The 115343-nt window shown below is 73.5% G+C and carries 102 protein-coding genes and 2 tRNA genes (1 of these 104 running past the window's edge); 64 read left to right on the top strand and 40 right to left on the bottom strand.

Annotated elements, in window-relative coordinates; all coding sequences use genetic code 11:
- Nucleotides 1-98 precede the first annotated feature (98 nt).
- Nucleotides 99-461: a thioredoxin gene (gene trxA, locus ABZ809_RS12755; RefSeq protein WP_357562611.1), complete on the bottom strand. Its 363-nt coding sequence runs from the start codon at nt 459-461 to the stop codon at nt 99-101.
- A gap of 548 nt (nt 462-1009) precedes the next feature.
- Here trxA and ABZ809_RS12760 point away from each other — a divergent pair.
- From ABZ809_RS12760 to ABZ809_RS12810, 11 genes are all read left to right on the top strand, one after another.
- Nucleotides 1010-1525, top strand: a complete 516-nt coding sequence (locus ABZ809_RS12760; RefSeq protein ID WP_357562612.1) for a MaoC family dehydratase — start codon at nt 1010-1012, stop codon at nt 1523-1525.
- A gap of 62 nt (nt 1526-1587) precedes the next feature.
- Nucleotides 1588-2112 carry a hypothetical protein gene (locus ABZ809_RS12765; protein ID WP_357562613.1) on the top strand — a complete coding sequence of 175 codons (525 nt, stop codon included), beginning with the start codon at nt 1588-1590 and terminating at the stop codon, nt 2110-2112.
- Between the two features lie 243 nt (nt 2113-2355).
- Nucleotides 2356-2979 carry an RNA methyltransferase gene (locus ABZ809_RS12770; protein ID WP_357562614.1) on the top strand — a complete coding sequence of 208 codons (624 nt, stop codon included), beginning with the start codon at nt 2356-2358 and terminating at the stop codon, nt 2977-2979.
- 199 nt (nt 2980-3178) lie between these two features.
- Nucleotides 3179-3880, top strand: a complete 702-nt coding sequence (locus tag ABZ809_RS12775) for a DUF6758 family protein (RefSeq protein ID WP_357562615.1) — start codon at nt 3179-3181, stop codon at nt 3878-3880.
- Nucleotides 3881-4013: 133 nt separating this feature from the next.
- Nucleotides 4014-4172 (top strand): hypothetical protein, encoded by a 159-nt coding sequence (locus ABZ809_RS12780; RefSeq protein WP_007455302.1) that lies wholly within the window; start codon nt 4014-4016, stop codon nt 4170-4172.
- A gap of 6 nt (nt 4173-4178) precedes the next feature.
- Complete coding sequence (locus ABZ809_RS12785; RefSeq protein WP_357562616.1) at nt 4179-5060, top strand: PH domain-containing protein; 882 nt, start codon at nt 4179-4181, stop codon at nt 5058-5060.
- 102 nt (nt 5061-5162) lie between these two features.
- Nucleotides 5163-6140, top strand: coding sequence for a SigE family RNA polymerase sigma factor (locus ABZ809_RS12790; protein WP_357562617.1), 978 nt, complete (start codon nt 5163-5165; stop codon nt 6138-6140).
- Entirely contained in the window at nt 6137-7411 is a 1275-nt protein-coding gene (locus ABZ809_RS12795; protein ID WP_357562618.1) for a hypothetical protein, read from the top strand. The genes ABZ809_RS12790 and ABZ809_RS12795 overlap by 4 nt, the downstream gene beginning before the upstream one ends.
- Nucleotides 7412-7458: 47 nt before the next feature.
- On the top strand, nt 7459-8325 hold the full coding sequence (locus ABZ809_RS12800) for a PHP domain-containing protein (RefSeq protein ID WP_357562619.1): 867 nt from the start codon (nt 7459-7461) through the stop codon (nt 8323-8325).
- A 40-nt stretch (nt 8326-8365) separates the two neighbouring features.
- Nucleotides 8366-8980 carry a MarC family protein gene (locus ABZ809_RS12805; protein WP_357562620.1) on the top strand — a complete coding sequence of 205 codons (615 nt, stop codon included), beginning with the start codon at nt 8366-8368 and terminating at the stop codon, nt 8978-8980.
- Nucleotides 8981-9022: 42 nt separating this feature from the next.
- Entirely contained in the window at nt 9023-9961 is a 939-nt protein-coding gene (locus ABZ809_RS12810; RefSeq protein WP_357562621.1) for a PD-(D/E)XK nuclease family protein, read from the top strand.
- A 180-nt stretch (nt 9962-10141) separates the two neighbouring features.
- On the opposite strand, the gene ABZ809_RS12815 is transcribed toward ABZ809_RS12810, so the two are convergent.
- Entirely contained in the window at nt 10142-10999 is an 858-nt protein-coding gene (locus ABZ809_RS12815) for an oxygenase MpaB family protein (protein WP_357562622.1), read from the bottom strand.
- A 25-nt stretch (nt 11000-11024) separates the two neighbouring features.
- Entirely contained in the window at nt 11025-11453 is a 429-nt protein-coding gene (locus ABZ809_RS12820) for a Fur family transcriptional regulator (protein ID WP_357562623.1), read from the bottom strand.
- Between the two features lie 181 nt (nt 11454-11634).
- Here ABZ809_RS12820 and ABZ809_RS12825 point away from each other — a divergent pair, with 181 nt between their 5' ends.
- Nucleotides 11635-12117, top strand: coding sequence for a DUF2231 domain-containing protein (locus ABZ809_RS12825; protein ID WP_357562624.1), 483 nt, complete (start codon nt 11635-11637; stop codon nt 12115-12117).
- A gap of 36 nt (nt 12118-12153) precedes the next feature.
- Here the strand turns inward: ABZ809_RS12825 and ABZ809_RS12830 are convergent, their stop codons facing one another.
- The 3 genes from ABZ809_RS12830 to ABZ809_RS12840 all read right to left on the bottom strand — a co-directional run bounded on the left by ABZ809_RS12830 (nt 12154) and on the right by ABZ809_RS12840 (nt 15637).
- Nucleotides 12154-12486, bottom strand: a complete 333-nt coding sequence (locus ABZ809_RS12830; protein ID WP_357562625.1) for a hypothetical protein — start codon at nt 12484-12486, stop codon at nt 12154-12156.
- A 122-nt stretch (nt 12487-12608) separates the two neighbouring features.
- On the bottom strand, nt 12609-13274 hold the full coding sequence (locus tag ABZ809_RS12835) for a C39 family peptidase (protein ID WP_357562626.1): 666 nt from the start codon (nt 13272-13274) through the stop codon (nt 12609-12611).
- A 644-nt stretch (nt 13275-13918) separates the two neighbouring features.
- Nucleotides 13919-15637 carry a beta-N-acetylhexosaminidase gene (locus tag ABZ809_RS12840; RefSeq protein WP_357562828.1) on the bottom strand — a complete coding sequence of 573 codons (1719 nt, stop codon included), beginning with the start codon at nt 15635-15637 and terminating at the stop codon, nt 13919-13921.
- 399 nt (nt 15638-16036) lie between these two features.
- On the opposite strand from ABZ809_RS12840, the gene ppdK reads away from it, so the two are divergent.
- On the top strand, nt 16037-18853 hold the full coding sequence (gene ppdK, locus ABZ809_RS12845) for a pyruvate, phosphate dikinase (protein ID WP_357562627.1): 2817 nt from the start codon (nt 16037-16039) through the stop codon (nt 18851-18853).
- 112 nt (nt 18854-18965) lie between these two features.
- Here ppdK and ABZ809_RS12850 read toward each other — a convergent pair whose 3' ends face one another.
- A complete protein-coding gene (locus ABZ809_RS12850) occupies nt 18966-19466 on the bottom strand; it encodes a roadblock/LC7 domain-containing protein (RefSeq protein ID WP_357562628.1) in 501 nt (166 codons plus the stop codon).
- A gap of 180 nt (nt 19467-19646) precedes the next feature.
- Here ABZ809_RS12850 and ABZ809_RS12855 point away from each other — a divergent pair, with 180 nt between their 5' ends.
- The 6 genes from ABZ809_RS12855 to ABZ809_RS12880 all read left to right on the top strand — a co-directional run bounded on the left by ABZ809_RS12855 (nt 19647) and on the right by ABZ809_RS12880 (nt 26433).
- Complete coding sequence (locus ABZ809_RS12855; protein ID WP_357562629.1) at nt 19647-20000, top strand: VOC family protein; 354 nt, start codon at nt 19647-19649, stop codon at nt 19998-20000.
- Entirely contained in the window at nt 19997-21319 is a 1323-nt protein-coding gene (locus ABZ809_RS12860; RefSeq protein ID WP_357562630.1) for a deoxyguanosinetriphosphate triphosphohydrolase, read from the top strand. The genes ABZ809_RS12855 and ABZ809_RS12860 overlap by 4 nt, the downstream gene beginning before the upstream one ends.
- A gap of 15 nt (nt 21320-21334) precedes the next feature.
- Nucleotides 21335-22171, top strand: a complete 837-nt coding sequence (locus ABZ809_RS12865; RefSeq protein ID WP_357562631.1) for a siderophore-interacting protein — start codon at nt 21335-21337, stop codon at nt 22169-22171.
- Between the two features lie 93 nt (nt 22172-22264).
- Nucleotides 22265-23902: a BCCT family transporter gene (locus ABZ809_RS12870; RefSeq protein ID WP_357562632.1), complete on the top strand. Its 1638-nt coding sequence runs from the start codon at nt 22265-22267 to the stop codon at nt 23900-23902.
- Between the two features lie 101 nt (nt 23903-24003).
- Nucleotides 24004-25896, top strand: coding sequence for a DNA primase (gene dnaG, locus ABZ809_RS12875; protein ID WP_357562829.1), 1893 nt, complete (start codon nt 24004-24006; stop codon nt 25894-25896).
- Nucleotides 25897-26433: a hypothetical protein gene (locus ABZ809_RS12880; protein ID WP_357562633.1), complete on the top strand. Its 537-nt coding sequence runs from the start codon at nt 25897-25899 to the stop codon at nt 26431-26433. It abuts the gene before it with no gap.
- A gap of 10 nt (nt 26434-26443) precedes the next feature.
- Here the strand turns inward: ABZ809_RS12880 and ABZ809_RS12885 are convergent, their stop codons facing one another.
- The 5 genes from ABZ809_RS12885 to ABZ809_RS12905 form a co-directional block, all read right to left on the bottom strand.
- Nucleotides 26444-27415 (bottom strand): TAXI family TRAP transporter solute-binding subunit, encoded by a 972-nt coding sequence (locus tag ABZ809_RS12885; protein WP_357562634.1) that lies wholly within the window; start codon nt 27413-27415, stop codon nt 26444-26446.
- On the bottom strand, nt 27412-27804 hold the full coding sequence (locus ABZ809_RS12890; RefSeq protein WP_357562635.1) for a roadblock/LC7 domain-containing protein: 393 nt from the start codon (nt 27802-27804) through the stop codon (nt 27412-27414). Before ABZ809_RS12890 ends, ABZ809_RS12885 begins: the two co-directional genes overlap by 4 nt.
- The gene (locus tag ABZ809_RS12895) at nt 27801-30242 is read right to left on the bottom strand and encodes a sensor histidine kinase (RefSeq protein WP_357562636.1); all 2442 of its coding nucleotides are present in this window, start codon (nt 30240-30242) and stop codon (nt 27801-27803) included. The genes ABZ809_RS12890 and ABZ809_RS12895 overlap by 4 nt, the downstream gene beginning before the upstream one ends.
- Before the next feature lie 92 nt (nt 30243-30334).
- Complete coding sequence (locus tag ABZ809_RS12900; protein WP_357562637.1) at nt 30335-31354, bottom strand: TAXI family TRAP transporter solute-binding subunit; 1020 nt, start codon at nt 31352-31354, stop codon at nt 30335-30337.
- Nucleotides 31351-33564 (bottom strand): TRAP transporter fused permease subunit, encoded by a 2214-nt coding sequence (locus ABZ809_RS12905; RefSeq protein WP_357562638.1) that lies wholly within the window; start codon nt 33562-33564, stop codon nt 31351-31353. The genes ABZ809_RS12900 and ABZ809_RS12905 overlap by 4 nt, the downstream gene beginning before the upstream one ends.
- A gap of 596 nt (nt 33565-34160) precedes the next feature.
- Between ABZ809_RS12905 and ABZ809_RS12910 the strand changes: the two genes are divergently transcribed.
- The 21 genes from ABZ809_RS12910 (at nt 34161) to ABZ809_RS13010 (ending at nt 60820) form a co-directional block, all read left to right on the top strand.
- Nucleotides 34161-35093, top strand: a complete 933-nt coding sequence (locus ABZ809_RS12910; RefSeq protein ID WP_357562639.1) for an ABC transporter ATP-binding protein — start codon at nt 34161-34163, stop codon at nt 35091-35093.
- 146 nt (nt 35094-35239) lie between these two features.
- The gene (locus tag ABZ809_RS12915) at nt 35240-35782 is read left to right on the top strand and encodes a hypothetical protein (protein WP_357562640.1); all 543 of its coding nucleotides are present in this window, start codon (nt 35240-35242) and stop codon (nt 35780-35782) included.
- A gap of 136 nt (nt 35783-35918) precedes the next feature.
- The gene (locus ABZ809_RS12920) at nt 35919-36719 is read left to right on the top strand and encodes an ABC transporter permease (protein ID WP_357562830.1); all 801 of its coding nucleotides are present in this window, start codon (nt 35919-35921) and stop codon (nt 36717-36719) included.
- 9 nt (nt 36720-36728) lie between these two features.
- Nucleotides 36729-37538, top strand: coding sequence for an ABC transporter permease (locus tag ABZ809_RS12925; protein WP_357562641.1), 810 nt, complete (start codon nt 36729-36731; stop codon nt 37536-37538).
- Between the two features lie 209 nt (nt 37539-37747).
- Nucleotides 37748-38665, top strand: coding sequence for a YihY/virulence factor BrkB family protein (locus tag ABZ809_RS12930; protein ID WP_357562642.1), 918 nt, complete (start codon nt 37748-37750; stop codon nt 38663-38665).
- Between the two features lie 310 nt (nt 38666-38975).
- Nucleotides 38976-40154, top strand: coding sequence for an ROK family protein (locus tag ABZ809_RS12935; protein WP_357562643.1), 1179 nt, complete (start codon nt 38976-38978; stop codon nt 40152-40154).
- Complete coding sequence (locus tag ABZ809_RS12940) at nt 40151-41710, top strand: sugar ABC transporter ATP-binding protein (protein WP_357562644.1); 1560 nt, start codon at nt 40151-40153, stop codon at nt 41708-41710. Before ABZ809_RS12935 ends, ABZ809_RS12940 begins: the two co-directional genes overlap by 4 nt.
- Entirely contained in the window at nt 41707-42831 is a 1125-nt protein-coding gene (locus tag ABZ809_RS12945) for an ABC transporter permease (protein WP_357562645.1), read from the top strand. The genes ABZ809_RS12940 and ABZ809_RS12945 overlap by 4 nt, the downstream gene beginning before the upstream one ends.
- A gap of 152 nt (nt 42832-42983) precedes the next feature.
- A complete protein-coding gene (locus ABZ809_RS12950) occupies nt 42984-44039 on the top strand; it encodes a substrate-binding domain-containing protein (protein ID WP_357562646.1) in 1056 nt (351 codons plus the stop codon).
- A gap of 20 nt (nt 44040-44059) precedes the next feature.
- Nucleotides 44060-45295 carry a Gfo/Idh/MocA family oxidoreductase gene (locus ABZ809_RS12955; RefSeq protein ID WP_357562647.1) on the top strand — a complete coding sequence of 412 codons (1236 nt, stop codon included), beginning with the start codon at nt 44060-44062 and terminating at the stop codon, nt 45293-45295.
- A 479-nt stretch (nt 45296-45774) separates the two neighbouring features.
- The gene (locus tag ABZ809_RS12960; protein WP_357562648.1) at nt 45775-46935 is read left to right on the top strand and encodes an inositol-3-phosphate synthase; all 1161 of its coding nucleotides are present in this window, start codon (nt 45775-45777) and stop codon (nt 46933-46935) included.
- The gene (locus ABZ809_RS12965) at nt 46919-47839 is read left to right on the top strand and encodes an SCO3242 family prenyltransferase (protein WP_357562649.1); all 921 of its coding nucleotides are present in this window, start codon (nt 46919-46921) and stop codon (nt 47837-47839) included. Before ABZ809_RS12960 ends, ABZ809_RS12965 begins: the two co-directional genes overlap by 17 nt.
- Nucleotides 47836-48753, top strand: a complete 918-nt coding sequence (locus ABZ809_RS12970) for a sugar phosphate isomerase/epimerase family protein (RefSeq protein WP_357562650.1) — start codon at nt 47836-47838, stop codon at nt 48751-48753. Before ABZ809_RS12965 ends, ABZ809_RS12970 begins: the two co-directional genes overlap by 4 nt.
- Nucleotides 48754-48795: 42 nt before the next feature.
- Nucleotides 48796-49398, top strand: a complete 603-nt coding sequence (locus ABZ809_RS12975) for an EboA domain-containing protein (RefSeq protein WP_357562651.1) — start codon at nt 48796-48798, stop codon at nt 49396-49398.
- On the top strand, nt 49398-50264 hold the full coding sequence (locus tag ABZ809_RS12980; RefSeq protein WP_357562652.1) for a TatD family hydrolase: 867 nt from the start codon (nt 49398-49400) through the stop codon (nt 50262-50264). Before ABZ809_RS12975 ends, ABZ809_RS12980 begins: the two co-directional genes overlap by 1 nt.
- Nucleotides 50264-51451: a metabolite traffic protein EboE gene (eboE, locus tag ABZ809_RS12985; RefSeq protein ID WP_357562653.1), complete on the top strand. Its 1188-nt coding sequence runs from the start codon at nt 50264-50266 to the stop codon at nt 51449-51451. The genes ABZ809_RS12980 and eboE overlap by 1 nt, the downstream gene beginning before the upstream one ends.
- 76 nt (nt 51452-51527) lie before the next feature.
- Nucleotides 51528-52955: a nucleotide pyrophosphatase/phosphodiesterase family protein gene (locus ABZ809_RS12990; RefSeq protein WP_357562654.1), complete on the top strand. Its 1428-nt coding sequence runs from the start codon at nt 51528-51530 to the stop codon at nt 52953-52955.
- The gene (locus ABZ809_RS12995; protein ID WP_357562655.1) at nt 52952-54019 is read left to right on the top strand and encodes a polyprenyl synthetase family protein; all 1068 of its coding nucleotides are present in this window, start codon (nt 52952-52954) and stop codon (nt 54017-54019) included. Before ABZ809_RS12990 ends, ABZ809_RS12995 begins: the two co-directional genes overlap by 4 nt.
- A gap of 299 nt (nt 54020-54318) precedes the next feature.
- Nucleotides 54319-57186: a PQQ-dependent sugar dehydrogenase gene (locus ABZ809_RS13000; protein ID WP_357562656.1), complete on the top strand. Its 2868-nt coding sequence runs from the start codon at nt 54319-54321 to the stop codon at nt 57184-57186.
- A 75-nt stretch (nt 57187-57261) separates the two neighbouring features.
- A complete protein-coding gene (locus tag ABZ809_RS13005) occupies nt 57262-59370 on the top strand; it encodes a ThuA domain-containing protein (RefSeq protein WP_357562657.1) in 2109 nt (702 codons plus the stop codon).
- A 439-nt stretch (nt 59371-59809) separates the two neighbouring features.
- On the top strand, nt 59810-60820 hold the full coding sequence (locus tag ABZ809_RS13010) for a sugar phosphate isomerase/epimerase family protein (protein WP_357562658.1): 1011 nt from the start codon (nt 59810-59812) through the stop codon (nt 60818-60820).
- A gap of 319 nt (nt 60821-61139) precedes the next feature.
- Here ABZ809_RS13010 and ABZ809_RS13015 read toward each other — a convergent pair whose 3' ends face one another.
- Complete coding sequence (locus tag ABZ809_RS13015; RefSeq protein ID WP_357562659.1) at nt 61140-61544, bottom strand: hypothetical protein; 405 nt, start codon at nt 61542-61544, stop codon at nt 61140-61142.
- 270 nt (nt 61545-61814) lie between these two features.
- On the opposite strand from ABZ809_RS13015, the gene ABZ809_RS13020 reads away from it, so the two are divergent.
- From ABZ809_RS13020 to ABZ809_RS13035, 4 genes are all read left to right on the top strand, one after another.
- Nucleotides 61815-61887: transfer RNA gene (locus tag ABZ809_RS13020), tRNA-Asn, on the top strand.
- A gap of 495 nt (nt 61888-62382) precedes the next feature.
- A complete protein-coding gene (locus ABZ809_RS13025) occupies nt 62383-63336 on the top strand; it encodes a hypothetical protein (protein WP_357562660.1) in 954 nt (317 codons plus the stop codon).
- Nucleotides 63333-65021: an insulinase family protein gene (locus ABZ809_RS13030; RefSeq protein WP_357562661.1), complete on the top strand. Its 1689-nt coding sequence runs from the start codon at nt 63333-63335 to the stop codon at nt 65019-65021. The genes ABZ809_RS13025 and ABZ809_RS13030 overlap by 4 nt, the downstream gene beginning before the upstream one ends.
- 66 nt (nt 65022-65087) lie before the next feature.
- Nucleotides 65088-65164 (top strand) — tRNA-Ile (locus tag ABZ809_RS13035).
- 347 nt (nt 65165-65511) lie between these two features.
- On the opposite strand, the gene ABZ809_RS13040 is transcribed toward ABZ809_RS13035, so the two are convergent.
- Entirely contained in the window at nt 65512-65943 is a 432-nt protein-coding gene (locus ABZ809_RS13040) for a DUF2000 domain-containing protein (protein ID WP_357562662.1), read from the bottom strand.
- A gap of 6 nt (nt 65944-65949) precedes the next feature.
- On the opposite strand from ABZ809_RS13040, the gene ABZ809_RS13045 reads away from it, so the two are divergent.
- A complete protein-coding gene (locus ABZ809_RS13045) occupies nt 65950-66795 on the top strand; it encodes an AraC family transcriptional regulator (protein ID WP_357562663.1) in 846 nt (281 codons plus the stop codon).
- Here the strand turns inward: ABZ809_RS13045 and ABZ809_RS13050 are convergent.
- The 3 genes from ABZ809_RS13050 to ABZ809_RS13060 are packed head-to-tail and all read right to left on the bottom strand — an operon-like array spanning nt 66782 to nt 68943.
- Nucleotides 66782-67846 (bottom strand): sporulation-delaying protein SdpB family protein, encoded by a 1065-nt coding sequence (locus ABZ809_RS13050; RefSeq protein ID WP_357562664.1) that lies wholly within the window; start codon nt 67844-67846, stop codon nt 66782-66784. The genes ABZ809_RS13045 and ABZ809_RS13050 overlap by 14 nt on opposite strands.
- Entirely contained in the window at nt 67780-68298 is a 519-nt protein-coding gene (locus ABZ809_RS13055) for an SdpA family antimicrobial peptide system protein (RefSeq protein ID WP_357562665.1), read from the bottom strand. Before ABZ809_RS13055 ends, ABZ809_RS13050 begins: the two co-directional genes overlap by 67 nt.
- A 6-nt stretch (nt 68299-68304) precedes the next feature.
- Complete coding sequence (locus ABZ809_RS13060; protein ID WP_357562666.1) at nt 68305-68943, bottom strand: hypothetical protein; 639 nt, start codon at nt 68941-68943, stop codon at nt 68305-68307.
- A 214-nt stretch (nt 68944-69157) separates the two neighbouring features.
- On the opposite strand from ABZ809_RS13060, the gene ABZ809_RS13065 reads away from it, so the two are divergent.
- The 5 genes from ABZ809_RS13065 (at nt 69158) to ABZ809_RS13085 (ending at nt 75114) form a co-directional block, all read left to right on the top strand.
- The gene (locus ABZ809_RS13065) at nt 69158-71977 is read left to right on the top strand and encodes a BTAD domain-containing putative transcriptional regulator (protein WP_357562667.1); all 2820 of its coding nucleotides are present in this window, start codon (nt 69158-69160) and stop codon (nt 71975-71977) included.
- Nucleotides 71978-72214: 237 nt separating this feature from the next.
- Nucleotides 72215-72697: a hypothetical protein gene (locus tag ABZ809_RS13070; RefSeq protein WP_357562668.1), complete on the top strand. Its 483-nt coding sequence runs from the start codon at nt 72215-72217 to the stop codon at nt 72695-72697.
- Nucleotides 72690-73247: a hypothetical protein gene (locus tag ABZ809_RS13075; RefSeq protein ID WP_357562669.1), complete on the top strand. Its 558-nt coding sequence runs from the start codon at nt 72690-72692 to the stop codon at nt 73245-73247. The genes ABZ809_RS13070 and ABZ809_RS13075 overlap by 8 nt, the downstream gene beginning before the upstream one ends.
- A gap of 17 nt (nt 73248-73264) precedes the next feature.
- Entirely contained in the window at nt 73265-74491 is a 1227-nt protein-coding gene (locus ABZ809_RS13080) for an MAB_1171c family putative transporter (RefSeq protein ID WP_357562670.1), read from the top strand.
- Nucleotides 74488-75114: a hypothetical protein gene (locus tag ABZ809_RS13085; protein WP_357562671.1), complete on the top strand. Its 627-nt coding sequence runs from the start codon at nt 74488-74490 to the stop codon at nt 75112-75114. Before ABZ809_RS13080 ends, ABZ809_RS13085 begins: the two co-directional genes overlap by 4 nt.
- 55 nt (nt 75115-75169) lie before the next feature.
- Here the strand turns inward: ABZ809_RS13085 and ABZ809_RS13090 are convergent, their stop codons facing one another.
- The gene (locus tag ABZ809_RS13090; RefSeq protein ID WP_357562672.1) at nt 75170-75943 is read right to left on the bottom strand and encodes a DJ-1/PfpI family protein; all 774 of its coding nucleotides are present in this window, start codon (nt 75941-75943) and stop codon (nt 75170-75172) included.
- 220 nt (nt 75944-76163) lie between these two features.
- Between ABZ809_RS13090 and ABZ809_RS13095 the strand changes: the two genes are divergently transcribed.
- Nucleotides 76164-77141, top strand: coding sequence for a helix-turn-helix domain-containing protein (locus tag ABZ809_RS13095; protein ID WP_357562673.1), 978 nt, complete (start codon nt 76164-76166; stop codon nt 77139-77141).
- Nucleotides 77142-77158: 17 nt separating this feature from the next.
- On the opposite strand, the gene ABZ809_RS13100 is transcribed toward ABZ809_RS13095, so the two are convergent.
- Genes ABZ809_RS13100 through ABZ809_RS13110 form a run of 3 tightly spaced genes read right to left on the bottom strand, consistent with a single transcriptional unit; the run spans nt 77159 to nt 79826 of the window.
- A complete protein-coding gene (locus ABZ809_RS13100) occupies nt 77159-78151 on the bottom strand; it encodes a hypothetical protein (RefSeq protein WP_357562674.1) in 993 nt (330 codons plus the stop codon).
- Nucleotides 78148-79524: a hypothetical protein gene (locus ABZ809_RS13105; RefSeq protein WP_357562675.1), complete on the bottom strand. Its 1377-nt coding sequence runs from the start codon at nt 79522-79524 to the stop codon at nt 78148-78150. The genes ABZ809_RS13100 and ABZ809_RS13105 overlap by 4 nt, the downstream gene beginning before the upstream one ends.
- Entirely contained in the window at nt 79521-79826 is a 306-nt protein-coding gene (locus ABZ809_RS13110) for a DUF6403 family protein (protein WP_357562676.1), read from the bottom strand. The genes ABZ809_RS13105 and ABZ809_RS13110 overlap by 4 nt, the downstream gene beginning before the upstream one ends.
- A 263-nt stretch (nt 79827-80089) precedes the next feature.
- On the opposite strand from ABZ809_RS13110, the gene ABZ809_RS13115 reads away from it, so the two are divergent.
- A complete protein-coding gene (locus ABZ809_RS13115) occupies nt 80090-80899 on the top strand; it encodes a hypothetical protein (RefSeq protein WP_357562677.1) in 810 nt (269 codons plus the stop codon).
- A gap of 198 nt (nt 80900-81097) precedes the next feature.
- Here ABZ809_RS13115 and ABZ809_RS13120 read toward each other — a convergent pair whose 3' ends face one another.
- Entirely contained in the window at nt 81098-83398 is a 2301-nt protein-coding gene (locus ABZ809_RS13120) for a DUF4173 domain-containing protein (RefSeq protein ID WP_357562678.1), read from the bottom strand.
- A 596-nt stretch (nt 83399-83994) separates the two neighbouring features.
- On the opposite strand from ABZ809_RS13120, the gene ABZ809_RS13125 reads away from it, so the two are divergent.
- From ABZ809_RS13125 to ABZ809_RS13140, 4 genes are all read left to right on the top strand, one after another.
- A complete protein-coding gene (locus ABZ809_RS13125; protein ID WP_357562679.1) occupies nt 83995-84264 on the top strand; it encodes a hypothetical protein in 270 nt (89 codons plus the stop codon).
- A complete protein-coding gene (locus ABZ809_RS13130; RefSeq protein ID WP_357562680.1) occupies nt 84264-85301 on the top strand; it encodes a hypothetical protein in 1038 nt (345 codons plus the stop codon). The genes ABZ809_RS13125 and ABZ809_RS13130 overlap by 1 nt, the downstream gene beginning before the upstream one ends.
- A gap of 95 nt (nt 85302-85396) precedes the next feature.
- Nucleotides 85397-86326 carry an LLM class F420-dependent oxidoreductase gene (locus tag ABZ809_RS13135; RefSeq protein WP_357562681.1) on the top strand — a complete coding sequence of 310 codons (930 nt, stop codon included), beginning with the start codon at nt 85397-85399 and terminating at the stop codon, nt 86324-86326.
- Between the two features lie 301 nt (nt 86327-86627).
- Nucleotides 86628-87920, top strand: a complete 1293-nt coding sequence (locus ABZ809_RS13140; protein WP_357562682.1) for an FAD-binding protein — start codon at nt 86628-86630, stop codon at nt 87918-87920.
- Between the two features lie 16 nt (nt 87921-87936).
- Here the strand turns inward: ABZ809_RS13140 and ABZ809_RS13145 are convergent, their stop codons facing one another.
- Entirely contained in the window at nt 87937-89082 is a 1146-nt protein-coding gene (locus tag ABZ809_RS13145; protein WP_357562683.1) for a site-2 protease family protein, read from the bottom strand.
- A 198-nt stretch (nt 89083-89280) separates the two neighbouring features.
- Between ABZ809_RS13145 and ABZ809_RS13150 the strand changes: the two genes are divergently transcribed.
- Nucleotides 89281-89913, top strand: a complete 633-nt coding sequence (locus tag ABZ809_RS13150; RefSeq protein ID WP_357562684.1) for an N-acetylmuramoyl-L-alanine amidase — start codon at nt 89281-89283, stop codon at nt 89911-89913.
- A 72-nt stretch (nt 89914-89985) separates the two neighbouring features.
- Here the strand turns inward: ABZ809_RS13150 and ABZ809_RS13155 are convergent, their stop codons facing one another.
- Nucleotides 89986-90282: a GYD domain-containing protein gene (locus tag ABZ809_RS13155; RefSeq protein WP_357562685.1), complete on the bottom strand. Its 297-nt coding sequence runs from the start codon at nt 90280-90282 to the stop codon at nt 89986-89988.
- A 174-nt stretch (nt 90283-90456) separates the two neighbouring features.
- Here ABZ809_RS13155 and ABZ809_RS13160 point away from each other — a divergent pair, with 174 nt between their 5' ends.
- Together ABZ809_RS13160 and ABZ809_RS13165 are read left to right on the top strand one after the other, a co-directional pair.
- Entirely contained in the window at nt 90457-90738 is a 282-nt protein-coding gene (locus ABZ809_RS13160) for a hypothetical protein (RefSeq protein WP_357562686.1), read from the top strand.
- Nucleotides 90735-91145: a PIN domain-containing protein gene (locus ABZ809_RS13165; RefSeq protein ID WP_357562687.1), complete on the top strand. Its 411-nt coding sequence runs from the start codon at nt 90735-90737 to the stop codon at nt 91143-91145. The genes ABZ809_RS13160 and ABZ809_RS13165 overlap by 4 nt, the downstream gene beginning before the upstream one ends.
- A 60-nt stretch (nt 91146-91205) precedes the next feature.
- On the opposite strand, the gene ABZ809_RS13170 is transcribed toward ABZ809_RS13165, so the two are convergent.
- Together ABZ809_RS13170 and ABZ809_RS13175 are read right to left on the bottom strand one after the other, a co-directional pair.
- Nucleotides 91206-91625, bottom strand: coding sequence for a PIN domain nuclease (locus ABZ809_RS13170; RefSeq protein ID WP_357562688.1), 420 nt, complete (start codon nt 91623-91625; stop codon nt 91206-91208).
- Complete coding sequence (locus ABZ809_RS13175) at nt 91622-91831, bottom strand: type II toxin-antitoxin system VapB family antitoxin (protein ID WP_357562689.1); 210 nt, start codon at nt 91829-91831, stop codon at nt 91622-91624. Before ABZ809_RS13175 ends, ABZ809_RS13170 begins: the two co-directional genes overlap by 4 nt.
- 166 nt (nt 91832-91997) lie before the next feature.
- Between ABZ809_RS13175 and ABZ809_RS13180 the strand changes: the two genes are divergently transcribed.
- Nucleotides 91998-94115 (top strand): prolyl oligopeptidase family serine peptidase, encoded by a 2118-nt coding sequence (locus ABZ809_RS13180; RefSeq protein WP_357562690.1) that lies wholly within the window; start codon nt 91998-92000, stop codon nt 94113-94115.
- Between the two features lie 11 nt (nt 94116-94126).
- On the opposite strand, the gene ABZ809_RS13185 is transcribed toward ABZ809_RS13180, so the two are convergent.
- The 8 genes from ABZ809_RS13185 to ABZ809_RS13220 form a co-directional block, all read right to left on the bottom strand.
- Complete coding sequence (locus ABZ809_RS13185; RefSeq protein ID WP_357562691.1) at nt 94127-95020, bottom strand: L,D-transpeptidase family protein; 894 nt, start codon at nt 95018-95020, stop codon at nt 94127-94129.
- 126 nt (nt 95021-95146) lie between these two features.
- Nucleotides 95147-96595: an alpha-amylase family protein gene (locus tag ABZ809_RS13190; protein WP_357562692.1), complete on the bottom strand. Its 1449-nt coding sequence runs from the start codon at nt 96593-96595 to the stop codon at nt 95147-95149.
- Nucleotides 96596-96738: 143 nt separating this feature from the next.
- A complete protein-coding gene (locus ABZ809_RS13195) occupies nt 96739-97749 on the bottom strand; it encodes a hypothetical protein (protein ID WP_357562693.1) in 1011 nt (336 codons plus the stop codon).
- Between the two features lie 386 nt (nt 97750-98135).
- On the bottom strand, nt 98136-99422 hold the full coding sequence (serS, locus tag ABZ809_RS13200) for a serine--tRNA ligase (protein ID WP_357562694.1): 1287 nt from the start codon (nt 99420-99422) through the stop codon (nt 98136-98138).
- A gap of 155 nt (nt 99423-99577) precedes the next feature.
- Nucleotides 99578-100651, bottom strand: coding sequence for a MerR family transcriptional regulator (locus tag ABZ809_RS13205; RefSeq protein WP_357562831.1), 1074 nt, complete (start codon nt 100649-100651; stop codon nt 99578-99580).
- A gap of 85 nt (nt 100652-100736) precedes the next feature.
- Nucleotides 100737-101918 carry a saccharopine dehydrogenase NADP-binding domain-containing protein gene (locus ABZ809_RS13210; RefSeq protein ID WP_357562695.1) on the bottom strand — a complete coding sequence of 394 codons (1182 nt, stop codon included), beginning with the start codon at nt 101916-101918 and terminating at the stop codon, nt 100737-100739.
- A gap of 44 nt (nt 101919-101962) precedes the next feature.
- Nucleotides 101963-103141, bottom strand: coding sequence for a zinc-dependent alcohol dehydrogenase (locus ABZ809_RS13215; RefSeq protein WP_357562696.1), 1179 nt, complete (start codon nt 103139-103141; stop codon nt 101963-101965).
- Entirely contained in the window at nt 103138-103578 is a 441-nt protein-coding gene (locus ABZ809_RS13220; RefSeq protein ID WP_357562697.1) for a hypothetical protein, read from the bottom strand. Before ABZ809_RS13220 ends, ABZ809_RS13215 begins: the two co-directional genes overlap by 4 nt.
- Before the next feature lie 216 nt (nt 103579-103794).
- Here ABZ809_RS13220 and ABZ809_RS13225 point away from each other — a divergent pair, with 216 nt between their 5' ends.
- Nucleotides 103795-106719 carry a LuxR C-terminal-related transcriptional regulator gene (locus ABZ809_RS13225; RefSeq protein WP_357562698.1) on the top strand — a complete coding sequence of 975 codons (2925 nt, stop codon included), beginning with the start codon at nt 103795-103797 and terminating at the stop codon, nt 106717-106719.
- Nucleotides 106720-106764: 45 nt separating this feature from the next.
- Here the strand turns inward: ABZ809_RS13225 and ABZ809_RS13230 are convergent, their stop codons facing one another.
- Nucleotides 106765-107310 (bottom strand): DsbA family protein, encoded by a 546-nt coding sequence (locus ABZ809_RS13230; protein WP_357562699.1) that lies wholly within the window; start codon nt 107308-107310, stop codon nt 106765-106767.
- A 179-nt stretch (nt 107311-107489) separates the two neighbouring features.
- Nucleotides 107490-108176, bottom strand: coding sequence for a BON domain-containing protein (locus tag ABZ809_RS13235; protein ID WP_357562700.1), 687 nt, complete (start codon nt 108174-108176; stop codon nt 107490-107492).
- A 279-nt stretch (nt 108177-108455) separates the two neighbouring features.
- Here ABZ809_RS13235 and ABZ809_RS13240 point away from each other — a divergent pair, with 279 nt between their 5' ends.
- Both ABZ809_RS13240 and ABZ809_RS13245 read left to right on the top strand, forming a co-directional pair.
- Entirely contained in the window at nt 108456-111191 is a 2736-nt protein-coding gene (locus ABZ809_RS13240; protein WP_357562701.1) for a cellulose binding domain-containing protein, read from the top strand.
- 206 nt (nt 111192-111397) lie between these two features.
- Nucleotides 111398-112036, top strand: coding sequence for a maleylpyruvate isomerase N-terminal domain-containing protein (locus tag ABZ809_RS13245; RefSeq protein ID WP_357562702.1), 639 nt, complete (start codon nt 111398-111400; stop codon nt 112034-112036).
- A gap of 282 nt (nt 112037-112318) precedes the next feature.
- Here ABZ809_RS13245 and ABZ809_RS13250 read toward each other — a convergent pair whose 3' ends face one another.
- Nucleotides 112319-112726: a hypothetical protein gene (locus ABZ809_RS13250; RefSeq protein WP_357562703.1), complete on the bottom strand. Its 408-nt coding sequence runs from the start codon at nt 112724-112726 to the stop codon at nt 112319-112321.
- 141 nt (nt 112727-112867) lie between these two features.
- A complete protein-coding gene (locus tag ABZ809_RS13255; RefSeq protein ID WP_357562704.1) occupies nt 112868-113014 on the bottom strand; it encodes a hypothetical protein in 147 nt (48 codons plus the stop codon).
- A 329-nt stretch (nt 113015-113343) separates the two neighbouring features.
- Here ABZ809_RS13255 and ABZ809_RS13260 point away from each other — a divergent pair, with 329 nt between their 5' ends.
- Nucleotides 113344-113706 carry an STAS domain-containing protein gene (locus ABZ809_RS13260; RefSeq protein ID WP_088998998.1) on the top strand — a complete coding sequence of 121 codons (363 nt, stop codon included), beginning with the start codon at nt 113344-113346 and terminating at the stop codon, nt 113704-113706.
- 96 nt (nt 113707-113802) lie between these two features.
- Here ABZ809_RS13260 and ABZ809_RS13265 read toward each other — a convergent pair whose 3' ends face one another.
- Nucleotides 113803-114627, bottom strand: a complete 825-nt coding sequence (locus ABZ809_RS13265) for a 5'/3'-nucleotidase SurE (RefSeq protein ID WP_357562705.1) — start codon at nt 114625-114627, stop codon at nt 113803-113805.
- Nucleotides 114624-115343, bottom strand: partial view of a PfkB family carbohydrate kinase gene (locus ABZ809_RS13270; RefSeq protein WP_357562706.1) — the 3' portion only. The gene runs 258 nt beyond the window's last position; the window shows 720 of its 978 coding nt (coding positions 259-978); its start codon lies off the right edge, out of view; its stop codon occupies nt 114624-114626. The genes ABZ809_RS13265 and ABZ809_RS13270 overlap by 4 nt, the downstream gene beginning before the upstream one ends.

Consider the following 115343-nt stretch of genomic DNA (forward strand, 5'->3'; position numbering starts at 1 on the left):
GAGACCTCGACGTCCGCGCGGCCCGGGTGTAAGGAAGGGCACCTTCCTAACGCATTGCGTTAGGAAGGTGCCCTTCCTTACACCGGTTCAGCGCCGGTTCAGTGGTTGTGCTCGGCCAGCTTCTTGCGGACGTCTTCCATGTCGAGGGCCTGGACCTGCTCGATCAGGTTCTCCAGGGCGGACTCGGGGAGCGCGCCCGGCTGGGCGAAGACGATGACGCCGTCGCGGATCGCCATGATGGTGGGGATCGAGCGGATGTCGAACTTGGCACCCAGTTCCTGCTGCGCCTCTGTGTCGACCTTGCCGAACACGATTTCGGGGTGCTTCTCGGAGGAGCGCTCGTAGACCGGGGCGAACCGCTTGCACGGGCCGCACCACTCGGCCCAGAAGTCGACGAGCACGATGCCGTCGCTGCCGGTCACCTCGTCGAAGTTTGCCGTGGTCAGCTCTACGGTTGCCATGAAAGTCTCCGATCGGCGCGGAATAGCTACGTCTGGTGGAACCAGGACGCACCACGTGGAATTCCCGGCACAGCTCCGGCGAAACGTCGCCCGGCACGGCGTCGGGCGGCCCGCACTTCATCGACCGGTGTTGTTCGTCGCGTCCGTTGCAGTACGCAAGTGCACGACGCATTTGCGTGACCGGAAGTGATGGGAGCGCTTCCAGTGCGATCGGCGCGATCGGCCGCCAAGATTGCGCAATCAGGCGGTTGACAAGCTGCTATCTGGTGTGCGGAGATCGCCGAACCTCTGTCGTTGCATGACGGAGAGTAGTGTTACGGAAAGGTAAATGTGACCTCGGTCTCTGTTCAGTTCGCCTTGCCATGCGGCAGAATCTTCCCCATCAGAGCGTGGGCGGCGGGTGCCGGGGAGGGCCCCGCCGCTCATTGCGTCTCCCCCCGGTTGCGGCGGTGTGACATTTCCGCACGCCCCGCGCCCCGCACCTCGCCTTAACACTCCATAAGGCATGCTGTGCCGAACTCCGTCGCCGCCCGTCGAAGGGGACAAGGATGCAGTTCGGCCGCTACTACGAGGAGTTCGAGGTCGGCGCGGTCTACCGGCACTGGCCCGGTAAGACCGTCACCGAGTACGACGACCACCTCTTCTGCCTGCTCACCATGAATCACCACCCGCTGCACATGGATGCCCACTACGCGCAGGCGGCGAGCCAGTTCAAGCGCAACGTGGTGGTCGGCAACTACATCTACTCGCTGCTGCTGGGCATGTCGGTGCCCGACGTCAGCGGCAAGGCGATCGCGAACCTCGAGGTCGAGTCGCTGCGGCACGTGGCGCCGACCTTCCACGGCGACACGATCTACGGCGAGACCACCGTGCTGGACAAGCGCGAGTCGTCCTCCAAGCCCGACCGGGGCGTGGTCTCCGTCGAGACCCGGGGATACAACCAGGACGGCACCATGGTGTGCGTCTTCCGCCGCCGGGTGATGGTCCCGAAGAAGGAGTACGCGGCGGCGGCGGTCCCCGAGGGCGTCGACCCGGAACGGCCCAGCTTCCCCGAGCCGCGCTGACCGGCGGGCCCCTTCTCATCCGGGTTCCGGGTGGAAGGGGCCCTTTTCCCGATCCGGGGCATATGCTGGCGCCGGAGGTCCCCATGAGCCACTCCGTCGCCGGAGAGCCGTCCTCTGCCGGCCGCCGCGCCGCACCGCTGACCACCGCCGTCTACTCCGCCGCCGAGTGGGAGCTGCTCACCGCCCTGCCCGGCCGCGTGGTCGTGGCCGCCGCCTCGCCCGGCCCCGGGCGGCCCCGCTCCGGTGTCGCCGCCGGGCTCGCCGGCCTGGACGCGGTCGCAGCCGGCCGGGCCTTCGACAGCGATCTCGTACGCGCGGTGGTCGCTGCCATCTACGCCCGGCACGACGGCGCGGCGGACCCCGTCGAGCACCGCACCGACGTGGTGGACCTGCTCGCCACCTGCCGGGCCGCGACCCGCGTGCTGCGGCGGCGGGCCGATCCCGCCGACTCTGCCGCGTACCGGCAGTGGGTGCAGTCGGCCGCGGCCCGCGTCTGCGGTGTGGCGGCCGGCCCCCGAGGCCTGCCACCCGCCCCCGCCGACCGCCGCTTCCTCGACCGCCTCGGCGGCGCCTTGGACCTGTGCTGACCCCCCCGTCCCACCCTCCCCACCCTCCGCCCCCGCCGCCGTCCAAGCCCGCGCCGATCTTGCACTTGCTGCCCCGGCAAAAGCCGCAATGCGCCCGCATCGAGGGCCGAAACTGCAAGATCGACGACGAGAAGGGGGAGCGACGGGAGGGCGGGAGGGCGGAGGGCGGGAGTGGCGGGAGGGCGGGGCGCGGGTGGGGGGCTGCGGGGCGGGGTGGGTCGTGTGGCCGTAATCTGCGTGGGCGTGACCGGAGATCAGCTCGACGTCGGGGTGGGGCCGTGGCCCGGGGACCCGCCGGACGACCCACGGTACGACCCCGAGTTGCTCGCCGAGGGCGACCGGCGCAACGTGGTCGACCGCTACCGCTACTGGCGGCACGAGGCCGTGGTGGCCGACCTGGACCGGCGCCGGCACGACTTCCACGTGGCGATCGAGAACTGGCAGCACGACTTCAACATCGGCACGGTCGTCCGCAACGCCAACGCGTTCCTCGCGGCCGAGGTGCACATCGTCGGCCGCCGGCGGTGGAACCGGCGCGGCGCGATGGTGACCGACCGATACCAGCACGTCCGGCACCACGAGACGATCGAGGAGTTCGTCTCGTGGGCGGCGGCGCGGGAACTGCCGGTCGTCGGCATCGACAACCTGCCCGGGTCCCGGCCGATGGAGACCACCACCTTGCCGCGGCGTTGCGTCCTGCTGTTCGGGCAGGAGGGGCCCGGCCTCTCCGAGCCGGCGCGCGCCGCCTGCGACCAGCTCTTCTCCATCGCCCAGTACGGCTCCACCCGGTCGATCAACGCGGGGGTCGCCAGCGGCATCGCGATGCACGCCTGGATCCGCGCGCACGCCGGACCGCCGCCCGGCTGAGCGACCGGTCCGGCTCCGGAGCCCGCCCCCGGCGGGCGGCCCGGGGCGTGGGCGGCCCGACCTCCGGCACCCGTCCGGCGCGCTTGCCCTGACGATCGGCCGAGGTCGAGGGCCCCGTCGCGGCCCGCTCCGCCGCCACCCGGACGGTGCCGGAACCGGCGCTCCGCTTGACGTGGCGGCGGAGCGGGGTGACGGTGGGATGGTGAGTGTCGCGGTGAGTTGTCCGAGATGTGGGGGCCCGGTGCGGGCGCCGGACCTGATGCACACCGATTCGCGGTGCCTCGGCTGCGGGCCGGTTTCCCCGCTCCACGTGCCCGAGCACATCGGGGCCGAGATCGTGGCCAGCGTGGTCGACCGGATCACGGCCGGGGCGGAGCCGCCGCGCCGACCGGCGACGCCGCTGTGGTGCCCGTGGCCGCTGCCGACGGGCTGGACCATGACCGGCGTGGCGTACGCGGGCGACGACCGCACCGGGGTGCGCGCCACCGCCGTCGCCTGCGCCGGCCCGGAACCGTTCGGCGGTGGCCCCGCCGATCTGGTCTTCGTGGCCGAGGAGCCGGGCGTCGGCCTGGGTAACCGCTTCGCCGGGCTGGCCGGCCCGGATCCGGGCCCGGAACTCGCGGAGGCGTTGACCGATCCCGGGCCGGGGCATCCGGAGCATGTCGGGCAGGCCAGGATCAAGGTGGGCGGTCATCCCACTCCACTGTGGCTCGTGAACTCGCCAACAGATCGAAGCGCGTACGCCGGCGAGGCTCGGGGATTGTGGCTCCATGCGATAGCCTGGCCGGCGAGTGCGGGTCACCTGCTCGCGGAAGACGTCGTGCTGCACGACCTTGCCGAGTGGACTCCGCCCGAGCTCGTGTACGGCGCACCGTCTCCGTATCTGCACGGCAGTGCTTGACAGGCCCCAGGGCTTGACAGGGATTCCGGAATGTCGGAGAACGGACGCAGATATTCACTGTACGACACCACACTGATACTCTGGGTGCCGCTGCGGTAATGGGACCCGGCGCCGCGCGAGAGGATGGCCCGCCATGGTCAAGAAGGTCCTCACCTGGGCCGGAATCGCATTCTTGATCTTCTTCGTCGCCTACCGGCCAAATTCTGCGGCGGACGTGTTCAAGTCGCTGGGCGGCGGGATCATGGACATCGCCCAGGGGTTCGGCGACTTCTTCACCAGTCTCGTCGCCTAGCCGCCGATGGGAAGCCCCTCCGGTCCACCCTTCGACCCGGACGATCCTGATCGTGAACGCCGGGAGCGAGACCGAGACACGGAGCCGATCCCCCGGATCGGCCCCGACGACGGGCCGGGCTACGGCACTGGTCCGGGCCTCTCCGACGGCCCTTCCCTCTCGGACGACGCCGGCTTCGGCGACGGCCCGGCGTACGCCGGGGAAGGGCGGTCCGGTCGGGCCTGGGTCCGCGACCCCGAGGCCGGCTACCAGCCGCCGCAGATCTCCGAGGACGAGCTGGCCGGCCTGCGGGCCGACGCCTCCGGCATGGCGCCACGCCGCGTGCTGCCGTTGGAAGACGAGCCCAGCTCGCTGGTGGCGCGCTACCTCTTCCCGACCGAGCGCTACCGGGGCGAGTGGAAGCGGCACTGGATCCACCTCACCACCCCGCTGCTGATCGGCATCGCCGCGACCTTCGTGCTCGGCTACCTCGCCGGCTTTCTCGCCGGGCAGGACGTCGGCGCGCTCACCACGATCGCCGTGCTGCTCTGGTTCGCCGTGATGGGGTGGGTGGCCTGGAAGGTCGCCGACTGGTGGTACGACCGCTTCATCCTGACCAACAAGCGGGTGATGGTGGTCAACGGCATCATCACCCGGCGGGTGGCGATGATGCCGCTGGTCCGGGTCACCGACATGAAGTACGAGCAGACCCCGACCGGCCGGGCGCTCAACTACGGCACGTTCGTGCTGGAGTCCGCCGGCCAGGAGCAGGCGCTGCGCGAGATCAAGAACCTGCCCAACCCGAACGAGCTCTACCTGCGCGTCGTCGAGGAGATGTACGAGCCGCAGGCGGTCGAGGCGCGGCTGGGCAAGGAGGCCGACGAGGCCAAGGCCGACGACGGGGCGTAAAGCTTTTCGTCCGAACATCGGAGGAAATACGCACCGTTCGCCGTCGACCCGACCACTCCGGGCGTGGCAACCTGCCAGGGGGACGGGGTGCGGAGGTGACCGGTGGCGAGCAGGGATCCCTTGGAGGAGGAGTTCCGTGACTTCGTCGCGGCCCGCTCCGGCGCCCTGCTGCGCACCGCCTACCTGCTCAGCGGGGACTGGGCCACCGCCGAGGACCTGCTGCAGACCGCGTTGACCAAGACATACCTGGCCTGGAAACGGCTCGGCGGGATCGAGGCGGTCGAGCCGTACGCCCGCCGGGTCATGATCAATACCTCGACCAGTTGGTGGCGTCGGCGCTGGCACGGCGAGCGCCCCACCGACGTGCTGCCGGAACGGGCCGGGGTCGACGAGATCGAGCAGCAGCTCGACCGGGACCTGCTCTGGCGCCACCTGAGCGCGCTGCCGAGCCGGCAACGGGCCGTGCTCGTGCTGCGCTTCTACGAGGACATGTCCGAGGCGCAGACAGCCGCCCTGCTCGGCATCTCACCGGGCACGGTGAAGAGCCAGACGTCGCGCGCCCTGGGCACCCTGCGTCGCCGGATGGGCGCCGGGTCCGCCCTCGGCCTGCCGTCCGAGACCGACCCGGCCCCGGCCCGGCCGCAGGGCGGTGCCATCACCAACGCGGGTTCGCGGCGCGACGGCACCGGCCGGCCCGCTACCGCCGACGGCGCCGCACCGGTCCGTCCGTCGACGGCCGACCGGGCGCCGACGATGGTGGTGGGCGCGGACGCCGCGGCCGTGGTCGCGGCGACGAACGCCCCGCCGGCGGTCCCCGTGCCGGCCCGGCCGGCCGGTACGCCCCTCGACGGGCCGGCCAGCACACACTCCACGCCCGTCACCGGGCCTGCCGAACCCGCCACCAGGATCACCACGCCGGTCGCCGGGCCACCCGCGCCGATCGGCGAGCTGACCGACGAGCCGGTGCCCGTGGTCTCGGGGGCACGGGCGGGGGCGGGGTCGCGTACCGACCGGGACGAGCAGCACGACCGGCAGACCGTTCTGCCAGGTGTACCGGCCGGCGCCGGGGAGCACCGGTGAGCGGTCCGGTCGGCCGTGGCGACAACCGGACCGGCGGCCCGACGCGTCCATTCGCTGTGACCGAGGACGAGCTTGAGCAGGCGGTACGGGACACGTACTCCCGCCGGGTCACCCTCGCTCGTCCGCTCGCCGCCGATTTTGCGGGAGTGGCGATCCGGCGGGCCGACCGGGCCCGTCGCCGGCGGACCGTCGCCGGGCTGGCCCTCGCAGCGGTGGCCACGGTGTCGATAAGCGCCGGCATGGCACAGCTCGGGCAGCAGCCCGGGCGACCAACCCATCCCACCGTGGTGCTCGGCGACCCGTACGCCTCGCCGCTGCCGGACCCGGCCCCCGACCTGTCGGCCTCTCCGCGGGTCGACGTGGGTCGCGGCGAGGTGGACCTCATCGTCAACGACGTGCTGGCCACCACCGGCGGTCAGCGGCTGGTAGTGCCCGACGTGGCCCCGGCCGCCGAGCGTGCCCAACGACTCTCCGACGGGGCCGGCTGGGCGGTCGTGGGCCGGCCGACAACAGCCGGCCGCTCGCTGTGGATCGTCCTGCCGAACGGGTCGACGCACCTGCTCCTGGCCGGAGCGCGGGAGATCACCCTCAGCCCCGACGGTCGCCAGGTCGCCTGGCGGGAGGGGTCGGAACTCGTGGCCGCGGGCATCGTCGGCACTCAGATCGTCGCCGCCGCCCGCACCCCGGCGTCGCCCGGCGCGGCGCCGGTCGGGTTCGCCGGGGACGCCGTCCTGATCCAACTCGACCCGGACCAGGCCGGCCACGCGTTGTGGCGGCCGGCCGCGGGTCCGCCGCGGGGCACCCGTGACCGGGCCCTGCACGTCTACGGCATCCGCCCCGACGGACTGGCGGTCGGCCTGGTCTCCGGCGGCACACCCCGCCGTCCCTGCCTCGCGCTGCTCGACCCCGCCCGGGATCTTGCGCCGGTACGGACGGGGTGCGGGCCCACGCTGAGCGGCGACGGGCACGGCGCGATCTCCGCCGACGGGCGGTGGCTCCTGGCGAACGGGACGGCGGGCGGGAAGCCTCGCGCCCTGCTGATCGACCTGGAACGGCTCGCCCCCGAGCCGTCGGCGCGTCCGGCCGGTCCGCCCCTGGCCGGGCCGGTGGCCTGGACGCAGCAGGGGACGGCGCACTACGCCGACGCCGCGGGCGCCCTGGTGCGGGTCGAACCGGGCCGGATGCCCGACGGCGGAGCGGCACCGACCACCCCGATGAGCGGCCTGCTCCCCGGGCAACGTCCGGTGCCGGTGACCGTCGGCCGTTCCTGACCGTGCCCGCGTCCCGGGGCAGGCCGTCGGCCGGTAGCGTCGGGCCGATGAGCGCGACTCCCCGGATCGACCTGCACACCCACTCCACCGCCAGCGACGGCACGCTCAGCCCGGTCGAGCTGGTGCGGGCGGCGGCCGAGTCGGGGCTGGGCGTCGTGGCGATCACCGACCACGACACCACCGCCGGCTGGGCGCCGGCCCTGGAGGCGTTGCCGACCGGGCTCACCCTCGTCCGCGGGGCCGAGATCTCCTGCCGCTGGTACGGCGAGGAGCCGGCCGTGTCGCTGCACCTGCTGGCGTACCTCTTCGATCCGGACGCCCCGGAACTCGTCGCGGAGCTGACCCGGGTGCGGGCCGCCCGGGAGGAGCGCGGCGAGCGGATCGTGACGCTGCTGCGGGCCGACGGGGTCGACGTGAGTTGGCCGGAGATCCTGGCCGGCGCGGGCGGCGGGACGGTGGGCCGGCCGCACATCGCGCAGGCGCTGATCCGGGCCGGCCTGGTGGCGACCACCACGGAGGCGTTCGGGCCGGACTGGCTGGGCGAGCGCTACCGGCTGCCCAAGGAGGACATCGACGTCTTCCACGCGGTGCGGCTCGTGCGCGCGGCGGGCGGAGTGCCGGTCTTCGCCCATCCCAGGGCCACCCGGCGGGGGCGGATCGTGCCCGACGAGCTGATCGCCGACCTGGCCGCCACCGGCCTGGCGGGGCTGGAGGCCGACCACGAGGACCACTCACCGGCCGAGCGGGCCCACGTCCGCGCCCTCGCCGACGAACTGGGCCTGCTGGTGACCGGCTCGTCGGACTTCCACGGCACCCACAAGACCGTGCGGCTCGGCGCGTTCACCACCCACCCCGAGGCGTACGAGCGGATCATCGCCGAGGCGAGCGGGGTGACCGGGGCCGCTTCCGGCTGATCCGTGGTTTCGCCTCCGACGGCGCGGATACGTTGATCACGTGGATGCCAAGCTGTTCGGCGAGGTCTTCGTGACCCTGCTGGTGATCGTCGACCCGCCGGGCATGATGCCCATCTTCCTGGCGCTGACCGGCCCGCTGCCGGCGCGGGACCGGAACCGGGCGGCCTGGCAGGCCGTCGCTCTGGCGCTGGGCGTGATCGTGATCTTCGCGGTGGCGGGACAGACCCTCCTCGACTACCTGCACGTCGACCTGCCGGCGTTGCAGGCCGCCGGTGGCCTGCTGCTCATCCTGGTGGCGCTGGAGCTGCTCACCGGCAAGGCCGACGACCCGAGCCAGCAGGTCACCTCGAACATCGCCCTGGTGCCGCTGGGTACGCCGCTGCTGGCCGGCCCCGGCGCCATCGTGGCCACTATGCTCTTCGTCCAGCAGGCCGACGGCGGGGCGGACGTCACGGCCATCGCCGCCGCGATCGTGGCCGTGATGGTCACCGTCTGGATCGTGCTGCGGTTCTCCGGTGGGATCGTCAAGATCCTGCGCCCCGGCGGGATCGAGGTGCTGACCCGCATCGCCGGGCTGCTGCTGGCGGCGATCGCGGTGCAGCTCATCGCGGACGCGGTCGCCGCGTTCGTGACCCAGTACGCCAACATGACCTGACCGCCGCCCGGATGTGTCGGGGGCGGATGGCAGGATCACGGTGTGCGGCGAGCCTCTTCAGCGGGACGGTCCTCCACCAGTGGCGGCCGGGCGCCCCGCCCCCGTGGCGACCAGCCCGAGCAGCTCGGGTTCGAGGGCATGCCCGAGCGGCTCTTCGTCTGCACCCCCAGCAGGCTCGGTGCCTACGCCGACTGCCCCCGGCGCTACCGCTACTCCTACGTCGACCGCCCGGCCCCGCAGAAGGGCCCGCCGTGGGCGCACAACTCCCTCGGCGCCAGCGTCCACACCGCACTGAAGAACTGGTACGCGCTCAGCCCCGAGCGACGCCGGCCGGAGGCACTCGCCGCGCTGCTCAAGGGCACCTGGGTGCGTGAGGGCTACCGCGACGACGAGCAGGAGCGGGCGGCCTACCGGCGGGCGCTGGGCTGGCTGGAGTCCTACGTCGAGACCCTGGAGCCCGGGGTCGAGCCGGTCGGTGTGGAGCGGGTCGTGGCGGTCAAGACCGGCGTGCTGGCCCTGAACGGCCGCGCCGACCGGATCGACTCCCGACCCGGGCCCGACGGCCCCGAGCTGGTGATCGTCGACTACAAGACGGGCCGCACCGGGCTGGACGCCGACGACGCGCGCGGCTCGCAGGCGCTGGCGCTCTACGCGTACGCCGCCGAGCGGGTGTTCCGCCGGCCGTGCCGCCGGGTGGAACTGCACCACCTGCCGACCGGCACGGTGGCCGCGCACGAGCACACCGTGGAGTCGCTGGCCCGGCAGCTCACCCGGGCGGAGGAGACGGCCCGCGACATCATGGCCGCCGAGCGGGCGGTCGCCGACGGGGACGACCCCGACCAGGCCTTCCCGACCACGCCGGGTCCCCGCTGCGGCTGGTGCGACTTCCGGCGCACCTGCCCGGTGGGGGCGCAGACGCCGGGCAAGGAGCCGTGGGCGGCCGTCGAGCGGGCCGCCGACCCGCTGCCCGGCCAGGGCTGACCGGCACCGTTCCACAGACCTGCGTGGCCGGAAGAGGTCCGCATGCTCCACGTCTCCCGGTTTGGCGCCGACGCGATGCGGCGGGCGGCCGTGCCCAGGGGACGGTGCGGGCGGCGGGCGAGGGCGGTACCTCGACGCACAGCCGCTGCGGGATGGGTGGCAGTCCCGGCCGCCGGTGGTTCAGGCAGGGGCGCCGGTGAGCCGGGCGGCGCGCTCCTTGGCGGCCTGCTGTATCGGCCCCTCCCGCCATCGGCGGGGCAGCGTGGCGAGGGTCAGCCGCAGCGCCCGGACGCTCAGGTCGGCCGAGAGCGCGGTGGTGGGCAGGCCCAGCCCGCCGTACATCCGCCGGGCCCAGGCCGGCAGCAGCGCGAGCGCGGTGCCGGCGATGCCGAAGTACGCCCAGCGGGGCGGGCCGAGATTGAGCCCGAGCCGGGCGGGCAGGCTGAGCTTCCAAGGGATCGGCGGCGCGGTGAGGAAGAGCGCGGTCTCGGCCGCCTCACGGGTCATCCGCAGCTCCGGGCGGATCCGCCGGTAGTAGTCCGCGACCTCGGCGGCGGTGCCCGGGACGCTCTCCGGGTCGAGACCGACCAGGGCGGCGGACCGGCGTTGTTCGGTGTAGTAGCCGTCGATCTCCTCGGCGGTCAGCGGCAGTCCGGCCCGCCGGGCGGTGTCGAGGAACGACTCGACCTCGGCGACGTGCACCCAACGCAGCAGGTCGGGGTCGTCGACGCGGAACTCCTCCCCGGTGGACAGGTCGGTGCCCCGCAGGCGGGCGTGGCGGCGGCGTACCCGGCGACCGGCCGCCTCGGCCTCCGCGGTGGTGCCGTAGATGGTGGTCCCCACGTAGGTGGAGGTGCGTACCAGGCGGCCCCAGGCGTCGGAGCGGTAGGCGCTGTTCTGGGCGACCCCGGCTATGGCCCGGGGGTGCAGTGCCTGGAGGTAGAGCGAGCGTAGGCCGGCGACGATCAGGATCGGCTCTTCGTGCACCTTCCACGTGACCGAACCCGGACCGAAGAGGCCGAGGTCATCGGAGTCCACCGGCCAAGCCTGCCACGCCTCGCCGTCAGACGTCGGCGTGGCGACGGGCCTGGCAGGTCGGGCAGAGGCCCCAGAAGGTCACTTCCGCCTCGTCGACCTCGAACCCGTGGGCGGTGTTCGGGTCCAGGCAGGGTGCGCTGCCGACCGCGCAGTCGATGTCGGCGATCTCGCCGCAGCCGCGGCAGACCACGTGGTGGTGATTGTCCCCGGCTCGCGCCTCGTAACGGGCGGGACTGCCGGCCGGCTCGACACGACGGGACAATCCGGCCCGGGACAGCGCCCCCAGCACGTCGTAGACCGCCTGGGTGGAGACGGAGTCGAGGCGTTCACGGACCCGGCGGGTGATCTCCTCCACCTCGAGGTGCCCGCCGGCGGCCAGCACGTCGAGCACGGCAAGGCGCGGCCGGGTGACCCGCAGGCCCCTCGACCGGAGCAGTTCCTCGCCACCGGGCATGTGCCAATGACAGCACGCGGGCCGGGGACCGACAACCGGCCTCCGGACAAGGGTGGCCTCGGCCACAGCCGGGCCGCCGTCGGGGGGTGGATTGGATCGTACGCGGGCGCGGGAGATCTGGGCGGGTCGACGGGAGCCCCGTACGCTGGCATCCCACGACCGCGTACCGCCGGAGGTGTCCATGTTCAAGGAGATCCTGGGTCTGCCGGCCCACGTGCTCGTGGTGCACGCGGTCGTCGTGCTCGTACCGTTGCTGGCCCTGCTCGCCGTCGCGTACGTGGCGTTGCCCCGGTTCCGGCGCCGGCTGGACTGGGCGGTGGCGATCCTTGCGGTGGTGGCGCCGGTGTCCGCGTTCGTCGCGGTCGAGTCCGGCGAGGAGCTGAACGACGCCTTCGTCGCCCGGGGCATGCAGGGCCCGATCCTGGCCCAGATCTCCGAGCACGCGGGTTACGGCGACATCCTGTTCCGCTGGGTGCTGCCGCTGGCCGTGGCGTCGCTGCTGCTGCTCGCGGTGACGAGCGGGCACCCGCGGGTGTCGAAGCTGCCGTCCTGGGTGACCCCGGTGCTGTCGGTCGTGGTGGTCGCGCTCGCCGTGGTCAGCCTCGTCTACGTCTACCTGACCGGCCACTCCGGTGCCGAGACCGTCTGGGGCAACACCCTCTGACCTCGCCCCTGGTTGCCAGCGGTGGGATCGGGCCGGTCAGAAGACGATCCGTGAACAGAGCAGGCAGACGACGATAACCAGCACCACGCCGGCCACCGCGCCGATCCCGTACGTGACCTGTTGCGCGCGTTGCTCCGCCCCGTCGAGCCCGGCCATGTCCTGCGGAGGCAGCTGCCGGGGTGGTGGCGGTCGTAGGTGCACCGGCGGTCGCCATCCGGCCGGGGGCGGGGTGGCGGTGGGCGGACCCGCGTAGCCGCCTCGGGGCGGTGGGCCCGGCGTCGGCGCTGCCGGGGTCCTGGGCAGCTCCGGCGTGCTGTCGGGCCGTCGCCAGTACTCGTCCGGGGCACCGCCGGGGGTGGGGGTCGTCACGCCGTCCGACGCTACCAACGCTCCGGCCCGAAGACCGGGCGGACGCGTACCCCCGGACGCAGAAGGGCCCCTTGCCGACGCATGGCGTCAGCAAGGGGCCCTTCCTATCGCTTGTTGGGGGGTCAGGAGGTGTAGCCGCGGGTGGCGATCCAGTCGGCGAGGTTGTCGACGCTCATCCGGTAGGAGGCCTGGTTCGGGTCCGCGGAGTCGGCGATGGTGACGGTGTTGCCGTTGTCGCGGTAGCCGACGACGCTGATGTAGTGCCCGCCCTCGAAGGAGTGGGTGGTGCCGTCGGTGTCGGTGGCGGTGCCGGCGATGTTGGCGACGATGGCGTGGCCTTCGTCGATGGCGGTGACGATGTCGGTGCGCAGCTTGTCGGTCTGCTTGTCGTCGGCCTTGGTGCCGGGGATCTCGACGGACTGGTAGGCGTCCTTGCCGGTTTCCTTGTTGAGGACGGGGGTGATGTCGTTGATGGAGTTGGTGCCGGCTTCGGTGGTGCCCATGCGCTGGGCCATGCCGTCGACGTCGATGTTCTTGCCCTGGACGCTGAGGGCGTTGCGGGCGGCGGCGGGGCCGCAGTAGTAGAAGTTGGGCTGGGCTTCGTAGCGGACGTCGAGTTCGCGTTCGCTGTGCTTGCGGTCGGCCTGCTTGCGGTCGGCCTGGACGGGCGTGGCCGGCTTCTCGGCGGGGGCGGCGAACGCGGCGGTGGTGGGGGCGGCGATGGCGCCGCCGGTGACGGCGAGCCCGGCCACGGTCAGAGCGGTCTTACGGATCAGATCGGTACGCATGATGAGAGCACCTTTCGATCGGGGGTACGCGACACACCCCGCAGGGGGGTGGGGTGTGTTGCGGGTGAGGGAAAGGTCAAGCCAGAAGGGGTGCGCCACGCCTCGGATGGAGGGGGCGGTCCCGGGGGATGTAACGATCCGAGGCCGGCGGTCATTCCGGCCCGGCGTTTCCCGGTCACCCCGGTCACCTGTCGTCCCCGGCTACTCGCGCACGGGGCGGGGTTGGGGGTTCACGCGTTCACGTGGTTACAACGACCAGGGTCCTTGGCTCATGCCCGCGGCTCCGGTGACGCCCGCCACCCCAAACCTGCACAAACCCGACACCGCGCGTCCTGCTCCGCCGCACTGGCAACCTCTGCTCCCGAGATCTTGCACTTCCTGCCCTCGCAAACCAGGCATATGCCCCATGGTGGGGGCAGGAAAGTGCATGATCGCGGCTGGGGTGGGCGCGTCGCTGTGCCTTCCCACCCTCGCCTCGGCGATCTTGCACTTCCTGCCCTCGCAAAGCCGGTATATGCCGCAAATCATGGGCACAAAGTGCAAGATCGCGGAGGCGGGGTGGTGCCGGGGCGATCGGGCATGCCTGCGTCGGTTAGCGCCGGGATGGTGTGCGGGGGTGCGGGGCGCTACGGCTGGGGCGGGGGTCAGGTGAGCGTGGCGGCCTCGTCGGGGCCGGGCTGAGTGGCCTCGTTCGGGCCGGGCTGGGCGGGGATGGTCGTCCGGGGGGTGCCGGGAGTCGGCTGACCCGTGGGTCGGGGGACCTCCGCCGGCTCGGCGGGCCAGGGGATCTCCGGCGCGCGGTGGAAGGCGATGCCGGCGGCGTCCCAGCGTGGGCCGTGCCCGGCCAGCCGGTCCCGGAACCCGGCCCAGTCGTGCGTCGAGCGGGGCGACCAGCCCAGCTCGGCGATGGCGGGCAGGCGTGGGAAGAGCATGAACTCGACCTCTGCCCGGGAGGTGATCGACTCGGTCCAGAGCGGCGCCTCCACCCCGAGCACCGCGGCGGCCGGCACGCCGGTCAGGTGCGTGCCGGGGTCCCAGTCGTACGCCCGGTGCACGTCGATCATGCCGGCCCAGTCGTGCCCGATCGGGGTGTCCGGGGCGTACTTCATGTCGAGGTAGGCGTGGTTGCCGGGGGAGAGGACGAGGCGTGCGCCACGGTGGACGGCGTCCGCCGTGGCCGGATCGTCGCCCTTGGTGCCCCACCACTGGAGCACCCGCCCCTCGGCGTGCGGGACGGGGGCGATCTGGTGCCAGCCGACCACCGTCCTGCCGGTCTGGGCGACGATGCGCTGGACCCGCTCGACGAAGGCCGCGTACGCGTCGGGGCGTACCTTGAACGCCTCGTCGCCCCCGATGTGCAGCCACGGCCCGGGGGTGAGCGCGGCGATCTCGCCCAGCACGTCGGCGACGAAGTCGTACGTCCGCTCGTTGGTCGGGTCGACGTAGCTGAAGCCGACCTCGGTGCCGGTGTACGGCGGTGGAGCGACCCCGTCCGGGGCCAGTTCGCCGTACGCGGTCAGCACCGCGTTGGTGTGCCCGGGCAGGTCGATCTCCGGCACGACGGTGACGTGCCGCTCGGCGGCGTAGGCGACGATCCGCCGGTAGTCGTCGCGCGTGTAGTGCCCACCCGTGCCGCCGCCCACCTCGGTGGCCCCGCCGACCTCGGCCAGCCGGGGCCAGGAGTCGACCGCGATCCGCCAGCCCTGGTCGTCGGTCAGGTGCAGGTGCAGATGGTTGAGCTTGTAGCGGGCCAGGTGGTCGATCACCCGCAGCACGTCCGGTACGCCGAAGAAGTGCCGGGCCACGTCGAGCATCGCCCCGCGGTAGGCGAACCGGGGCCGGTCGGTGATCGATCCGCCGGGCAGTACCCAGCGTTCGGCGACCGGCGTCCGGCTCTCGACGGTCGCGGGCAGGAGTTGCCGCAGCGTCTGCACGGCGAAGAAGAGGCCGGCCGGGGTGGCGGCCTCGACACGTACCCCGTCGGGGGTCACGTCGAGCCGGTAGCCCTCCGGGCCGAGGTCGCCGGAGTCGGCCAGCACCAGCGCGACGCCGCCGGCCGGCTCCGGCCGGGCGGCGTCGGCGACCGGCAGCGGGTAGCCGGTGGCGGGTCGGAGCAGGGCGGCGAGTTGGTCGGCGACGGTGCGGGCGGCGGCGTCGGCGCTCACCCGGATCACCGCGTCGGGGGTGAGCACGAAGTCGGCGCCCAGGGCTGGCGTGACCTGCTCCGGGGCGGGCACGACGTCGCCGAGCCGGATCCCGGCCGCCGGGGCGAGCAGGCTGTCGGCGGCTCTGGTCGCCGCCCGGGCCAGCTCGGCGGCGGCCGGCTCGCGCGCCGGCAGGTCGACGGGACCGCGCGCCGGCAGGTCGACGGAACCGGCCGGCCGGTCGTCGACCCCGGTGGGGGTCGGGTCGAGCGGCTCCGGTGCGGCGGTGGGGACGGGTGGCACGGCGACGGCTCTCCAGGGGTGTATTCGCGGTGGTTATGGCAATGGTGAGGTTCACCGAAATGCGTTCGCCCAAGAGTACGACCAGTACCGGAAATGCGTGATCGTGCGCGTGGAAGCGTTCCCAAAAACCCGTACGAACGCGGATAGTCGTGATGGCTGTGCCTATTGTCACCGAACGGTCCCAGGTCACGCGATGTTCGCTTAGCCTTCGCCCACCGGCCGGCTCGTCGCTGGGATTGCCGGTGGTCCACCCCGGGGTACTGGAAGCAACTAAACCTTCGTTAAGTGTCGGACCGGCGCGCGTGGGAGGCTCTGGTGGCAGCGCAAGAGACGGTGGAAGACAAGTACGTCTACGACTTCGCCGAGGGCAACAAGGATCTCAAGGACCTGCTCGGCGGCAAGGGGGCCAACCTGGCCGAGATGACCAATCTCGGGCTGCCGGTCCCACCGGGCTTCACGATCACCACGGAGGCCTGCAAGGCGTACCTCGCCACCGGTGAGGAGCCCGCCGGCCTGGCCGGCCAGATCGCCGCCCACCTCGAAGCTCTGGAACAGGCGATGGGCAAGCGCCTCGGCGACCCGGAGGACCCGCTGCTGGTCTCCGTCCGCTCCGGGGCCAAGTTCTCCATGCCCGGAATGATGGAGACGGTCCTCAACGTCGGCCTGAACGACCGCAGCGTCCAGGGGCTCGCCCGGCAGGCCGGCGGCTCGGCTGGCCAGCATGCCTCCGGCGGCTCGGCTGGCCAGCATGCCTTCGGCGGCTCGGCTGACCAGGCCGCCTTCGGCGGCTCGGCTGACCAGGCCGCCTTCGGCGGCGCGGACCGGTTCGCCTGGGACTCGTACCGCCGCCTGATCCAGATGTTCGGCAAGACGGTGTGCGAGGTGCCGGGCGAGGAGTTCGAGCACGCGCTCGACGACGCCAAACGCGCCAAGGGCACCCAGAACGACCTCGACCTCGACGCGGACGACCTGCGGGGGCTGGTCGACGCGTACAAGAAGATCTTCCACAAGCACACCGGGCGGGAGTTCCCGCAGGAGCCGCGCGAGCAGCTCGACCTGGCCATCCGCGCGGTCTTCGAGTCGTGGAACGCCGAGCGCGCGGTGCTCTACCGCCGCCAGGAGCGGATCCCGGCCGAGCTCGGCACCGCGGTCAACGTGGTGGCGATGGTCTTCGGCAACCTCGGCCCGGACTCCGGCACCGGCGTCGCGTTCACCCGGGACCCCGCCAGCGGCGCCCAGGGCATCTACGGCGACTACCTGGCCAACGCCCAGGGCGAGGACGTGGTGGCGGGCATCCGCAACACCGTGCCGTTGCAGGAGCTGGAGCGGTTGGACAAGAAGTCCTACGACGAACTGCTCGGCATCATGGCCCGGCTGGAGGGTCACTACCGGGACCTCTGCGACATCGAGTTCACCATCGAACGCGGCAAGCTCTGGATGCTCCAGACCCGGGTCGGCAAGCGCACCGCCGCCGCCGCGTTCGTCATCGCCGGCCAGCTCGTCGACGAGGGCCTGATCGACCTCGACGAGGCGCTGCACCGGGTCAACGGCGCGCAGCTCGCCCAGCTGATGTTCCCGCGTTTCCAGCTCGACCACGAGTTCCAGCCGGTCGCCAAGGGCATCGGCGCGTCCCCGGGCGCGGCCGTCGGCAAGGTCGTCTTCACCTCCGCCCGCGCGGTCGAGCTGGCCGCCGAGGGGGAGGCGGTGATCCTGGTCCGCCGGGAGACCAACCCCGACGACCTCAACGGCATGATCGCCGCGCAGGGCATCCTCACGTCCCGTGGTGGCAAGACCAGCCACGCCGCCGTGGTGGCCCGGGGGATGGGCAAGACCTGCGTCTCCGGCGCTGACGAGCTCGACATCAACATCCCGCAGCGCCGCTTCGTCGTCGACGGGCGGACCGTCGTCGAGGGCGACGTCGTCAGCATCGACGGCACCACCGGCAAGGTCTACCTGGGCGAGGTGCCGGTCACGCCGTCCGAGGTGGTGCAGTACTTCGAGGGCGAGCTGGACCCGGAGGGGACCGACGACGCACTGGTCAGGGCCGTACACCGGATCATGACGCACGCCGACGGCAAGCGGCGGCTCGCCGTACGCACGAACGCCGACACCGGCGCGGACGCCGCCCGGGCCCGGCGCTTCGGCGCGGAGGGCATCGGGCTCTGCCGCACCGAGCACATGTTCCTCGGCGACCGGCGTGAGCTGGTCGAGCGGCTGATCCTGGCCCGCGACAACGCCGACCGGGAGGCCGCGCTGGCCGCGCTGCTGCCGTTGCAGCGGGCCGACTTCGTGGAGATCCTGCGGGAGATGAACGGACTGCCGGTGACGGTCCGGCTGATCGACCCGCCGCTGCACGAGTTCCTGCCCCCGCTGGAGCAGCTCGCGGTCAACGTGGCGGTCGCCCAGGAACGCGGCGAGGACGTGGCCCAGGAGGAGGCGTTGCTGGCCGCCGTCCGCCGGATGCACGAGCAGAACCCGATGCTGGGGCTGCGGGGCGTACGCCTCGGGCTGGTCATCCCCGGCCTGTTCGCGATGCAGGTGCGGGCGATCGTCGAGGCGGCGGTCGAGTGCGCGAAGGACGGCGTCACGCCACGCCCGGAGATCATGGTGCCGCTGGTCGGGGCCGTGCAGGAGTTGGAGACGGTACGCGCCGAGGCGGAGCGGATCATCGCCGACGTGACCCGCGACCAGCCGGTCGAGGTGCTGATCGGCACGATGATCGAGGTGCCCCGGGCGGCGCTGACCGCCGGCCAGATCGCCGAGGCGGCGCAGTTCTTCTCCTTCGGCACCAACGACCTGACCCAGATGGGCTGGGGCTTCTCCCGCGACGACGTCGAGGGCGCGTTCTTCTGGCGCTACCTGGAACTGGGCATCTTCGGCATCTCGCCGTTCGAGTCGATCGACCGCGACGGCGTGGGCCGGCTGGTCCGCATCGCCGCCGAGGAGGGTCGGGCGGCCCGGCCGGGGCTGAAGCTCGGGGTCTGCGGCGAGCACGGCGGTGACCCGGAGTCGGTGCACTTCTTCCACGAGGTCGGCCTGGACTACGTGTCCTGCTCGCCCTTCCGGGTGCCCGTCGCCCGGCTGGAGGCCGGCCGGGCGGCCGTGGAGACGGACGGCTCGGACAGTCGCTGACGCGGACAATCGGCAGGGCGGCGGCGGACCCGGGGGAGCGGGGGCCGCCGCCGCTGCCGTTTCAGCCTGACCGGTGCTGTCCACCGGGGCTGGACGTGCGGTTTCGGACGGTTCAGACCGGTGGGCGACGCCAGCTGTGGTGGGGGTGGCGCCGGGGCAGGGGCCGCCCCGGCGGGTGGGTCGCGAGTGGGGCGTGCGTCTCGGGCACCGGCGTCGCCCCGATCCGGCGGCGGGCGTCCAGCACCGAGCCGGCGCGCCGGGCCACGGCCCGCGCGTCGGTGTGCAGCGCCTCCAGGTCGGCGGTGCCCTCGGCGACGAGCGTCAGTAGGGCGTTGCTCCCCACGGGATAGGTGACGACGGCACCGGCCGAGGTGCGGACCACCGACTCACGGAACTCGCCGCGCCCTGCCGTGTCGGCCACCCGGTGGCCGAGACCGAAGCTGGCCGCCGCGAGCGCCGCCAGATGGGTGGCGTCCGTCGCCGGCAGGTCACTGGATATCAGCAGGCCGTCGGTGCCGGCCAGCACCGTGCCCGTCACCTCGGGGCGGCGCCGGCGCAGCCCCAGCAATTCCGTTCCCATCATCGTGTCCGCGTCCACGGGTGTCTCTCCCACCGTCGGGCCCTCAGTCTGGTCACGTTCCGCGCTGGGAACGCTACCGGGGGCCATGCCGGAGCGCGATCCCGTAACGGTCGGCAATCGGGTGACAACTCTCATCTGTTCGGAGGTTGCGCGACCGTCGGGCTTGGCGACGGCGGCGAGCCGTTCGGCGCGCCCGGGCGTAACCTGATCGACATGAGCAGCGCCTGGGAGAGCCTGACCGTCGACGCCCGGGATCCGGCCCGGCTCGCCCGCTGGTGGGCCGAGGCGCTGGGCTACCAGGTGGTCACCGAGCGGCTGGACGAGGTGGAGATCCGGCGCTCCGGCGAGCGCCGGCCCGGCCTCCTCTTCGTGTCGGCCCCCGACGACAAGGAGAGCCGCAACCGGCTGCGCCTCGACCTGCGTCCCGACGACCAGGAGGCCGAGGTCGAGCGGCTGGTCGACATGGGCGCCCGGCACGTCGATGTCGGGCAGGGCGACGGCGCGTGGACCATGCTGGCCGACCCGGAGGGCAACGAGTTCCGCGTGCTGCGGCAGCGTGCGGATTGAGCGTCCGGCCGGGGGCGGGCGACCCGGCCGCCGCCCGCTGGGCCGCTGAACGGCCGAAGGACACCGGGTACGGGCGGTCGGCGTACGAGCGGGACCGCGCCCGGGTGCTGCACTCGGCGGCGTTCCGGCGGCTCGCGGCCAAGACCCAGGTGCACACGGCCGGCACGGACGACTTCCTGCGGACGCGGCTGACGCATTCGCTGGAGGTCGCGCAGATCGCCCGCGAGATGGGGGCCCGGCTGGGCTGCGACCCGGACGTGGTGGACACGGCCGGGCTCGCCCACGACCTGGGGCACCCGCCGTTCGGGCACAACGGCGAGGACGCGCTGGACGAACTCGCCGCCGGGTGCGGTGGCTTCGAGGGCAACGCGCAGACGCTGCGGGTGCTGACCCGGCTGGAGGCCAAGGTGATCGCCCCCGGCGGCGCCTCCGCCGGCCTCAACCTCACCCGTGCCTCGCTCGACGCGGTCAGCAAGTACCCGTGGCCCCGCCAGCCGGGCGTCCGGAAGTTCGGGGTGTACGCCGACGACCTGCCCGTCTTCGCCTGGCTGCGGGCCGGCGTCCCGCCCGGCGCCGACGTGGCGCCCCCCGGCGGCCGGCGCTGCCTGGAGGCGCAGGTGATGGACTGGGCCGACGACGTCGCGTACTCGGTGCACGACGTCGAGGACGGCATCCACGGCGGATACGTGTCGCTGCGCCCGCTGCTGGCCGACCCGCAGGAGCGGGCCGCGCTCTGCGCCGACGTCGCCGCCACCTACTCCGGCGAGTCCCCGGCCGACCTCGGCGACGTGTTGACGGAACTGCTCGGCGACCCGGTGCTCGCCCCGCTGGCCGGATACGACGGCAGCCACCGCGCGCAGGCCGCGCTGAAGGCGACCACCAGCGTGCTGACCGGCCGGTTCGTCTCGGCCGTGGTGGCGGCCACGCGGGAACGGTACGGCCCGGGGCCGCACCGCCGGTACGCCGCCGACCTGGTGGTGCCGCGGCGGACCCGGGCGCGGTGCGCGTTGCTCAAGGGCATCGCCCTGCGGTACGTGATGCGTCGCCCCGGCGCGGAGGACCGCTACCGGCGGCAGCGGGAGATCCTGGCCGAACTGGTGGACGCCCTGGCCGGCCGGGCGCCGGACGGGCTGGATCCCGTCTTCGCCCCGCTCTGGTCGGCCGCGCCGGACGACGCGGCCCGGCTCCGGGTGGTGATCGACCAGGTCGCCTCGCTGACCGACCCGGCGGCCGTCGCCTGGCACGCACGCCTGACGCGCCATGCCGGGGGTGGCAGCCCGGCGGCGGAAAGCGCCGGGTGGGCTGACGAGCATAGTTAGGCTAACCTAACCGGCATGACGGATCGCCCCAAGAAGGTCACGGCCACCCGGGTGCTGCGCACCGGGCGGCCCACCCCCCACCTGGTCCGACTGGTGCTCGGGGGGGAGGAGCTGGCCGGCCTGCCGGTGGGCGAGTTCACCGACCACTACATCAAGATCGTATTTCCGGTGCCGGGCGTCGACTACCCGAGCCCGCTGGACCTCGACGCGATCCGTCGCGACCTGCCCCGGGAGCAGTGGCCCCGGCTGCGCGCGTACACGGTGCGGGCCTTCGACCCGGTGGCCGGCGAGCTGACCGTCGACATCGTGCACCACGGCGACGAGGGCCTGGGCGGGCCGTGGGCGGCCGCGCTGCGCCCCGGCGACCCGGTGCACTTCGTCGGCCCCGGCGGCGCGTACGCGCCCAGCCAGGAGGCCGACTGGCACCTGCTGGTCGGCGACGAGAGCGCGCTGCCGGCGATCGCCGCCGCCCTGGAGCGGCTGCCCGTCGACGCCCCGGCCGCCGTGTTCGTCGAGGTCGCCGACCCGGCCGAGGAGCAGCCGCTGGCCAGCCCGGGCGCGGTGCGGCTGACCTGGCTGCACCGGGGCGAACGCCCGGTCGGCGAGGCCCTGGTCGCGGCGGTCCGCGACCTGGAGTTCCCGCCCGGCGACGTGCACGCCTTCGTCCACGGCGAGGCCACCTTCGTCAAGGAGCTGCGCCGCCTGCTCCGCGTCGAGCGCGGCGTGTCCCGCGAGCGGCTCTCCATCTCCGGCTACTGGCGCCGGGGCCTGACCGACGAGGGCTGGCGCGCCAGCAAGCCCGAGTGGAACCGCCAGGTGGAGGCCGAGGAGGCCGTCGCCATCTCGGCCTGACCGGTCACCGGCCCGCACCCGGCGGCGGCACGCGTTCGCCCGATAACGCCGTGTGCCGCCCTCCTGCCCAGCAGGATGGGCACGGGGGTGACCATGAGCGGGCAGGTACGCCACCGGCCGCGGGCCGACGGCCGGGTCGACCGGACGGTGCTGGGGCTCAGCGTCGGCGGCGTGCTGGCCGTGGTGGCGTGGGGCGTGCTGGCCCGGGGCTCCCTGGCCGGGTTCGGCGAGGCGGGCCTGGCCTGGGTGATCGACACCTTCGGCTGGTTCTTCGTGCTGGCCGCCGACGCCTTCCTGGTGCTCTCGGTGGTGATCGCGGCGACGAAGTTCGGCCGGATCCGGCTCGGCGCCGACGACGACGAACCGGAGTTCAGCACCCTCGCCTGGGTGGCCATGATGTTCAGCGCCGGCATGGGGATCGGCCTGGTCTTCTACGCCGTCGCCGAGCCGATCGAGCACTACGCCACCCCACCCCCGGCGACCGGCGTCGCGGCGAACACCGGGGCCGCCGCTGCGGCGGCGATGCGGTACACGCTCTTCCACTGGACGCTGCACCCGTGGGCGATCTACTCGGTGGTGGCGCTCGCGCTGGCGTACTCGACCTTCCGCAAGGGGCGGCCGAACCGGATCTCGGCCGCCTTCCAGCCACTGCTCGGTACGCGGGCCGACGGGCCGGTCGGCCGCGCGATCGACCTGCTGGCCGTCTTCGCCACCGTGTTCGGCTCGGCGACCAGCCTCGGCCTCGGCGCGCTCCAGGTCGCCGCCGGGCTCGACCTGACCACCCCTGTCGGTGACTCCACCGCGGTCGAGCTGGTGGTGGTCGGCGCCCTCACCCTGGCGTTCGTCGTCTCCGCCTTCTCCGGCCTGCACCGGGGCATCAAGTGGCTGTCCACCACCAACGTCGTGCTCGCCGTCGCCCTGATGGTGTTCGTGTTCGTGGCCGGCCCGACGATCTACACGCTGGAGGTGCTGCCCGCGGCGGTCGGCGACTACCTGAGCAGCCTGCTCACGATGTCCACCCGCACGGGCGCCTTCTCCGACCCGGCCTGGCTGGGCAACTGGACGATCTTCTACTGGGCGTGGTGGATCTCCTGGGCGCCGTTCGTCGGCATCTTCGTCGCCCGGATCTCCCGGGGGCGCACCGTCCGGCAGTTCGTCGCCGGGGTGCTGCTGGTGCCCAGCGGGGCCAGCGTGGTCTGGTTCGCGGTGCTGGGCGGCAGCGCCCTGCGGGTGCAGGCCACCGGCACCCGGGACCTGGTCGCCGACGTGCGGGCGGGCACCGAGCGGGCCCTGTTCGGCCTGCTGGAGGCGCTGCCCCTGGCGGGCCTGACCACCCTGCTGGCGATGGTGCTGGTCGCGCTCTTCTTCGTCACCGGCGCCGACTCCGCCGCGCTGGTGCTCGGCTCGTTGACCTCCCGGGGGGCGCTGCGCCCGCACCGCGCGCTGGTGGTGGTCTGGGGGGTGCTCATCGGTACCGTGGCCGCCGTGCTGCTGCTGGTGGGCGGGCTGGACGCGCTGCAACAGGCGACGATCCTGGTCGCCCTGCCGTTCGTCGTGGTGATGCTCGGCCTGGCCGTAGCCCTGGTCCGGGACATGGCCCGGGACCCGGCGGTCAACCCGCCGCCGCGGGTCCGCCGCTCCGGCCTGGCCGCCGCGATCCGGGCCGCCCGGTCGTACGACGAGGAGGACCCGCCGCCGGTGCGGCGCTACCTGCGCCGGCCGCGCCCGTAGCCCGGCCCGGTACCGACCCCGGGGGCGATCGCCCGAGGTGACGGCGGCGGTCGCCACCCGTGGCGTCCCCCGGCGGCGTGCCGTCGGTGGGACAGGGCAGGATGTACGGCGAGGGGGTGGCGGAGATGGCTGGGCGGATCCGGGACGAGGACATCGCGCTGGTCCGGGAGCGCAGCTCGATCGCCGACGTCATCTCCGAGACGGTGACGCTGAAGTCGGCCGGCGCCGGCAACCTCAAGGGGTTGTGCCCGTTCCACGACGAGAAGAGCCCGTCGTTCAACGTCTCGCCCGCCCGCAACGTCTGGTACTGCTTCGGCTGCGGCGCCGGTGGCGACGCGATCAAGTTCCTGATGGACGCCGAGCATCTCAGCTTCGTCGAGTCGGTCGAGCGGCTCGCCGACCGGGCCGGCATCCAGTTGCGCTACGTCGAGGGCGACTCCGCCGCGCCGCGCCCCCGCCCGCAGCAGGGGCAGCGGCAGCGCCTGGTCGCCGCGCACGCCGCCGCCGTCGAGTTCTACCGTGCCCAGCTCACCACCGCCGGCGCGCGCCCCGCCCGGGAGTTCCTGGCCCGACGGGGCTTCGACCGGGCCGCCGCCGAGCGCTACGGCTGCGGCTTCGCCCCGGACGCCTGGGACCTGCTCACCAAGCACCTGCGCCAGCAGGGCTTCAGCCACGACGAGCTGGTCACGGGTGGGCTGTCCCGGCCGTCCCGCTCCGGCACGCTGATCGACCGGTTCCGCCGCCGGCTGATGTGGCCGATCCGCGACATCGGCGGCGACGTGATCGGGTTCGGGGCCCGCAAGCTCTTCGACGACGACGACGGCCCGAAATACCTGAACACCCCCGAGACGCCCATCTACAAGAAGTCACACGTCCTCTACGGCATCGACCAGGCCAAGCGGGAGATCGCCAAGCAGGGCAAGGTGGTGGTGGTCGAGGGCTACACCGACGTGATGGCCTGCCACCTGGCCGGGGTGCCGACGGCCGTGGCGACCTGCGGCACGGCGTTCGGCGCGGACCACATCGGGGTGCTGCGGCGGCTGCTGCTGGACACCGACGACGTGGCGGGGGAGATCATCTTCACCTTCGACGGGGACGCCGCCGGCCAGAAGGCCGCCCTGCGCGCCTTCGAGGACGACCAGCGCTTCGTCGGGCGTACGTTCATCGCGGTGAGCCCCGACAACATGGACCCGTGCGACCTGCGCCTGGCCAAGGGCGACCTGGCGGTCCGCGACCTGGTCGCCCGCCGCGAGCCGCTTGTCGACTTCGCGCTCCGGCACGTCATCAACAGGTACGACCTCGACACCGTCGACGGCCGGGTGGAGGCGATGCGCCGGGCCGCGCCGCTGGTCGCCAAGCTCAAGGACCGGGAGAAGCGCCCGGAGTACGTCCGCAAGCTGGCCGGTGACCTCGGCATGGAGATCGAGCCGGTGCAGCGGGCCGTGCTGGCCGCCGCGTCGGCCACCCCCGAGCGGGACGCCGCGCCGACGCCCCGGCCCGCCCCGGCCGAGCCCGTGGTCGACAACCCGCAGTCGATGGTCGAGCGGGAGGCGCTGAAGCTCGCCCTCCAGGAGCCGGTGCTGGCCGGGCCGATGTTCGACGCGATCGAGGCCTCGGAATACCGCCATCCCGTGCACGTGGCGGTGCGGGCGGCCGTCGCGTCCGCCGGCGGGGCCGCCACGGCGACCGGCGGCGCGGTCTGGATCGAGTCGGTCCGCGACGCCTGCGAGGACCTGGCGGCCCGGGCGCTCGTCGGCGAGCTGGCAGTGGAACCACTGCGCATCGACGGCGAGCCCGACCCGCGCTACGTGTCGGTCACCATGGCCCGGTTGCAGTGGGGCTCGGTGACCGGCCGGATCAGGGACCTGAAGTCCCGGATCCAGCGGATCAACCCGGTCAACAACAAGGACGACTACTTCGCCGCCTTCGGTGAGTTGCTGTCGCTGGAGCAGCACGCCCGGGCGCTACGCGAGCAGGCCGCGGGAGGACTGTAGATGGGACTGTTCCGCCGTAAGCCGAAGCTGCGCCCGGCCGACCGCCCTCCGCTGGCCGCCGACGAGCGGGTGCTCGCCTGGGCCGCGGTGGGTGACGGCGAGGGCGGCGGCGTGGTGGTGGCCAGCAACCTCGGGCTGTGGCTGCCCGGCCGGCAGGACCGGCTCGGCTGGCACGACATCCTCAAGGCGGTCTGGTCCGGCCGCGAGCTGACGGTCACGCCGGCCGAGCGGATCGCCGAACGCGACGGCTACCTGCTGGTGGCGGACCACCCGGCCGAGAGCCACCTGCTGCTCGACCCGGGCGAGCTGCCGCACCAGGTGCGGGAGCGGGTCACCCGGTCGGTGGCGTACACCCAGCACCATCCGGTGCCGGGCGGTGCCGGCCGGGTGGCGGCGCGCCGGGTGCCGGGCGTCGACGGCCTCACGTGGACGGTCCGCCTCGACCCCGGCACCCCGACCGACGACCCGGAGGCGCTGGCCGAGATCGACCACCTCGTGGCCGCCGCCCGCGCCGCCACCGCCCCGGCGGACGCCTGACCGGTGCGGGTCACCCGCCCTGGTAGAAGCGGGCGGCCCCCGGGTGCAGCGGGATCGGGTCGGTGCCGGCGGCGCTCTGCCGGGTGAAGTTGCCGCCCTCCGGATGCACGCCGACCAGGTCCGCCTGGTAGGCGAAGAGCAGCCGGGTCAGGTCGTACGCCAGTTGGTCGGGCATGTCGGCGCTGACCAGGATGACGTTCGCCACCGTGACCGTCGGCGTGCCGCTCTTCGTCTTGTAGACGTCCTTCGGCAGTTCCGCCGTGGTGTAGACCGATCCGTGGCGCGCGGTCAGCGGCTCCATCAGGTCGACGATCGGCAGCAGCGAGTACTTCCCCGGCGCGCTGGAGAGCAGGTCGGCGACGCCCGGCGTGGGCAGGCCGCCGGAGAAGAACATCGCGTCGAGCGTGCCGGCCCGCATCCGCTTCACGGTCTCCGGCAGGGAGAGCGTGGCCCGGCGGACGTCCCGGTCGGGGTCGAGCCCGGCGGCCGTCAGCAGGCGTCCGGCGATGATGTCCGTACCGGACCTCGGCGAGCCGGTGGAGACCCGCTTCCCGCGCAGCTCCGACAGCTTGGTGACCTCCGCGTCGGTGCGGACGATCACGTGGGTGTAGTTGCTGTAGACCCGGGCCAGCGCCCGGACCGGCTGGCGCTGGCCCTCGAAGGCGCCGCGCCCCTGGACGGCGTCCGCCGCCGTGTCCGCCAGGCTGAACGCGATCTCCATGTCCCCGCTGGTCAGCCGGTTGATGTTCTCCACCGACGCGCCGGTCGGCTCGGCCCGCGCCTCGTAGCCGGGCAGGTGGCGGGTGATCACGTCCGCGTACCCGCCGCCGAGCTGGTAGTAGACGCCTGTGGTGTTGCCGGTGGCGAGGAAGATCCGGCCGCCGTGCCAGGGCTGCGGCCCCGGCTCGGCGGTGGCACCGCAACCGGCGGCGAGCACGGTCGCCAGCAGAGCCGCCAGCAACCGGGAGGGCCGTCCGATCACGCCCGGACCGCCGGCTCCAGGGCCTCCGCCACCCGCTGGACCAGCATGGCGGTCTCGTAGCCGATCTGGCCCAGATCGCAGCCGGGCGCGGCGAGCACCCCGACGAGCGCGCGCTCGCCGACCGCCATCACCAGCATCACCCCACCGTCCATGTCGACGATCTGCTGGCGTACCCGGCCGGCGGACATCAGCCGGGCGGCGCCGACGGTCAGGCTCGCCAGGCCGCTGATCACGGCGGAGAGCTGGTCCACCTGGTCGGTCGAGAGATGGGGCGAGGCCGCCAGCCGCAGGCCGTCCCCGGAGACGGCGAGGGCGTGCGACACGTCCGGCACCTGTTCGGCGAAGTTGGCCAGGAGCCAGTCCAGGCCGGCGCTCACGGATGGGGTCATAAGGTTCTCCTGGTGGGTGTCGTCTGGTTACGTCGCGTCGCGGCGGCCACTCCCTCCGCGAGCGAGGACAGCCGGGACCGCACGACCTCGGGGTCGAGCAGGTCACCCGCCGGTCGGGTCGGTGGCGCCTCGTGCAGCGTGGCCGGCAGTTGGCCGCCCCGGGTACGGCGGGGCAGCCCGGCCTCCGTGATCGGGGGCGGCGCCGGGTGGGGCGGGGGCGCGGCGCCATTGCCGGACCCGGCCGGATTCGCGCCGAGCACCGGGAGCGCGACCGTCGGCGCGTGGTGGACACTGGCCGGGTCGGGCACGGTGGCCGGGTTGCGAACCCCGGTCCGGGGCTGGAACCAGGCGGTCTGTGCGGCGGCGGCGGGGGCCTGCCTGCGCAGGTCGTGGACGGGGGGCACCGGCATCCGCCGGTCCTGGACGGGCGGCGCCGGCGTGCGCGCCACCTGTGCGGCCGGCGTCGGCGGGCGTCCCCCCTGGGCCGCCGGCACCGGCGCGCGCCCGTCCGGGCCGGACCGCGAAGCGACCGCCTCGACCCGGGTCAGGGCCGACTCCGGGATCTCCACGTGCGCGACGGTGCCCGCCCCGCTGCTGTGCAACTGCACCCGCACCCCGAGCCGGGTCGCCAGGTGGGCCACCACGTGCAGGCCCATGCTGCCGGCCGACGCGCTGGAGAGCATCGCGGGGGCGAGCAGCCGCTCGTTGATCGCGGTGAGCCGGCTGTCGCTGATGCCGATGCCCTGGTCGTGCACGCGCAGTGTGAGCCCGTCGATCGTGCGCCGGCCGTCGACGTGCACCGGGGCGTTCGGCGGGGAGTAGACGGTGGCGTTCTCCAGCAGCTCGGCGAGGAGGTGGACCAGGTTGCCCACCGCGGCGCCGTGCACCGCGGCGGTCGGCACGTCGACCTCCACCCGCGGGTAGTCCTCGATCTCCGAGGCGGCCGCCCGGACCACGTCGGCGAGCAGGTGGGCGCCGTCGTGCGTACGGCCGGGCTCCCCGCCCGCGAGGACCAGGAGGTTCTCGCCGTTGCGTCGCATGCGGGCGGCGAGGTGGTCCAGGGCGAAGAGCCGGGACAGCGCGTCGGGGTCGGTCTCCTCGCGTTCGAACTCGTCGAGCAGCCGCAGCTGCCGGGTGATCAGGGTACGGATGCGCCGGGCCAGCGCCTCGGCCATCCGCGTCACGTCCATGCGGACCTCGGCCTGCTCACCGGCCAGGCGCAGAGCGGCCCGGTTCACCGTGTCGAACGCCTGGGCGACCTGGGCGATCTCGTCCCGGCCCTGGCCGATGCCGGCGGTCATCCGGGTGGCCGCGCCGTCGGCCGGCGTACTGTCGCCGGCCGCGATCGCGGTGATCCGCTCCGGCAGCTCGCGGTGCGCCATGGTGAGCGCCGCGACCCGCAGCCGGCGCAGTCGCCGGGCCGTGCGGACGGCGAGCAGCACCGCGGCGGTCAGCGACGCCAGCGCGACGGCGGAGGTCGCGCCGCCGGTGATCAGGGCCCGCAGCTGGGCGTCCCGGGCCAGGCGGGCGGCCTGCCGGTCGAGTTCCTCGGAGAGTTCCCGGCCGAGCAGGTTGTACCGCCGGATGGCCCCGCTCTGGGCCACGTACCAGGCGTCGCCGTCGGTCCGCAGGCCCGCGGGCTCGGTCTCCGCGTTGAGCGCGCTGTCGCGCATCCGCCGGGCGGTGGAGACGTCCGTCCCGGCCACCAACCGGGTGTACGCGTCCGCCGCCGATTCGCTGGCGATCCGGGAGAACTCGGCCTGGCGCTGCTCCTGCGCGCCCCGCAGCTGGCCGAGGCGGACCAGCTCCCCGTCCACCAGCGCGCCCCGCACGAAGACGGTACGGAGCAGGTCGCGCTCCACCGCGGCGAGGTGTTCCTGGGCGGCGACCGCGGCCACCTCCCGCGCCCCGTTGGCCAGCTCCCGGTCGCGGAGCTGGGCCGGCAGCGCGTCGGCGACGGCGAGCAGCGACTCGACCAGGGACAGGTAGGTCGGATCGGCGGTGCCGCCGGTCAGCGCGGATCCGCGGGCCGGGGTGAGCTGGCCGAGCTGCGCGTCGGCGCCGTCGAGCACCCGGCTGAGGTCGGGGGCGGCCTGGCGTGCGTCCTGGCTGGCGCTGCGGTACCGCTCGACGGACGCGTCCACCCGGCGCCGTTGCGCGTCGACGAGGGGACGACCGGCGGTGCCGCCCCGCTGGCGCAGCGCCGTCGTCTCACCGAGTTCCCGCTCCAGCTCGTGCACCAGGCGCACCGTGGCTGTCGCGGTGCCGGCCAGCACCCGGGCACGGTCCGCGTCGTCGGTGGCGGCCAGGGCGATGGCGGTCTGGGTGGAGCCCAGCACCACCAGACCCGCCGTGGCCACCAGGATGGGCGCGAGCAGCTGGGTGCGTACCGACCACAGGCGGTTGGTGTGGTCGACGGGCCGGTGGTGGCGACGCACGCGGCCGGGGGTGGGGAGGGACACTCGGGCCTTCCGGTGGTGGGGGCGGAGGCGCCGGGCCCGGGCGGACGCCCGGACCCGGCACCGGGGGATCAGCTCGCGCCGAGGTCCTGCAACGCCTTCGCCGCCCCGCGGTGCAGCTGGACGGGGTCGGTCTTGCGGGCGTTCTCCAGGCTGATGCCCTTGGCGGCCGGGTTGGCCTGGGCCAGGGCGTCCTTCTTCTCGAAGACGGTCCGGGCGATCGCGCAGGCCACGTTCGCGTTGAGGTCCTTGCGGACCAGCAGCACGTTCGGCACCACGATGGTCGGGGTGGCCGCGGGGGTCTTGTAGACGTCCGCGGCGATGTTGCCCGCCTGGTAGGCCGGGTTGATCTCGGCCATCTTGGGCAGCAGCGGGGTGATGTCGATGAACTTCACCTTGTCGCCGGCGGTCGTGAACAGGTCGGTCAGGCCGCCCGTGGGCACGCCGCCCGACCAGAACAGGCCGTCGATGCTGCCGTCCTTGACGCCCTCGACGGTCTTGGTCAGGTCGAGCCGCTGCGCCTGGATGTCCTTGGCCGGGTCGAGGCCGGCGGCCTCCAGCAGCCGGTTGGCGATGACCTCGGTGCCGGACTTCGGCGAGCCGGTGGAGATCTTCTTGCCCTTCATGTCGGCGACCGAGTTGATCCCCGAGTCGGCCCGGACGACGACCTGCGTGTAGTTGTCGTAGATCCGGGCGAGCGCCTCGACGGGCTGCGGGGCCGTGAAGGAGCCCTTGCCCTGCACCGCGTTGACCGCCGTGTCGAACAGCGAGAAGGCGACGTCGTACTGGCCGGCGACGAGCTGCTCGATGTTCTGCACCGAGGCGCCGGTCTCGGCGGCGGTGCCGCTCAGCTTGCCGTCGGTCGCCCCGGAGAGCTGACCGGCCAGGGCGTTGCCGACCACGTAGTAGACGCCGGTGGCATTGCCGGTGGCGATGCCGACGCGGGTGCTCTCGGTGACCTTGCAGGTGATCTCACTGGCGGCGTCGTCCTTGGTCGCGCCGTCCTGACGGCCTCCGCAACCGGCGGTGCCAGCCGCGACGAGGGCCAGCGCGCCAACCCCCGCGGCGAACCGCACGTTGATCCGTCTCACTGTCTTTCCTCCCCATGGTTCACCGGTGGTTGTGCTGACGGCCCGCCGGTCCGGCCGGCGGATCCGCGTCTGACGAGCACACCCGCCACCATGACGGCCGCCAGTACGGCGCCGATCGTGACGGGCACGGGTTCGAGCCAGAGCAGCGTCAGCCCGGCGAGCGCGCCGACGATCCGCTCCGGCGTGCCGGCGGGGCCGACGCCGGGCAGCCAGCCGCCCGCCGCCACCGCCAGCACGGCGACACTGAGGGCGGCGACCGCCCCGGCCACCGCGATCCGCTGCGGGCCCCCGATGCCGAGCAGCCCGAGGCCGGTCGGGGTCACCACGAAGGCGAGCGGGATGAGGTAGGCCGGCAGGGCGTACCGCAGGGTCTGCCACATGGTCGGCACCAGCCGGCCGCCGGTCACCGCGGCGGCGGCCACCGCGGCGAGCGCGGTCGGCGGGGACGCCTCGGACAGGACCGCGAAGTAGAAGACGAACATCGCCGCGGCGGGCGCGCTGACGCCCAGGTCCAGCAGGGCCGGACCGATGATCACCCAGCCGATCACGAACGACGCGGTGACCGGCACGGCCAGGCCGAGCAGGGTGAGGGCGACGGCGGCGAGCAGCGCGGTGAGCGCCAGCACGACGGCGGGCTCGGAGCTGACGGCCTGGGCGCCGCTGACCAGCAGCGCCGCCGCCTGCGGGCCGAGACCGGTCTTGGTGGTGGTGGCCGTGATGATGCCGGCCGCCGCGCAGACCGCGCTGACCGCGAGGACGCCGCGCACGCCGGCGCTGAGCGCGGCGAGCAGGCGGGCGGGGGTGAGCCGGTGCCGACGGTCGAGGAAGGACAGCACGGCGGCCAGGATGGTGGCCAGCACCACGGCCCTCGTCGCGGAGAAGCCGACGGCGAGCAGGCCGACGATCGCGAAGAGCGACAGGAAGTGGTAGCCGAACCGGGCCAGCAGCCGCCCCGCGGAGGTCGTGTCGATGACCACCGGGCGGACGCCCGAACGGCGGGCGTCGATCTCGACCGCCAGGAGGATGCCGAGGTAGTAGAGCACCGTCGGGACGGTGGCCCAGCCGAGCACCTGGAGGTAGGACACGCCGAGGTACTCGGCGATGATGAAGGCCGCCGCGCCGAGGGTGGGCGGGGAGAGGATCGCCCCGACACCGGCGGCGGCGAGCATGCCGCCGGCCCGCTCCGGCGGGTAGCCGGCCCGGCGCAGGACGGGCCAGGTGACCGCGCCGATGCTGACCGTCGTCGCCGCGCCCGATCCGGAGACGGTGCCGAGCAGGAATCCGGAGGCGACGGCCGTACGCCCGGCGGCGGTCCGCGAGCGCCGGAAGGCTGCGGCGGAGAGCTCCACGAAGAACCGCCCGGCCCCGGAGAGGTCCAGCACCGCGCCGTAGATGGTGAACAGCACGATGTACGTCGCCGCGACGTCGAGCGGGGTGCCGTAGAAGCCGCTGTCGGAGTTGTAGAGGCCGTCGACGATCTGTCCGAAGTCGAGGCCGGCGTGCGCGACCGGCCAGGACTGGGGCAGCAGCCCGCCGTAGTAGCCGTAGCCGAGGAAGACCAGGCAGACCGCCGGCAGGATCCATCCGGTGGTGCGCCGGCACGCCTCCAGCAGCAGGACCAGCAGCACCGTGCCCATCGCCACGTCGACGCCGACCAGCAGGCCCTGCCGGTCGAGGAAGGCGTCATAGCCACCGCCACCGGGGCCCAGCGCGACGGGGACCACCGGGTAGAGGCAGCTGACCAGCGCGGCGAGGGCCAGGACCCAGTCCGGCAGGCTGGGGCCGCGTCGCTCGCGGCGGGCCTCGGTCCCGGCGCCGGTCGGGCGTTCCCCGGGACTGGTCGGGTGGTCTTCGGGGTTGGTCGGGTGGCCTTCGGCGCCGGTCGGGCGGTCGGTTCCCGTCCGGCGCAGTCGCCTCGGCAACCGCAGATCCGCCGGGTACGCCAGGAAGACCATCGGCAGGATGCCGGCCAGGAAGATGATCAGGTAGAACTTGCTGCCCTGCGGCAGCGGGCTGAACACCTGCCAGAGGGCGAGCAGCCCGATCGCCAGCGTCGTGCCGGTGACCAGCACGCCGACCGGCCCGGACAGTTCCCTGCCGGGCTTCTCGTCCTCGAACTGGGCGGCCAGTTCCCGGGCGTCGGGCGTCGGGCCGTCGGGATCGGTCCGGTTGTCCGACTCGGGCGGCAACGGGACCGCGTTTCCGTCCACCGTGGACTGTGTGCCCGCGGAGGGCGACTGCGGGGTGGACTCGCCGGATGAACGCACTGGTGGCACGAGGGGGCACGATACGCGAATTACATACGTCATGGAATATTGCTGATCATGATTGCGGTCAGTAATGAAAATGGACCGCCGACTACTCAGCGAGATCCCAATTGAACCCCTGTTCGTGCAGGTGCCCGTGCTGGGGCTGGCAAAAATGCGGCATTTACGGGGTCGATTGCATCCGATGCGTCCGCTCTGGTCCGATGGTCGTCCGGGATGGATTGCCCGGCCCTGCCGCCGCCGCGACAACCGGGTAGGCGCCTAAGGTGATCACCTAGCGTAATCTTCGTCGCTCTCCGTTGCCGGAAGCGGCCTGACCAGGGTGGCCGACCCCTACCGTCCGGCCACCCCTATCTCTGCGCGGCAGGCTCCAGCAGCCTCCGACGACGGGCACCGTCACCCGTGCCGGGTCCGGCCGTCCGGCGGCTTCCGGCGTCCGGTCGTGCGCCCCCGCGCCGGTCGCGCGCCCCCGCGTCCGGCGTAGCGGCCCGGGGTCGAATCCGCTCGAAGGTGTCGGGCCCGGCGGCTAGGGTCGGGCGGTGACCACGGCTCAACCACTTATCCGGGCGCGCGGGCTGGTGAAGAGGTTCGGGGACTTCACCGCCGTCGACGGCATCGACGTCGAGGTGAGCGCCGGTGAGGCGTTCGGCTTCCTCGGGCCCAACGGCGCCGGCAAGTCCTCGACCATGCGGATGGTCGGTTGCATCTCCCCGCCCACCGGCGGCGAGCTGCGCATCCTCGGCCTCGATCCCGTCCGCGACGGGCCGGCGATCCGGTCCCGTCTCGGGGTCTGCCCGCAGCTCGACAACCTCGATCCCGACCTGACCGTGCGGGAGAATCTCACCACCTACGCGCGCTACTTCGGGATCCCCCGCCGGGTGGCCCGGGCGCGGGCCGCCGAGCTGCTCGACTTCGTCCAGCTCACCGAGCGGGCGGACAGCCTGGTCGAGCCCCTCTCCGGTGGCATGAAGCGCCGGTTGACCATCGCCCGCGCTCTGGTCAACGAGCCGGAGATCGTGCTGCTCGACGAGCCGACGACCGGCCTCGACCCGCAGGCCCGGCACCTGGTGTGGGAGCGGCTGTTCCGGCTCAAGCAGCAGGGCGTCACGCTGGTCCTCACCACCCACTACATGGACGAGGCCGAGCAGCTCTGCGACCGCCTGGTCGTGATGGACGGCGGCCGGATCGTCGCCGAGGGCTCACCCCGTGCGTTGATCGAGCGGCACTCCACCCGCGAGGTGGTGGAGCTGCGGTTCGCCGCCGAGTCGCAGGAGGTCTTCGTCGACAAGCTCGACGGCCTGGGGGAGCGGGTCGAGGTGCTGCCTGACCGGATCCTGCTCTACGTCTCCGACGGCGACACGGCGGTCGCCGAGGTCGGCGCGCTGGGGCTGCGGCCGGCCAACGTGCTGGTCCGGCGCAGCAGCCTGGAGGACGTCTTCCTGCACCTCACCGGGCGCACCCTGGTCGACTGAGCGGCCGGCGCCCCGGTCGGCCGCCGGGCTGGTGGCGTCCCGCCGTCATCGCGCAGTGGGGACGGCGATCCCGGTGACGGCGACCGTTGCATAGCATCGGCGGGCCGGCGAGCGCACCGCCGCCGGGCGACGAGCACGGGGGCGTCATGTCGACACTGCGGTTCCAATCCCGACGTCAGGCCGGGCTGGCCGCGCTCTACCTGGGGGTCTTCGCGACCTTCTGGTTCAGCGTGCCGGCCGTGGACCCGCCGCTGCGTGCCCTGCTGATGGTGGCGAGCGGCGCGGCACTGGTCACGGCGGTCATCGGTGCCGTCGTGGTGGCCCGGAGCCGGGCGGGGGAGGCGTTCACCGGGGACCGCGCCACCGACCGCCGTTACCTCCTGATCGTCGGAGCCGAGTTCGCCGCCGCCGGCCTCGGCGCCGTCGGGCTCGCCCTCGCCGGGTGGCCGGAGTTCATCCCGGTACTGGTCTGCGCCGCGGTGGGGCTGCACTTCTTCCCTCTCGTCCCGCTGCTGCGGGACCCGCTGCTGTGGCTGCTCGGGGCGGCGGTGTGCGCCGTCGCCGTGGCCGGGCTGGTCACCGCGCTCGTGTCGGCGGTGCCGGCGGGGTTGGTCGTCGGACCCGGCACGGGGATGCTGCTCCTCGGCTACGTGGTGCTGGCGCTGGTGCGCGCGGCCCGGCAGCGCTGAGCCCGGGTGTCCCGGCGGCGACGTGAAAGCGGGCGACAGGACGGCCGTTCGGCCGTAGGGTGGCCGCGGCCTGTCGTACCTGTCAGGTAGGAAGGCCACGGTGGACGCGGAGCGAGGCGGAGGTGGTCGCGTGAGCGTGGCGCAGCCGGCGCGGGAGCGGGTGGCGCCGTCGTTGCCGAGGGCGCCTGCCGTGACGGTGCTGGCCCATCATCTCGTCGCCTACCGGCGCACCTGGCGGAACGGGTTCTTCTCGTCGTTCCTGCTGCCGGTGCTGACCGTGCTGGGGTTCGGCGTCGGCGTCGGCGGTTACGTGGACCAGGGCGTCGACGGCGTCTCCTACCTCGACTGGATCGTGCCCGGGCTGATCGCGTCGGCCGCCGTGCAGGTGGCGGTCGGCGAGGCGACATGGCCGGTGTTCAGCAGGTTCCAGTGGGTCAAGACCTACTTCGCGCAGAGCGCCGCACCGCTGCGGGTGGGTGACATCCTCACCGGCCACCTGGCCTTCGTGCTGTTCCGGGTGCTCCTCACCGCGGCGGCGTTCCTGCTGGTGACGGCGCTTTTCGGCGCGGTGCCCTCGCCGTGGGCGGTGGCCACGCTGCCGGTGGTGGTGCTGCTCGGCCTGGCCGTGGCGGCGCCGACCTTCGCGTACTCGTCTGCGGTGTCGAGCGACAGTTGGCTGGCGATGCTGCACCGCTTCGCGATGATCCCGATGACCCTGTTCGCCGGGGTGTTCTTCCCGGTGGAGTCGCTGCCCGTGGTGCTGCGCTGGCTGGCGTACGCGACACCGCTGTGGCACGGCGTCGACCTGTGCCGGGCGGCGACGCTCGGTGTGGCTCCGCAGTGGTCGGTGGCCGGCCACCTGCTCTACCTCGCGGCCTGGGGGGTCAGCGGTTGGCTGCTGGCCCGCCGCGCGTTCCGCCGCAGGCTCGTCGTCTAGGAGAGGCCCGTGGTAGCTCTCGTCCTGCCCCGGCTGCTGAACGTCGCCGCCGCGTCCCGCCGGTCGGCCTCGGTGGCCGAGCGCAACGTGGCGGCACTGAAGCCCGTCTACTGGCTGCTGCTCGCCTCCGGCATCGTGGAGCCGTTGCTCTACCTGTTCTCGATCGGCGTCGGGGTGGGCGCGCTGATCGGCGACCTCACGCTGCCCGGCGGCGAGGTCGTCACGTACGCCGCCTTCGTCGCGCCGGCCATGCTCGCGTCGTCGGCGATGTCCGGCGCGCTGTCGGAAACGACCTTCAACTTCTTCGGCAAGATGAAGCACATGAAGCTGTACGACGGGGTGATCGCCACCCCGGTACGGCCGTTCGAGATCGCGCTCGGGGAGTTGGGCTGGGCGATGGTGCGGGGCAGTGCCTACTCGGCCGCGTTCCTGGTGGTGATGGTGGCGATGGGCCTGACCACCGCCGCCCGGGCGGTGGTCGCCTTCCCGGCGGCCGTGCTGGTCGGCTTCGCCTTCGGCGCGCTGGGGATGACGATCTCCACCTTCATGCGCAGTTGGCACGACTTTGACCTGCTGGCCTCGGCACAGTTCACCCTCTTCCTCTTCTCCGGCACGTTCATCCCCGCGCAGGACTACCCGTCCGTGTTGCGCTGGGTCGTCGAGGCGTCCCCGCTCTACCGGGCGGTGCACCTGATCCGTGGCGTCTCGGTGGGCACGGTCGGAGCGGACTGGGTGCTCGACGTGCTCTACCTGCTCGGGGCGATGACCGTGGGGCTGCTGGTCGCCTCGCGGCGGATGGGCAGGTTGCTCTACACGTAGGTGGTTAACCCTCGCCGCTGCCGGGGCATGTCGGAGGGACTGACGCCGACGACGAGGGAGGGGCGATGGCCTCCGACGAGTCCATTGAACGGGGGGCCGCTGGGCGAGGGCCTGCCGGGCGAGGGCCAACCGGGCGGGGCCCCGACTCCGGGGGCGCCGAGCGGCGCCGCCCGGTCGGCCCCGACGAGGGCCCCGACAGCCCGGCCGAGTTGCCGGGCGCGAGCTGGAAGGCGGCGCTGCGCCGCACGGTGCGGGAATTCCAGGACGACAGCCTGACCGACCGCGCGGCGGCGCTGACCTACTACGGGGTGCTCTCCATCTTTCCCGGCCTGCTGGTGCTGGTCTCGATTCTCGGCCTGCTCGGCCCGCGCGCGACGGAGGGCGTCAAGGACACCGTCAACCAGGCGATCCCGCAGGGGGAGATCCGGCAGATCGTCGAGGGGGCGATCAACCAGGCGCAGCAGAGCGGCGGCGTCGCCGGTCTCGCCGCGATCCTCGGTCTGCTGGCCGCCTTCTGGTCGGCGTCGGGTTACATCGCCGCGTTCATGCGGGCCTCCAACGCCATCTACGACGTGCCGGAGGGACGGCCGATCTGGAAGACCCTGCCGATCCGCGTCGGGGTGACCGCGGTGATCGGCGTGATGCTGCTGGCCAGCGCCGTGATCGTGGTCTTCACCGGTGGGTTCGCCGAGCAGGTCGGCGAGGCGATCGGGTTGGGCTCCACGGCCGTGGCCGTGTGGAACGTCGCCAAGTGGCCGGTGCTGCTGCTCCTGGTCAGCCTGATGTTCGCGATCCTCTACTGGGCATCCCCGAACGCGCGGCACGGCGGCTTCCGCTGGGTCAGCCCCGGCGGGCTGCTGGCGGTGGCGATCTGGCTGGTGATCTCGGGCCTGTTCGCGTTCTACGTCAGCAACTTCGGCTCCTACAACAAGACCTACGGGGCGCTCGCCGGGGTGATCATCTTCCTGGTCTGGCTGTGGCTGAGCAACATCGCGATCCTGCTGGGCGCGGAGTTCGACGCCGAGTTGGAGCGCAGCCGCGCCATCGAGGCAGGCCACTCTCCCGACAAGGAGCCGTACGTCGAACTACGCGACGACCGCAAACTAAAGAAAAAGCCCACCCCCTGACCTGACCCCGCCCCGCCCCCGCCCCCGCCCCTCCTTCCCGCGATCTTGCACTTTCCGCCCTCGGATTGTTCTCTATGCCGCTTTTGTCGGGGCACAAAGTGCAAGATCGCGGGAAGGGGGCGGGGCGGCGGGTGGGGCGGGTGCGGGGAAGGGCTTTTCTTGGGGCGGGGGTAGCTTTTGTTGAGGTGGACGAAAGTTTGCGTCAAGTTGGCTGAAGCTCTGGACACGTGGCACAGAACACTCCTACTGTGTCGGGCACAACACCTCGGCATTGCGTCGATGTGAACGAGCCCGTGATGAGGTGGGTCCGGTGCGGACGGTCGAGCCCCTGCACGTACGGCTCCTGCGGTTGCTCCGCGACGAGGGGGCGGTGTCCCGGGCCGAGCTCGGTGACCGCTTGCAGATGCCCCGCCCCCGGCTGCTGGCGGAGCTGGAACGGCTCGTGGCTCTCGGTTACGTCGCCGAGGCGGGGCTGGCCGCCTCCCGGGGCGGCCGGCGGTCCACCCTGGTCGAGCTGAGCCCGCGCCTGCGCTTCGCCGCCGTCGACCTCGGGGCCAGCTCCATCGACGTCGAGGTGGTCAACGGCCGGCTGGAGCCGGTCGCCGCGTACGCCGAGCAGGCCGACATCCGCACCGGCCCCAAGGTGATCCTCCAGCGCGTCAACGAGCTGCTGCACAAGGCCAGGGTGGACGGTGCCTACGAAAGGCTGGACGCCGTCGGCATCGGGGTGCCCGGGCCGGTCAGTTTCCGCGACGGCGTACCGGTCTCTCCGCCGATCATGCCCGGCTGGGACCGGTTCCCGGTGCGCGAGCTGCTCACCCGGGAACACGGCTGCCCCGCGGTGGTTGACAACGACGTCAACATCATGGCGATCGGGGAGCGGCACGGCGGGGTCGCCCACTCCGTGGACGACTTTCTCTTCGTCAAGATCGGCACCGGGATAGGGTGCGGGATCTACCTCAGCGGTGAGGTCTACCGGGGCACCGACGGCTGCGCCGGGGACATCGGCCACATCCAGGCCGACGCGCACGGCCCGATGTGTTCCTGCGGCAACGTCGGCTGCCTGGAGGCGCTGTTCAGCGGGGCCGCGCTGGCCAAGGACGCGACCGCCGCGGCGCGCGCCGGCACCTCGCCCGCGCTGGCCGAGCGGCTCGCCGCGCGGGGTGCGGTGACCGCCCGGGACGTCGCTGAGGGCGCCGGCGAGGGGGACGTGGCCTGCATCCAGTTGATCCGCGACGGGGGCCGGCGGGTCGGTGGCGTCCTGGCCGGGCTGGTCAGCTTCACCAACCCGTCGATGATCGTGATCGGCGGCGGGCTCGCCCAGCTGGGGCACATCCTGCTGGCCGAGATCCGCAGCGTGGTCTACCGCCGGTCGTTGCCGCTGGCCACGGGCAACCTTCCGGTCGTCCTGTCCGAGCTGGGCCCGCGCGCCGGTGTCGCCGGCGCGGCCGTGCTGGCCAGCGACGTGGCCTTCGCGGAGGCGTCATGAGCGAACAACTGGTCGCGGCCCCCGACGACACCGTCGCGGGCGAGGTGGTCCTGCGCCTCACCGACGTGGTCAAGACCTTCCCGGGCGTACGGGCGCTGGACGGCGTGCAGCTGGAGGTGCGCGCCGGCGAGGTGCACTGCCTGCTCGGGCAGAACGGCGCCGGCAAGTCCACCCTGATCAAGGTGCTGGCCGGGGTGCACCGGCCCGACTCGGGGCGGATCGAGTGGCGGGGCGAGCCGGCCACCTTCGCCAACCCGCAGGCCGCCATGCGCGCCGGCATCGCGACCATCTACCAGGAACTCGACCTGGTCGAGGACCTCTCGGTCGCGGAGAACGCCTTCCTCGGCCACGAGCCGCGCCGGTTCGGTTTCGTCCGGCGGGGCACGATGGCCCGGCGTACCCGGCAGATCCTCGGGCGGCTCGGTCACGCCGAGATCCCGCCCGGGCGGATGGTGCGTGCGCTGCCCGCCGCCGGCAAGCAGATCGTCAGCATGGCCCGCGCGCTCTCCCACGAGGCGCGACTGATCATCATGGACGAGCCGAGCGCCGTGCTGGCCCACGACGAGGTGGGCAACCTGTTCCGGATCATCCGGGAGCTGACGGCCCAGGGCATCGCGGTCATCTACATCTCGCACCGGCTGGAGGAGATCCGCGAGATCGGCGACCGGGTCACCGTACTCAAGGACGGCCGGACCACGGCGGCGAACCTGCCGGCCCGCGACACCCCGACGCGCGACCTGGTCAGCCGGATGACCGGCCGCACCATCGAGTACGTCTTCCCGGAGCGGCCCACCGGCACGGCCGGCGGCGCGGAGCTGCTCACGGTCGAGGGCCTGACCCGGGCCGGTGAGTTCGCGGACGTCTCGCTCCGGGTCCGGGCCGGCGAGATCGTCGGCATCGCCGGGCTGGTCGGTTCGGGCCGCTCGGAGCTGTTGGAGACCGTCTACGGTGCGCGGCGTCCCGACGCCGGCTCGGTGCGGATGGCCGGCCGGGCGTTGCGCCCCAGCAGCGTCGGCGCGGCGGTCCGGGCCGGGATGGGGATGGCCCCCGAGGAGCGCAAGAGCCAGGCGCTGCTGCTCGGTGAGCCGATCTACCGCAACGTCACCCTGGCGACCTTCGCCCGCTACGCCCGCGCCGGGTTCACCGACGCCGGGCGGGAGCGGGACGAGGCGGAGCGGATCGCCGAGAGCCTGGAGCTGCGCCCCCGCGACGTCCGCCGGCCGGTGCGCACCCTCTCCGGCGGCAACCAGCAGAAGGTGGTGGTCGGGCGCTGGCTGCTCGGCGACACCCGGCTGCTGCTGCTCGACGAGCCCACCCGGGGCGTCGACGTCGGCGCCCGGGCGGAGCTCTACCAGGTGATCCGGGAGCTGGCCGCGCGCGGAGTCGGGGTGCTGCTGGTCTCCAGCGAGGTGCCCGAGGTGCTCGGCCTGGCCGACCGCGTGCTGGTGATGCGGGAGGGCCGGGTCGTCCGCGAGGCCCCGGCCGGCGAACTCGACGAGAACACCGTGCTCGACCTCGTCATGGCGGGGTCCCTGATGGAAGGCGCACCGGCATGAGCGAGCGTCCCACTCCCACGGCCGCGCCGGAGCAGGTGGCGCACCTGCCGGCACAGTCGCCGCCGGTGGATCCGGCGGAGACCGCCGGGGCCGGGCACAAGGTGGCGGCGCCGGGCCGGATCTCCTGGTGGCGGGGGGACGGCGGCGAGGGCGTCCGGCGCAACCTCGGCCTGGTGGGCGTACTGGCGGTGCTCATCGTGATCGGCGCCCTCACCCGATCCGACCTCTACTCGAACCCGGACTGGGTGTGGGACAACGTCCTCAGCATCCTCAAGCTGGCGGCCGTGGTCGGTGTGGTCACCGTCGGGATGACCTTCGTGATCATCGGCGGCGGCATCGACCTCTCGGTCGGCGCGATCGTCGCCCTGGCCGGCGTCTGGTGCACCACGGTGGCCACCCAGAGCTACGGCGCCGGCGGCATGATCTTCAGCGCGCTCACCGTCGGGCTGGCGGTCGGCCTGGTCAACGGGCTGCTCATCTCGTACGGCCGGCTGGTGCCGTTCATCGCCACCCTCGCCATGCTGGTGGCCGCCCGGGGGCTGGCCGCCGAGATCTCCGACAAGCAGACCCAGGTGTCGGACAACACCTTCATCAACGGGCTGGCCAGCAACGAGCTGCTCGGCATCCCGCTGCTGGTCTACATCCTGGCCGCCGTGGTCGCCGCCGGCTGGGTGCTGCTCAACCGCACCACCTTCGGCCGGCGTACGGTCGCCGTCGGCGGCAACCCGGAGGCCGCCCGGCTCGCCGGCATCAACGTCAGGCGGCACACCGTGCTGCTCTACGCGCTCTCCGGCCTCTGCTGCGGGATCGCCGCCATCATGCTCACCGCCCAGGCCAACTCGGCGCAGGCGGCGATGGCGAACCTCTACGAGCTGGACGCGATCGCCGCCGCGATCATCGGGGGCACGCTGCTCAGCGGCGGGCGGGGCACCATCATCGGTTCCCTGCTCGGGGTGATCATCTTCGCCACCATCACCAACCTCTTCGCCATCAACGGCCTCTCCACCGAGGCCCAGAACATGGTCAAGGGCGGCATCATCGTCGCCGCCGTCCTGGTCCAGCAGGTCCAGTTCCGCAGCCTCACCCAGTTCCTCGGCCGCAACCGGCTCACCACCACCTGACCGCACCGCCCCGCACCGCCTGCCCCACACCGCACGCACCCGAACCGCGCGGCATCCGGGCCACCGGAACGACGGTGGCCGGGACCCGCACGCCCCTGTTCCGTCCCGCACCGCGAGTTCTCCTCCACCACCGTCAAACCCAGGAGGTCGTCATGACCCAGCACAGTCGCGACGTGTCGCGCCGTCGACTGCTCTTCGGCGGGGCCGCCGTCGGCGCCGGCGTGGTGCTCGCCGGCTGCACCAGCAACGAGAGCCAGCCGAACGAGGCGCAGACCAAGGCGGCGGCCGCGCCGGGCGGCAACAGCGATCCCGGCAAGCGGGTGACCATCGGGTTCTCCGCGCCGGCCGCCGACCACGGCTGGATCGCCGCCATCACCAACAACGCCAAGGCGCAGGCCGGGGCGTACTCCGACGTGGAGTTCAAGACCGTCGAGGCCGGCGCCGACGCGGCGGCCCAGCGGGCGGCGCTGTCCACGCTGATCTCGCAGAAGCCGGACGTGATCGTGCTGCTGCCGCACGACGGCAAGGAGCTCAACGCGTTCGGGCTGGAGGCGATGAAGGCCGGCATCCCGGTGGTCAACCTGGACCGGGCGTTCCCCGACGCGCGTGCCTACCGGCTCCAGATCAAGGGCGACAACTACGGCATGGGCGTGGCCGCCGCCACCTACATGATCGAGCAGTTCAAGGCCAAGGGCGTCAGCAACCCGGTGATCGGCGAGATCGCCGGCATGGACGAGCTGGAGCTGACCCAGGAGCGGTCGAAGGGATTCGTCGACACCCTGACGGCGAACGGCTTCAAGGTCGCCAACCGCCGGGCGGCCCGGTTCACGGCCGACTCCGGGCAGCAGGAGGCGGCGCAGCTGCTCCAGGCCCTGCCGAAGATCGACGCGATCTGGAACCACGACGACGACCAGGGCATCGGCGTGCTGGCCGCCGTGAGCCAGGCCAACCGCAAGGAGTTCTTCATGGTCGGCGGCGCCGGCTCGAAGAAGGCGATGGAGGACATCCAGGCCGACAACACGGTGCTCAAGGCGACCGTGACCTACAGCCCGTCGATGGCCTCCTCGGCCATCTCCCTGGCCCGGTTGATCGGGCAGGGCCGGGGCATGTCCGACCTGGTGGAACTCCAGGTGCCCAAGGAGATCATCCTCGCCTCCGAGACGATCACCAAGGAGAACGCGGGCGACTACCTCAAGCTCGGGTTCTGACACACGGGGGGAGTCCCACCTTGTCCACGACAGACAGGCAACTGCGGGTCGGCATGGTCGGCTACGCGTTCATGGGGGCCGCGCACTCGCAGGCGTGGCGCACCGTGAACCGCGTGTACGACCTGCCGGCGCGGGCCCGGATGGCGCTGATCTGCGGCCGGGACGCCGGGAAGGTGGCCGACGCCGCCGACCGGCTCGGCTGGGAGGCGTACACGACCGACTGGCGCGACCTGATCGCCCGGGACGACATCGACGTGGTCGACGTCTGCACACCCGGGGACAGCCACGCCGAGATCGCCCTCGCCGCGTTGGCCGCCGGCAAGCACGTGCTGTGCGAGAAGCCGCTGGCCAACACGGTCGCCGAGGCCCGGGCGATGGCTGCCGCGGCGGCCACCGCGCAGGCCGCCGGGGTGCGGTCGATGTGCGGGTTCAACTACCGGCGGGTGCCCGCGGTCGCGATGATGCGTCAGCTCGTCGCCGACGGGCGGATCGGGGTGATCCGGCACGTCCGGGCGACGTACCTCCAGGACTGGATCGTGGATCCGCAGTTTCCCCTGGTCTGGCGGCTGCAGAAGGACAGGGCGGGCTCCGGCGCGCTCGGCGACATCGGCGCGCACATCATCGACCTGACCCAGTACGTCACCGGCCGGCGGATCACCGGGGTCAGCGCCGTCACCGAGACCTTCGTCAAGGAACGGCCGCTGCCGGCCGGATCGAGCGGGCTGGCGGCCTCGGTGGACGGCGGCGCGGTCGACGGCAACGGCGACGGCAGGCACCCCGCCACCGGGGCGGTGACCGTGGACGACGCCGCGGTCTTCGTGGCCCGGCTCGACGGCGGCGTGCTGGCCACGTACGAGGCGAGCCGGTTCGCCACCGGACGCAAGAACGCCCTCCGGGTGGAGATCAACGGCTCGCTGGGCACGGTGGCCTTCGACCTGGAGCGGCTCAACGAGCTGGAGTTCTACGACGCGACGCGACCCGCCGCCGAGCAGGGCTTCACCCGCATCCTGGTGACCGAGGGCGAGCACCCGTACATGTCCGCCTGGTGGCCGCCCGGCCACATCATCGGCTACGAGCACTCCTTCACCCATCAGATGCGGGACTTCGTCGAGGCGGTCGCCACCGGCGTCGACCCGGCTCCCTCCTTCGCCGACGGGTTGCAGGTGCAGCTCGTGCTGGACGCGGTGACACGGTCGGCGGAGCTGGGCTCCTCGTGGACCGAGGTGGAGCCGGCGCTGACCGCGGTCGCCGTCTGAGCCACCTCCGGCCCCGACCGGCGAGGGACCGGCCGCGGTTGCGCCCCGCGGCCGGGACGAGGTCGGGACCGGAGGACGTGTGGCCGGGCCGGCGTGGCCCGGTGACGCACGAGCAGGACGGTCCTCCGGCGCGGCCGGACCGGGATTCCCCGGTCGCACCGGAGGACCGCCACCACCCGGCGATCCCGCCGGGCCGCAGCACCCCACGACGTCCGGCCGGGCGTGTCGTCGCCCCGGCCGGCGGATGCGGGGGAGGCAGGGACGAGACGCCGACCGGCCCTGCCTGCCAGCCCCGTCCGCCCGCGCCCGCACCGGGAACCGGACCGGCGTCGACACCGCCGACGTCGACACCGGCTGGTCGGCTCCCGGGGCGTCGGGTGGACGGGGCCCATCCGCACAGATCCGTATCTTTCCGAACAAACTTCTGATATTCATATAACTCAATGCACGGCTGGTTCCTCCTGACCGGAAGGAGCACCATGCGTACGGGTATCTGGCTGGTGGGGGCGCGCGGCTCGGTCGCGACCACCAGCATCGTGGGGGCGCTCGCCCTGCGGGCCGGGCTCACCGGCCCCACCGGGTGCGTCACCGAGCTGCCCGACCTGCGCGGGCCCGCCCTGCCGACCTTCGCCGATCTGGTCTTCGGCGGGCACGACATCGTCCCCACCCCGCTGGTCAAGCGGGCCGAGGCCCTCGCCGCCGCCGGTGTGCTGCCCGGCCGGCTGGTCGCCGCCCTGCCCGACGAACTGGCCGCCGTCGAACGCGACCTGCGCCCGGCGCCCACCGCCGGCACCCAGGCGGACCGGGCCGCCGCGACCGTCCACGACCTCACCGACTTCCGGCGCCGGCACGGCCTGGACCGGGTGGTGGTGGTCAACGTCTCGGCCACCGAACCGGCCGCCCGACCGCACCCGGGGCACGCCGACCCGGACGCGCTGCGGGCCGCGCTCGCCGGCCCCGAAGAGGTGCTGCCACCCAGCTCCCGCTACGCGTACGCGGCGGTGCTGGCGGACTGCCCGTACGTCGACTTCACCCCGTCCACCGGGCTGCGGCTGCCGGCGTTGGTGGCGCTGGCCGCCGAGCGCGGGATCCCGTACGCCGGACACGACGGCAAGACGGGGGAGACCCTGGTCAAGTCGGTGCTCGCACCGATGTTCGCGATGCGGCACCTCGAGGTGCGCTCCTGGTCCGGGGTCAACCTGCTCGGCGGCGGTGACGGCGCCACCCTCGCCGACCCGGCGGCCAACGCGGCCAAGGTGGAGAGCAAGCAGCGGGTGCTCGGCGAGACCCTCGGCCACCTGCCGCAGGGCGGCACCCGGATCGAGTACGTCGAGGCGCTGGGCGACTTCAAGACCGCGTGGGACCTGGTCACCTTCGCCGGGTTCCTCGGCACCGGGATGCGGATGGAGTTCACCTGGCACGGCTGCGACTCCGCGTTGGCCGCCCCGCTCGTGCTCGACCTGGCCCGGCTCACCGCCGCCGCGCACGCCGCCGGCCACGCCGGCCCCCTGACCGACCTCGCCTTCTTCTTCAAGGACCCGCTCGGCACGCCCACCCACTCGCTGGCCGAGCAGTGGACCCGGTTGTGCGGCTTCGCCCGCCGGCTGCACGCGGGAGGCGTCGATGCCCCGCGCCGCTGACCTCGCCGAGCTGGTCCGGGCGCCGGCCGCGCTGTCGGTGCCGGGGGACGTCGTCGCCGGTGCGGCCGCCGCCGGGGCGCTCGGCCGCCGCACGCCCGCCCTGGCCGCCGCGTCCGTCCTGCTCTACTGGGCGGGAATGGCCGCCAACGACTGGGCCGACCGCCGGCTGGACGCCGTCGAACGTCCCGAACGGCCGATCCCCAGCGGTCGGGTGACCCCCGGGGCCGCGCTCGGCCTCGCCGCCGGGCTCACCGCCGCCGGGGTCACGCTGGCCGCCGTCGCCGGGGGCCGGCGCGCCGCGGCGGTCGCCGTCCCGCTCGCCGCCACCGTCTGGGGGTACGACCTGGTGGCCAAGAACACCCCCGCCGGGCCGGCCGTGATGGCGGCCTGCCGGGGGCTGGACGTGCTGCTCGGTGCGACGGGCGGCCGGCTGCCCGGGGCGCTGCCGGCGGCGGTCACCGTCGCCGCGCACACCTGGACGGTCACCGCCCTGTCCCGTCGGGAGGTCACCGGCGCCGACGCCGCGCTGCCGCTGCGTACCCTCGCCGGCACCGCCCTGGTCGCCGCGAGCGCCGCCGCCCCGCGCGTCGCCCCGCCGGTGCGGAGCCGCCGTCCCGGTCCGGGCGCGGAACCGCCCGGCCGCGCCCCCCGGCGGGGGCCGGCCGCCGCGCTGCCGGCCCTGCTGGCCGGCTGGTACGTGGCCCGCTACGGCGCCGCCCAGGCCGCGGTGCTGGCCGACCCCCGGGCCGGCCGGGTACGCGCGGCGGTGGGCGCCGGGATCACCGGGCTGCCCGCCTTGCAGGGCGCGCTGACCGCCCGCGCCGGGGCGGGGCTGCTCGGGGTGGCGGTGGCGGCGGCCGTGCCGCTGGCCGGCCGGCTCGCCCGGAGGGTGTCCCCGACATGACCGCCCCGACCCGTCGTCCCGCGCCCGCGCCCCGTGACCCGGCGGTGGCCGGTGCGGCCGACGGCATCGGCGCGCTGCGCTTCGGCTACGGGACCAACGGGTTCGCCAACCATCGGCTGACCGACGCGCTCGCGGTCGTCGCCGACCTCGGCTACCGGGGCGTCGCGCTCACCCTGGACCACCAGCATCTCGACCCGTTCGCGCCCGCGCTGGCCCGAAGGGTCGCGGCCGTCGCCCGCCGGCTGACGTCCCTCGGTCTCGCCGTGGTCGTCGAGACCGGCGCCCGCTACCTGCTCGACCCGTGGCACAAGCATGCCCCGACGCTGCTGCACGACGACCCGACCCGGCGCGTCGACTTCCTCCGCCGGGCCGTGCGGATCGGCGCCGACCTGGGCGCGGAGGCCGTCTCCCTCTGGTCCGGCGTACGCCCCGACGCCGTCGCGCCGACGATCGCCTGGGACCGGCTGGTCGCCGGCTGCGCGACGGTGGTCGACGCCGCCGAGGCGACCGGGACCGTCCTCGGCTTCGAACCGGAGCCGGGCATGCTGGTCGAGGACGTCGCCGGCTGGCGCCGGCTGCGCGCCGCACTCGGCGACCCGGCCCCCTTCGGCATCACCCTCGACATCGGGCACTGCCGCTGCCTGGAGCCGCAGCCGGTCCCCGAGTGCGTGCGCGAGGTCGCCCCGTACCTGGTCAACGTGCAGATCGACGACATGCGCCGGGGCGTGCACGAGCACCTGGAGTTCGGCGCCGGCGAGATCGACTTCCCGCCGGTGCTGAGCGCCCTGACCGAGACCGGCTACCGGGGCCTGGTCGCCGTGGAACTGCCCCGGCACTCGCACGCCGCCCCCGCCGTCGCGGCCCGCTCGCTCGACTTCCTGCGGGCCGCCGCGAGGGAAGCGACACGACGGTAACGGGGACGGGGCCACGGGCGCCGGCAGGAGAGAGGAGACGGGATGACACCGGATCGACTGCGGGCCGCGCTGCGGGGCGTACCCGATCCCGACTGGCTCGACGCCGCACTGCGCCGGGTGGCGGCCGACCCGGCGGCGATCGGCGAGGTCTTTCCGGCCGCCGGGCGGCGCTGCGGCCGGGCGCCACTGCCCGACGCGCCCGGCTGGAACGCCGACGAGGCCGCCCGGGCGCTGCTGCTGGCCGCGCTGCCGACCGACCACGCCGGGCACGCCGAGACCCGCTACCGGTACGGCGACGCCGCCGAGAAACGCGCCGTCCTCAAGGCCCTGCCGCTGCTGCCGGTCGGCGCGGCCGGGGTGCCGCTGCTGCACGACGCGATCCGCACCAACGACACCCGGCTGCTGACCGCCGCCCTCGGCCCGTACGCCCGGCACCTCGACCCGGCCGCCTGGCGGCAGGCGGTGCTCAAGTGCGTGTTCACCGGCGTGCCGCTGGCCGTGGTGCACGACCTCGACGCCCGGGCCGACAGCGAACTCGCCGTGATGCTCGCCGGGCTGGCCGCCGAGCGGCGGGCCGCCGGCCGCACCGTGCCGGCGGACGCCACCGACCTGCTCACCCGGCTGCGCGCAGACCAGGAGGCGTGATGCGCATCTTCGACCCGCACATCCACATGACCTCGCGGACGACGGACGACTACGAGCGGATGGCCGCCGCCGGGGTCCGCGCGGTGGTGGAACCGGCGTTCTGGCTCGGCCAGCCCCGCACCAGCCCCGCCACCTTCGCCGACTACTTCGACTCGCTCATCGGCTGGGAGCCGTTCCGGGCCGGGCAGTTCGGCGTCCGTCACCACGCCACGGTGGCGCTGAACCCGAAGGAGGCCAACGACCCGCGCTGCCGGCCCGTGCTCGACCTGCTGCCGCGCTACCTCGACAAGGACGGCGTGGTGGCGGTCGGCGAGATCGGCTACGACTCGATGACGCCAGAGGAGGACGAGGCGTTCGCCGCCCAGCTCGCCCTGGCCGTGGCCCACGACCTGCCCGCCCTGGTGCACACCCCGCACCGGGACAAGGCCCGGGGCGTCGAGCGCAGCCTCGCCGTGGTCGCCGAGTCCGGTGTCGAGCCGGGCCGGGTGGTGCTCGACCACCTCAACGAGGTGACGGTGGAGCTGGTCCGGGACACCGGCTGCTGGCTGGGCTTCTCCATCTATCCCGACACCAAGATGTCGCCGGTGCGGATGGTGGAGCTGCTGCGGGCGTACGGGACCGAGCGGATGCTGGTCAACTCGGCGGCCGACTGGGGGCGCTCGGACCCGCTGCTCACCCGGGCCACCGGCGAGGCGATGCTGCTGGCCGGCTTCACCGACGACGACGTCGACCGGGTGCTGTGGCGCAACCCGGTCGAGTTCTACGGCCAGTCCGGGCGGCTCGACCTGGCGGACCTGGAGCACGCCGCGGTCGACCCGCCGATCGGCACCTGGGCGGGCAACTCGATCCTGCGCGGCGGCAGCTGATGCGGCTGCGGCATCCCGGCGGCGACACCGTCCACCTCGGCTACTGCACCAACGTGCACCCCGCCGAGGACCTCGCCGGGATCCTGCGCCAACTGGACACCCACGCCGTGCCCGTCCGCGAGGCGACCGGCGCCGACCTGCTCGGCCTCGGGCTGTGGCTGGCCGCCCCGGTCGCCGCCGAGCTGGCCGCCGACCCGGCCGCCCGCCGCCGGCTGCGCGCCGCGCTGACCGCCCGCGGGCTGGAGGTGGTCACGCTCAACGGCTTCCCGTACGCGGCCTTCCAGGCGCCCGTCGTCAAGGGCGACGTCTACCACCCGGACTGGACGACGGGCGGGCGGCTCGCGTACACCCTGGACCTGGCCCGGGTGCTCGCCGACCTGCTGCCCGACGACGCGGCCCGGGGCTCGGTCTCCACCCTGCCGCTGGCCTGGCGGCGGCCCTGGGACGCCGCCCGGGCCGACGCCGCCCGCCGCCGGCTCGACGAGCTCGCGGCGGGTCTCGCGGCCGTCGAGCGGGAGACCGGCCGGCCGGTCCGGGTCGGGTTCGAGCCGGAGCCGGGCTGCGTGGTGGAGAGCACCGGGCAGGCCGTCGCCGCGCTGTCCGGGCTGGACACCGACCGGCTCGGCGTCTGTCTGGACCTCGCCCATCTCGCCTGCGCCTGGGAGGAGCCGGCCGAGGCGCTGGGCCGGCTGCGCGCCGCCGGGCTGCCGGTGGTGAAGGTGCAGGTCTCGGCCGCCATCGAGGCGCCCGCCGAGGCGACGCCGGCGCTGCGCCCCTGGGTGGAGCCGCGCTTCCTGCACCAGACCCGCGCGGTTGGCTGCGCCGGGGCGGCGGATCCGGCGCACCCCGCCCATGCCGCCGACGACCTGGACGCCGCCCTGGCCGCGCGGCTGCCCGGGCCGTGGCGGGTGCACTACCACGTGCCGCTGCACGCCCCGCCCGAGCCGCCGCTGGGCTCCACCCTGCCGGTGCTGCGCGCCGCGCTGGCCGCTCTCTTCGCCGGGCCCGAGGCGGGCTGCGACCACCTGGACGTCGAGACGTACACCTGGGGGGTGCTGCCGGCGGGGCGACGCCCGCGCGGCGACGCGGAGCTGGCCGCCGGCATCGCCGCGGAGCTTGCCTTCGCCCGCGCCGAACTGGTCGCCCTCGGCCTGGCACCCGCGGAGCGGAGCGGGGTGACGGCATGAGCGAGCGTCAGCGAGTGAATCATCGTTGCGGGGCTGGGGTGGCTCATGGCGGCGCCGAGCGGCGCGAGGTGACGGCATGAGCCGGCGGCTGGTGGTGCTGGACGTGGTGGGCCTGACCCCGCGGCTGCTGACGCACATGCCCCGGCTGCGCGCGGTCGCCGACGCCGGCTTCCGCGCCGAACTCGGCACGGTGCTGCCCGCGCTGACCTGCCCGGTGCAGTCGACCTTCCTCACCGGGGTGCCGCCAGCCGGGCACGGGATCGTCGGCAACGGGTGGTACTTCCGGGACCTGGGCGAGGTGCTGCTCTGGCGGCAGCACCACGCCCTGGTGGGCGGGGAGAAGCTCTGGCAGGCGGCCCGCCGGGTCGAGCCGGGCTGGACGGTCGCGAACGTCTGCTGGTGGTACGCGATGGGCGCGGACGTCGACTGGACGGTCACCCCGCGCCCCGTCTACCACGCCGACGGGCGCAAGGAGCCGGACTGCTACACCGACCCGCCGGAGCTGCACGACGCTCTCACCGACCGGCTCGGGGTCTTCCCGCTGTTCAGTTACTGGGGGCCGGGTGCCGGGCTCGCGTCGTCGGCGTGGATCTGCCGGGCCGCCGAACAGATCCTCGCCGACCACGCGCCGGACCTGACCCTGGTGTACGTCCCGCACCTCGACTACGACCTGCAACGCTTCGGCCCCTCGTCGCCCCGGGCCGGCGCGGCGGCGGCCGAGCTGGACGAAGTGCTCGGGCCGCTGCTGGACGCCGCGCGGGCCCGGGACGCGACAGTGGTGGTGCTCTCCGAGTACGGCATCACCGACGTGTCCCGCCCGATCGACGTCAACCGGCTGCTGCGTGCCACGGGGCTGCTGCGGGTGCACACCCAGGCCGGCATGGAGTACCTCGACCCGTGGACCTCCCGGGCCTTCGCGGTGGCCGACCACCAGGTCGCGCACGTCTACGTCCGCGACCCGGCCGACGTGCCGGCGGTGGCGAAGCTCTGCGCCGCGCTGCCCGGGGTGGCCGAGGTGCTCGACGCCGCCGGCCGGGCCGCGCACGGGCTGGACCATCCGCGCGCCGGTGAGCTGGTCCTCGTCGCCGAGCCGGACGCCTGGTTCACCTACTACTACTGGCTCGACGACGCCCGCGCGCCGGACTTCGCGCGGCTGGTGGACATCCACCGCAAGCCGGGCTACGACCCCGCCGAACTCTTCTTCGACCCGGCCGCGCCGGGGGCCGCGAAGCGGCGGGCCGCCGGGGCGCTGGCCCGCAAGAAGCTCGGGTTGCGCTACCTGATGAGCGTGGTGGGGCTCGACGCCGGCGCCCGGGCGGTACGCGGGTCGCACGGGCGGCTGCCCGCCGATCCGGCCGACGGGCCGGTGCTGCTCTGCTCCGATCCGTCCGCCGCCCGGGACCGGGTCGCCGCGACCGAGGTCAAGGCCCTGTTGCTGGAGCTGGCGGGGCTGGCCGCGCCAACCTCCCCGGCGCCGGCCGGGCGGCCGGGGGAGGAGGCGTGACCGCCACCGTCGCCCCGACCGACGCCAGCGGGTTGCGGGCCCGGTTCGACGCCGCGCTCGCCGCGTTCCTCGACCAGCAGGGCCGGGACTGGCCGGACGGCGCGCCCCGGGGCGTCTTCACCGCGCTGCACCGGTTCGTGCTGGCCGGCGGGAAGCGGCTGCGCCCGCTCTTCTGCTACTGGGGGTGGCGGGGCGGCGGCGGATCCGACGACACCGGCATCGTGGTGGCCGCCGCCGCGCTGGAGCTGTTCCACGCGTTCGCGCTGATCCACGACGACATCCTGGACGGCAGCGACCGCCGCCGGGGCGAGCCGTCGGCGCACCGGCTCTTCGCGGACCTGCACGCCCGCTCGTCCTGGCGCGGCGACCCCGAGGCGTACGGGCGGAACACCGCGCTGCTCTGCGGCGACCTCTGCGCCGCCTGGTCCGACCAGATGTTCCACGAGTGCGGGCTGAGCATGGAGCGGGTGCGCCGGGGGTACGCGGTCTACGCGCTGATGCGTACCGAGGTGATCGCGGGGGAGTACCTGGACCTGGTCTCCGGGGTGGGCGACGGCTCGGTGGCGAGCGCGCTCACCGTGATCCGGATGAAGGCGGCCCGCTACACGGTCACCCGGCCGTTGCAGATCGGCGCCGCGCTGGCCGGGTCCGGGGCGGAGCTGGCCGCCGCGCTGGCCGAGTTCGGCGATCCGCTCGGCGACGCGTTCCAGCTCCGCGACGACGTGCTGGGTGTCTTCGGCGACCCGTCGGTCACCGGCAAGTCGGTCCTGGACGACCTGCGGGAGGGCAAGCCGACGGTGATGATGGCGCTGGCCCGGGGCGCCGCCGACCGGGCGCAGACCGCGCGGCTGCGGGAGCTGTTCGGCAACCCCGCGCTGGACGGCGACGGTGCCGCCGAACTGCGGAAGATCATCGAGAGCACCGGTGCCCGCGAGCGGATCGAGCAGATGATCCGGGTACGCGCCGAGGGCGCGCTGGCGGCCCTGGAGTCCGCTCCCGTGACCGCCGAGGCGCGCGCCGCGCTGACCGACCTCGCCGTCCGGGCCGTCGACCGTCCACTCTGAACCGTGCCCGCGGAACTTTCGGTGAGATCGACGAAAGTTGACGTCGATTCGGCGGAAGGTATGGACACATCGATGTACGCCATTTAATGTCGGGCCATCACGAACATGTTTCGTCGAGGTGAACCGGCGGCGCGGGAACCCATCGACTGGTGACCTGCGAGCGGTGCGCCCCATCCCTCGCAGGTCGCGGCCGGCCGGGCACGGCACCCGGCGGGCCGAGCGCATCCCCCGCTACGGCATCCGGCGCGACGGCGCGCGCCCGCCCTGGCAGTCACTCGTCAGGAAGGGACGGCACAACGATGTCCACCAAGGAACCACCCACCCGCCGGGCCCGGCGACGGCTCTCCGCCGGCTCGGCCCTGCTGCTGGTGGCCACCGCCGGCACGGTCGCCCTCGGCGCCGCGCCGGCCCCGCTCGGCGGCCCCGCCCCGGCCCAGGCCCACCCCATCGTCGGCACCGACTTCCAGCAGGTCACCCTCGCCAAGGGGGTCGCCGAGGTCGGCGAGCCCATGACGATCACGGTGCTGCCGGACCGGTCGGTCCTGCACACCGCCCGCAACGGCACCGTCCGGCGTACGGACTCCGCCGGCACCACCACCGTGATCGGCACGCTGCCGGTCTACACGCACGACGAGGAGGGGTTGCAGGGCATCGCGGCCGACCCGAACTTCGCCACCAACCGGCACATCTACCTCTACTACGCGCCGCCGCTGTCCACCCCCGCCGGTGACGCGCCGGCGACCGGCACCGACTTCTCCGCCTGGCAGGGCGTCAACCGGCTCTCCCGGTTCACCCTCAACGCCGACTTCACCATCAACACCGGCAGCCAGGTCAACATCCTCGACGTGCCCGCCGACCGGGGCATGTGCTGCCACGTCGGCGGCGACATCGACTTCGACGCCGCCGGCAACCTCTACCTCTCCACCGGCGACGACACCAACCCGTTCGACTCCGCCGGGTACGCGCCGATCGACGAGCGCACCAACCGCAACCCCGCGTACGACGCGCAGCGCAGCGCCGCCAACACCAACGACCTGCGCGGCAAGATCCTGCGGATCAAGGTGAACGCCAACGGCACGTACTCGATCCCGGCGGGCAACATGTTCGTCGACTCGGACGCGCGGACCCGCCCCGAGATCTACGCGATGGGCTTCCGCAACCCGTTCCGGATGAGCGTCGACCGGGCCACCGGCGTCGTGCACGTCGGCGACTACGGCCCGGACGCCGGCACCACCGGCACCCGGGGCCCGAGCGGGCAGGTCGAGTTCAACCGGATCACCGGGCCCGGCAACTACGGCTGGCCGTACTGCACCGGCACCAACACCGCCACCGAGACGTACGCCGAGTGGGACTTCGCCGCCGGGACGGCCGGGGCCAAGTACAACTGCACCGGCGGGCCGGCCAACAACTCGTTCCGCAACACCGGCCTGCCCACCCTGCCGGGGGCGAAGCCGGCCTGGATCCGGTACGCCGGCGACGCCGGCACCCCGCCGGAGTTCGGCGGCGGCTCCGAGTCGCCGATGGCCGGCCCGGTCTACCGGTACGACGCCGCGCTGAACTCCACCACCAAGTTCCCGCAGGCCTTCGACGGGCAGTTCTTCGCCGGTGAGCTGGGCCGGGGCTGGATCAAGCCGATCCACCCCAACGCCGACGGCAGCCCCGGCGTCATCGACACGTTCCCGTGGGTCGGCAAGCAGGTCATGGACATGGCGTTCGGGCCGGAGGGCGCGCTCTACGTCCTGGACTACGGCACCGGCTACTTCAACGGCGACGCCAACTCGGCCCTCTACCGCTTCGACTACATCGCCGGCGGCAACCGGGCACCGACCGCCGTCGCCGCGGCCGACAAGACCTCGGGCCCGGCCCCGCTGACCGTGAACTTCTCCTCGGCCGGGTCGACGGACCCGGAGGGCGGGGCGCTGACGTACGCCTGGAACTTCGGCGACGGCACCACGTCGACGAGTGCCAACCCCAGCAAGACCTACACCGCCAACGGCACCTACCAGGTCACGCTGACCGTCCGCGACCCGCAGGGCGCGACCGGCACGGCGAACGTGCAGATCGGGGTCGGCAACACCGCGCCCACGGTCGTCATCAACAGCCCGGCCAACGGGCAGCTCGTCAGCTTCGGCGACACCGTGCCGTTCAGCATCACGGTGACCGACCCGGAGGACGCGACAATCGACTGCACCAAGGTCAAGATGACCTACGTGCTGGGCCACGACAACCACGGCCACCAGATCACCTCGAAGAACGGCTGCTCGGGCTCGATCACCATCCCGCTCGACGGCGAGCACGACGACGCGGCGAACATCTTCGCCGTCTTCGACGCCGAGTACACCGACGCCGGCGGGCTGACCACGCACAAGCAACACACCCTCCAGCCGCGCAAGCGCCAGGCGGAGCACTTCAAGACCTCCTCCGGCGTCAACACCTTCGACAAGGGCACCGCCGAGGGCGGCAAGACCGTCGGCGACATCAACAACGGCGACTGGATCGCGTTCGAGCCGTACAAGCTCAACGACGCGACCTCGTTCAGCGCCCGGGTCTCCTCGGCCGGCTCCGGCGGCACCATCCAGGTGCGCGCCGGCTCGGCCACCGGCGCCGTGCTCGGCTCCGCGACCGTCCCGGTCACCGGCGGCTGGGACACCTTCACCACGGTCAGCGGCAACCTCTCCGGGGCGCCGGCCGGGACCACCACGCTCTACCTGACCTTCGCCGGCACTGGCACGGGCGCGCTCTACGACGTGGACACGTTCGCCTTCACCACCGGCGCCGCAGGGGTCCGCACGGGCCCGGTCGTCGGGCTCGGCGGCAAGTGCCTGGACGTGCGCAACGCGGCCACGGCCGACGGCACCCAGATCCAGATCTACGGCTGCAACGGCTCCGCCGCGCAGGCCTGGACGGTGACGCCGAACTCGACGGTGAAGGCGCTGGGCAAGTGCCTGGACATCTCCGGCGCCGCCACCGCCGACGGCACGAAGATCCAGTTGTGGACGTGCAACGGCACCGGGGCGCAGAACTGGTCGGCCCAGCCGGACGGCACGCTGAAGAATCCGCAGACCGGCAAGTGCCTGGACGTCTCGGGCAACACCCCGACCGACGGCCAGCCCGTGCACCTGTGGACCTGCCACACCGGCGCCAACCAGAAGTGGACCCTGCCCTGACCTGAAAGGAAGGGCCCCCTACTAACGCCTGGTGCACTGGAAGGGGCCCTTCCTCACACCTGTTGGGAGAGCGACATGCACAGACTCCTCCGACCTGCCCTCGGCGCGGCCACCGCCGTCCTCGCCGTCCTCGCCTGCACCACCCCGGCCACCCCGGCCAGCGCCGCCGACGCCCCGTACGACGTGCTCGTCTTCTCCAAGACCGCCGGCTTCCGGCACGACTCGATCGCGGTCGGCACCCAGGCCATCCGCGACCTCGGCGCGGCGAACAGCTTCACCGTCACCGCCACCGAGGACGCCGCCCAGTTCACCACCGCCAACCTGTCCCGGTACGAGGCGGTGGTCTTCCTCAACACCACAGGCGACGTGCTCGACGCGACCCAGCAGAGCGCCTTCGAGTCGTACATCGGCTCCGGCGGCGGCTTCGTGGGCGTGCACGCGGCAGCCGACACCGAGTACGGCTGGTCCTTCTACGGCAACCTGGTCGGGGCGTACTTCGCCTCGCACCCGGCCATCCAGCCGGCCAACGTGAAGGCGGAGAACCGGGCGCACCCGGCCACCGCACACCTGCCGCAGACCTGGAACCGCACCGACGAGTGGTACAACTACCAGACCAACGCCCGGTCCACGGCCCGCGTGCTGGCCACCCTCGACGAGTCGTCCTACACGGGCGGCTCGATGGGCGCCGACCACCCGCACTCGTGGTGCAAGACCTACAGCGGCGGCCGGGCCTTCTACACCGGCGGCGGGCACACCCAGGCGTCGTACGCCGAGCCAACCTTCCGGTCCCACCTGCTCGGCGGCATCCGGTACGCGGCCGGCCGGGCCAAGGCCGACTGCCGCCCCGAGACCGGCTACACGGCGCTCTACAACGGCTCCACCACCGGCTGGTCCCAGGCGGGGCCGGGCAGCTTCGGCAACGCCGACGCCACCCTCACCTCGGTCGGCGGCATGGGACTCTACTGGTACAGCGCGAAGCAGTTCACCAACTACTCGCTGAAGCTGGACTGGCGGCTCGCCGGTGACGACAACTCCGGCGTCTTCATCGGCTTCCCGCCGTCGAGCGACCCCTGGTCGGCCGTCAACAACGGCTACGAGGTGCAGATCGACGCGACCGACGCCGCCGACCGGACCACCGGCGCGGTCTACACCTTCAAGTCCGCCGACATCGCCGCCCGGGACGCGGCGCTGAACCCGCCGGGGGAGTGGAACACGTACGAGCTGCTCGTCGAGGGAGAACGCCTCCAGGTCTTCCTGAACGGCGTGAAGATCAACGACTTCACCAACACCGACCCGGTCCGCTCGCTCGCCGGCCACATCGGGCTGCAGAACCACGGCACCGGCGACGACGCGTCGTTCCGCAACATCCGGATCAAGGAACTCGGCGTCAACCCGCCGGGCGGCAACACCACCGTCCAGGCGGAGGCCTTCAGCTCCGCCGGCGGAGTCGCCCCGTTCGCCAAGGCCGGGGCCAACGGCGGCCAGACGCTCGGCCACATCGACCCGGGCGACTGGGCCGCGTACGCCGGGCTCGACCTGACCGGGGCGACGTCGCTGCGGGCACGGGTCGTCTCCGGCGGGCCGGGCGGCACCCTCCAGGTGCGTACCGGCTCCACGACCGGCACCGTGCTCGGCTCGGTGGCGGTGCCGAACACGGGCGGCTGGACCACCTTCGCCGACGTCACGACCGCCCTGTCCGGCGTGCCCACCGGCACCCGGGACCTCTACCTGACCTTCGCCGGCTCGGGCACGGGGCTCTTCGACGTGGACGACTTCACCCTGGTGAGGGGGACCGGCGGCACCGGCTCGGGCCCGGTCCGGGGCCTGGGCGGCAAGTGCCTGGACGTACGCAACAGCGGCACCGCCGACGGTACGCAGATCCAGATCTACGGCTGCAACGGCTCCACCGCGCAGACGTGGACGGTCACGCCGAACTCGACGATCCGGGCGCTGGGCAAGTGTCTGGACGTCTCGGGCGGCGCCTCGGCCGACGGCACGAAGATCCAGTTGTGGACCTGCAACGGTACGGGCGCGCAGAACTGGTCCGCCCAGGCCGACGGCACGGTACGCAACACGCAGTCGGGCAAGTGCCTCGACGTCTCCGGTAACAACTCCGCCGACGGCACCCCCGTCCACCTCTGGACCTGCACCGCCGCCCCCAACCAGAAGTGGACCCTCCCCTAACCCACCCCACCCTCCCGCCCCCGCCCTCCCGCCCCCCCCGGCCCCCCGCCCCGCCCTCGCCCCGCTCCCGCTCCCGCTCCCGCTCCCGCTCCCGCCCCGCGATCTTGCAGTTGATGCCCCGGCAATCGGGACATAAGCCGCTAACCGGGGGCCGGAAGTGCAAGATCGCCGGGCCGGGGCGGGGCGGGGCGGGCCGGGGCGGGGCAGGGAGGGGTGAGGGCGGCGGGGTGGGGTTTCTTGTGGGGGGTGGCGGTTCTAGAGTGGGGGTGGCGACCGTGGCGGTTGCCGGTGACCCGGTGGGAGGCGCAACCCGGCGGGCCGAGGTGCGTACGTGCACCCGCCGGTGCTCCGCCGTGGCCGTCGCGTACCGGCCCGGCCGGTCACCCTCGCCCCGGTCACGCACCCACGGAATCCCCCATCACCACAGGGGAGAGGCACCATGGCGCGACCCATCACGCTCTTCACCGGCCAGTGGGCCGACCTGCCGTTCGACGAGGTCTGCCGGCTCGCTGCCGAGTGGGGCTACGACGGGCTGGAGATCGCCTGCTGGGGCGATCACTTCGAGGTCGACAAGGCCCTCGCGGACGACTCGTACATCGACCGGAAGCGGGAGACCCTGGCGAAGCACAACCTGAAGGTCTTCGCGATCTCCAACCACCTGGTCGGCCAGGCCGTCTGCGACCACCCGATCGACGAGCGGCACCAGGACATCGTGCCCGCGCGGATCTGGGGCGACGGCGAGCCCGAGGGGGTACGCCGTCGGGCCGCCGAGGAGATCAAGGACACCGCCCGGGCGGCGGCGAAGCTGGGGGTGGACACGGTCGTCGGCTTCACCGGCTCGTCGATCTGGCACACCCTGGCGATGTTCCCGCCGGTGCCGCCGTCGATGATCGAGCGGGGCTACCAGGACTTCGCCGACCGGTGGAACCCGATCCTCGACGTCTTCGACGAGGTTGGGGTGCGGTTCGCCCACGAGGTGCACCCGAGCGAGATCGCGTACGACTACTGGACGACGAAGCGGGCGCTGGAGGCGATCGGGCACCGGCCCGCGTTCGGGCTGAACTGGGATCCCTCGCACTTCGTCTGGCAGGAACTGGACCCGGTGAACTTCATCTTCGACTTCGCCGACCGCATCTACCACGTCGACTGCAAGGACGCGAAGGTGCGTACGGGGGACGGGCGGCGGGGCCGGCTCGCCTCGCACCTGCCGTGGGCGGACCTGCGGCGCGGCTGGGACTTCGTCTCCACCGGCCACGGTGACGTGCCCTGGGAGGACTGCTTCCGGGCGTTGAACGCGATCGGCTACGCCGGGCCGATCTCGATCGAGTGGGAGGACGCCGGGATGGACCGCCTCGTCGGCGCGCCCGAGGCGTTGCAGTTCGTCCGCCGGCTCGCCTTCGACGCCCCCGCCGCGGCCTTCGACGCCGCCTTCAGCAGCAACCGCGACTGACGTTGCGGGCCGGGGCGCGCTTTGCCTCGCCGGTGCCCCGGCCCTCCGCGTGACCCCGGCTCGTTCGCGACCCCGGCGCATCCGTGTGACCCCGGCTCGTTCGCGATCCCGGCGTATCCGTGTTACCCCGGCGCATCCGTGTGACCCCGGACCTCCGGGTGGCCCCGGACCTGTCGCGTCACGTGCCGCACCGGATTCCTTCCCGAACGCCGGGCCGGTCGCCCGTACGCCGGGCCGGTCGCCCGTACGCCGGCGGGCCGGTCGCCCGTACGCCAGCGGGCCGGTCACCCGAAGGTGACCGGCCCGCTCGCGGATGTGATCAGAGGGTGCTGCCGTTGGTGCCCGAGCTGGACGGCTTGCTGCGGGGCGTGGTGGTGGCCGACGTCGACCCAGGGGTGGCGCCGGTGCCCGACGATCCGCCGGTGCTCTTCGCGCCGACCGTGGCCGGCGTGCCGGCGTACGCGTCGTCGGCGGCGGTCAGCTCCTGCTTGTGGCCGTTGCTGCTGAGCTTCTCACCCAGCTTCGACTGGCCGAGCTTGTCCTTGCCCTCGCTGTAGAGGCGGGTCGCCTGGGCCTGCGCGACCCCGGCCGCCTCCTGGACGGTCGGGTGGTCGAGCACCTTGCGGCCCCGGATCACCAGCTCCTCGTACTTCTCCCGACCGGCACGGGCGCCCAGGACGAATCCCGCAGCCAGCCCGCCAAGAAACATCAACTTTCCGCGCATGGCGGCTCCTTCCGTACCTGACGCGCCGTCGTCTGACGGGTTACCCCGCGAGGGGCGACCAAATCGCGCCTGCCTTCTCTGTCCGCAGCTAACTACCCATCCTGCTCTCCGCCCATGCCTCCTTGCGCCGTGACGACGATTTGTCTGGTTTATTGTCGTGTAGTCCGGACGTAGGTTGTGGGGTAACCCCCTGGACCAACACCCCCCGGAATCCTGTACTCTTGTCCCCGTCGCACAGCGCGGAAAGATCGGCGCCGGACGACACAACGGTCCCCCGTAGCTCAATTGGCAGAGCAGCCGGCTGTTAACCGGCAGGTTTTTGGTTCGAGTCCAAACGGGGGAGCTTCCGCACCGAACGCCCGCCAGCCCCGCTGGCGGGCGTTCGGCGTTTCCGCCGGCTGTGTCCGGCCGGCCGGCTCCGCCAGCTCTGCTCGGCCCGCCGGTGCCGTGCCCGCCCCCGTGCCCGCGCCCGCCGTCGGTGCCCGCGCTGCCGTACGGCCGCGGGCCGGAGGTCTGGTGGTCGGGGCCGTCCGTTCCGTCCGGGCCGGCCGTGCGGGCCGAATCCACCTGGCCCTACGGCCGGTCCCCGCCCGGCCGGATCCATCCGTCCGCGAGGTCCACTCCCGAGGCGGCGTCCGCCGCGCCGCCGGCCAGGGGCGGCTGCGCGAGGTGCGACAGCCGCGGATGGCCTGCTCGCGGCCGGGAAGCACCGGGGCCGCCCCTCCTCCCACGGGGTACGGGCCGCCGCCGGCGCGCCACGGGTGCCGTCCTGCCGGGCTTGCGTACCGGCTGAACAAAGGAGGTTCCGGGCCGATGAAGATCACCTATGATCCTCGCCATGCCCACAGCCCCCGCCCCGCCCAACTTCGACTCCGCAGCGGCGTTCGCCGAGGTCAAGCCCGTACGTGAGGCGCTGTCGAGGCGTGACTGGCCGGCCCTGCGCGGGCACTTCGCACAGCTGGATCCGCACGGCCGGACCTTCCTCGTCGGGGTGGCCGCCGAGGCCGACTCCATCGAGCCGTTCCTGCGGCAGGTGACCGACGAGCACCCGGAGGACGCCCTCGCCGGCACCCTGCTGGGGGCACACCTGATCCGGGCGGGCTGGCGCATCCGCTCGTCCTACCGGGCGCGGCACGTCAGCCGGGAGCAGTTCGCCCGGTTCCACGAGCACCTCCGGCGGGCCGAACAGGTGCTCATCGACGTCACCGCCCGCCATCCCGACGACGCGGCGGCCTGGACCCAGCGGATCACGAACGCCCGGGGGCTCGAACTCGGTCAGGCGGAGGCGCGCCGACGCTACGACCAACTCGCCAGGCAGCACCCGCACCACCTGCCCGCGCAGACCTCCCTGCTGCAACAGTTCTGCCCGAAGTGGAGCGGCACCTGGGACCGGGCGCACGCCTTCGCCCGGGAGTGCGCCGACGCCGCCCCACCCGGCGCCCCGAACGCCATACTCGTGGTCGAGGCGCACCTCGAACAGGCCCTGGACCACGACAGCGTCGCCGGGGCGCGTGCCTGGCTCCGCGACCCGCAGGTGCGTCGCGAGATCCACGAGGCGGCGCAGCGGTCGATCTGGCATCCGGAGTTCCGCCACGACTGGGCCTGGCTCAAGGCGCGCAGCGTCTTCGCCATGGCGTTCTGCCTGATGGAGGAATGGGGCCCGGCGGCGCAGCAGTTCGCCGCCATGGGGCCGCTCGGCGACGAGGCGATGTTCGGTTACATCGACGGCGACGAGGTGGCGCAGTTCCAGCGCTTCCGCGACAAGGCCTACGCGAAGGGCGGTCGGGCATGATCCAGGAACTGGACGTGGACGGGGTGCCCACGCTGCTCGCCCCCACCGGCGGGCCGATGCGCGCCGGGCTGACCTTCCGGGTCGGCACCGCCGACGAGACGCTCGCCCGCAGCGGCATCACCCACCTGCTGGAACACCTCGCGCTGGCCCCGCTCGGGCTGACCGACTACCACGTCAACGGCGCCACCGCGCCGGTGTTCACCACGTTCCACATGCAGGGCTCCGAGCAGGACGTCGCCGCCTTCCTGACCGCCGTCTGCGCCAACCTGACCGAGCTGCCGACGGGCCGGATGGAGGTCGAGAAGGAGATCCTGCGGACCGAGTACGGCAGCCGGGGCAGCACCGCCGCTGACGACATCCCGCTGTGGCGGCACGGTGCGCGCGACTTCGGCATCATGAGCTACCCGGAGTGGGGGCTGGCCGCGCTCACCGCCGACGACCTGCGGCAGTGGGCGGCCCGCTGGTTCACCCGGGAGAACGCCGTGCTCTGGATCGCCGGGAAGGCCGTGCCCGCCGGGCTGCGGCTGGCGCTGCCCGCAGGCGTACGACAGCCCGTGCCGGCCCCCTCGTCGGCGCTGCCGCAGACCCCCGCGTACTTCGTCGGCGGCTCGCGGGCGGTGGTGCTGGACGCCGTCGTGCGGCGCCGGACCGCCGCCAGCGTCTTCGCCGACGTGCTGGAGCGCGAGCTGTACCGCGCGCTGCGTCAGGACGGCGGGCTCTCCTACCAGACGGTCGCGGGCTACGAGCCGCGCGGCGACGGCAACGCGTCGCTGCGGGCGTTGGCCGACGCGCTGCCGGAGAAGCAGGACGCCGTGCTCGGCGGATTCGTCGACACGCTCGCCAAGCTGCGGATCGGCCGGATCGAGCAGGCCGACCTCGACGCCGTCGTGGCGAAGCGGGAGGATTTTCTCGGTACGGCCGAGGTGGACGCGGCGCGGCTGCCGTCGTACGCCTTCAACGTGCTCACCGGGGAGCGCAACCTCACCGTCGACGAGCACCGGGCCGAGCTGAAGGCGGTCAGCACCGACGACCTGCACGAGGTCGCCCGCGAGGCGCTGGCCGGCGCGCTGCTGATGGTGCCCCAGGGACACCGGGCCGACTGGGCCGGCTTCGTCGAGGCACCCACCCGCTCGCCGGACACGGTGACCGGCACGGCGTACCGGGAGAAGGAGGGCGACGGCGAGCTGCGCGTCGGCGTGGACGGGGTGAGCTGGCTCGGCCCCGGCGGCCCGCTCACCGTCCGGTACGCCGAGTGCGCCCTCATGCTCGCCTGGCCCGACGGCGCCCGGCAGCTCATCGGCGACGACGCCATCTCGATGCGGATCGAACCCACCATGTTCCATCTGCATCCCGGCGCGATCCGGGTGATCGATTCCCAGGTGCCCGCCGACCGGCAGGTCGTCATGCCGGCCCGCGACCCGGAGCGCATTCCCCAGCCGAGCTCCGCGACGGACTCCCAGGAACGGCGGACGGCGCGTTCCTGGTGGGAGATCCCACTGATGGTCGTCAGCGGTCTGGTCGCGCTGGCCGTCGGTGTGCCGACCGCGCTGCTCACCCTCGGCATGTTCATCACCGAGACAGCCGAGGGGGAGGGCTGGCTGTGGGGCGTGGTCGCCCTGGGGTGGCTGCTCACTGTTATCCTCGCGTTGCCCATCGTGCTGCTGCGTCGACGCCGCCGCCGGTGAGCGACTGCGCCGTTTTGTGCTGGCCGGTGATCTGCCGGGCGGGATAAGATCCGGCGCGCGGTGCTGGGGGCGGTAGCTCAGCCGGTTAGAGCAGGGGACTCATAATCCCTCGGTCGCGGGTTCGAGCCCCGCCCGCCCCACCACGGAAACCCTGCCCTCGGCTCACCTGGTTACCGTGACCATGTCGACGGCGATGAGGGACAGGCGTGCGATGTCGTACCCGCCCGCTACGGTTCACCGCAGTTGGCCGGTCAGAGCAACCCCATGCGGGACAGCGCGGCTACGGGGGGCGGGCACTGGTAGGTCCCCGGAGTGATCCCGGGACTGAATATTGGACACCGCGACCCGCCCCTCGCCACGCGCACCAGGAGCCCGAGAACGTCCGCATCCAGTTCCCGAGAGGTCGACGGACCGGCCGGTCGCTGTCCCCGTGGACGCGTACCTGTCGGGGGCGCGGTCGACATCTCACCCAAATCCCCCGCCCGGCGGGTCAGTGGTGCATGCTCGCGCCCTTGAGCACCTTGTCCACCGCGTTGCGCGGGCCGTAGGTGGCCATTCCGACCAGGTCCAGTTGCTCGGTGGTGACGGCGCGCACGGCGGCCCGGTTGTCCCGGTCGTTGTTCGTGGCGAAGAGGTCGGAGGTGAAGACCGACACCGGCAGGTTGCGGCCGATCGCCCGCGCGTGTGCCGCCTGGAGCAGCTCCTTGCCGCCCTCGAACACCAGCACGGGCTGGCGGAACATCGACAGGTATCGCACATCGCTCGCGTCCTCGTACGGCTGGCCGATCACCTCGGGCACCGCCGTGCCGATGCCGCTGACCAGAAAGGCCGTGATGTTGAGGCGTTGCCAGGTGAGCAGGTCGTCGCGCAGGAGAACGGCGATCTTGGTGTCGAAGCGTACGGGTGTGGTGTCGGGTCGCATGATCCGATGATCAGCCGTGCCGGACCGGCGGTCTTGTACGATTTTGACGTGTCGGTGACCAGCGCTGGCGCGGCGGGCGTGGCTGTCTCCGCCTGGCGCCCGTGCCTGGACGGGGTGGTGGAGGTGCTGCACGCCCACCTCACCGGTCACGCATATCCGATGCACGCGCACGACAGTTGGACCCTGCTGATCGTCGACGACGGCGCGGTGCGTTACGACCTCGACAAGCACGAGCGCGCCGCGTTCGGCGACCTGGTCACGCTGCTCCCGCCGTACGTGCCGCACAACGGCACCGCCGCCCACCCGCACGGCTTACGCAAGCGGGTGTTCTACCTGGCGTCCGATCGGCTGCCCACCGACCTGATCGGCGCCTCGGTGGACAACTCCGTGTTCACCGACCCCTCGCTCCGCCGCCGGATAGCCGCCCTGCACGAGGTGATCGGGCAGCCCGGCGAGGATCTCGCGGCCGAGGGCCACTTCGCTGAGATCACCGAGCGGCTGCGCGTTCGGCTCGGCTTCCCGGGCCTGCCCGAGCGGCTCGACCGGACCCCGGCGCGCCGGCTGCGCGACCTGCTGGAGGAGAACGTCGTGCCGGGCATCTCGCTCGACGAGGCGTCCCGCCTGCTGCACTTCCACCCGGCCTATCTGGTGCGGTCGTTCACCCGTGAGTTCGGCATGCCTCCGCACCAGTATCTGATCTCCCGCCGGGTCGACCTGGCCCGCCGGCTGATCCTGGCCGGCGATCCGCTGTGGTCGATCGCGGCAGGCAGCGGCTTCTACGATCAGCCGCACCTGATCCGCCACTTCAAGCGGATCCTCGGTGTGAGCCCGAAGGCGTTCAGCAAGGGCTGACCGGCCCGGGGCCGCCACGGGAAGCGGCCGAGGACACCGGTTTCGACGTCAGCTCCAGGACTGTCCGGTCCGAGGTGCGTTGTCCGGTGCCGCGTGCCCGCGCTACCGGGACCACCGGCAGCCTGACCTGGTGTCCCACGGGCAACAGGTAGAGCAGCAGGGCCCCGCTCATCGCGAAGCCGAACGTGACCAGCTCCAGGACGACCGCGATGCCGATGTGGAAGGCCAGGCCGGCGACGAGGAGCACGCGGCGCAGCCCGGGAGGCAGCAGCCGGGCCAGGGCCAGGGCGAACTCCAGCACCAGCACCGACCAGGTGAACAGCGTCACCCCTGTCGCGGAACTGGTGGCCGCCTCGGTCAGCGGCCGTAGCAGGCTGGGCGGCTCGTACCCGGGCGTGCGCAGCCAGTAGAACATCGCGGTGCCGTCGGCCCACTCGGTCACGCCCAGTTTCGCGATGCAGGCGTGCAGGTACACGACGGCGACCTGGAGCCAGATGAGGATCAGAGCGGCGTGCGCGAGCACCCGGCCGGTGCCGATGCTGGTGCCGGACGGGGACGGTTGCCAGTGCCATCGCCGGGGGTCGGTGAGCCCCAGCGGGAGCAGCAGCAGGGTGAGGGCGGCCGTGATGTGGTCGCCGCCGTCCAGTGCGGCGAGGTTGGCGATGACGCTCCAGGAGACGTACCAGTGCGGCAGCGCGGTCCACCGGGGCCGCCAGCCGCTGGCGACCACGACCAGCACGGCGATCCCGATCCACCGGGCGACCTGCCCGCCTGCGGCGGGCAGGGCGCACCAGATGCCGGCGGCCGCCGGTCCCGCGCAGTTCCTGGTGCCGTCCACGGCCAGCAGGATCGCCGGTGGATTGACCAGCAGGGTGGCGCCGGTGCCGGCGGCCAGCAGGGTCCGGGCCAGCCCGAGCCCACTGGACCAGGGCGCGACCGCCAGCCCGGGTCGGCAGCGCCGGCCGACCCGGGCCAGCCACCGGTCTAGCAGGTCACCGTGAGCCGGGCCACGCGGGACGGGAGCACGGTCGGCAGGTCTTTCCAGGCCCACGGGAGTACCTCCTGAAGGACGATTCCGACGTTGCCGCAGAGCGTGCGGACGGTGGCGGTGTTGGCCACCCGGGTGTCCCGGGCGGTGGCCAGGCAGGCGGCGGCCTCGCGGTCACACGTGGTCCACGCGGGCCCGTCCAGCCGGCGGGTGAGCAGCGAGATCTCCGCGCTGCGGGCCCGGTCCCGCTTGTCCAGGCCGGCGGGGCCCCGGCTGCGGTCCGGAGCGGGCCGCCACCGGCCGTCCCGGTCCGTCGTGTAGGCCACCGGGCTGGGCTGGCGGGGGTCGCGGGTGAAGAACGCCCAGCCTTCCGGCATCAGTACGCGGGCGACCGACCGGCCGGGTGGGGCCGGCATCGCGGCCACCGGCACCACCGCCCGGACGAGGTACGCCACGAGCAACCCGGCGACCAACACGATCACGGCGATTCGCCGGCCCAGCCCGATGTCGTCCACTGCGGACTACCCGACGCGCAGGTCGCGGCTGATGACCTGGATGAGCTGATCCTGCACCAGGCTGGCCTGTGGTGCCGGGTTGCCGGCCATGTCCCACGACCAGCCGGCGAACCCGCCGGCGAAGACCGCCCGGATGGTGCCGACCTCCAGTGGGGTCCGGTTGACGTCGTCCATGTCGATGTAGGAGTCGGCGCGGACGATCTCGTACGCGTTCGCCATCAGGGCGTCGTCGACCAGGAGCACGGCGGCGTCCACGGTCTCCTTGCCGAACTCCCGGTTGAAGACCTCGCGGGCCAGCCCGACGAGGGTGACCAGGCCGTCCCGGACCAGGACGGGGTTGCCGCTCTGCACCCGCTGCGAGATGTACGCCTCGGACCAGCCGCCCCGACGGGTCAGCTCCGCGTTGAGCACGTTCTGGGCCAGCCGTAGCGTTACCGTCCACCGCGTCGGCGGGCGCTCCAGGTAGACCAGCCGGTAGGCGGCCGGCCCGTCGTTGAACAGGATCGCGTTGGAGAGCTGCGTGGCCGTGAACCGTGGCGTCCCGCCCGGCCAGCCGGGGTTGGCCTGGCCGCGTGCCCCGAAGCCGACGGACACCGTCGCCAGGACCAGCACGAACAGGCTGAGCCAGACCTTGCGGTGTGTCATGACTTACCTCCCGTCAATCAGAGTTTTCGGGAGCACTCTGCGCCCGACCGTCCCCGGTTCGTCCCCGGCTCGTCCCCAACTGGCACCTGGCCCGGCACCCACGACGGTGGGACAATCCACAGTGGGCCGACTTGTTCGGCCGGCGGCCGGGGCCGTCGGTGGCGTGGGTCCGCACGGAACGCACCGTCGGCGCGCGGACGGGGGCGGGAGGTACGTGAGGTTCCAGGTACTGGGTCCGTTCCGGGTGCAGCTCGACCGTGGCGAGATTCCCCTGGCCGCGTCACGCGAGCAGCGCATCCTGGCCGCCCTGCTGCTCGACGCGAACCGGGTGGTGCCGGTGTCCCGGCTGGTCGAGGCGATCTGGGACGAGCATCCGCCGACCAGCTCGGTCAAGGTGGTCCGCAACTGTGTGTCGATGCTGCGGAGGCGGCTGGTGACGGCGGGCGAGATCGTCACCGAGTCCGGCGGGTACCTGCTGCGCGTCCCGTACGACGACCTCGACCTGCGGGTCTTCGCCGATCGGGCACAGCAGGGCCGCCGGCTCGCCGCCGCCGGAGAGCTGGCGGACGCGGTCGTCCACCTGCGGGAGGCCCTGGCGCTGTGGCGCGGGCCCGCCTTCACCGGGGTGACCGGCCGGCTGATCGAGGCGGCGGCGGCGCAGCTCGACGACCAACGCCGCAGCGTGCAGGAGGAACGCCTGGCACACGAACTCACGTTGGGCGGGGGAGCCGAACTCGTGGACGAGATCGCCGACCTGGTCGCGGCGGAGCCACTGCGCGAGCGGGCCCACGGGCAGCTCATGCTCGCCCTCTACCGGGCCGGCCGCCGCACCGAGGCGCTCCAGGCGTATCAGCGGGTACGGCGGCTGCTGGTGGGCGAGCTGGGAATCGAGCCGGGGCAGGAACTGGCCGAGCTGCACCGCGCGATCCTCGAAGCCGACCCGCGACTGGCACCGGTCACGATGCCCACGGCCATCCCCGGGCCGGAGTCCGCCCGGCCGGTCACGCCGACCCCGACCAGGCCGGTTCCCGCGCAGCTACCCGCGTCGCCGCCCGCCTTCACCGGACGCACCGCCGAGCTCGACGAGCTGTGCGGGCTGCTGGATGCGGCGGCACGGGCCGGCACGGCCATGGTGGCCGTCGTCTCCGGCACCGCGGGGGTGGGAAAGACGGCCCTGGCGGTCCACTTCGCCCGCCTCGTGGTCGACCGGTTTCCGGACGGCCAGCTCCACGTCGACCTGCGCGGCTTCCATCCGACCGGTCCGCCGCTCGACCCCGGCGAGGCGGTCCGCGGCTTCCTGGCCGCGTTCGGCGTGCCGGCACAGCAGCTGCCCGAGGGCCTGGCCGCCCAGTCGGCGATGCTGCGCACGCTGCTGGCCGAGCGCCGGGTCCTGCTGGTGCTGGACAACGCCCGCGACAGCGAGCACGTCCGCCCGCTGCTGCCGGGCGGGCCCGGCTGCCTCACCCTCATCACCAGCCGCAGCAGATTGTCCGGTCTGGTGGCGACCGAAGGAGCGCATCCGGTCTCCCTCGGTCCGCTGCCGCTCGGCGACGCGCACCGGATGCTGGTCCGCCGCCTCGGCGCGGCGCGGCTCACCGCCGAGCCGGCGGCCGTCACGACGATCGCCGCCCGGTCGGCGGGGCTGCCCCTGGCGCTGGCGATCGTGGCGTCCCGGATGGTCGGTCACCCCCACTTTCCCCTGCGGGCCATCGCCGAGGAGTTGGAACTGGCCCACGGGAGCCTGGAGGGGTTCACGGGCGTGGACGCCGAAACCGACGTCCGGTCGGTCTTCTCCTGGTCGTACCGCGCCCTGAGCGGTCCGGCCGCGCGCCTGTTCCGGCTGCTCAGCATGCATCCCGGCCCGGACCTGGGCGCGGTTGCGGCGGCCAGCCTCGCCGGTGTGCCACCCTCGCGGGTGCGCCCGCTGCTGGCCGAACTCGCGCACGCGCACATGGTCACCGAACACACGCCCGGCCGGTACGCCATGCACGACCTGCTCCGCGCGTACGCCGTGGAGCGGACGGACATCGAGGATGACGGCGCCGAGCGGCTGGCCGTGACCCACCGGATGTTCGACCACTACCTGGGCGGCGCCCACCTTGCCGACCTGCGGCTGCACCCACACCGGGATCCGATCCGGCTGCCGGCGGCGGTCCCGGGCGTGACCGTGGCGGTCGTCGGCGACCGCGAGGCGGCCCTGGCCTGGTTCAGCCAGGAGCATCCGGTGCTGCTCAATCTCCTGCGGCGGGCCGGCAGCGACGGCCACGACGTCCACGCGTGGCAGCTCGGCTGGGCCATGACCACGTACCTGGACCGGCGTGGCCACTGGCATGACCAGGCGATCGTCCAACAGCTAGCGCTGGAGGCGGCCCGCCGGGTCCGGGACCGGGACGGGCAGGCCCGGGCGCACCGCAACATCTCCATCGCGCACCTGCGCCGGGGCCGGCACGGTGAGGCCAGCGACCACCTGTGGCACGCGGTGCGGCTCTACCGCGGGCTCGGCGACCAGGTCGGGCAGGCCCGCACCCTGCTCAACCTGGGTACGGTCGCCGAGCACCGGGGCCAGCCCCGGCTCGCCCTGCGCTACGCCGAACAGTCGCTGCGGCTGTTCCGGGCGGCCGGGCACCCATCCGGGCAGGCGAACGCCCTGAACAACGCGGGCTGGTACCACCTCCAGCTCGGTGACCACGAGCTGGCGCCGCACCACTGCCAGCGGGCGCTGGCGCTGCACCAGGAGGCCGGCGACCGCTACTGGCAGGCCCACACCTGGGACAGCCTGGGGTGCGCGCACCACCACCTGGGCCGGTATCCCGAGGCCACCGAGTGCTACCGGCAGGCCCTGTCGCTCTGGCGCGAGGTGGGCGAACGCTACTACGAGTCGGCCACGCTCACGCACCTCGGCGACACCCATCTCGCCGAGGGCGAGCGGTCGGCGGCGCGCGGGGTGTGGCGGGAGGCGCTGGACATCGTCGTGGAGTTGGGGCAGGACGCCGGCCGCATCCTGGACAGGATCCGTGCGGTGACGACCGGCTGAGGTGCGGATGTCGCCGTGTCGTCGCAGTCGTGGGGCCGTTGCAAGCCCCCGTGGAACTTGCAACGGCAAGTGATATTACGTTCGCGGAGAGGCAGATTGTCAACAGCCGTTACGTCAGGGCGGATCGACCTTCACGAGTGTTAAGATCGGCGCGGGTTGATCAGGGAAGGTGGCCGCATGCCGACATCCGACGGGTCACACACTCCCCGCCCGGACTTTCGCGAGAGACTCAACCGCTTGTACGACGAGCGGCGGGACGCCGACGGAAGGCACTACACCAACGCCCGGGTGGTCCAGTTGATCAACGCCTCGGGCCTGGCCACGGTCACCGAGGCGTATATGTCCAACCTCCGCAACGGGAAAGGACCGGAACCCCGGCTCAACCTGGTGGAGGCGATCGCCCGCGCCTTCGGCGTACCGACCACCTACTTCCTCTCCGGCCCGGCCGGCGACAGCGAGGTGGAGGCGCAACTGCGCGCGCTCGTCGCCGACAACCCGGCGCTCGCCGACCAGGTCGAACTGCTGCTGACCATGGCCCACGTGGGAGTCACCCGCATCGGCGCCCGTGGCACCCGGTTCACCGACCACGGCCGTCGCGCCCTCACCCGCCTCATCCAGGCTGCGGGCAAGCTGTCGGAGCCCGAGGTCGACGCGGTGCTCCGCGTCGCGGAGGTGATGGCCGCGGACGAGAGGCCCGGCGGACCAGCCCGCGATGGATGACCGGTTGCGAGCCGAGTGCGAGGAACGGCTCACCGAGATCGAGGCCCTGATCCCCGTTCCCTGGCAGACGGAGGAGTTCCTCCGCCGGCTCGGGGAGGCACGCGGGCGGACCATCGTCCTGCGGACCGTCGAGGCCGACCCTGACGCGCCCTGTGGCGTGTACCTGGCCATCGGCGACGTCGACACACTCGTCGTTCCCGCGCGGACCGACCCGTACCATCGCGACCACGTCCTGGCCCACGAGATCGCGCACATGCTGTTCGACCTCGAACCGGGCCACGGCGAGGCGGCTGCCGGGGAGAGTTCGGTCATCGACCGGGAGTACGCGCAGGCCCTGTTCCCGGACATCCCGCCCGAGCTCATCAAGGCCCTGCTGGGCCGGCGGGGCTACGGCAACCGGGTGGAGCGACGGGCCGAGTTGTTCGCCGAGTTGCTGCTGGAACGGGTGCGGGAGCGCCAGTCGGCGGCGGAGCAGGGCCAGGAGGCCGGGCTCACGCGGGAGCAGCAGGAGATCGCGGAACGGCTGAGCAGGGCGCTGGAGCAGCACTAGGACCCGGAGGCAACGTCATGCTCGTCAGCGTCGTGATGGTCACGGCATCGGCGGCGTCGCTGGTCGCAGCCGCGTACAAGGCGCTCGGCCTGCGCTCGAACCCGCGCAATCCCAGCCTGCGCGCGCTCGTCTTCGGCCTGTTCGTCCTCGGCGTCTCGATCGCGGCGACGGCGCCGGTCGTCTACACCCCCGTCAACCACCTCATCGGGATCCCGAACCTGCTGCGCGTCACCACCCACCTCGGCATGATCGCGTTCAGCGTGGCCATCACGATCATGCGCCTGTACGTGGCCTACCCCGCCGAACAGGCGGGCCCGAGAGCCCGGCGCAGGGTCGTCGCCTACATCGCCGCCGGCGTCACCATGGCGGTCCTGTTCGTGGCGGCGCCCGTCGACGAGGACCGGGTCGACTGGACCATCCACTACGGTGACGAGCCGATCGTGCGCGTCTACCTCCTCGTCTACCTGCTGACCTTCGGCAGCGCCATTTTCGAGATCGCCCTGCTGTCCCACCGTACGGCGAAGTTCCTGCCGGCCGGCCCGCTGCGCAGCGGCATGCGCTTCACCGAGATCGGCGCGAGCCTCGGCTTCGCCTACTCCGTCTACAAGGCCGCGTACGTCGCGTGGTCCGCCTTCGGTGTCACGATGCCCGGGCCGATCGCGTGGCTCGACCGGGAGGACCTGGTGTCGCCGCTGCTGGCCACGCCCGGCGCCGTGCTCATGGTCATCGGTCTCACGTTGCCGTCCTGGCTGCCCTCCCTGCGGGCGGCCCGGGCCGGGATCGGCCTGCGCCGCACGTACCGCGACCTCTACCACCTGTGGCTTCCCCTCTACCACGCCGAACCCGAGATCCTGTTCGGCCCGGTGCCGCCGGCGCGGCCCGGCCTGCGGCCGAGCCGGCTGGCGAAGCTCGTGGAACGCCGCGCCATCGAGATCCCCGACGGGATGCTGCGGCTCGCCGCCTACTACGACCCGGCAGTCCAGGCCGCCGCCGAGGCCGCGGCGACCAGGGCGGGACTGGCCGGGGACGATGCCCGCGCCGCCGTGGCCGCAGAATGCATACGTGACGCTCTCGACGCCGTACGCGCCGGCCGCAGGCCCGCCACACCCGCCGTCCTCGAACTGGCCGGCGCGACCACCCTCGCCGACGAGATCCGGTGGCTGGAGCGGGTCGCCAGGGCGTACCGCCGGCAGGGGGCGGCGCGTCCTCGGGCCCGGGGCGCGGAGGCGGTGACCGCGCCGTGACCACCGCTCCCGCCGCACCCCCGACCGCGAGCCCGGCCGCCCCGACGGCCCACCCCGCCGCCCGGGCGCTGTCCGAGCTGCTCTCGCCGCCCATCCTGCTGGCTGCCGCCGGTGTCGCGGTCGCCGCGGACACCGCGACGGCGCTGTCGCGCGGGCTGCTGGCCGCCGCCACGGCACTGTTGTTCGGCGGCGTGCTGCCGATGGCGTGGATCCTGACGGCCGTACGCCGTGGCGGCCTGACCGACCGCCACATCACCCAGGTCCGCCGGCAACGGCACCTGCCCCTGGCGATCTCCCTGGCGTGCGTCCTGGCCGGCGCCGGTCTGCTCGCGGCGGCGGGGGCCCGGCCCGTGGCCGTACTGTTCCTGCTGGCGGCGGCCACGTTGGTGCCATCCATGGTGGTGACGGTGTGGTGGCAGGTGTCCATCCACTCGGCCGTCGCCGCGACGACCGCCCTGTTCCTGATCGCACTGTGGGGGCCGTGGGCGCTCGCCGGCGTCGCCGTGGTGGTCGCGCTCGGCTGGTCGCGGTTGGAGCTGCGCGCGCACACCCTGGCGCAGGTGCTCGTCGGGATGGCCATCGGCGTGGTCGTCGGGTCCGCAGCCTGGCCGCTGCTCGCCTGACCGACCGGGGGCGGGCGACGGCCAGGGCCGCCGCACGCGCGGACCCGGCGGGGTGTCAGCGGAGGCCGGGCTCGCCCAACAGCCGCAGGGCCAGGCGCACCAGCTCCGGGCCGGCCTTCTCGGGGGTGCCGGTGTCGAACGGCGGGTCGGGGTCGTACTCCACGAGCAGTTGGAGCGCCTGCGCGATCTGGTCGTCGGCGAGCTTCGCGGTGAGATGCAGCGCCATGTCGATCCCCGCCGACACGCCGGCCGCGGTGATGATCCGGCCCGCCTCGACGAAGCGGCCCGGGACATAGGTCGCGCCGAACTGGGCGAGCTGGTCCCGCATGCTCCAGTAGGTGGTCGCCGGCAACCCGCGCAGCAGGCCGGCCGTGCCCAGGACCAGGGATCCGGTGCAGACCGAGACCGTCCACGTCGTGTGCCGGTGGAGCCGCTGGATCCACCGGATCACGTCGGGATCCGTCCGGACGTCGCGTACCTGGCCCCCGGGCACCAGCAGTACGTCCGCGCGGGGCACCTGGCCCAGCGTGCGGTCCACCCCGAGCGTGAGCATGCCGGTGTCCGTGTGCACCGGGCCGATCCGCTTGCCGACGGTCACCACCGATGCGCCCGGGATCCGACTGAGCACCTCGTACGGGCCGATCGCGTCGGTCGCCGTGATCCCGTCGAAGAGCAGGATCGCGATGCGCGGCCCCGGGGTCGACTCGTCCGCGGTGGTGGGTCGTCGCGCCCCGGCGGGAGCGCCCAGGCCGATGGCGAGGCCCATGCCCGCTCCGCCGGCCATGGCTGCCCGCAGCACCGCGCGTCGGTTGACGTCCGCACCGAACATCGGGTCACCTCCTGTTGGTTCGGGACCAGCTCGGTCGAGCGGCCCTGTGTCCCGGTGGTCGGTCGGGTCCCGGTCGTGGTTCCGGGGTGGACGGGCCAGGTCCGGATCCGAGGGGTGACTGTCCGTATCGGGTGGATTGCCGAGCGTGCTGTTGTCCGCGTGTGTGAAGGTGCCCGTCTCCGGGAACCAGCGGGGTCGCTCAGCGGACCTACAGGGTGTGGTGGCGGAAAGCGGGCGCGACATCGTCGTCGCCGTGTACGACGGCGCGGTCCTGCTGGACGTGGCGGGACCGGTCCAGATCCTGAACCACGCCGGCGGTTACCGGACGAGGCTCGGGTCGCCGGACGGCAGACCCGTGCACACCGATGTCGGCGTGCGGATGGCGGTGGATCTGGCGCTGCCGGCCGTCCGTACCCCCGTCGACACGCTGCTGGTGGCGGGCTACGGCGCGTTGGCCGATCACCGCCCGCCCGCCGCCGTGGTCGCGCAGGTGCGGCGGATCGGCCTGACGGCGCGGCGGATCGCCTCGGTGTGTACGGGAACGCTGGTGCTCGCCGAAGCCGGCCTGCTGGAGGGGCGACGGGCCACCACCGACTGGGCGGCGTGCGCCGAGCTGGCCGTGCGCTTCCCCCGCGTCGAGGTGCGGCCCGACGCGATCTGCGTCCGGGACGGTCCGGTCGTCACCTCGGCCGGCGTGACCGCGGGCATCGACCTCGCGCTCGCTCTCGTGGCGCAGGACCTCGGCCTCGACCGGACGTGGACCGTCGCCGAGTACCTGGTGGCGTTCCTCGGGCGGCCAGGTGGCCAGGCGCAGTTCGACGGACCCGAGGCCGGACCCGCGCCGCGCGACCCGCTCCTGCGCCGGGTGCTCGAAGCGGTGGCGGCGGAGCCCTCGGGCGACCATCGTCTCGCCGTCATGGCCGCCCGTGCCGCGGTCAGTGAACGGCACCTGAGCCGCCTGTTCCGCAGGGAGGTCGGCACCTCACCGGCCCGGTACGTCGAACGGATCCGGGTGCACGCGGCCCGGGCGCTGCTGGAGACGGGTGACGCGGGCGTCACCTCCATCGCCCGGGCCTGCGGCTTCGGCTCGGCCGAGACGATGCGCCGTGCCTTCCTGCGGGTCGCCGGCGTCACCCCGGCCGCGCACCGCCGCCGCTTCCGTGACCAGGGCCGGGCCGCGGCCGTACGGCAGCCGTGACGACCGGCCTCAGCCGGTCAGGTACGGGAGGCCGACTTCCCCCGTTTCCGGGCGGGCTGCGGGCGGGCTGCGTTCCCGGCGGACGGCCCGGCCAGCGCCAGCGCCCGCCGGCTCAACTCGTCAACGCGGTCGGTGAGCCGGCCCACGGCGGCCTCGTCGTCCGCGTCCACCACCGCGATGTCGTCGAGCAGGGCCGTGTAGTCGGAGGTCAGCGCCAGGTACTTCGTGCCGAACGACTCCTCGGTGTCGCTGACGAAGGCGTGCCGCTGCGCCCAGGCGTAGCGCTGGTCGAGGTCGACGATGTGTTGGGCCAGCACGGCGGCGGCCGCGCTGAGCGTGCTGCGGCTGTCGGCGTTCTCGTCGCGGCGGCGGCGCCGGTCGTCGGCGAGGCGGCCCGCCCGGCGGCCACCGAGGTAGAGCACCGTCGCTCCGGCGACGACGGCCACGATCGCCGCCGCCGCGAGCAGGAAGCGGGGCAGCGACGGGCTGATCGTGCGCGCGCCGTCGGGCACCGTGCCGGCCCGCACCAGCGTGTCGTAGTTGACGGTGATGACCTTCAACGCCTCCAGGGGGCGGTCGGCGAAGGTGTCGATCCCCCGGCCGACGACCGATTCCGCCACGAAGGTCCGGCCGAAGTTCTCGTCGTCGCGCCCGGGCAGCAGCGCGCAGCCGTACGTGTCGTACTCGTCGCCGTCGCGGCTCATCAGCAGCACCACGGTGCCGTCGGCGGCGTGCTTGACCTGCTGGCAGCCGGCCCGCAGGTCGGCGTCCGGTTCGAGCAGCACCACGACCAGCCGGCGGTTGCCGATGATCCGTTCGGCGGCTGCCTGGTCCAGGTCGACGCCCGGCGCGGCGTACACGGACGAGGTGCGCACCTGGCGGGCGATCGGGCCGTCGAGCAGCCCGCCGGTCCACAACGCCCAGCCGGCCAGCACCACGCAGGCCAGGGCGGCGAGGCCGAAGGGCGTGCCGAACAGGTCGCCGAGCCAGCGTCGTACGGACTGGTTCATGACAGCCTGCCCCGCAGGTAGAGGTCCGGGCGGTAGCTGGCGATGCCCAGCGTCCGGGCGCCGGCGTCCAGCTCGCCGGCCGCCTCGTCCAGCAACGTGCGTACGTGCGGGTCCGGCAGCTTCTCGTCCAGTGCCGTCCGGGCCGCCTGAAGCGTGACGATGCCCCGGGTCAGCGCCGCGTTGCTGCGGGTGTCGGTCAGCAGGGACATCTCGACGGCGAGCGCGGTGAGACCGGCCAACCGGGCCGGCGTGCCGCCCCGCCCCGGGTCGCCCCGGCGGATTCCCAGTCCACCGCCGGGTCGACGCAGCGACCGGAGCGACAGGATCAGGAACGTCGCCACACAGCCCCCGAAGACCCACGGCAGGGCGGGCAGCGCCACCCGGAGCGGATCGACCGGCCGGTACGGCAGCGGGCGCTCGAACAGCCCCGCGTAGCGGATGTCGGTGACCCGGTTCAGGTAGGTCGCCAGCACCCTGCCCTGGGGGTAGTCGTACCGGCTGAGCCGGTCGGCGAACTGGTTGTAGAAGCTCGCCCCGGCCAGCTCCGCGAAGTCCGACGCGCCCGGGCCGTGGTGCTCGATCCAGAGGCCGTACATCACCACGATCGGCGTGTCCGGGAACAGCCTGGTCAGCGCCGGCCCGTACCGGGGCACCGGCTCGCCGAACGGCTGCACCGGGAGCGCCACGTAGTAGGCGCCGTCCGGGAAGGCGTTCTTCGCGACGTTGTCGGAGACCTTGGTCAGGGTGGCGCCGGCCCCGACGTGCAGGCCGGTGGCCCGCAGGTCGGCGGCGACGGCGGCCACCTCCCGGTCGGTCGGCTCGCGCCACCGCAGGTCGTCCTGGTCGGTCGGGGAGGGATCCTTGCGCAGCGCGGCGATCAGCGTCACCAGCAGGTCCGTCACGTCACCCGTGGCGAACTGGGCGCGCCAGCCGGGCAGGGTGTCGGCGCTGACCTGGTAGAGGCCGCCGCTCACCTCGGTGCCGAGCACCCGGATCGTGGCGTTCTCCACGTCGCGTACCCGGTCGCGTTCGTCCTTGTCGAGCCCGGGCGGCGCGACCAGGATGCGGACGGGGCTCTCGCCGACGGCCTGCCGGACCCGCTGCTCGTTCCAGTGCGCGGTCGCGCCCGGCAGTCGTACCACGGGAGAAGCCGCCACCAGCGCGGTCATCTCGTCCGCCGACGGCACCGTGGCGTCGCTCAGCTCGCCGGCCGACCCCTCCTCGATCGCCGGGGCGGACGACGGCGACCGGCCGTAGCTGACGTCGAGGGTGCTCTGCCGCTGGGCGAGCAGGAACACCACCAGGACGACCACGGCGATGCCGAGGAGCGCCCACCGCACCGGCTCGTAGCGGTGCCTCCGAGAGGGTTTCACTGGTGCGTCCGCCACAGCCGGTCGGCCTCCCTCGCGTGCTCCGCCGCCGCCCGGGCGGCGGCCGCCCCGCCGCGCCCGGCGGCGATCAACTCGGCCCGGGCGAGCAACTGCTCGGCCTCCGGCACCCGGCCGGCCGACGCGTCCCGGCTGACGGTCGCGCTGTCGATCGCCGCGCGGGCGGTGGACCAGGCGACCCGCTGATCCCGCGACCGGGCCCGCCACCTGGGCAGCAGGGTCGTCACGACCCCCGCGCCCACCAGCAGGGCGCCACCGACCGACCAGAACAGGAGGGTGTGGGACATGCGCTCCAGCCATCCGGTGAGGGGGTACGGGGGTGTCGGGCGGGCGTGGGTAGGACCGAGTCTGGCTGATGGAGTCGAGCGGTCGCGAACCGGCCCCACCGCCTGTGACCTGCGGCCCGGTCCCCGGCCACCCGACGGCGAGCGGATCCGGCCTGTCCGGTACGGGACTCAGCGGTCGTCGCCACCGGATCCTCGACCAACCTGATCCGTGACGGCGAATGTCCCGAACGTCGTGCAGAAACGTCGTGGAGATCGGAGGACCGATGAAGGCCCTTTTCCGCGGGTGGGCGACCCGTACGACCCTGGTCGCGGCCCTGTTCGCCGCGCTGGCCGGTGCCCTGCTGCCCGCCTCGCCCGCGCTCGCGCTACCGTCCGGCAGCGGCTGGTCGGCCTCGTGGAGCTACTACCACCCCACGGCCTACCAGTACGCGGGCACTCTGCCCGGCGTGCGGTTGACCGGTTATGCCACCGACAACTCGGGCACGAGCACCACGGTCGGCACGATCGAGGACACCGCCGACGACGCCCGTTGCGCCCGGGTCATGCTCTACGCCAACGGTGTCGGCTACGTCGCCGACCGGACCACCTGCGGCAACGGCAGCTACCTGACCTACTCCACCGGCAGCTTCAGCCAGGGGCTGCTGGTGATCGTCTACCGGATGATCCCGGGCACGACCACCCACGACAAGGGCTTCGCCATGTTCGTCCCGGGCTCGTCCGCCGATCCCGGGCTGCGTACGGTCGGCACCGGCGCGAGCTGGTCGTACTACACCTCGACGGCCTTCCAGTACGCGGTGACCCGGCCCGGCGTGCGGTTGGTCGGCTACGGCGCCCACCAGTACACGGACCAGCGCTCCTCGCTGAACACGGTGGAGAAGACCGCCGGCACGGTCGGCTGCGCCACGGCCAAGGTCACCGGCGGGGTGTCCACCAGCGGCGGCACCTGCGTCAACGGCGGCAGCACGTCCTTCTCCCGCCCCGACCTGACCAACAACCTGGAGGCGTCCGCCTGCTACCAGCCGACCCCCGGCACCCAGCGCTGCCTCGCGATCACCATCCCCGAACCCTGGTAACCCCCCACCCCCACCCTCCGCCGCAGCCCCACCCCACCCCCTCCCCTCCTCGCCGATCTTGCACTTGTGGCCCCCGAGATGGGGGATGTGCGCCCTTTGCCCGGGCAGCAACTGCAAGATCGCGGAGGAGAGCGGGGGCGGGGGCGGGAGGGAGGGAGGGAGGGAGGGCGGGAGGGAGGGGTGAAGGGGTGAAGGGGGTTAGCGGCGGGATTTGGGGAGGTCGTACTGGTCGGCGGTGCGGCAGTCGCGGGGGCCGCCGACCGCGCCCGGACCGACCCGGTTGAGGGCCGCACGTGCCCGGACCCGGCCGAGGTTCCAGGCGTACCAGGGGTCCGGCTCGGCGAGGTCGTCCGCGATCCAGCTCAGCGTGCAGCGCCGCACCGGGCCGGGCAGGCCGGTCAGGGCCGGCGTGGCGTCCGCCGAGAGCGCCCGCAGGTACCAGGCGTCGATCTTCCCGGTCTGCTCGTACCGGGCGATGTTGCGGCGGGCGGCGTAGTCCTCCGGGTTGAGCACGGCCAGGCTCAGCAGCATCGCCACGGCCAGCGCCACGGTCAGGCCGGGGATCCACGCCCCGCGCCAGCGGATGCCGGCCACCAGGATCATCAGGAAGACGGTGCCGAGGAGCAACTCGAACGCCATCACGAAGAGCCGCTCGCCGGTGAAGCTGTAGGCCTTCTGGTACGTGTACATCCGGGACAGCGCCGACACCACGATGACGAAGCCGAGGGCGCTCAGCAGGCCGAGCAGGATCCGCAGCAGGTGACGCTCGACCGCCCGGTCCCGCCGCGCCCACCGGGCCACCCCGCCCAGCACCGCCAGCGTCAGCATGGTGACGACGACGAGCTGCCAGAAGCCGCTGCGCGCGTACTCGGCGTAGCTGAGGCCGGCGGTGCGCAGCACGTGCCGCTGACCGCCGAACAGGACGGTGAACTGCACCGCCACGAAACCACCGAAGAGCAGTGTCAGCGCGGTGATGACCGGCGCCCACTCCAGCACACCGAAACGGCGGGTGCCGGGCCGGTCGACAGTCGACAGGTCGGGCGGCGCGGCCAGCGTGTAGACGGCGGCGACCGCGCTCAGCCCGCCCACGGCGGCGAGGAAGATCCAGCGGAACACCGTGCCGACGTTGGCCTCGGGGATCAACTCGTCCAGCATCACGGAGAAGGCGCCGTCGGCCGACGACAGGAGCGCGCCGAAGACGATCAGCGCGGCCAGGGTGGCGGCGGCCGACCCGACGGCGCGGCGGACCCGTCCCGGATTCGCCGGGGCGTGCAGGTGCCCCCGTACCCAGGGCAAGCCCCGCAACGCCGCGAACGGAGCCGCCACCAGGCTGAACAGGATCGAGCGGACGCCCCGGCCGCCCACGATCGCGAGGGTCGCGCAGCCGAGCGCGCCGAGCACGCAGAACGTCACCAGCCACCAGGCGTTGCGGAAGGTCAGGACCGACAGCAGCGCCAGCGACGCCGCCGCCCAGCCGGCGCGGATCCACCGGTCGGTACGCGGCAGCTCCGCGCCGGTCCGCCGGACCGCGAGGACCACTGCGACGGTCAGGGCGAGCCAGCCGAGGAACCAGCCGATGCCGGTGCGGGTGAGCGGCACGAGGAACGCCACCCCCAGCGCCCCGGCGAGGATCGCGGCCGGTACGGCGCGGTCGCGGGCGGGTGCGGGTCCCGGCCACCGGGTGTCGAGGAACGACGGCGGGCGCGGCACCGGCTGGTAGCCCCGGTAGGGCATCGGCGCACCAGTGGGCGTGCCGATCCGGTACGGCGCGGGCGGCGGCACGGTCACCGTGGGGGCGGCGACGGGCGGGGGCGGCTGGGTCACCGTGGGGGCGGCGACGGGCGGGGGCGGCTCGTTGGCGGCCGACGTCGGGGCGGCGGAGGCGGCTGACCCGGCGGAGGCGGCTGGCCCGGCGGAGGCGGCTGGCCCGGCGGAGGAACCGGCGGCGGAGGCAGCCGATCCGGCAGAGGACCTGGCGGCGGAGGGCTCGTCGGCAGCCGCCGCCGGGGCCACGTCGGCGGCCGCGTCAGTGGTGGCCTCGGGGGTCGCGTCGGCGGGAGCCCCCGTGGCCTCGGGAGCCGGCCCGGCGGGTGCCGCGACGGCGGGTGCCTCGGCGGCCGATGCCGCGACGGCCTGGGCGGCGACGGTCGAAGCCGCGACGGTCGAAGCCGCGACGGTCGAAGCCGCGACGGTCGAAGACGCGACGGCCTCGGCCTCGGCGGCCGGTGCCTCGGTCGCGGGGGCCGACGGGGCGGTCGACGGCATCGCGGATGCCGGTGTCTGTGCGGCAGCAGCCGGCACCAGCGGGATGAAAACGGCGTAACCGCGCGTCCCCGCCGGGATGCTGACCGGGATCGCCCAGGCGGGCACGCCCTCCGGCCCCGGCCACTCGACCGTGGGCGGTGCCCCCTCCGTCGGTGGCATGACGAGCAGGTACGGCGTCGCGTCGCCGGTACCGGTGCTTCCGGCCGCCCCGGCGTCCTCTGGGGACTCTGGCACCGGTGGTGGGTGGGTCACGGACCCTCCTTGATCGAATGGTCCGCACACTGTACGGCCGGCCCGGTCCCCGCCGCCGCCCCTGACGCGGGACCGCACCTCACCGGCCGGATCGCAGTCACCTCGCCGACACGCCGGCCGTCGGGTAGTGGACAGGACAGCGGAGGCCTCTCCGTCGCACTGTTGTAGCAGGTGAGAGGCGTGAGGATGGCGGGCCACATCCCATTCCTCGGGTCCGGCGGAGACACCAGCGTCCCCGCCGACGCCGCCATCACCCAGCCCGACCCCGCCGCGGCGGCCCCGGTGTAACGCAGCGCCGGCCCCGCCCACGCGTCGTGGGGTCGCGCTCCGACACCGCCCCGGGCGCCAGGGCCGGTGTCGTCTCACCCGACCGACACCGACGTCATCACTCCGGCAGCACCGCAGCCGCGTGGCCACCCCGAGCACGCGCGGCCGGTGCGGCGTACCCCATGACCGGCCCCGGGCCCCGCCGTCGCGGGCCCGGCGGCCCCGGGCGTCGCCCGACCCATCCTTTCCCGCCGGCCCGGCTCTCGCCACGGCCGGACCGGTGACCGAGCACGAGCACGAGAGGTGCCGCAATGGCCGCTCCTACCGTTACCGCCTCCCTGAACGCCGCCACCTACTCACCCGGTGACCAGATGATCCTCACGGTCACCTACGGTGACGCCGACACCAAGCCGGTGACCGTCACGATCGTGGTCACCGACGCGCAGGGCAACAGCAGCGCCCCGGTGAAGGTCACCGCCGTCATCGACCCGCTCACCGTCACCGTCACCGACGACTCCGGCCGCACCTGGACCCGGGCGTCGGACAACGGGTCGGTCGCCGTCTACCGGGCGGTGGCGTGATGCCCCGGGTAACCGTGACGGTGCGTGACAAGGGCGGGCGCACCTCCACCGCCACCGCCGACTACACGATCGCGGCGCCCGTGCTGGGCGGCTACTACCTCTCCGGCGGGGCCGATCCCACGGCCGACATGGCCGGCGGGAACTTCCGCTCGCTGACCCAGTACCGCAGCTTCGCCGACGGCTACGTCTTCCCCGGGTACCAGCGGCAGTGGCTGGTCACGCTCGGCAAGGAGGGGGTGCGGATGAACATGGTGCTGGAACTGAAGCAGTACGGCGCGCCCAACACCGGGTCGCAGACCTTCACCGTGGACGGCGCCACCTACACCGTCCCGGCGCCGGCGATGACCATCCAGCAGCGACCCGGCACGACCTGGCCCCGGGCGTACGGCTACGGCCAGGTGCTGGCCGGGCACTGCGACGGACTGTTCGCCCGTGCCCTGTCCCAGTACCGGACCCTGGGCTTCGGGGTGAACATCCAACTCGCCTCGGAACTGGACACCGACCACGAGTTCGGCACCACGGAGTCCGGCGTCAGCTACGACTGGGAGCAGTCCGACGCCCGCGCGGTGCAGGCGATGACGTACATCGTGAACTGGTTCCGGGCCCGCACCCTGCCGGCCGGCACCACCTTCTCGGTGGGGGTGGGCGGCTTCGACCGGGCCTGCTTCCAGCGCACCCACCCGGAGGCGCTGATGGCCAAGCTCGACTTCCTCCAGTGGAACGCCTACGCCACCAGCGCCTCGCACACGGCGCTGGCCCGGTTCCGCCGGGCGAAGGACTGGGCGGTGGCCGACCTCGGGCCGGTCGCGCTCTCCCGGCCGGTGATCGTCGCCGAGTGGGGCGTACGGGCGGCGGAGGTGCCGGACCAGGCCGCCTGGATCGCCACCGTGCCGGCGGCCATCGCCCAGCTCAACGCCGAGCGTGGGCCCCGGATCGCGCGGACCAACTACTTCAACTCGGGCTGGGGCACCCTGTCGCCGAAGCCGGTCGGCCTGGCCGCCCTGAAAGCGGCGTACGCCACCCGGCCGTACGTCTAGCAGGGCCGACCGGTGCCGGACCCGGCCGGGCCCGGCACCGGTCGACCGCTCTGCTCCCGCGCCCGCCGGGCCGGCCCGCTTCCTATGCTCGGAGCATGGAACTGCGGATCTTCACTGAACCCCAGCAGGGCGCGACGTACGACGACCTGCTCGCCGTGGCCCGCTGCGCGGAGGACGCCGGCTACGGCGCCTTCTTCCGTTCCGACCACTACCTGAAGATGGGCTCGGTGAGCGGCGACCCCGGGCCGACCGACGCGTGGACCACGCTCGCCGGCCTGGCCCGGGACACCCGGCGGATCCGGCTGGGCACGCTGATGACCGCCGCCACCTTCCGGCTGCCCGGCCCGCTGGCCATCACCGTCGCGCAGGTCGACCAGATGAGCGGCGGCCGGGTCGAGCTGGGCATCGGCACCGGCTGGTACGCCGAGGAGCACACCGCGTACGGGATGCCCTTCCCGTCGCTCGCGGAGCGCTTCGACCGGCTGGAGGAGCAGCTCGCCGTCGTCACCGGGCTCTGGGCGACGCCGCCCGGCCGGACGTTCGACTTCGCCGGGACGTACTACCCGGTCAGCGACTCGCCGGCGCTGCCGAAGCCGGTGCAGGACCCGCGCCCGCCGATCCTGCTGGGCGGCAAGGGTCCGAAGCGCACACCCCGTCTGGCCGCCCGGTACGCCGACGAGTTCAACCTGCCGTTCGTCTCGGTCGAGGACACCATCGCCCAGTTCGCGCGGGTCCGCGCCGCCTGCGCGGAGATCGGCCGGGACCCGGGCGAGCTGCGCTGGTCCAACGCCCTGGTGCTCTGCTGCGGGCGGGACGACGCGGAGGTGGCCCGCCGGGCTGCCGCAATCGGCCGGGAACCGGACGAACTGCGTGCCAACGGGCTCGCCGGCACCCCCGCCGAGATCGTCGACAAGATCGGCCGGTACGCCGGGGCCGGCAGCGAGCGGGTCTACCTCCAGGTGCTCGACCTGGCCGACCTGGACCACGTGGAGCTGGTCGCGTCCGAGGTGAAGCCCCAGCTCTGAGCCGGCGGCCGGCCGGGGCGACCGTCAGGAGAGGACCGCGTCGACCGGCCCCGGTCGGCGGCCGCGGGGCGGGGGGCCCGGGCGGGGTACCGGACGCGGCACGGGCGGCGGCGTCGGTTGCGGCGCGGGCGGCGGCGTCGGCGCCGGCCGGGGCTCGGTCGTGGTGTCGCGATGGGTGCTCATCGGCGTAGGGTTCCCCGACGGCGGCGCGATAACCGTGCCCGATCGACCGGTGTCCACCGCGCCGCCGGTCGTCCGGCGACGCGTCCGGGCGACCGTGGCTGCCGAACGGGGATAGGACATGCGACCGCACCACGACCAGGAGCCGCATTCCGTGCACGTCCCGGCGCCCGGACCGCGGCACAACTGGGCGGGCAACGTCCGCTACGCCGCCCGCCGCCACCACCGGCCCACCTCCCTGACCGAGCTGCGCCGGCTGGTGGCGGGCAGCGACCGCCTGCGGGTGGTGGGCACCGGGCACTCCTTCAACCGCCTCGGGGACACCACCGGCGACCTGGTCTCGCTGGCCGGGCTGCCCGCGACGGTGGAGATCGACCCGGACCGCCGGACCGTCTCGGTGCCGGCCGCCATGCGGTACGGGGACCTCGCCGCCCGGCTGCACGCCCGGGGGTACGCCCTGGCCAACCTCGCCTCGCTGCCGCACATCTCGGTCGCGGGGGCGGTCGCCACCGGCACCCACGGCTCGGGCGAGACGGTCGGCAACCTGGCCGGCGCGGTCGCCGGGCTGGAACTGGTCACCGCCGACGGCGACCTGCTGACCGTCGACCGGGCGGCCGACGGGGACACGTTCGCCGGCATGGTCGTCTCCCTCGGTGCGCTGGGCGTCGTCACCCGCCTCACCCTGGACGTGGTGCCGACCTTCGACATCCGCCAGCACGTCCGCCTCGGCCTGCCCCGAGCGGCCCTGGACGCGGCGTTCGCCTCGGCGTACAGCGTCAGCGCCTTCACCGACTGGCGCTCGTCGCGGCTGCGGGAGGTGTGGGTCAAACAGCGCGCGGAGGCGGAGCCGCTGCCGGCGGACTGGCTCGACACGACGGCGGCGGACGGGCCGCGGCACCCGGTGCCGGGCATGCCGGCGGGCAACTGCACGCCGCAGCTCGGTGAACCCGGCCCGTGGCACGAGCGGCTGCCGCACTTCCAGCTCGGGTTCACCCCCAGCAGCGGGGCGGAGTTGCAGTCGGAGTACCACGTGCCGCGCGGTTCGGCGGCGGCGGCGCTGGGCGCGCTGGACCCGGTCGCGCACCTGATCGCGCCGGTGCTCCAGGTCTGCGAGCTGCGGGCGGTGGCGGCCGACGGGCTGTGGCTGAGCCCGAACCACGGTCGGGACAGCCTCGCCATCCACTTCACCTGGATCGCCGACGCGGCGGCGGTGCTGCCCGTCGTGGCGGAGGTGGAGCAGCGGCTGGCACCGTTCGCGCCGCGCCCGCACTGGGGGAAGGTCTTCGGCCTCGCCCCGGCGGCCCTCGCCGCGGCCTGGCCCCGGTACGCCGACTTCCTCGACCTGGCGCGCCGGCTCGATCCGGCCGGCACGTTCCGCACCGAGCTGCTGGACCGCTACCTGCCCCGCGACTAGCGACCTTCTCCCGCGACTAGCGTCCGGGCGCTCCGGTCACCTGCTCGCGGAGGCTGCCGCGCTGCACCGCCCGGCTGATGTCGCTCGGCGACACGATCCCGACCAGCCGGCCGTCGGCCACCACCAGCGCGCGCCCGTCGGCACATTCGCTGAGCCGGGGGAGCAGCTCGTTCAGCGACTCCTCCGGCCGGGCCAGCACCAGCTCGTCGGCGCGGCAGGCCACCTCGGCCAGCGTGGTGCCGGCCCGGCGCTCCGCCGGGATGCCGCGTACCCGGTCGAGGGTGACCAGGCCGACGGGCCGGTCGTCCTCGGTCAGCGGCAGCGCCGTGTGCCGGTACGCGAAGAGGTAGTGGTCGACGAAGTCGCCCACCGTCATCTGCCCCGACGCGGTCTGCGGCTGCGGCGTCATCACGTCGGCGACCCGCACCCCCCGCAGCGCGCTGCCCATCCGGGCCTGCCGCTCCTCCAGGCCGGCGGCGCCGATCAGGAACCAGCCGATCAGGGCCAGCCAGAGCCCGCCGATGCCGACGCCGGCCAGGAACTGCCACAGCCCCAGGCCGATCAGCAGCGCGCCGAGCACCCAGCCGGCCCGGGCGGCCACGACCGACGCCTTCGTCCGGTCGCCGGTGGCCTTCCAGACGGCCGCGCGCAGCAGCCGCCCGCCGTCCAGCGGGGCGGCCGGCAGCGCGTTGAAGACCGCCAGCAGGATGTTGATCCCGGCCAGCCAGGCCAGCGAGCCGAGCAGCAGCCCCTGCACCCCGGCCACGGCGAGCACCACCGCGATCGCGCCGAAGAAGAACCCGATCAGCAGGCTCACCAGCGGGCCGACCCCGGCGATGCGCAGCTCCGCGCCCGGGTCGCGCGCCTCGCCACGCAGCTCCGCCACGCCGCCGAAGAGCCAGAGGGTGATCCCGCCGACCTCCAGGCCGTTGCGCTTGGCGACGATCGCGTGCGAGACCTCGTGGGCGAGCAGGCCGAGGAAGAAGACCACCGCCGCCGCGAGCCCCGCCAGGACGTACGCGGCGACGGGCCGGTCCGGGTAGGCGCGGGGGAACTGGTTGGCCGACAGCCCCCAGGCGATCAGCGCGAAGATGACCAGGACGCTCCAGTTCACCCCGACCGGTACGCCCGCAATCCGGCCGAGCCGGAAACTCGCCCTCATGTTCGGGTACTACCCGCGATGGCCGCGCCCATGCCGGCGCGGCTCACTGGGCGTGCTGTACCCGTTGAACAGGCGTGACGGAGGAACATATTCATCAAAACATTTCCATGTATTACAGTGGCGCCGTGCCGGCCCGTACGGGTGTGGGCGGCCCTACGGCGGCCTCCCGGCACCCCTACTTTTCGTGAAGAGGTGCTCGTGATCAGTAAGTCCTCAGCGCGCCGCCGCACCCTGCTGGCTGCCGCCGCTGGTCTCGTCGTGGCTCCCTGGGCGGCGACCGGAACCGCGCACGCGGCGGTCCCGAAGGTCTACCTCGACCCCGGGCACGGCGGCACCGACCCCGGCGCCGTCGGCAACGGGCTGACCGAGAAGGCCCTGACCCTCAGCATCGCGCTGCAGACCCGCGACATCCTCAAGGCGAACTACAGCGTCGACGTGCGCATGTCCCGCACCTCTGACATCACCCGCAGTCTCACGTACCGCACGAGCGACGCCAACGCGTGGGGCGCCACGATCTTCGTCAGCATCCACATCAACTCCGGCGGCGGTACGGGTTTCGAGAGCTACCGGTACCCGGGCACCTCCAGCGCCCTGCACAGTCCGGTGCACTCCCGGGTCCTGTCGGGCATGCGCACCGTCGGCTCGGTCACCGACCGCGGCCTGAAGACCGCCAACTTCCATGTGCTGCGCGAGACCGCCATGCCCGCCGTCCTGACCGAGAACCTGTTCATCGACACCGTGGCCGACGCGAACCTGCTCAAGCGCGCCGCCTTCATCACCGCCACCGCCCGAGGGCACGCCAACGGCATCGCCGCCTACCTCGGCCTCTAGGCCGCGGAGTCGCTACGGGGGTGGCTGCTCGTTCAGGTCGGCAGCCACCCCGCGGTCATGGCCGTGATGGAGTCAGCCAGCGGCCTTGGCGATGATGCGACTCATCTCCTCCTGACCGAAGGCCCGCAGGGTCGTGGTGCGGACGTTGCCCGCCCCGCCGAGCCGCAGGAGCGCCGCGGAGGCGGTTTCGTCGTCGGGCGCCTCGACGACGGCCACGAGGTCGTACGGACCGGCGGTCCACCAGATGTTCACGAGATTCGCCCCGAGCTTCTGTGTCGCTGCGGCGAAGGCCTCGGCGCGCTTCGCGGTGTCCTTGAAGCCTTGGATCCCCTGATCGGTCCAGTTCAGCAACGCGACATACGTCGGCATGGTCCTTCACCTCCACGAAGAGATCTCATCGTAAGGTTAATTCCGGGCATAATCGCCGAAAGTGACCAGATGGTCGGCGCCGGTGGTGGGCAGCCCTCAGGGGGTGTACAGCGAACCGGTGTGGCGTGACGGGCTGCTGGCTTTCCGTCAGTATGCAGCGGGTATGGTCGGAGTATGACTCGCCGTATCACGATCAGCCTGCCTGACGACGTGGCCGCGTACGTCGAGCGCACGCAGGGCACCACGTCCGGTTTCATCGCCGGGATCCTTCGTCGGAAGATGCGTGCCGACAGTCTTCGTGCGAAGTGGGCGCAGCTCGGCTACGTGGTCACCGACGAGGACATCGAGCAGACCCGCGCCCGCCTGGCAGCTCTCGCGCCCGTCAGTGACGAGCAGCACGCCCGCAACGTCGAGTGGCTCAGCCAGTTCGACAACGAGGGGACCGCCGCCGCGTGAACGGTCTCGTCCTCGACACCTCCGCCCTGCTGGCGTACGCGTCGGGCACGAGCGTCGAGCCCGGTGCCATGCTGACCCTGGCCGAGGAGGATCCCGACCAGGAGGTGTGGATCCCGGCGCTCTGCCTCGGGCAGGCGCAGCTCGAACTCGCGGGCACGCCCGCCGCCAGCATGCTTGACCTGCTGCTCGTGGCTGAGCGCGACATCCAGGTGGCGGTCTACGACGCTGCGACGAGTCGACGGGTGGCCCGCATCGCGGCCGCGTTCACCGTGTCACTCGATGTCGCGCACGCGATCGCCACGGCGATCCTCTACCGCTGTTATCTGGTGACCCGGGACCGGAAGGCCATCGAGGCTGCGGCGCCACCCGGCTTGGACGTCCTCGACATCGGCGAAACCTGGGATTGACGCGCAGCGGCGGTGGCGGCCGGACCGGCCGCCACGGCGGGCGGGGCGGCGGCTACCGCGTCAGTCGGCGGTGCCGGCCGGGGCCACCCAGGTGGTGGGTTGACCGGTGATCGCGGTGATCAGGTCGAAGTCTCCGTCGTAGTGCAGGACGGTGACTCCGTGCCGTTCCGCGGTGGCGGCGATCAGCAGATCCGCCATGGACAGCGCGCGGTGGTTGCCCTTGTGCAGTGCCTGCACCTGGACGTCGATCGCCCGATCCCAGATCTCGTCGGTCATCGGCAGCCACCGGAAGCCGCTCAGCATCCACCGTGCACGCTGTGCGTCCTTGGCGGTGCGAGCGCTGTGGATCACCTCGATCTCGACGGCCCCACACACGGCGAGCAACCCTCGCTCGGAGAGTTCATCGAGCACCGGGGCCACGCGTGGCTTGGGCCAGCGGGCGAGGGCCGACTTGTCCAGCAGGTAGTGCTCGTGGTTCACGCCGCGTCCGGCTTGGCGGCGTCGACCGGGCCCGTCAGCTCGGGTAGTCCTCCGCTCTTGAGCCAGTCGGCGAACTGCCGCCGCTTCTCCCGGTCGACGACAGCCTTGAGGGCGGCGTTGACGGTGGCCTTCTTCGTCGTGGTGCCGAGGATCTCGCAGGCCTGAGCAAGCAGTTCGTCGTCGACGTCGAGGATCGTCCGACTCACGGGGTGACTCCTTCGATAGGCGATCCTCGCCATGATATCAAAATTACATCATTCTGATATCACGTCACCGGGCGTGCCGCCGACGCAGTCAGGCTCGGCGAGGACGTCGCCATGTCGACAGCCGGCCGGGCCCCAGTGTGTCCGTCCCGTCGGGGATAGTGGCGAGGTGGCTGGGCTGACCGTGAAGGGCGACGACGCGTACCTCTGGCTGGAAGATCTTGATGGCGCGGACGCCGCACGGTGGGTGCGGGACCGCAACGCGGAGACCGTCGCCGCGTTGACCGGAGGCGACGCCTTCGCCGCCCTGCGGGCCGGGTTCCGGGAGGTGCTCGACGCGGAGGACCGCATTCCCTACCCCGGATGGCGCGGGGACCACTTCTATTACAACTTCTGGACCGACGCGACGCATCCGCGCGGGGTGTGGCGCCGGACGACGCTCGACCAGTACCGCCGGCCCGAGCCGGAGTGGGACGTGCTGCTCGACCTCGACGCGCTGGCCGCCGAGGAGGGCGAGAACTGGGTGTGGAGCGGGCCGACGGTGCTGCGTCCCGGCTACGAGCGCTGCCTGGTCAGCCTGTCCCGGGGCGGCGGCGACGCGGTGGTGGTGCGGGAGTACGACCTGGTCGGGCGGGCCTTCGTCGAGGACGGCTTCACGCTGCCCGAGGCGAAGAGCGACGTCTGCTGGATCGACGCCGACCACATCTACGTCGCCACCGACTTCGGGCCGGGCTCGCTGACCTCTGCCGGGTACCCGCGCCTGGTCAAGCGGTGGCGGCGGGGCACGCCGCTGTCCGAGGCCGACGTCGTCTACGAGGGGCACGTGGACGACGTCGTCGTGCACGCCACGCACGATCCCACGCCGGGGTTCGAGCGCGACTTCGTGGGCCGCCGGCTGGACTTCTACCGTACGGAGGACCACCTCCTGACCGGGGCGGGCGAGCGGGTCCGGATCGCCGTGCCGGACGACGCCCAGTGGGACGTACACCGGGAGTGGCTGCTGATCCGGCTGCGTTCGCCGTGGCCGGTCGCCGGGGTGACCCACCCCGCGGGCGCCCTGCTGGCGACCCGGTTCGACGCGTTCCTCGCCGGTGGGCGGGAGCTGACGGTGCTCTTCCGGCCCGACGACCGCACGGCGCTGAGCGACTGGTCCTGGACCCGCGACCATCTGATCCTCCGCACCCTCGTCGACGTGCGCAGCCGGCTGGAGGTGCTGACGCCCGACGGGGGAGGCTGGCGGCGGGAGCCGCTCGCGGGCGTGCCGGAGTTCGACCACAGCGGCATCGTGGACACCGACCCGGAGCACGGCGACGCCTACCTGCTCGCCTCGGAAGGCTTCCTCCAGCCGGCGACGCTGCGGCTCGGGCGGGTCGGCGGCGAGGTCGAGACGCTCCGGCGGGAGCCCGCGTTCTTCGCCGCCGAGGAAATGGCGGTACGCCAGTTCTTCGCCCCCTCGGCCGACGGCACCCGGGTGCCGTACTACGTGGTGGGGGACCCGCACGCGCCCGCCGGGCCGACGCTGCTCACCGGCTACGGCGGTTACGAGATCTCCCTGACCCCGAGCTACAGCGGGGTCGTCGGCCGGGGATGGCTGGCCCGGGGCGGCACGTACGTGGTGGCGAACATCCGGGGCGGCGGGGAGTACGGCCCCCGGTGGCACCGCGCCGCGATGCGGGAGAACCGGCCCCGGGCGTACGAGGACTTCGCGGCGGTGGCGGCCGACCTCGTGCGGCGCGGCATCACCACGCCGGAGAGGCTCGGCATCGAGGGTGGCAGTAACGGCGGGCTGCTGATGGGGGTGATGCTGACCCGTTACCCGTCGCTCTTCGGGGCCGTCGTCGCGCACGTGCCGGTGCTGGACATGCGCCGCTACCATCGGCTGCTGGCCGGTGCCTCGTGGATGGCCGAGTACGGCGACCCGGACCGGGAGGCCGACTGGGCGTTCCTGCGCGGATACTCGCCGTACCACAACGTCCGCGGTGATCGCCCGTACCCGCCGGTCCTGCTCGTCACCTCGACCCGCGACGACCGGGTGCATCCCGGGCACGCCCGCAAGATGGCGGCCCGGCTGCGCGAGCACGGCCACGACGTGTCCTACTACGAGAACGTCGAGGGCGGGCACGGCGCGGCGGCGAACAACGAGCAGCGCGCCTTCGTCTGGGCGCTGACGCTGGAGTTCCTGTGGCGCAGACTGGCCGGTCCGGCCCAGGCCCTACCGCATCAGGCCCTGCCGCACCAGGCCTTCCCGGTCGAGGCGGGTGAGCCCGCCGAGTCGCCGCTGGTTTGACGCGGGGGTCGTCAGGCGGTCGGGGGCGGGGCGGGCAACTCGTCGACCACGACCACCTCGGTGCCGGGGCGGACCTCGGCGAGCAGCATCCGCTGCCCGCTCCTGGTGAGCCGGATGCAGCCGTTGGTGGTCTTCCTGCCCAGCTCGCCGTCGTGGTACCAGCTGTGGATGCCGATGTGCGCGCCCCGCAGGCTGGGCGGCACGGCGGCGGGGTCGTCGGGCACCGAGCCGAGGGCGAAGATGTCCACGCCGCCGTACACGCTCTGTGGCGGCGGGGTCCGGCCGAGGATGAAGGTGCGCCCCAGCGGGGTCTCCTGGCCGCGCTGGCCGAGGCTGACCTCCCAACTGCGCAAGGGCTGGCCGGCCCGGTACCAGGTGAGCCGGTGTGGCTTGCGCTCGACGACGATCTGGTCGGTCAGCGCCACGGTGGTGTAGCCGCCGGGCGGCAGCCAGGCGAGCCTGCGGTTTGCCGAGGGCAGCAGCACCGCCGTCCAGCCGGCGCGTCGCTCGGCGATCGGCATGGTCAGCTCGACCCCGTTGATGGTGGGCGCGAGGAAGGCCAGCGGCCGGCCGCCGGGCGCGGTGTAGGCGGCGATCCGGCGGGTCGGGTGCAGGCCCTCGGTCAGCGGCGTGGTGTCCATGGTGTCGGGGTCGGCGGGGAAGCCGCTGGGCGCCCGGTCGTAGTCGATCACCGGCAGGTCGTCCGGTGCCGGCGCGGCCACGGGCACCCGCTCCGCTGCCTGCGCCGCGCTCGTCGGGGCGGCGGGGGCGGACGTGGGTGGCCCGGCGACCGGCGGCGCGGTGGGCGCGGCGTCGGGGGTCAGCGCCCAGCCCGTGGCCCCGCCGGCCATCAGCAGCAGGGGTACGCCCACGGCGGCCAGCAGGCGGACACGTCGGCGGGTCATTCGGCCAAATTGCACAAAACCGACTGTAGCGGATGGAGAGTGGCCGAACCCCCCGTCCCGGCCGGAAAGTCGACCGGGGCGGGGGGTTCGGGGTGGGGCGTCCGGGTGGCGCGTTCGGGGTGGGCGTCAGCTCAGCCGGGCGCCGATGTGGATGGCGACCGCGTCGTGGGCGGGCACGTTCGCGGTGAACCAGCCGTTGCCGTCCACGGTGATCACCGGCCCGCTGCACGTGCCGTTGCCGAACGTGCCGTGGATGACGTCGCAGTAGCGTCCGGCGGGCAGCCCGGTCTGGTACGACCGGCCCGTGATCGCGGAGTCCTCGTCGTTGACCGTGACGTAGCCCTTGCCGGCCCGGCCGAACGCGATGTGGTTGTTGCCGTTGTCGTACCAGTTGACGACGCCGGCGCCCTCGGTGGCGTTGCGGAAGCCGACCATGTTCGCGATCACCGGCCAGCGGTGCTCGCACTCCCAGCCCGAGTAGCAGGTGACGTCGAGGGTCTTGCCCGAGCCGTCCGAGGGCGGGCCCTGGTCGCGCTGGCTGTACGTGTAGCTCGACATGACCGTCGGGGAGCCGTACGGCCAGGCGAGCATGAACGCGTTCGCCAGGGCGTAGCTGCCCCGGTCGCGATAGGTCAGCACCCCGCCGACGTCGCGTTGGGTGTCGTGGTTGTCCACGAAGACGGCCGCGGAGCCGCTGGGCAGGTGCCCCCAGCCCTCGCCGAAGTTGCGCAGGTACGCGAGCTTCTCGGAGCGGAAGACCCGGGCCAGGTCCTTGCCGTAGCGGAACTCGTGCACGTCGCCGTTGCCGGTGTACTCGCCCGGCTGGATCGGCTCGCCGGCGCCGTGGATCACCTCCTGCACCAGGTACGCCGAGCGGGAGAGCTTGGCCTTGATGGCGGCGATGTCGGCGGCCGGCATGTGCTTGCTGGCGTCCATCCGGAAGCCGTCGACACCGAGCGAGAGCAGGTCGTTGAGGTAGCCGGCGAGCTTCGTCCGGACGTAGTCGGACTCGGTCTTCAGGTCGGACAGGTTGACCAGCTCGCAGTTCTGCACCTCCCACCGGTCGTTGTAGTTGACGATGTCGTCGCCGTTGTTGCGGCCACAGTGGTGGAAGTCCTGCGTCTGGTAGATCCCCGGGTAGTCGTAGTGCCCGTACGACGAGCCGGCCCAGCCGGTGCCGCCGTTGTCCTGCCCGGACATGTGGTTGACGACCGCGTCGACGATCACCTTCACGCCGGCGGCGTGACAGGCGTCGACCATCGACTTGAACTGGGCGCGGGTGCCCTTGCGGGACTCGATCCGGTAGCTGACCGGCTGGTACGCCAGCCACCACTGCGGGCCCCGCACGTGCTCCTGCGGCGGCGAGACCTGCACCCAGCCGTAGCCCTTCGGGCCCAGCGTGGTGCGACACTCGGTGGCCACCGAGGGCCAGTTCCACTCGAAGAGGTTGGCGATGACCTTCTTGCCGCCGGCCGGGGCCGCGGCTGCCGGCGGCGCCGTCGCGGCGCCGGGGACGACCAGGCTCGCGATCACGCCGAGGGCGACGATCGCCGACAGACGTCGACGTCTCTGCATCGGGAGGCCTCCTTGCGGGAAGGGGTGGTGGCGAGGCCGAAGGACCTGCCGGGATTGTGCAAGGCAAGCTGAAAATTCCCGAAAGATTACAAGCGTGTTGCAGAGAATGTCAACGCATGGAGATGTGTCGCTGCCAGCGGCGGCTACTGGACCGCGCGGGCCACGCAGATCCTGGCGTCGAGGCGGGGCCCGGCCTCGTAGAGCATGTAGTCCACGCCGCCGTCGGTGCCGAACGTCGGCGACGCCACCCGGCCGTTGTCCGACGCGATCGGCCGGTGGAACACCCCGAGGTGGACTTCGCGGTCGAAGTTGGTGCCGACCTCGGTCAGGTACATGTTGCCGCTGCTGCCGTGATACGCGACATAGGCGGTGCCGTTGCGCTTCAACAGGTGCGGCGCCGAGATGTCGGTGAGCCCGTCGCCCGACGGTGACACCAGCGGGTTCGGGGAGAACTGCCAGCCGCTCCAGCCGTTCGGCGACCAGCCCCAGAAGATCTTCCGGGTGCCCGGCCGGATCGTGTGTGCGCCCATGAACACCATCACGTAGCGATTCCCCTTGCCCGCCACCGAGTGCTCGAAGACCCGCGCGTACGAGGTCTCCGTCGTGTTGGGCACCAGGTTCGTCGACAGGATCGGCGTCTCGTCGGTGAAGCGGACGCCGTCGGTCGAGCGGGCGACGCGGGTCGTGAAGTTCTCGCCGTGGAAGTACAGGTAGAACTGCCGGGTCGGCGCGTCCCACACGACGTGCGGCGACGACACGTGGCTCACCGTCGTGGTCGGCAGCACCCGGTCGACGACGGGATTGTTGGCGTACTCGGTGTAGGGGCCCTCGAGCCGGTTGGCGTAGGCGAGGCAGATGCCGCCGGGCGCGTCGTGCGGCGCGTAGTAGAGGTAGTAGCGGCCGAGATAGCCGCTGATCTTGTCGTAGACCCCGCGCACGCACGGGAAGATGAACTCGCCGGTCGGGTTGTAGCGCAACGGCCTGTCGAACGCGTCGCGCACGTACCGATAGTTGGGAAAGCCGGCCGGTGCGGCGAACGCCGGCGTGGTCGTGGCGGCAAGGCCGGTGCCGGTGGCCGCGGTCGCGACACCGGCGGCCGCCGCACCACGCAGCAGCGTGCGTCGGGAAAGGGAGCCTTCAGGGGTACGCGTCATCGCGTTCCCTCCGTTCGTTCGGTGGGGCGAGCCGACGGGGTAGGGGAGCGGGAAGGCCGTACGAGGGCAGGTGTCACTCGACCTCGCCCGCGTGCCGGAGGGAGTGGATGCTCGTCGCGAGGGGGCTTATTGATCGATGAGTTTGCGCGCGCCGGCTCGGCGGCGTCAAGATGCTAATACGAATTAGCAACGCGGGCCGGGGGTCCCACTCCTCGCGGATCTTGCACTTGCTGCCCCGACACAAGACTCATTCCGCCCATTCGGAGGGCCAAAACTGCAAGATCGACGGGGTGAGGGGCGGCGTGAGGGGGCGGGGGAGGGACGGGGGAGGGACGGGGGAGGGCGCCCGCGGAGTGCGGGCGCCCTCGGGGCACGGATGGGGTGGGTCAGCGGGTGGGGGTCAGGCGGTCGGTGCCCAGGCGGTCGTGGAGGACCTCGGGGAGCAGCACCGAGCCGTCGGGCTGCTGGAACTGCTCCAGGATGGCCGGGAAGAGCCGGCTGGTGGCCAGCGCCGACCCGTTGAGGGTGTGCACGAAGCGGGTCTGCTTGCCGCCCGGCTCCCGGTAGCGGATGGCCGCCCGCCGGGCCTGGTAGTCGCCGGCCCAGGAGACCGACGAGACCTCCTTGTACTTGCCGGTGCTCGGCATCCACACCTCGATGTCGAGGGTCTTCTTCATGGAGGCGCTGGCGTCGCCGGCCGAGAGCAGGCTGCGCTGGTAGTGCAGGCCCAGCTTCTCGACCAGGCTCTCGGCGTGCAGGAGCATCTCCTCCAGGGCGGCGTCGGCCTGCTCCGGCAGGCAGAACTGGAAGATCTCCACCTTGTTGAACTGGTGGCCCCGGACGGTGCCCCGCTCGTCCGAGTGCGACCCGGCCGCCTCGCGCCGGTAGCACGGCGTGTAGGCGAAGGCCTTCAGCGGCAGCTTCGCCGTCTCCAGGATCTCGTCCTGGTACGCCCCGAGGATCGCCGTCTCCGAGGTGGGCAGCAGGAACTGGCCGCGCGGCGCGGACTCCCGGTCCAGGTGGTAGACGTCGTCGTAGAACTTGGGGAACTGCCCGGCGGCGAAGCCGGCGGTGTCCAGCAGCAGGTGCGGCGGGAGCAGGAACTCGTAGCCGGCCTGCACGTGCTCGTCGACGAAGAAGTTGAGCAGCGCCCACTCCAGCCGGGCGCCCAGGCCGGTGTACATCCAGAAGCCGGAGCCGCCGAGCTTGACCCCGCGCTCGTGGTCGACCAGGCCCAGCATCCGGCTCAGCTCGACGTGGTCGCGGACCTTCTCGATGGCCGGCGGCTCGCCGAAGGTGTGGACGACCCGGTTGGCCTCCTTGCCGCCGGGCACCACGTCGTCGGCGGGGAGGTTGGGCAGCTCGCTCATCACGCCGCGCAGCCGGGACTGCACCTCGTCCAGCTCGGATTCCAGCTCGGCGAGCTGCTTGCGGCCCGCCTCCGGCGCGGAAACCTCCGGCTCGGTGCCGGCGCGCTTCGCCGCCGCGTACGCCCGGGCCTCGGCCTTGCGGCGCTGCCGCTCGCCGTCGATGCCACTGATCAGGGCGCGGCGTTCCTGGTCGAGCCGCTGGATCTCGTCCAGGGCGCGGGTGACCTCGGCGGGATCCAGTCGCTTGGCCAGCGCGGTCGCCACCGCCTCGCGATCCTTCCGGATCAACTCCATGTCGAGCATGCTGCTCCGTACGCCTCCGTCCGGACGTCTGGTGGACCCACCGATGCTACCGTCGCGCCCCGGTCGCACCCCGGCCCGGTCCGACCCCGCCCGCCGCGCCAGGTGTGAGGAAGGAGCCCTTCCTTACACCTCAGCACCTCGGCGGGGTCTGGGGGTCAGAGTCGGATCGGCATCAGGAGGGAGAACGCGTCGGCGTCGTCCGGCCGGCGTACGGCCAGTGGCGTGATCGGGCCGTCCAGCTCCAGCAGCAACTGGCCCGGGCCGGCGGCGTCGAGGGCCTGGAGCAGGTACCCGCCGTTGACGCCGACCCGGAACGCGTCCTCATCCCCGGTCAGCTCGTCCGCCCCGAGCAGCCGTACGCCGCCCCGGCCGTCCGGCCCGAGCACGGTCACCGCGTACGGGGCGCCGCCGTCGCGCCGGGTGACGACGGGGGCGTCGGCGCTGGTCAGGGCCGCCCGCAGCGCGTCGGCGTCGACCGTCAGCCGGTGCGCCGGCCCGGCGGGTCCCAGGCGCACCAGTCGGTGGCGGTCCGGGAAGTCGTACGGCATGGCGGCGCAGTCCACCGCGCGGCCGGCGACGGCGAGCGAGATCGTGCCGGCGGTCACCGTGAGCCGCGCCTCGGCGGTGAGATTCGCGCCGACGTCGAGCAGGGCGCGCAGCTCGTCGACGAAGGCGACCGGGGCGAGTGCCCGCACCGCCGGCCCCTCGACCCGGGCGGCAGCCCGCGCCACCGCCAGCCGGAACCGGTCGGTCGCCACCAGCCACACGCCGGTCGCGTCGGACTCGAACAGGACGCCGGCCATCGCGGGCAGGTCGGGGTCGGTGCCGACCGCGAAGCGGACGGCGTCCACGGCCGCCGCGAGGTCGGTGCGGGACAGCACGACCCGGGTGGTCACGACGGTCTCCTCGGCATCGAGCAGGGCACGGATCCGGGCGAACTCGCGGCGGGCGTCGGCGAGGCCATCCTCCAGCCGCCGCAGGTGGGCGTCGAGCAGGCGGTGCACCTGTGCCGGTTCGGCCCGCACCGCGGCGGCGATCTCGGCCACCGGCATGCCGACCCGGCGCAGCCCGGCCACCAGCCGGGCGGGCACCACCTGGTCGCAGGTGTACCAGCGGTAGCCGGTCGTCGGGTCGACCAGGGCCGGGGCCAGCACCCCGGCGGAATCGTAGAACCGCAGGGCGCTGACGGTCAGCCCGCTGGCGCGGGCCAGCTCACCGATGCTGCGCAGGTCGCCGTCCACGGAGGTGATCCTGCCGTCTCAACCTGGTCGAGGGTCAACCCGCCCCGGGCCGGCGGCCCGGGGCGGGGACCGGTCAGCGGGGCGGGTCCAGCACCCGGAAGGTCAGCCCGGCCCGCTCCAACCGGTCCAGCAGCGCGTCGCCCATCGCGGTCACCGGGGTGACCTGGCCCGAGGTGGCCGGCAGTTCGTCGGTGGCCAGGCAGAGCGCCGACTCGGCGAGCATCTTCGCCGTCTCGTCGTAGCCGGGGTCGCCGCCGGCCACCTCGGTCAGCACCCGCCGGCCCCCGCCCGCGCCGACGAAGCGCACCCGGAACCAGGACTTCGCCCGCTGCTGCGGCGTCGGCCCCTGCCCGGAGGCGAGCCGGCCGAGCAGCCAGCGCCGGGCCGGTGGCAGCTTCACCAGGGCGGCCAGGCCACCCAGGCCGGCCGCGCCCGCCAGCACCGTGGGCAGCCGTTTCACGGCGGCGAAGTGCCGGTAACGGAAGTCCGGCCCGTACTCGGCGCGGGCGGCGGCCGAGCGGCGGACCACCTGCGGGTCGATGGTCGGCAGCGGCACCATCCACATGCCCAGCTCCTTCGACCGGGCGACCCGCCCGGCCACCGCGCGCACCCGCCGCCCGGTGGGGCGCGGCTCGACCTGCCGCCGCTCCCGCGCCGCGCGGGCGGCCTGGGCCGTGCGGGAGAAGGCGGTGAGGGCCGAGTGGTACGTGCCGGCGGAGACCCGCCCGCCGGCCCGGACGAAGCCGTCGACGGTGATCGGTACGCCGTCGGGTAGCTGCTTCAGCGTGAACCAGACGCCCAGGTCGTGCGGGATCGAGTCGAACCCGCAGGCGTGCACCAGCCGGGCTCCGGTGCGCTCCGCCTCGGCGTGGTGGCGCACGTACATCAGGTCGACGAACTCGGGCTCGCCGGTGATGTCCAGGTAGTCGGTGCCGGCGCGGGCGCAGGCGGCGACGAGCGGCTCCCCGTGGTGCACGTACGGGCCGACGGTGGTGGCCACCACCCGGGCGCTCTCGGCCACCGCCCGCAGCGACTCCGGGTCGGTGACGTCGGCGGTGAGCAGGGGCAGCCCGGCCAGCTCCGGGTCGATCCCGGCCAGCCGGTCCCGTACGCCGGCCAGCTTGCCCGGGTTGCGCCCGGCCAGCGCCCAGCGCAGCCCGGGCGGGGCGGTGCGGGCCAGGTACTCGGCGGTCAGGCCGCCGGTGAAGCCGGTGGCCCCGAACAGGACGACGTCGTACGTCCGCTGCTCACGCATCCGCCGAGTCTGCCACCCGGCGCGGCGGGTCGCAGCGTTCCGCCTCAGCCGCCGGCCGGTGGGCTGTCGGGGCTGAGTACGGCGCGGACGCAGCCGTCGGCCCGGTCCCGGAACAGCGCGTAACCCTCGGCGCCCCGCTCCAGCGGCAGCCGGTGGGTGGCCAGGTGCTCGGTACGCAGCTCGTCGCGGGCCATCCGCTCCAGCAGCATCGGGATGTAGCGCTGCCCGTGCTGCCGCGCGCCCCGCACGGTCAGCCCCTTGTGGGCCACCGCCCCGAGCGGGAAGGCGTCGACGAAGCCGGTGAACTCGCCGAGCACGAAGACCGAGCCGCCCTTGCGGCAGGCGTGCACCGCCTCGCGGACGGCCACGGGCCGCTCGGCGCGGCCGGTGAACCGGTCGGCCAGCGACCGGGGGCCGTGCCCGTTCCAGGCCGCCCCGACCGCCTCGACGCACACGTCGGGGCCCCGCCCGCCGGTGCGCTCCCGCAGCTCGGAGGGGACGTCGGCGAGCCGGTAGTCGATCGTCTCCGCCCCGGCGTGCCGCTCGGCCATCCGCAGCCGGTCGTCCTCGGCGTCGATGACGATCACCCTCTCCGCGCCGAGCAGCCGGGCGGCCCGCGCGGTGAGCTGCCCGACCGCGCCCGCGCCCCAGACCGCCACCACGTCGCCGGGGCGCACCTCGCCGAGGTCAGCGCCCATCCAGCCGGCCGGCGCGGCGTCCGAGGCGAACAGCGCCCGGTCGTCGCTGACCGGCTCCGGCACGGTGAAGGCCCCCACGTCCGCGTACGGCACCCGGACGTACTCCGCGTGGCTGCCAGCGAAGCCACCAGCGGCCCGGGGCTGGCCGAACGCCCCGCCGGTGGGGTGGCCCCAGGCCGCCTCGGCGCCCGCCGGATCGGCGCTGCCGTTGTCGCAGCAGGAGGGCAGGTCGCGCCGGCAGTACCAGCAACTGCCGCAGGCCACCGAGGCGCAGACCACCACCCGGTCGCCGACCCGGTGCCGGCGCACCTCCGGGCCGACCTCGATTACCTCGCCGAGGAACTCGTGCCCGAGCACGTCCCCGGCGGCGAGGAAGGGCGCCCGCCCGGCGAGCATCGGCAGGTCGCCGCCGCAGGTGGCGCTCTGCCGGACCTTGACGATGACGTCGTGGCCGTTGCGCAGCTCCGGGTCGGGCACCTGCCGTACCGCCAACGTGCCGTCGCCCACCCAGCACAGGGCCCTCATCGCGGTGGTCCCGCCGGCCGGTCGACCGGGGACCGGTCCGCCCGGAGCACCTCGCCGGTCTCGGCGAGCTGCCTGACCTCCCACAGCGCCCGGCGGACCAGCAGGTCGGGATCGTTGCCGACGAGGTGGGCGGCGAGCCCGGTGGGGGGCGCCCCACCCGGCCGGCGGCGGGCCGCCAGCTCCGTGCCCCGGCAGCCGGGCGCCGGCCGCAGCTCGACCTGCACCAGGCCGCCGAGGCGACGCAGGGGCTCCGGCCAGCGACCGCCGGGCAGCACCTCGCCGGGCGCGCGGTCGATGGTGACCACCTGCCAGCGCGCGGGCCGCGCACCGGCGGTGGCCGGGCGGGGCGGGGTCGACCCGCGCCGCCGTACGGCGTGTGCCGCCGCCCCGACCGCGAGAGCGAGCGCCGCCCCGCCCGTGCCGACGATTCGTCCCACCCGTCCCCGACGTCCCCGCGTGTCCACCTCGCCCCGCCCTCCCGTCCCGCCCGGGCCGGACGCGCGCCGGTGCGCGCGGCCGGGCACCCGTGTCCGACCAGGGTCGCCCCGGCCGGGGTGAAGCCGGGTCCCCCCGAAGGGGTGAACGGGCCCGGGCCGGGTAACCGCCGGCCGCAGGGCCTGGGGGAGTGGACGCGTCCGTGGGGGTGGGGCCGGATGCCGGAGCAGGTACGGGACACGGGAGCCGTCGTGGTCACCCGGGGGTCGGTCGGCGCGCCGCTGCTGGCGTCCCGGCTGAGCCCGGCGGCGCCGCCGGAGCCGCTGCTGCTGCGGCCCCGGCTGCTGCGGCTGCTGGACGCGGGTACGGCCGGGCCGGTCACCCTGCTCCGGGCTCCCGCGGGCTGGGGCAAGACGACCCTGCTCGCCTCCTGGTTCCGGGCCGCCGGCGAGGCCGGCGCACACCCGGGCCGGGTGGGGGCGGGGCCGGTGACCGCCGCGGCCGAGGGGCCCCGGGACGCCGCGCCGGCCGGTGCCGCCGCTGGCGACTTCGGCGCGGCGGCCGGCCCCCCGGCGGATCCGGGCGGCCCGGGGGCGGCCTGGGTCTCGGTCGAGGCCGGCGACGACGGGGACCGGCTCTGGTGCTACCTCGCGGCGGCGTTGCGTGCGGTCGTGGATCCCGCCGACGACGCGCCGGGGCCGCCCGTGCCCGACCGGTCGCCCCGCCCCGACCAGTTGGAGGTGCTGGCCGCCGCACTCGCCGCCCGGGAGCGGCCGGTGCTGCTGGCCCTGGACGACCTGCACCGGATCACCGACCCGGCGGCGCTGACCGGGCTGGACTTCCTGCTCCGCCACGCCGAGCAGCGGCTGCGGCTGGTGGTCGGCGCCCGCGCCGGTTCGCCGCTGGCGGTGCACCGGCTGCGGCTGGCCGGTGAGCTGACCGAGGTCGGACCCGACGACCTGGGCTTCACCGACGACGAGGTGGCCGACCTGCTGACCGCGCACGGGGTGGCACTGCCGGCGGCGGGGGTGCACCGGCTGCGGGAGCGCACCGGCGGCTGGCCGGCGGCCCTCCGGTTCGCCGCGCTGGCGCTGCGCGGGCAGCCCGACCCCGCCCGGTGGGCCGACCAGTTCGGCGGCGAGCAGCCGGACATGGCCGGCTACCTGCGCGAGGAGGTGCTCGCCGGGCTGGAGCCGGACGCGCGGGACGTGCTGCGCCGCGCCGCCGTGGCCGACGCGGTCTGCGCCGGCCTCGCCGACGCGCTCAGCGGCCGGGCCGACGCCGAGCAGACGCTGGCCGGCCTGGCCGGCGACGGTGGGCTGCTGCGCCGCGACGACAGCCAACCACCGTGGTACCGCTGCCACCCGCTGCTGGCCGACCTGTTGCACGCCGAGCTGGCCCGACTGCCCGCCGACGAGCTGCGCGACCTGCACCTGCGCGCGGCCGGCTGGTACGCCGACAACGGGCGGCCCGCCGAAGGGCTGCGGCACGCCCTGACCGCCGGCGACTACGACCGGGCCACCGCGCTCTTCGTGGCCCGCTGGCCGGAGCTGGTCCCGTACGACCGGGAGGCGCCCGCGGGCCGGGCGCCTGCGCCCCCGCCGCCGGAGGCCGTGACGCGCGACCCGGAGCTGGGGCTGGCCTGCGCCGCCGAACGGGCCCGGGTGGGCGACACGACCGCCGCCGCCGGGCACCTGCGGGGCGCCGTCGAGGCCGCCCGGGCGTTGCCCACGCCCCGCCGGGACCGGTTCCGCCGGCTGGTCACCGCGCTGGAACTCACCCTGGCCCGGCTGGCGGGCGACCCCGAGGCGGTACGCGCCGCCGCGGCCCGGCTGCTCGCCGCCGGTCCCGCCGCCCCGGTGCCACGCGACGCCGGTCCCGCCGCCCCGGTGCCACGCGACGCCGGTCCCGCCGCCCCGGTGTCGCTCGCCACCGGTCCCGCCGTGCCGGTGCCTGCCGACCCGCGGGGCGTCGTGGCCGAGGACGCCGACGTGCGGGCCGTGGCCGGCACCGCCCTGGGCCTGGCCGAGCTGGCCGACGGGGACCTGCCCGCGGCCGGGCTCGCCTTCGCCGGGGCGCTGTCGGCGGCCCGGGAGGCCGGGCGGCCGCGTACGGAGCTGGTCTGCGCCAGCCGGGCGGCCCTGCTGCACGCGGTGCGGGGCGAGCTGCGGGCCGCCGAGACGCTGGCCCGGGACGCCCTCGCCCTGCCGCCCTGCCAGGGCTGGTCCTGCCGGGAGGACTGCGCCCACGCCTACCTGGCGCTGGCCCTGGTCGCGCTGCACCGGGACCAGCCCGAGGAGGCGGAGGCGAACCTGGCACTGGCCGCCCCGGCGACCGGCGAGCCCGTGGTGGCGGCGGTGGCGGGGCTGTGCCGGGCGTACCTGCTGCGGGACGCCGGTGACCTGCCCGGGGCGCACCGGATGCTTGCCGAGGCGCGGGAGCGGCTGGCCGGCCGGACCCGGGCCGACGAGTTGACGCACTGGCTGCTGGCCGCCGAGGCGGACGTGCGCGGGGCCCGGGGCGACCTGGGCACCGCCCGGGACCTGCTCGCCGACCGGGCCGCCCCGCCGCTGGCGGTCGCGCTGGCCCGGGTGGAACTGCGGGCCGGCGACCCGCGCGCGGCCGGGTACGCGTTGCCGGACTGGGAGGCGCCGGAGGCGGCCGGCTGGGCGCTGCCCGTACGGCTCGACGCCGCCGTGCTGGACGCGGCGCTGGCCCGGGAGTCGGGCGACGACCGGCGGGCCGGGCGGACGCTGGAACGGGCCCTGGACCTGGCCGGGCCGGAGGGGTTCCGGCGGGCCTTCACCCGCGCCGAGCCGGGGGTGCGGGACCTGCTCGCCGCCCACCTGGACGCCGGCACCGCGCACTGGCCGACCGTCAGCGACCTGGTCCGGGGCGCCGACGAGCCGCCCGAGCGGGCACCGGCGGCACGGGGCGCGCCGGCGCTGGACGAGCCGCTGACCGAGCGTGAGCTGACCATCCTGCGCTACCTGCAGAGCATCCTGTCCAACGTGGAGATTGCCGCCGAGCTGTCCCTGTCGGTCAACACGGTCAAGACGCACGTGCGCAACATCTACCGCAAGCTCGACGCCACCCGCCGCCGCGAGGCGGTCCGCCGGGCCCGTGACCTCCGCCTGATCTGATCCGTCCCGTGGCCGCCGCTCGCGGCCACGCCGACGAACGACGGATCACGGCGTGGCGGCGTCGACCACGGCGAGGAGGTCCGCCAGGTCGTACTCGCCGTCGTGGCGGGTGCCGTTGACGAACAGGGTCGGGCTGGCGGCCACGCCGCTGCGGATGCCGCCCACGAAGTCCCGGCGCACCCGGTCGCCGTGCGCCTGCCGTTCCACCTCGGCGGAGACCTCGTCGGCGGGCAGGCCGAGCTGCTCGACACCCAGCGACAGGTGCACCGGGTCGAGCTGGTCCTGGTGCTCGTAGAGCCAGTCGTGCATCGCCCAGAACTGCCCGCGCCGGCCGGCCGCCTCGGCCGCCTCGGCGGCCTGTTCGGCGTACGGGTGCATGTTGGTGATCGGGAAGTGCCGGTAGACCAGGCGTACCGTGTCGGCCCGCTGCCGCAGCAGTTCCCGCAGGTTCGCGTACGCGGCCCCGCAGAAGCGGCACTGGAAGTCGCCGTACTCGACGATCGTCACCGGCGCGTCCGCCGGCCCGCGGGCGTGGTCGTCGTCGGTCACCGGGGTCCGCAGGCGGGCGGTGACCTGCAATGGCGTGGTCATCCGGCCGTCACCGCCGATCCGTGCCGGGGTGCCGTGCCGGGACGGCCGGCGGCGAGGAGCCCGGGCGCGACGCACCCGGGCCGGGTCGACCCCTTCGGATCACTCATGTCTGCCAGGCTCTCCGACGGCGGGGTGAGGGCGGTTCACCCGGCCCGGGTGGTTCCGCGCCCACCGCCGGCTCAGCCGAGCACCGGGGCCACCGCGATGTGGTTCTGCACCTCGCGGATGCCCGGCGCGCACCAGACGGTCCGTTCCACCTCGGCCCGCTCCGGCATCGAGTGGACCAGCCCGCCGAGCAGCACCGTGTCGCCGTGCACCCGGACGGTGATCCGCTCCGCCTCGGTGGCCCGGTTGCGGGCCAGCGCGTCGACGATCCGCGCGGCCAGGGCGTGCCCGTCCGGCCGGGTGGCGGGGCGGACGGTGATGCCGTTGCTGACCCCGCGTACGCCCGTCAGCCGGGAGACGGCGCGTTCGGCGGCGCGGCGCTGGTACTCCCAGTCCACCTCGCCGTGCAGGGTCACCCAGCCGTTCGAGACGGTCACGTCGAGCTGTTCCAGCGGGACGAACGCGTCCCACTCCAGGGCGTGCCCGGCCGCGGCGGCGATGTCCGGGTCGGCGCGTTCGGCGCCGGTACCGAGCCGCACCGCCAGGTCGTTGGCGACCGCCCGGACGCGCGCCACCCGGTGCGCCGCCCGTTCGGCCGCCCACTTCTTGGCGTAGCTGTCGACCCGCCCGGTCAGTGTGACCACGCCCTCGGCGACGGTCACGCCGATCTCGTGCGGCCGCACCCGGGGCTCCCAGGTCAGCTCGTCGAGGACGGCGGTCTGGATGTCCTGGTCGGTACGGCTGATCGTCGCGATGGCCATCTGTCACTCCTCACGGGATAGCGGTCGGTGCGCACGGGCCCGCCGGGACCGATCCTGGCGCGGCTGGGGGTGAGGGCTCCTCACCCGTCCCGGGTGGCTCTTGGGAGCGCTTCCAGAGAGGGCTGTGGATCGGTTAGGGTAAGCGCGTTCCTCGGGTGCGGGAGCCGTCGCGCCGATCCTGGAGCCAGGGCAGCTCCGGTGCGATTCCGCACGTCCCCCGTTGCCGGGCGTGGCCGTCACCGTGCCGCTCCCGGCGTCTCCACCCGGAAGGAACCGCAGATGCGGAGAAGTTACGTCGGCGCGGTCGTGTCCGCGCTGGTCGTCGCCGCGGCCGTCGTGGTGGCACCGTTCACCGCGGCCGGCGCGCCCAACGCCGCTGCCGAGCCGTACACCTGGAAGAACGTCCGGATCGACGGCGGCGGCTTCGTCCCCGGCATCGTCTTCAACCCCACCGAGAAGAACCTGATCTACGCCCGCACCGACATCGGCGGCATGTACCGGTGGACGCAGGCCACGCAGTCCTGGACGCCGCTGCTGGACTGGGTCGGCGCCGACAGGTGGGGCTGGAACGGCGTGGTCAGCGTCGCCACCGACCCGGTGCAGACCAACCGGGTGTACGCGGCGGTCGGCATGTACACCAACGACTGGGACCCGAACAACGGCGCGATCCTGCGCTCGGCCGACAAGGGCGCCACCTGGCAGGTCACCGAGCTGCCGTTCAAGAACGGCGGGAACATGCCCGGCCGGGGCATGGGCGAGCGGCTGGCCGTCGACCCCAACCGGAACAGCATCCTCTACTACGGCGCCGAGGGCGGCAACGGCCTGTGGCGCAGCACCGACTTCGGGGCGACCTGGGCCAAGGTGGCCAACTTCCCCAACGTCGGCAACTACCGGGCCGACCCGAGCGACCCGAACGGTTACAACGGCCAGAACCAGGGCCTGACCTGGGTCAGCTTCGACAAGAGCACGGGTACGGCCGGCACCGCCACGCAGACCGTCTACGTGGGCGTGGCGGACAAGGAGAACCCGGTCTACCGCAGCACGAACGGCGGCGCGACCTGGGAGCGGATCGCCGGGCAGCCGACCGGCTACCTCGCCCACAAGGGTGTCGTCGACCCGGTGGGCGGCTTCCTCTACATCGCCACCAGCGACACCGGCGGCCCGTACGACGGCGGCAAGGGTGACGTCTGGAAGTTCGACCGCGCCACCGGCGCCTGGACCCGGATCAGCCCGATCCCGTCCACCAGCACCGACGCCTACTTCGGCTACAGCGGCCTGACCATCGACCGGCAGAAGCCGAACACGCTGATGGTGGCGACCCAGATCTCGTGGTGGCCCGACGCGATCTTCTGGCGCAGCACCGACGGGGGCGCCACCTGGACCCGGATCTGGGAGTTCACCAGCTACCCGAACAGGTCCAAGCGCTACACCATGGACGTCAGCTCGGTGCCGTGGCTGACCTTCGGCAGCAACCCGTCCCCGCCGGAGGAGACCCCGAAGCTGGGCTGGATGAACGAGTCGGTCGAGATCGACCCGCACGACAGCAACCGCTTCATGTACGGCACCGGCGCGACCATCTACGGCAGCACCGACCTCACCAAGTGGGACGCGGGCAGCCAGTTCACCATCAAGCCCATGGTCAAGGGCCTGGAGGAGACCGCGGTGCTCGACCTGGTCAGCCCGCCGTCCGGGGCACCGCTGGTCAGCGCGCTCGGCGACATCGGCGGCTTCCGGCACACCGACCTGGACGCCGTACCGCCGATGCTCTTCACCCAGCCCACCTTCACCAGCACCACCAGCCTCGACTACGCCGAGAAGAATCCGAGCGTGCTGGTGCGGGCCGGCAACTTCGCCGACGCGGACCGGCCGAACGACAGCCACGTCGCCTTCTCCACCGACGGCGGGGCCAACTGGTTCCAGGGCAGCGAGCCGTCCGGCATCAACAGCGGGGGCACGGTCGCCGCGGCGGCCGACGGCAGCCGCTTCGTCTGGGCGCCGGGGGACGCCGGCCAGCAGGTGGTCCACTCCGTCGGGTTCGGCAACTCGTGGACCGCGTCGACGGGCATCCCGGCCAACGCGACCATCGAGTCCGACCGGGTCAACCCGAACAAGTTCTACGGCTTCAGCGGCGGCAGGCTCTACGTCAGCACCAACGGCGGGGCCAGCTTCACCGCCTCGGCCGCCGCCGGCCTGCCGAGCACCGGCAACGTCAAGTTCAAGGCGCTGCCCGGAATCGAGGGCGAGCTGTGGCTGGCCGGTACGGGCGGGCTGTGGCGCTCCACCGACTCCGGGGCCACCTTCACCAAGCAGGGTGGCGTGAGCACCGCCGGCAACGTCGGCTTCGGCAAGGCCGCCCCAGGGCGGACGTACCCGGCGCTGTACCTGTTCGGCACCGTCGACGGCCAGCACGGCGTGCACCGTTCGGACGACACCGGTGCGACCTGGGTACGGATCAACGACGACCAGCACCAGTACGGCAACGCGGGCGAGGCGCTGACCGGCGACCCCCGGGTCTACGGCCGCGTCTACCTGGGCACCAACGGCCGGGGCATCCTGGTGGCGGACCGGCTCGGCGGTACGCCCAGCCCGACGCCGACCGGCTCCACCCCGCCGCCGACCACCCCGCCCCCGACGACCCCACCGCCGACGACCCCGCCCCCGACGACTCCGCCGCCCACGACTCCGCCCCCGACCACGCCGCCCCCGACCAGTGGCTGCACCGCAACCTACCGGATCGTCGGCTCCTGGCAGGGCGGCTTCCAGGGCGAGCTGGTGGTCCGCAACGCCGGCAGCTCCGCGATCGCCGGCTGGACGGTGGGCTGGACGTTCCCCGACGGTCAGACAATCACCCAGCTCTGGGGCGGCAGCCACACCCAGACCGGGGCGACCGTCGCCGTCCGCGACGCCGGCTGGAACGGCGCCCTCGGCGCGGGCGCCAGCGCCACCGCCGGCTTCCTGGCGAACACGACGACGGCGAACAGGCCGCCGGCCACCGTCACCTGCACCGCCCGCTGATCGGGTGTAAGGAAGGGCACCTTCCTATCGCTTTTGCGATAGGAAGGTGCCCTTCCCAACCGCCCGGGGCGTGACGTGCGCGGTCCTGCGGGATCGCCGGTCGGCATCGCACTCCGGTCCGCCGGGGCCCGCCTGAGGGGTCCGGCACCCCGGCGGACCGGGCCCTACCCTCGGAAGTACGCCTGTCTCGAAGGAGGGACCCTCCCGTGAGTCCGATCAGGACGGCCTACCTCACCGCCGCCCGTTCCGCCGTGGACCTGCTCGCCGACCCCGCCGTCGCAGCCCGCTGGGACGAACCGAGCGCCCTGCCCGCCTTCGGCGTCGCGGGCCTGGCCGGCCATCTCGCCAGCCAGGTCCTCGGTGCCCCCGCCGTGCTGGCCGCACCCCTGCCCGCCGACGATCCCGTCGACCTGCTCGACCACTACGCGCGGGGCACCTGGCTCGGTGCGCCGGTCGACGCCACGGTCAACGTCGCCATCCGCCGCGCCGGGGACGGTTTCGCCGCCGACGGCCCCGTCGCCCTGGTCGAGCGGTGCGTCGCCACACTGCGCGAACTGACCGACGCGCTCGCGGCGGAGCAGCCCGAACGGGTGGTCTTCCTGAAGCGGGGCCCGTGGTCGCTCACCCTGGACGACTACCTGACCACCCGGCTGATGGAACTCGTCGTACACGCCGACGATCTCGCGGTCAGCGTCGGCGTACCCACGCCGGAGTTGCCGCCCGAGGCGGTCGACCCGGTGCTGACGCTGCTGGCCCGGCTCGCCGTACGCCGGCACGGGCAACCGGCGGTGCTGCGCGCGCTGAGCCGGTCCGAACGGGCCCCGACGACCGTCGCCGCCCTCTAAGGCCCCCCACCCCCACCCGCCCCGCCCCCGCCCCGCCGCCCCCGCCCGTCCCGAGGCGCGCGATCTTGCACTTTCGGTCCACCTTATGCGCATTGCGCGAAGATTGTCCGGGCCGAAAGTGCAAGATCGCCGAGGAGGTCGGGTGGCGAGGTGGCGAGGTGGCGAGGCGGGGTTGTCGATCGCCCGGCGGTGGTGGTGGGGCCCGGATTGCTGGAGCGTGTGACGCGGGCCCCGGCGACCCTACGAGGTCGGCCGGGGCCCGCGTCGCGTGCGTGTGCCGGGCTAGCCGTCGAGGCCGACGGGGGAGTTGGGGCGGTCGACGTCGACGAACTCGATGTCGTCCACCGCCCGGTCGCCCCGGCTGCCGGCGGCCCGTGCGGCGGTGCCGGCGGCCCAGCCGATCGCCGCACCGACCAGCGCGGCGCCGATCAGCAGGGTCCAGGGCAGCGCGGGCCGGCGGCCGGCCAGCGCGTCGAAGGCCTGGGTGGCCCGGCGGCGGGCCTCGTCCGCCGCGGAGCCCACCAGGTCGCCGGCCTCGTCGGCGAGGCCGGAACCGCCTCGGCGGGCCGACCGGGCGGTGTCGCGGACGCTGTCGCCGGCGGAGCTGACCGCCGACGCCAGGTGCTGCCACGCGTGGTCCGCGATCCGCTCGGGCTTGCTGCGGCGGTCCAGCAGGTTGCTTCCGAACATGGTGGTTACCTCCTCGGGTGCCGAAGCCGGCGGCCACTTCGGACTTCGGCGTCTCACCGGCGTGTGACGGTTCGCTCGTTTCCGCCTGTGCCCGATGGGGCGGCTTCGCAAACCTGGCTGCCGCCGCCGACCCGGGCGGCGTCAGCGGAGGGCGACCGCCGCGGTCACACCACGCGCGAAGTCGTCGTCGTCATCGTCGTCGTCATCGCCCCCACCACCGAATCCGCAGGCCAGTACGAGGGCCAACAGCGCGCCGACCCCGGCCAGCGCGGCGAGTCTCCTGAGCATCGATCGTCCTCCCGGTCGCAGTCGTCGTCTCCGAGCCGATGCTAGGCAGAACGGGCAACCTCGGGGGCGGAAGCGGGACAGGCCACGCCCGGAGGTCGGCTATTGGGCGGCGCGGGCATGGGCCGGCTACCCTGGTGCGGCGACGCGTCAGCGACAGCTGATCGTTGGGTGGACAAAGGTAAATAGTCCGGATAAGGGCGACTTGGTGTGTCCTCGTCCGCGAATTGCTCATCCCGAGGGGTGGCGACCGAGGCCGTCGGAGGAATACTCTCGGTCGCGGCCCGCGTACTGATGAGGCGCCCGTCGGACGGGCGAGTGGAGGTGCTCGCGTGAGCCTGTCGATCGTGAAGTCGGTTCTGCCCGGTGGTGTCATCGAGATCGCCCCACGGGGCGAGATCGACGTCGACACCGCATACGAGGTGCGCGAGGCGATCGCCGAGGTCCTGACCAAGGGGCGTCCCGGCCGGATCGAGCTGAACATGCGGCTCGTGACCTTCATCGACTCGGTCGGCATCAGCGCGATGGTCGCCGGCTTCCAGACCGCCGAGGTGAGCGGCGTCAAGCTCGTCGTCACCGAGCCGAGCCGGTTCGTGCACCGGCAGCTCTGGGTGACCGGCCTGCTCGGCCTCTTCGGCGCCCCCGAGCCCTACTACGCCGGCGCGCCCACCCCCGAGGTCCTGCCCGGCGCCTGACGCGCCCCGGCGACCGGCCGGAGATCATCCGCGCCGTGCCGGTGCCGGTCACAGACGTCGCGGCGTCGAGCAGGAAGGCTCAGCCGGGTCCGTCGCTCAGTCGCCGCCGAGGCCGGACAGGTCGACGTCCGTCACCTCGGTGACCGCGCGGACGGCCGTGACCGAGGCGTACCCCTCGGCCAGCAGGGCCAGGTCGGTGCCCGGCTGCACCGACTGCCCCGGCTCCTCCAGCGACGTGCGGACGAAGCCGTGCCCGGCCTCCGCCACCGTCATCTGCACCTGGCCGAAGCTGGCCAGCGCGCCGCGCCGCACCCCGCGCAGCCGGTTGTGCGGTACGTCCGGCGCGTTCACGTTCAGCACGCTCTCCACGGGTCCGGCGGTGAGCCGGGGCAGCAGGTCCAGGGCGACCCGGGCGGCGGTCGGCCAGTGCCGCTCCGCGTCGCGTACCCGGGCGGCGGCGGCCACCGCGGCGCCCCCGCTGGCGGCGGTGGCCTCGCCGGCCGAGAGCACGTCGAGCGAGACGGCCATCGCCCGGCAGCCGTTGGCGGCGGCGGTGAAGGCGGCACCCACCGTGCCCGAGTGCAGCACCGCACGCCCGGCGTTGGCGCCCCGGTTGATGCCGGAGAGCACCACCGCCGGCGGTGGCCCGAAGGCGCCGTGCAGCGCGATCAGCGTGATGAAGCCGGGGGAGCCACCCACCCCGAACGCCGGCACCCCCGGCAGGTCCGGCAGTGGGTGCTCGCGGACCACCACGTGCCCGTCGCGCTCCACCGCGGTCATCGCGGCGCTGGTGCCGCTCGCCTCCTCCAGCGGTGCGGCGACGACCAGGTCCAGGCCCCGGTCCGCCGCCGCCCGCGCCAGCGCCTGGATCCCCGGCGCCGCGATCCCGTCGTCGTTGGTGATCAGGACCCGGAGCGTCATCGCCCGGCCGCCCGGTCGGCGAGCTCGTCGGGGGTGGTCCGCTCCTGCGGCCGGCCGCCGGCCGGTACGAGTCGCACCCGGTCCACCAGGCCGGTGATCGAGTCGAGCCGCCCGGTGCCCAGGCCGTGCCGCGTCACGTTGAGCGCCCCGGCCGCCGCGCCGGTGCGGATGGCGGTACGCACGTCACCGCCGCGCGCCACCACGGCCGCCACCCCGGCGGTCATCGAGTCGCCGGCCCCGCGCGGGTCGGCGGCCTCCAACCGGGGCATCGCCACCTCGAAGACCTCGCCGTCGACCAGGGCCAGGGCCGGCTTCTCGGCCCGGCTCACCACCACGTTCTCGGCGCCCTCGGCGTGCAGGTCGAACAACGCCCGGGTGAGCTGCTCCTCGTCCTCGCCGTCGGCGCGGCCGTCGGCGATCAGCTCCTCGTGGCTGACCTTGAGGAAGAAGACGCCGCTGCTCAGGACCGCGGTGAGGTGCTCGCCGGAGAGGTCGACCACCACCCGGCTGCCGTTCGCGCCGAGGTCGGCCGCGAACCGCCGGTAGAGGTCGGCCGGGACCAGCGACGGCTCGTTCGGCCCGCTGAGCACGCTGACCGCGGCGCGCAGCCCCTCGCCGAGGGTCAGGTTGTAGAGCTCGTCCAGCTCGTGCCGGCTGAGCGGCTGGCCGGGCACGTCCACGATCTCCCGCCGGGAGCCCTCGCGGCGGTCGTGCAC

The organism is Micromonospora sp. NPDC047074, from assembly GCF_040643815.1.
Lineage (GTDB): Bacteria > Actinomycetota > Actinomycetes > Mycobacteriales > Micromonosporaceae > Micromonospora.

Bases quoted from the DNA above. Each gene is read 5' to 3' on its own strand.
- trxA (WP_357562611.1), bottom strand. From the start codon at position 461: ATGGCAACCGTAGAGCTGACCACGGCAAACTTCGACGAGGTGACCGGC.
- ABZ809_RS12760 (WP_357562612.1), top strand. From the start codon at position 1,010: ATGCAGTTCGGCCGCTACTACGAGGAGTTCGAGGTCGGCGCGGTCTAC.
- ABZ809_RS12765 (WP_357562613.1), top strand. From the start codon at position 1,588: ATGCTGGCGCCGGAGGTCCCCATGAGCCACTCCGTCGCCGGAGAGCCG.
- ABZ809_RS12775 (WP_357562615.1), top strand. From the start codon at position 3,179: ATGGTGAGTGTCGCGGTGAGTTGTCCGAGATGTGGGGGCCCGGTGCGG.
- ABZ809_RS12780 (WP_007455302.1), top strand. From the start codon at position 4,014: ATGGTCAAGAAGGTCCTCACCTGGGCCGGAATCGCATTCTTGATCTTC.
- ABZ809_RS12785 (WP_357562616.1), top strand. From the start codon at position 4,179: ATGGGAAGCCCCTCCGGTCCACCCTTCGACCCGGACGATCCTGATCGT.
- ABZ809_RS12800 (WP_357562619.1), top strand. From the start codon at position 7,459: ATGAGCGCGACTCCCCGGATCGACCTGCACACCCACTCCACCGCCAGC.
- ABZ809_RS12820 (WP_357562623.1), bottom strand. From the start codon at position 11,453: ATGCCCGGTGGCGAGGAACTGCTCCGGTCGAGGGGCCTGCGGGTCACC.
- ABZ809_RS12825 (WP_357562624.1), top strand. From the start codon at position 11,635: ATGTTCAAGGAGATCCTGGGTCTGCCGGCCCACGTGCTCGTGGTGCAC.
- ABZ809_RS12835 (WP_357562626.1), bottom strand. From the start codon at position 13,274: ATGCGTACCGATCTGATCCGTAAGACCGCTCTGACCGTGGCCGGGCTC.
- ABZ809_RS12855 (WP_357562629.1), top strand. From the start codon at position 19,647: ATGAGCAGCGCCTGGGAGAGCCTGACCGTCGACGCCCGGGATCCGGCC.
- ABZ809_RS12865 (WP_357562631.1), top strand. From the start codon at position 21,335: ATGACGGATCGCCCCAAGAAGGTCACGGCCACCCGGGTGCTGCGCACC.
- ABZ809_RS12870 (WP_357562632.1), top strand. From the start codon at position 22,265: ATGAGCGGGCAGGTACGCCACCGGCCGCGGGCCGACGGCCGGGTCGAC.
- dnaG (WP_357562829.1), top strand. From the start codon at position 24,004: ATGTACGGCGAGGGGGTGGCGGAGATGGCTGGGCGGATCCGGGACGAG.
- ABZ809_RS12880 (WP_357562633.1), top strand. From the start codon at position 25,897: ATGGGACTGTTCCGCCGTAAGCCGAAGCTGCGCCCGGCCGACCGCCCT.
- ABZ809_RS12890 (WP_357562635.1), bottom strand. From the start codon at position 27,804: ATGACCCCATCCGTGAGCGCCGGCCTGGACTGGCTCCTGGCCAACTTC.
- ABZ809_RS12915 (WP_357562640.1), top strand. From the start codon at position 35,240: ATGTCGACACTGCGGTTCCAATCCCGACGTCAGGCCGGGCTGGCCGCG.
- ABZ809_RS12940 (WP_357562644.1), top strand. From the start codon at position 40,151: ATGAGCGAACAACTGGTCGCGGCCCCCGACGACACCGTCGCGGGCGAG.
- ABZ809_RS12945 (WP_357562645.1), top strand. From the start codon at position 41,707: ATGAGCGAGCGTCCCACTCCCACGGCCGCGCCGGAGCAGGTGGCGCAC.
- ABZ809_RS12950 (WP_357562646.1), top strand. From the start codon at position 42,984: ATGACCCAGCACAGTCGCGACGTGTCGCGCCGTCGACTGCTCTTCGGC.
- ABZ809_RS12960 (WP_357562648.1), top strand. From the start codon at position 45,775: ATGCGTACGGGTATCTGGCTGGTGGGGGCGCGCGGCTCGGTCGCGACC.
- ABZ809_RS12965 (WP_357562649.1), top strand. From the start codon at position 46,919: ATGCCCCGCGCCGCTGACCTCGCCGAGCTGGTCCGGGCGCCGGCCGCG.
- ABZ809_RS12970 (WP_357562650.1), top strand. From the start codon at position 47,836: ATGACCGCCCCGACCCGTCGTCCCGCGCCCGCGCCCCGTGACCCGGCG.
- ABZ809_RS12975 (WP_357562651.1), top strand. From the start codon at position 48,796: ATGACACCGGATCGACTGCGGGCCGCGCTGCGGGGCGTACCCGATCCC.
- ABZ809_RS12980 (WP_357562652.1), top strand. From the start codon at position 49,398: ATGCGCATCTTCGACCCGCACATCCACATGACCTCGCGGACGACGGAC.
- eboE (WP_357562653.1), top strand. From the start codon at position 50,264: ATGCGGCTGCGGCATCCCGGCGGCGACACCGTCCACCTCGGCTACTGC.
- ABZ809_RS12990 (WP_357562654.1), top strand. From the start codon at position 51,528: ATGAGCCGGCGGCTGGTGGTGCTGGACGTGGTGGGCCTGACCCCGCGG.
- ABZ809_RS13000 (WP_357562656.1), top strand. From the start codon at position 54,319: ATGTCCACCAAGGAACCACCCACCCGCCGGGCCCGGCGACGGCTCTCC.
- ABZ809_RS13005 (WP_357562657.1), top strand. From the start codon at position 57,262: ATGCACAGACTCCTCCGACCTGCCCTCGGCGCGGCCACCGCCGTCCTC.
- ABZ809_RS13010 (WP_357562658.1), top strand. From the start codon at position 59,810: ATGGCGCGACCCATCACGCTCTTCACCGGCCAGTGGGCCGACCTGCCG.
- ABZ809_RS13015 (WP_357562659.1), bottom strand. From the start codon at position 61,544: ATGCGCGGAAAGTTGATGTTTCTTGGCGGGCTGGCTGCGGGATTCGTC.
- ABZ809_RS13025 (WP_357562660.1), top strand. From the start codon at position 62,383: ATGCCCACAGCCCCCGCCCCGCCCAACTTCGACTCCGCAGCGGCGTTC.
- ABZ809_RS13030 (WP_357562661.1), top strand. From the start codon at position 63,333: ATGATCCAGGAACTGGACGTGGACGGGGTGCCCACGCTGCTCGCCCCC.
- ABZ809_RS13040 (WP_357562662.1), bottom strand. From the start codon at position 65,943: ATGCGACCCGACACCACACCCGTACGCTTCGACACCAAGATCGCCGTT.
- ABZ809_RS13045 (WP_357562663.1), top strand. From the start codon at position 65,950: ATGATCAGCCGTGCCGGACCGGCGGTCTTGTACGATTTTGACGTGTCG.
- ABZ809_RS13060 (WP_357562666.1), bottom strand. From the start codon at position 68,943: ATGACACACCGCAAGGTCTGGCTCAGCCTGTTCGTGCTGGTCCTGGCG.
- ABZ809_RS13075 (WP_357562669.1), top strand. From the start codon at position 72,690: ATGGATGACCGGTTGCGAGCCGAGTGCGAGGAACGGCTCACCGAGATC.
- ABZ809_RS13080 (WP_357562670.1), top strand. From the start codon at position 73,265: ATGCTCGTCAGCGTCGTGATGGTCACGGCATCGGCGGCGTCGCTGGTC.
- ABZ809_RS13090 (WP_357562672.1), bottom strand. From the start codon at position 75,943: ATGTTCGGTGCGGACGTCAACCGACGCGCGGTGCTGCGGGCAGCCATG.
- ABZ809_RS13100 (WP_357562674.1), bottom strand. From the start codon at position 78,151: ATGAACCAGTCCGTACGACGCTGGCTCGGCGACCTGTTCGGCACGCCC.
- ABZ809_RS13110 (WP_357562676.1), bottom strand. From the start codon at position 79,826: ATGTCCCACACCCTCCTGTTCTGGTCGGTCGGTGGCGCCCTGCTGGTG.
- ABZ809_RS13115 (WP_357562677.1), top strand. From the start codon at position 80,090: ATGAAGGCCCTTTTCCGCGGGTGGGCGACCCGTACGACCCTGGTCGCG.
- ABZ809_RS13125 (WP_357562679.1), top strand. From the start codon at position 83,995: ATGGCCGCTCCTACCGTTACCGCCTCCCTGAACGCCGCCACCTACTCA.
- ABZ809_RS13130 (WP_357562680.1), top strand. From the start codon at position 84,264: ATGCCCCGGGTAACCGTGACGGTGCGTGACAAGGGCGGGCGCACCTCC.
- ABZ809_RS13135 (WP_357562681.1), top strand. From the start codon at position 85,397: ATGGAACTGCGGATCTTCACTGAACCCCAGCAGGGCGCGACGTACGAC.
- ABZ809_RS13140 (WP_357562682.1), top strand. From the start codon at position 86,628: ATGCGACCGCACCACGACCAGGAGCCGCATTCCGTGCACGTCCCGGCG.
- ABZ809_RS13145 (WP_357562683.1), bottom strand. From the start codon at position 89,082: ATGAGGGCGAGTTTCCGGCTCGGCCGGATTGCGGGCGTACCGGTCGGG.
- ABZ809_RS13155 (WP_357562685.1), bottom strand. From the start codon at position 90,282: ATGCCGACGTATGTCGCGTTGCTGAACTGGACCGATCAGGGGATCCAA.
- ABZ809_RS13160 (WP_357562686.1), top strand. From the start codon at position 90,457: ATGACTCGCCGTATCACGATCAGCCTGCCTGACGACGTGGCCGCGTAC.
- ABZ809_RS13185 (WP_357562691.1), bottom strand. From the start codon at position 95,020: ATGACCCGCCGACGTGTCCGCCTGCTGGCCGCCGTGGGCGTACCCCTG.
- ABZ809_RS13190 (WP_357562692.1), bottom strand. From the start codon at position 96,595: ATGCAGAGACGTCGACGTCTGTCGGCGATCGTCGCCCTCGGCGTGATC.
- ABZ809_RS13195 (WP_357562693.1), bottom strand. From the start codon at position 97,749: ATGACGCGTACCCCTGAAGGCTCCCTTTCCCGACGCACGCTGCTGCGT.
- serS (WP_357562694.1), bottom strand. From the start codon at position 99,422: ATGCTCGACATGGAGTTGATCCGGAAGGATCGCGAGGCGGTGGCGACC.
- ABZ809_RS13210 (WP_357562695.1), bottom strand. From the start codon at position 101,918: ATGCGTGAGCAGCGGACGTACGACGTCGTCCTGTTCGGGGCCACCGGC.
- ABZ809_RS13215 (WP_357562696.1), bottom strand. From the start codon at position 103,141: ATGAGGGCCCTGTGCTGGGTGGGCGACGGCACGTTGGCGGTACGGCAG.
- ABZ809_RS13225 (WP_357562698.1), top strand. From the start codon at position 103,795: ATGCCGGAGCAGGTACGGGACACGGGAGCCGTCGTGGTCACCCGGGGG.
- ABZ809_RS13230 (WP_357562699.1), bottom strand. From the start codon at position 107,310: ATGACCACGCCATTGCAGGTCACCGCCCGCCTGCGGACCCCGGTGACC.
- ABZ809_RS13235 (WP_357562700.1), bottom strand. From the start codon at position 108,176: ATGGCCATCGCGACGATCAGCCGTACCGACCAGGACATCCAGACCGCC.
- ABZ809_RS13240 (WP_357562701.1), top strand. From the start codon at position 108,456: ATGCGGAGAAGTTACGTCGGCGCGGTCGTGTCCGCGCTGGTCGTCGCC.
- ABZ809_RS13250 (WP_357562703.1), bottom strand. From the start codon at position 112,726: ATGTTCGGAAGCAACCTGCTGGACCGCCGCAGCAAGCCCGAGCGGATC.
- ABZ809_RS13255 (WP_357562704.1), bottom strand. From the start codon at position 113,014: ATGCTCAGGAGACTCGCCGCGCTGGCCGGGGTCGGCGCGCTGTTGGCC.
- ABZ809_RS13265 (WP_357562705.1), bottom strand. From the start codon at position 114,627: ATGACGCTCCGGGTCCTGATCACCAACGACGACGGGATCGCGGCGCCG.